We start from the raw sequence: 115343 nt of genomic DNA, 5'->3' as shown, positions 1-115343 counted from the left end.
CATTAGCCTACGCGACTCGCGCCGCGACGCACGATCGTGGACAATAGCCGACCCGCGCGCCCGTAGCTCAGCCGGATAGAGTAGTGGCTTCCGAAGCCATTGGTCGGGGGTTCGAATCCCTCCGGGCGCGCCAGTTCTTCCAATATGACCTCTCTCCGCCTGTTATTCATTGCGGCGGAATCCCCGGTGTTGGCGCGGTTTCGGGGGGAGGTCATTGGTATGCATGACTCGGCAGTTTGGGCAGTTTCAGGGCGATATCCGCTCTCTCCTCCCTGTTTTTCTCTGCCTCCCTGGACTGCGTACCAATCGATTGTTTTCGCAAAGGCTTGCGGATCAATCGTTTACGCCTGGTGCGGAGCGAGTCGTTTATTGCGATCAATAACGCCAAATTGTTTCTCAAACCGCCGACGCACGACATATCGCAATTACAACCCACATATCTCTAATTAAAGAAGACCTGCATGACTAGTAAGCACCACACGAGCCTGGACGCCATCGCTGAAGCCAAAGCCAAGCTGGCTGAAGAGTTGAAAAAGCTGGAAGAACAGGAGACGCAGCTTCGTGAGCAGCAGGCAGCCGATGCCTTCAATCAGATCGTCACGCTGCTTCAGGGCTTCAGCTCGCACTTCAGCACGAAGCAGAAGAACGAGATTTCCGCTCTGATCGGCTTGGACAAGCCCAAAGCGAAGAGCGCCACGGCAGGCAAGGAAGTCGCGCCGAAGTACTGGTTGCCGCATTCGGGAGACACCTGGACCGGACGTGGCCGTCCTCCCAGAGCGTTCTCCATCTGGGAAGGCAGTGCTTCGTACAAGGAATGGAAGGCCAAGCATCCCAACGAGAAGTTCCCGGCGTACCCAGGCTGACCAGAGGCGCTAGCCTGCTTGACGGACAGTTTGGTTAAGGGCGATTCCTAGATCCAACTGTCGTTCATGCAAGGGCCTATCCTCAGATAGTGGAGCCGCCCGATGAGCCGATCACATCGCGCCGGGCTTCTTCTTGCTGGCCGCCTTGTGCATAGCGTCGAGCGTCTTTGCCTGCTCTTCCCCTGTGCAACCATCGCAACAACAAACCACAAGGCCGCGACATGCCGAGCGCTCCAGCCAGGAACGAAAAGAGTTCTGAGACCACGCTGACCACAAGCAGTCCATGGGCTTCCATTCAGCACTTCGATCTTCCACACATGATCACTTTCGGTACCATGTGCTGCATATAATTGCGAGCCACTCATCGGAAAATCCGCCATGAAAGGAAGTCCATTGCCGGGGGTGCCGGTCGTCGAATCTCCGTTTTACGAGCAACTGGCCAGCGCCTGGGATCCGGAAACGCGTCGTATCGGAGACGCTTTGCGTCAGGATGGATACGCTGTCTTCGATTTCCCTGAGCCAGAGCTTGACCGCTTGATTGATGAAATCAGGAGCGACCTGGATCCGCGTTATGACTGGGCGGGTTGGCGTACGGTTGGATGGAAGAATCGCAATGGCTTGCGCATACAGGATGCCTGGACATTCAATGCAGCCGTGCGGAGCATTGCTGCAAACACCCAAGTGCTTGCATTGCTTTCCCGTTTATATGGCCGTGAAGCATTCCCGTTCCAGACACTGAATTTTCCGGTCGGCACGCAACAGGCAACGCACTCGGACAGCGCGCACTTCAGTAGCGTCCCCGAACGCTTCATGTGTGGCGTCTGGCTGGCTTTTGAGGATATTGACGAAGACAACGGCGGCTTGGTGTATTACCCGGGAACGCACAAACTGCCGATCTACACCAATGAGCATATCGATGCGTGCTCCGCCACGAACGAACGTCAGACGGCGCATTACGGGGATATGGTGGCGTTGTGGCAGGCGCTCATTGAGACGCACGGGTTCCAGGCGCAAACATTTAGAGCCCGCAAGGGAAAAGCTCTGATCTGGGCTGCGAACCTGCTCCACGGAGGCGGAGCACACCTCAACCCTGGCCGCACGCGCTGGAGTCAGGTGACCCACTATTATTTCAAGGATTGCGCCTATTACACGCCGCTGGAATCGGATCCATTCTTCGGCAGTATTCACTATCGCACGCCCACCGATATTGCGGCGGGCGACGCCATCCCCAGCACCTATGGCGGTAGACCCATCCCACCGGACACCATTTCCCGCGGGTTGGAGAACATGCGTAAGCATGCTCCTCAGCCACTTCCGTTACCCGAAGGGTTCGACCCGACCGCGTATTTGGCTGCCAACCCGGATGTCGCCGTCGCCGGCATGGATGCCGCCGAGCATTGGCGGACGTACGGCCACAAGGAAAATCGGCCTTTGGCTTAATTATTGGACCGACACCCTTCTTATTCAGCCTGCTCCGCCCATTCCCATTTTGAGGAGAGTTCTTCGTCTCCTGCATCCGCCTCTCCTAGTGTCTCCCTTCATTTGGATGCGCTTCTTCCGGTTACTTTTCGCAACGCATAGACTGCTTGGCAGGCTCACGTGCTTTAGTTCCAGCAGTCGATGCCGTCTATTTCACGGCCACCCAACGAATCGTGGCAGGCTATAACATCTGGGGAAACGCAGGAAGTGTTGGTTCGACGTACAACGTAATATCTTGGGTCTCTATGCAACGGGAAATAGCCAAGGCCTTGGGGCTCTCATCAGCGCCCTGCGCGCAGAGGCTGCAGCCGCAGGGGCGAATCGCATTAGCATCCAAGGTTTGGCTATAGTAAACGAGGGCGTGGCAGGGATAAGTGCCAAAGCTACTGCGCAATATGGTCTGCAGGTCGAGAAGATTAATGCCAGCACCATAATGTTGACAGGAGAATTGTAAGTAATGAGTGGCGATGGAAGAATTAAGTCGACATGGACCTCCATTTTCTCACGAAAAGGGGGGGCAGATAACGCTACGCGCATATGGGAAGACTGGGATAGTGACAGTAGAGATAAGGCGCTTTGCAGCATTAATCTGCAATCTGAAGAGCTTCCGGTCGTGCTGACAAAGTCCGCACTCGGTGCCCTGACAGTGCTCACGACCCAGCGACTTTTTTGCGAATCTGATGTTGTGTCCATACAGGAAATTGTTAACGTCGAACCTCATGAATTTACGGAAAAGAGAAAAAACAATCTCAATGAGCTAGATGTTGAATTAAGATCTGGGAAAACTCTCCGCATTTCCACTTCTTCAGGGCCATCGTACTTCGCGCTTTGGAATGTACTGCTTCACATCTCTAGAAGTAATGCACGCCAACGATCACCATGACTAGTGAGCACACGGCCGTACGTCGGGCAAAAAACGGCGGGCTTGAGCCCGCCCTATGATCTATGATCATTTTTGCCGACGTAGGGTGGGCCCTGGCCCACCGCATGGGTGATGGGGTCGGAGTGACGACCAATTAGCTTCACGGGTCCTTGGGGCTGCAGCCGCGCAGCCCGGATGAAGCGAAGCGGAATCCCGGGTTGAGCCACGGAATGAAGCGTGAGACGTCCCGGATACGTGGAACTGTGCAAGTCCTTGATGAGCTGATGGCGGACTGCAAGAGCCTTTAGTGACGCAGTTCCGGGGCGCGAAGCGTACCCGGGGCTCGCACTGTCAATCGCAGAAGCAGCCGGATTATTCGTGCGCGGGCACGAACTGCTCGCGCACCGCCTTGCCGAGCAGATCCGGCGGCAGCATGCCCTGGTCGATCAGGAAGTTGTTGAAGGCCAGGCGATCGAATTTCTCGCCCAGTGCCAATTTAGTATGCAAAGAAACGGGGGCGGGTTCACTTATCAACGTCGTGAGAAGCGAAGCCCGCAGCATTGCGATCTTTTCAGTTAACCAACCTGGCACCTTCGTCAGTCAACGCGGTAGACTCGTGCCGCACCTTCAACCTTGTTAGAGGTGATGGTCAGACCGAGCATCTTCTTGAATGCACCGGCAAAGATGCCTCGCACCGTGTGCGGTTGCCAGTTCGTCATCTCGCAGATCTGCGCAATAGTCGCGCCTTCTTCCCGACGCAGCAGGGCGATCACCTGCGCCTGCTTGCTGTTCTGGTGAGTCCGGGGCGGGCCTTTGTCGCCGTCGCGACCTCGACAGTTGATTGCATTAGCGGACGCTACCGACCAATGGCGGCAGAATCGGCCGAGATCATGGTCGAAACCTTCACGCGACTGTCGCCACGTAATACTCGTTACATACTCAACATTTAGATCGATACATTTGACGATTGTAAAAATTAATCTTGATGGCAGTCACAGATGTGAGAAGTGACTGTTTTGAATGCTGACGGTCGTCACAGAATAATTTCCGAAAGAAGATGAACCATTTAGTCGACGACTGACCGGAATAAGTAAAAAAAACGGGGAACACATCCGGCAGATCGCACCCCCCGCACCACCTTTTCTTGAAAACATTATTGGGGAATCTAATGAAACGGCTTATCGTCGTAACGGCTTTGCTTTGCCTAATGTCAGGCCCCGCCCAGGTAGCAGCGGCGGGAAAGAAAATCTCCGCAGAGAGCACACAGCGCGCCAAGTACGCCGCGACCATCTCCAAGAAATGGGGTCCACAGATCCAGAAGAAATTCGGCATGTCTTCTGGCGAATGGACCGAGCAGATGATGGGGACCTTCGCGGGTGCCGATCTCATGAACCTGAAACGCGCATCCGAAGCCACGAGCTTCGATGCGATGTCCGGCGCCCTGTTCGGTGGCAGTTCGGCCAAGAACATGGCGCTGGCACGCCCCACCATGATCGGTGACACCGAAAACGATCTGGTGTTCACCCCGCTGCCGCCGTGCCGCATCGTCGATACGCGCGTCGCAGGTGGTCCTATCGGCGCAGGGCAGTCTCGTAGCTTCATTGGCTGGACGTCTACGGATTATCTCACCCAGGGCGGTTCGGTAACGAATTGCGGTGTTCCGGAAAATGCTTCAGCGCTGGCGGCCAACGTGGTCGCGGTCAATACCGTGCAAAAAGTAGGTTTTATGACAGCATGGCCTTCGAATGTGGCGCGGCCAAATGCAGCCACGATCAACTTCGTCGGTTCCGACATTGGCAATGAGGTCCTCCTCAAGCTGTGTCGTCCGGGCTGTCAGACCCAGTTCTCCGTGTACAGCACCTCGCAGACGCAGGTCGTCGTCGACGTGTATGGCTACTACATGGAGCCGGTCGCCACGCCGGTCGACTGTACTGTCGTGGGCCAGGCAGCGCCGCTGCTGACCGGGATACTCACCGATGTGTCGGCTTCCTGCCCCACGGGTTATGCCGCTACGGGTGGTGGTTGTACGGGTCCGCTTGGCCTGGAGATCGGTGGCTCTTTCCCCACGGTCACCAGTGGCAAGCCGACGGGCTGGACCTGCAGGATGGCCACGGTGATCATTGGCGGCCTGCTGGGTGCGCGCACGGATGCGACGTGCTGCCGGATTCCCGGTCGCTGAGCTAGCGACACGAACTGAATCCTTTGCTACGCACACGGGGTCTTTGTTTTCGACCCCGTGTTTTTTCATCCCGTCAAGGAACCGCCGGGCATCTGGGTTCGATGAACTGGTCGCGCAGCCGACCATTTCTCGGCAAGAACCGGCTCTGCGTCCCACCGCCGCATTGAAACAGGCGCTGGCGTAACGGCCCGAGCGCAGGGACCCTGCGGCCCCTGCTCCCTCGCGTTTCACTTCATCCGATAGACGAACTCCAGGGCGACTTCCCGGCCGATGGCATAGTCGGTCGCGCCGAACTCGTAATCGCCCTTGTATCGATCGTTGCGGCCGGCGTTGTTGAACAGGTCGTTGACATACAGACCCACTGACACGTTCTCGTCGAGGAGATACCGCGCCGACAGGTTGAACAGCCACGGCCGCTTGATGCGATCCCAATAACGTTCGGCGGTCTTCCCATAATTGACGCTGGTCGAATCCGTGCCGATACAGGTGTCGTTATCGATCGCCGTGCCGCGTTCGCCGTTTTCGAACGGCACGCATCCGCCCCAGTTGGAACCACGATAATCGGAGCGCTTGGAAGCGAACAGGGTGGCGTTGAAGTCCCCGAGTGCCCAGCCGACGCTCGCGGTGGTCTTGGTGTGGTAACCGTCGGTATGCGCGCCGACTTCGCCATCGCTCCACTCCGAGGCGTCGAACTGCTTCGTCGACAGCTTCAGTACGTTGGTGTAATTCAGGCCGAAGGAGAAATTGCCGTAACGGCCCGCATCCAGGCGATAGCGGGTGGAAAAATCGATGCCGCTGGTGCGTCGGCCGCTACGATTGATCGGCCCTTCGCGAATCTCGGAGATCGCCCCATTCGGGCCGTTGCGGTCGATGCGGCTGTTGACGAAGTCGCAGAAGTCCGGAGCCGGAGGCCGCCCCGTGGCGGGATCGGTGTAGGGTGAGCCATCGTCCTTGGTACCGAGGGCGCAGCCGAGTTCTCCCGCGAGCAGATCGTCCTTGCTGATCTCCTCGATCACATTCCTCAGCTCGATGTTCCAGTAGTCGATGCTTGTCGACAGATTCTGGATCGGATCCCAGACGAAGCCGAACGTCCAGGATTCGCCTTCCTCGTAATCGAGCGACGGAGATCCCGCGCGCGTGGTGGTGCCGCGGTAGTAGGTGCCGACCGCCGGATCGTCGCTGCCGGAAGCGCAATTGTTGTACTTGCCCTGCTGGCCGCAGCGCAGCCGGTCAATGATGAGGCTGTAGGATTCGCCGCCCTTGGCATAGACGTAGTGCATGTCGGGCGCACGGAAGCTGGTGGCATAGGAACCACGTACCAACAGGTTGGAGAACGGCCGCCATTCCACACCCGTCATCCAGGTCGCCTTAGCGCTGTCGCTGGTCTGGCTGTAGCTGTCGTAGCGGCCAGCCAGATTGAGGGTCGCCGATCCGAGCCCCGGCGTCTTGCTGTCCCAGACCGGCACGCGGAATTCGGTGCCCACCGCCCAGCGGTTGCGCGAACCGCCGCCCAGATCGAAGCCGTAGTAGGGGCTACCGAATTCGGTGACGTACAGATTCTCGACGCCGCGCTGTTCTCTCGCCGCGGCCTGTTCGGGCGTCGGCACCGTCCTCGGATCGGGACGCAGGGAATAGCTCTGTCGCGCCCATTCGCCGACGGCGGCGAAGCTGATCGGGCCCGCCCAGCCTTCGAACAGATCGCCGGAGAACACGACCTGGAACTGATCGACCTTGGATCGCGCTTCGTCCTTGCCGTGGGTCGAGATCGACTCCCACTCCTGGCGCGTGATGGGCGTGAAGAAACGATTGATGTCGACGGCATGGATCGGAGTGCCCACCGGCACGCCGGCGTAGCTGGCATCAGTCACGCCCAGCTGCGGACCGAGGAAGAAAGTATTGACCAGGGCCGGCACCGCCGCCGGATAACTCTTCTTGACCACGTATTCGGCGTGATCCACCGAAGCTTCCCAATCGAAACGATCGAAGAGGCGGCCCTTCAGGCCGAACGCATAGTCGTAGGAGCGTTCGTTGCTGTAGGTCAGCGCATCGCCGATCTCCGTTCGCGTCAGGAAGCGCTTGCCTTCGACATAACTGCCGAGCCCGGCGTCGTACCACTTCACTGGCGGCACGTAGCCCATGCCGAAGTCGCCGACGCTGCTGGTGCCCTCGCTGTCGAAGGCCATGAAGCTCGCCCAACCCTGCAGGCGATCACTGAAATCGTAGGTGCCGTACAAGTAAAGCGAGGTGCTCTCCTCACCGTCGCGGATCGTCCAGTTGTGGGGGAATCTACCGTTCGCGCAGTACTGCCCCAGCGAGGGGCCGAGCGTATGCGTGGTGTTGTCATACTTCCTGTAATCCCAGCGCTCGGCGACGCCACCGTACCCCGGGGATTCGCAAGTGCCGGGCGGCGGTGAAATGCGCAGATCGCTGCCATCTAACCGGCTGATGCGCGCGGTATCGTAATAATTGTTGAAGCGATTGCCCCTGGCGCGCTCTTCCTCGCTCCAGGCACCCCAGGCGGCATCGTTCTCGGAATCGAGGAAGTCGCGTTCGCCCGCGAACAGCGGATCACGCTTCAGATATTGCAGGGCATAAGTCAGGCTCCACTTGTCCCCGGCCCGTCCACCTGCCCAGGACGTATCGATCAGCCTGCGGCCGCCTTCGGTCGCGCCGCCGCCCTTGATGCGGAACTCGTCTCCCACGTATCCCTGCTTGAGCACGACGTTGATGACGCCGGCGATCGCATCCGAACCATAAATTGCCGACGCACCCGACGCCAGCACCTCGATCCGATCAACCGCGGCGCTCGGGATGTTGGTGAAATTCTGAAAATTGCTCCGCCCCTGGTAGGGCAGCGGATAGTCCGCGGCGCGATGTCCGTTGATCAGCAGCAGGCTGCGACCCGGGCCCATGTTGCGCAGGTTCAGCGGACTGGCGTTGCTGGTGTGCGACCCCCATCCCGCATCGCTTTCCACGCCGCCGGTGGCTTCCGTCAGCGTCGACAGCACGTCGTAGACGGTGACGAAGCCTTCCTTTTTGATGTCCTCCGAAGTGATGACGGTAACGGGCGTGGGCCCCTCCACCTGCGCACGCGCAATACGCGAACCGGTGACGACGACCTTGTCGAGTTCGGCGGGCTCGCTTTTCACACCGCTCGCGGCGTCCTGAGCGTGAGCTTGCGTTGAAGTCAGCAGCGCAAGACTCAGTGCACTGCAAAGCGCGCTTCGAATCGGAATGTGGCGCATGGTTTTTTCTCCCCGTTCAAATGTCTTGAAAGTTACGGCACGAATCGGCATCAAGCTGGCGAATTGCCCATTCCGTCTCCATCGTCATCACCTCCCCCTGTGTCGGAGATGACGTGGCTTTGCGTGTAGGCGCCGACCGGGCAATGCCCGGCCGGCGCTTGTGATCACGTTTCTTAGTGCTCCAGAACACTGACGCTGGTGCGGTAGACCGAATCGCTGGTCCACGGCGACGGATTGCCGACGCCGAGCGAGAACTGCAGCGTCTTGCCGGTGATGTCACCCAGATCGAAATAACGCATCGGCACCAGCGCACCCGGACACCAGCTGCGCGGGTTTGTCGTGTTGTTGTTGCGGAAGATGCCCGGATTGCCGCGCGGGCTGTATTGCTCGTAGCTGGCGCAGTCGATCTTGGTGCTGAAGGTGGCGATCTGCGTGCCGTTGAACTTCACGGCGATGTTGGTATTGGTGTACTCCTGGCCGCCGGAGGAGGCACCGTAGCCGGCGATGCTCACCGCCAGTGTCGCGATGCCCAGGCTCGCGGTGTGGGAGGCGGTTCCGGTGGTAATGTTGTCGTCGGTTTCTTCAGAACGCGACAGGAAGCTGATCACGTCCGGATCGCCACCGGCGGTGAGCGACTTGGTGGACACCAGGGCCAGCGAATACTTGAAACCGACTTCCGCGATGGCCGGATCCGTCACCTTGGGAACGTGCGTTTCGCAAGCATCACCGCCGTACTGCGGATTGGAACCGCCGCTGATGCCGACCCAGATATCACGATTGGGATTGGCCAGCGCGGCGGCATACGGATCCATCGGCGCATCGGGATAGACACGGGTGGCCTTGTCTCCCTGATACATGTCGCTGAAGGGCGAGATGAAGTCGGTGAAGGTCACTCGCGGCGTGTCGACAGTCGGCACTTCACCTTTCGGCATGCTGATGAAGAAGGCCGATGCGAAGCGATCGTAGGGATCGCATTGGGCGTGGTAGGTGATGCGCAGCGCGATGTCATCGCCGATCTTGGCTTTTTCCTCGTCACTGAGCCTGCGTGCGTACTCGGTGCCGCGCTTCCACATCAGCACACCGGCCGGCGGCGTGTAGGTGGTCGGCTCGGTGCTGCGATAGATGCCGAACTGCGGCACCTGGTCGAGCACCAGCACCACCTTCTCGGCCGCGGGCGCCGTGTCGTGCACTTCGAGTTCGTAGATGCGCGCGGCGGTGTCGCTGGTCTGGGTCGGCGTGGTGATGTTGAGCCTGACGTAACGCGCGCTGGTCGCAGTGATGTTGTGCGTGGTGATGTTGGCGGTGTTGTTGCTGACAGTGGCCGCGGTGGTCCAGGACGAACCATTGCTCGATGTCTGAAGGTTGAAATTCTTCGTGTTGAACGAAGTGGATTCACCGCCGGCGCCGGCGTGCTTGACGACGAAGCTGGCGATCGACTGGCTGGAGCCCAGATCGACCTGCAGCCATTTGCTGGACGCGGTGGAGCAGAACTTGTCGCTGTTGCCACCGCTGACGCTGCCGTTGACCGCCTTGGCCGGGCCTTCGCTGGAATTGCAGGCGGTCGAGCCGGTGGCGGTTTTGTTCAAGGCGAGATTGGCCGCGGATGCCGTGCCGGCCAAGCCGAAGCAGAGCAACAGGCTCGCGGCGGATGCCGCCCAGCGCGTTCGCGATAAATCGGGTCTCGTTTGCATGGTGATTCCTAATGGGTAGTCAGTGAGCGGGTTCAGTCATGGGATACGTCCAGCGGACCGCGGCATTGACTGAGTTGCCGCGCCCGAACGGGCTCCACTCCACAAACGAACATCCGGTCCAATGGTCCAGCCAATCAAGATGCAACAACATGCTCTTCCGCTGCCTTCCGCCACCACCTTCGGCGACGAAGTGTCGGCCGCAGCCGAACCTGGATTTGAAACGATCTAATTCTCGTACCTTTCAACACTTTCAACGAAGTTGCGTCACGGGCCGCAAATCCGCGTGTGTTGAATAACACAGCGACCGGCGTGGCGCATTCCGTATTGCACAATTCTTTCCAGATCAATACAAATCTTTGTTTTAAATAGATTTTTAAACACCAAAATATCGCGATCTGGCACCCGTCCCGGCACATCCACTCAGAAATCATCGACCTCCCGATACGCCTCGATCACCCGGCGTTCGCCCTCCACGCCGGGGCCAGCGTTGCCGTGTTCCATGCCGAACACGAAATCGCGGCCTTCTTTCTGCATGCGCCCATGGATGTGGCGAAGGACGTTGCGGTAGTTGATCTCGCCGGTGCCGGGCTCCTTGCGGCCGGGTACGTCGCCGATCTGGAAGTAGGCAATCTCGTCCCACGCCAGATCGATGTGGTGGATCAGATTTCCTTCGTTCCGCTGCAGGTGATAGATGTCGTAGAGAATCTTGCACGCCGGGTTGTCGACCGCGCGCGCGATCGCGTAAGCCTGCGCGGACGTGCGCAGGAACAACTCCGGCCGATCGCTGAGCGGCTCCATCACCATCGTCAGCCCATGCGGCTCCAGCACCTCGGCGCCGGCGCGGATCGCGTCGATGACGTGTCCGGTCTGGATGTCAAGCGGTAGTGTGGCGTCGAAGAAACCCGGCACGACCGTCATCCACTTGGCGTTGACACGCCGCGCCGTCGTCACGGCATCGCGGCAGGTTTTCACGAAGGCTTCGCGGAATTCTTTCTTGCCGGTGGCATAGGACACCTTCCAGTTGTCGCCGGCGTCGATCACGAACACGCCCATGGTCATGCCCGCGCGCGCCAGCGTCTCGCCGATGCGCTCCTGCAAGGCGGCCGGACGCTCCATCAACTCGTTGTCCTCGTATGCGCGGAAACCCGCATCGGCCATGAACTTGATTTGCGCGATCGGATCCTGGCCCGCCGACGCTTCGAACATGCCCAGATGCGGCGCGTATTTGAGTTTGAAGTTAGAACCGGATGCAGCGCGCGTTGCCGGTTCCGCGCCGAGCGCGACGCCGGAAGACAGCGTCGCGATGGCCGCGGCGGAAGCGGTCGATTTGAGGAAAGCGCGTCGTTGCATGGCGAATCCTGTGTGAAAAAATGTGGCGTGACGAAGGGGTGGTGGATTTCGTAATGAGGTTCGTGCTCAGGTCCACCACGGTTCGTCGGGCGGATCGCGCAGCAGCGCCTGCTTAAGCGTATCGATGGCGCTCTGGAATCCTTGATCGGATGACATCAGCGCATCCTCGTGCTCCAGGCTCACGACGTAGTCGTAACCGACCACGCGCAAGGCCTGCATGATCTGCTTCCAGGCCAGCAGATCGTGCCCGTGGCCGACCGAACGGAAACTCCAGGCGCGCTGCGCGATATCGCGGTACGACTTGGCGTCGATCACGCCGTTGACGGCAATGTTGGCGCGGTCCAGCGCCACATCCTTGGCATGGAAATGGAAGATCGCCGGACCGAGCGCGCGGATCGCCTGCGGCACGTCGACGCCGCGCCACAGCAGATGGCTGGGATCGAGATTGACGCCGAGATGGTCGCCCGCCTCGGCGCGCAGCCGCAATGCTGTTTCGGGGTTGTGGACGAGGAAGTTCGGATGCGGTTCCAGCGCGACACGCACACCGTGCTCGCGTGCGAAACCGGTTGCCTCGCGCCAGTACGGAATCGCCTTCTCGTTCCACTGCCACTCCAGCGTGTGCAGCATTTCCGGCGGCCAGGGCGAGGTGATCCAGTTGGGCACGCGCGAAGTGTCGCTGTCACCCGGACAGCCGGAAAAAGTGATCACGACCGGAACCTGCAAGCGCTCGGCCAGGCTGACGGTGCGACGCAAGGTCGCATCGTCGCGCCGCGCGACATCGCGATCCGGATGCAGGGGATTGCCATGGCAGGACAGCGCGCTGATGATCAGGCCGTGATCCTCGACTCGTGCGCGGAATTCGCGCACGCGTTCCGACGAAGCAAGCAGACCGTCGACATCGATGTGATCGGCACCGGGAAATGCGCCTGTTCCGAATTCGATCGCATCCAGGCCGGCCGCCTGCACGCGTTGCAGGACTTCGTCCAGGCTCAGCTTGGCGAACAATGGGGTGAAGACGCCGAGTTTCATGTCGCATTCCTCCGGGATTGCACCTGCGTCGCGACCGGCGTCCACACGCCGCCGCTGGCCGCGCTGGCGAGCATGGCATCGATCGTGCATTGCACGCGCAGTGCATCCTCGAACGTGGCCACGGTTGGCGGAAGGGCGTTTCTGCTTTCGGGCCAACGCGCGATCGCGGCGTACAGATCGCGCATCAGGTTGCAGAATGCATCGCTCCAAGATTCCTGATGGCCGCCGGGCAGGCGTGCATAGGGTCGTGCTTCTGGCGACAGCAGGGCGGGATCTTTTTGCAGCAGCTCGTTGGCGCGGTCGCGATGGCCGATCCACAGTTCGTTCTGCGCTTCCTGGCGCCATTTCATCGAACTGGCGGACCCGCAGACCTCCAGCACCAGATCGTTCTTGTGGCCAGCGCAGACCTGGCCGACCAGCAACATCCCACGGGCGCCATTGTCAAAGCGCAACAGCACGCTGGCGAGATCTTCCAGCGACATGTCGACCCACTCACTCGCGTCCGACGCACTCGCGGACGCGAAGGTGCCCGAGGATCCCGTCGGCCTGCGTCGTCGCGGCACCACCGTGGCGGGATCGGCGAGCACCTGCGTGATGCGCAGGCCGGTCACGTGCTCGGCCAGATCGCACCAGTGCGAACCGATGTCGGCCAGGGCCAATGATCCGCCGTTCTGCTCCGGCTCCAGCCGCCAGGACCAGTCGCTGTCGTGCAGCAGCCAGTCCTGCAGATATTGGCCGTGCACCAGATGTAGCGTGCCGATCGCGCCTTCGGCGATGGCGATGCGTGCCTGCTGCACGAGCGGGTTGCCGCGATAGTTGAACGTCACCGCATGAAAAACGCCGGCGGCGCGCGCCGCATCGAGCAGTTCCCTGGATTGCTCGACCGTGTCGGCGAGCGGCTTGTCGCAGATCACGTGCTTGCCGTTCGCGATCGCCGCCATCGCGATCGCATGATGCAGGCGATTGGGCGCGGCGATATGCACCACATCGATGCGTGGATCCTCGACCAACGCGCGCCAATCACCGTAGGCTTGGGGAATGGCAAGCTCGCGTGCACGCGTCTGCGCACGTGCGAGATCGCTGCCGGCCAGCGCTGCCACTTCGACGTGACCCAGACGCCGGATCGCATCGACATGCCACGGGCCGATGAACCCCGCCCCCACCAGCCCGGCGCGCAAGCCACTCACGGCGTGGAGACTCCCGCTTCGCTTTCGGGCAACCGCTTCGGTGCGTGATCACGGAAAAACAGGGCAAACAACAGGAATACCGCGGCCGCGCCGATCGCCGGCACCAGCCAGATCTGCGACCAGTCATGCGTGACCGGATCGCCACCGACGCGATACGCATCGACAACCCTTCCTGATAACCAGGAGCCGATCAGCATGCCCACGCCCCAAGTCACCAGCGTCAGGAATCCCTGCGCGGAAGCGCGCAGATGTGCCGGCGCTTCGCGATCCACGTAGATCTGGCCGCTGACGAAGAAGAAGTCATAGCAGACACCATGCAGCAGAATGCCCAGATACAGCATCCACATCAGCTCGCCACTGTCCCCCATCGCGAACAGCAGATAGCGCGCCGCCCACGCCGCCATGCCGATCAGCAGCATCGCCTTGATGCCCAGGCGCCGGAAGAACAGCGGCATCGCCAGCATGAAGGCGATCTCGGACATCTGCCCGAAGGTCATCTTGCCGGCCGCGTTGGGCACGCCAATCTCGTTGAGGAAGCCGTTGGTGAAGGCGTAGTAGAACTGCAGCGGAATGCAGACCAGCAGCGAGCCGATCATGAACACCGCGAATGAGCGGTCGCGCATCAGCTGCAGCGCATCCAAGCCGAGGAAATCGCGCAGCCCTGGTTTCTGCGCGCCTTCGACACGCGGCAGGGGCGGCGTGTGCGGCAGCACCAGCGAGAACAGACCCAGCACCGCCAGCGCGATCGCCGAGACATGGAATTGCGTGGCCACGGCCTCGGCATGCAATACGTAACCGACCAGCCAGCCAGCGGCGATCCAGCCGATCGTGCCGAGCACGCGCACGCCGGGAAACTGCTGTTGCGGCTTGTCCATGTGGCGGAACGCGACCGCGTTGCTCAAGGCAATCGTCGGCATGAAGCACAGCATGTGCACCAGCAAGGCCACGTAGAACGGCACGAACGCGGTCTGAAGCGAAGCGTAGTACAGCGTGGCCGCGCTGAGCAGGAACAGCACCGCCAGCGCGCGCTGGCTGGCGAACCAGCGATCCACCACGAGGCCGACGAACAAGGGCGAGACGATCGCGGCGATCGACGCCGTGCCGTAGGCCAGGCCTGTCTGCTCGCCGGAAAAGCGCAGGGTCTGCAGCAGATACGTGCCCATCGTGACCGTCCACGCACCCCAAGCGAAGTACTGCAGGAACATCATGATCGACAGGCGGAGGCGGATCGATGGGTTCATGGGAATGCCGTGGCGATGAAAGGGCGTGTACGTCGTGCTTGCGGTGGAATCCTTCGATGTCTCTTGCAGGTTTACAGCGCGCGGATGCGGATATTGCGGTAGCGCACCTCATCCCCGTGATCTTGCAGGCCGATCACACCGCTGCGCAATGTGGCGAAGGACGGCCAGTCCTTGAACTTGCTTGCCGCCACGCGCGCCTTCCAGTCCGGCGATCCTAGCTCGCAATCGACCACCTTTTCGCCGTTGAGCCAGTGTTCGATGTGCTGGCCACGCACGACGATCCGGGTCTGGTTCCATTCTCCGACCGGGCGTGTTGCGATCTTGTCAGGGGCGTACAGGCCGTAGAGGGCCGAGGCCCAGCGGTCGCGGCCGTTCTTGCCGTCGGGATGGCGATCGTTATCGAGCACCTGGTATTCGATCGCGGTGCGGTAGATCTCCGGTTCGGATTCGTCGCCGCGATAGAAGATGCCGCTGTTGCCGCCTGGCGTGATCTTCCAGTCGATGCGCAATTCGAAATCGCCGTAGCTGCGATCACTGACCAGATCGCCACCGGCACCGGTGCGCACGATCGCGCCGTCGATGACCTGCCATCCCTGGATCGGCTGTCCTGGTTTGCGATAGCCATGCCAGCCGTGCAGCGTGCGGCCGTCGAACAGCGAAACGAAACCCTCGCGACGTTCGGCGCGGCTCAAGCCATCCTTCGATGTGGGCGGAGCCGCGCTCGCGGAAGCCGCGAAAGACAACAAGGCGCCCAGAACGATGCGTGAGGAAAGAGGGAAGAAAGGAAAACGGATCATGGCATCCTCGATGATCTTATCGGAGCGGTCCTGCTTGAAGCGGACCTGCATGAAGCGTATCGGCTCGAAACGGACCAGTCATCCGCGACAGTGGTCACATGCGAGCGCGCCTGCCGCTCGCCGTCGTACACCAGCGGTGCGCGCTGCGGCCAATTGCTTGACGTGCGCACGTCCGTCGCGGCGCCATCCGGCTGTTGCCGCTCCATGCGCATGGCAGCGCCCGATACGGATTCGACCAGACGCGTACCCGCTTCCGGCCCGAGCAGCGCGGCTGCCGTATCCAGACCATCGGCGTCGATGCCGCGGCGCGCGATCACGGTGGTGGCGCTGCGTCCCTGCATCGGCCAGCCACTGCGCGGATCGATCAGATGCGAGTAGCGCCGCCCATCGACCTCGAACCATTGCTCGGCATCGCCGGCGGTGGAGATCGCGGCATGGCGCAACATCAACGTCTGCTCATGCGCTTCGCGCGTGGGCAGCAGCGGTGCGATGCCCACGCGCCATCCGGACTCGCCCGGCGGCGCGTCGGAGACCGCGATGTCTCCACCGAGGCCGACCAGCGCTCGCGTCACGCCTTGCGCCGCGATCGCCGATAACGCTTCGTCGGCGGCATAACCCTTGGCGACGCCGCCGACGTCGAGGCCAATGCCGGGGCGATCGAGGCGGGCCGTGCGCGTGTGCGCATCCAGATGCAGGAAGCGATACCCACCGTTCGCGCGCGCCTGTTCGACGCGTTCGCTGCGCGGCAGTTCGCTGAGCTTGCGCGCGCTGCGCCACAGGCGGGTGAGCGCGCCTTGCGTGACATCGAAAGCACCCTCCGAGCGCTCGGCCACGGTTTGTGATGCCTGCAGCACGCGGAACAGGTCCTCGCCGATCGCCACGTCGCCTTGACCGGCGCGCGCGGCGAGGCGCATCAGTTCGCTGTCGTCACGATAGTCGCTCAGTTCGCGATCGAGCGTGGCGATGCGGTCGAAACCCGCCCGCATGGCGCGCTCGGCGGACGCGTCATCGGCGGCATACACCACGATCAGCACACGGGTGCCCATGTGGGCTTCACGCCGCTCGTAACGTGTCAGCAATGGGCCGGCGAACGCTGCCGGGAGTATCGACGCGAGTGCGCCGAAGACCGCCAGCACGGCCAGCCCGCGCCTCACTCGCCCATCACCCACTGCAACCCGCCGATCAGGAAGCGCTGGAAGCGCGGATCGCGCCAGACCTCGGGGCGATGGCCGAGCGCGGAATAGAACACACGCCCCTTGCCCTGCGTGCGAGTCCAGGCCACGGCGAAATCGCCATCCTTGCGGTGGACGTTGGGATTGGCGAGGTCCACCGAGCGCGTATCGATGCTGAGCAGCACATGCACATCGGCGCGCGACCAGTCCTTGAACTGGTAGATCTCGTCGGCGATCACGAAACGCTTGCCAAGATGGCGCGTGGCCGGATTCGCGCGATCCTCCACCTTCACCGTCACTTCCTGGTTCCAGGGATGCTCGTCGAAGTAGCCGCCGAGCATGCGGCCGTATTCGGGCCACTGATAGAACGTATCACTGGCGCTGTGGATGCCGACGAATCCCTTGCCGCTCTCGACGAACGCCATCAGGTCGCGCTTCTGGCGTTCGTCGATCGGCAGCTCGCCGGTGGTGTAGAACACGACCGCATCGAAACCTGCCAGGTGCGCGGCATCAAGCACGGCCGGATCGTGACTGACGATGACGCGGAAACGTCCGGACTCCTCGCCGAGCTTGACCAGGATCTGCTCGGACTCCGGCACCACTTCGTGCTTGTAGCCGGCCGAATAGGTGAAATACAGCACCGACGGCACGGCCTTGCCCTTGCGGTCGCGTTGCGTCGCATCGACCGGAAGCACACAGAGGGCGAACAACAGCAGCGCGCAAAACCACAGCATTGAACCTCGCCCGTGCGATCTCCTCTTCGGTGCGGATGCGCGATCGACCATTGGCGCCCTCACGCCGGCTTCGGCTCGGTTCTGCCCGGCATAGCGACAGCCGGCACGGCGATCGCGCCGCTCAAGGCAAACGGGCCGGGTGCGAGCGATTCCTGCGAATTCAATGCCTCCTCCCAGGTCACGCGGCCGCCACTGTAGCCGGCCATGCGTCCCATGATCGCCGACAGCGTGGCTTCCGCCACCTGCCTGAGTTCGTTGAGCGGCTTGCCGCCGCGGATCGCCTGGACCAGATCGATGTGCTCCTGATAATACGGACTGGTGTCGTTCTCGGTCACGCGCGGATCACGCTTCCAGGCGTTGGCGCCGGTGATGATGTGCTGGTCGACCTGCGAGTTGCCGCGCGTGCCGACCAGGGCTTCGGAGATGTTGTTGGCGCAACCGTCGATCTGCCGGCACATGCTGATCATGTGCGCGCCGTTCGCGTATTCGTAGTCGGTGGCGAAATGGTCGTACACGTTGCCATACACCGTGTCGGTGCGAACCTGCCGTCCGGCCAGGCTCACCGCGCTGGCCGGATGCGCGTTCATTGCCCAGTTGATCACGTCGATGTTGTGGATGTGCTGTTCAACGATGATATCGCCGGAGAGCCAGTTGAAATACGGCCAGTTGCGCAACATCCATTCGCCATCGCTCCACGCCGGCTGCCGGTCGATGTGCCACAGGCTGCCCTGGTTCCAATAGGCGCGCGCGGCGACGATTTCACCGATGGCGCCGTCGTGGATGCGCTTGATGGTGTCGAGATAGCCGGCCTGGTGCCGGCGTTGCGTGCCGGCGGCGATCTTCAGGCCCTTTTGATCGGCGATGTCGTGCAGCGCCAGCACCTGGCGCACGCCGGGCGAATCGACGGCGATGGGCTTCTCGGTGAAGATGTGCTTGCCCGCCTCGACGGCGGCACGCAGATGCTCGGGACGAAACGCGGGCGGGCTGGCCAGGATCACGTAGTTGATGTCCTCGGCCAGCACGTGCTGGTAGGCATCGAGCCCGACGAAGCGCCGCTTCTTCGGTACGCCGAGCGACTTGCCGATCTTCGACTCGACCAGCGCGATGCTCTTGTCGATGCGCTCCTCGAACGCATCGCCGATGGCGACCACGCGCACGCCCGGCGCCGCCGCGTGCAGGATGTTGCGCAACGCGCCGGTGCCGCGATCACCGGCGCCGATCAGGCCGACGCGGATCTCGTCGCTGCCGCGCGCGTAGGCCGCGCCGAAGGTGGAGGAAGCCAGGCCGATCGCCGCGGCCGTGCCGGCACCGCGCTTGAGGAATTCGCGGCGCAGCGGATCGAAGGGGGACGTTGCGGCGCGGCGGAATTCATCAGTCATGTCTGGCTTCCTCCATAAGAAATCGTTGGGATCTGTCGATGCAGTGCGTGATCGGGAATATGTGATCGAGGACGACGTACTCACCGCGCGTGTCATTCATTCGGGCTGGCGCGCATCACCTTCGACTTGAACGTCTTGAGCGCCGGCGCGTCATCGTCGACGCGCACGATGCGGAAGCCGACGAAGGTCGCATCGGTGTGCCACCAGATGCTTTGCGGTTCCTGCGGATCGCGCCGGCTCCAGGCTGGTTTGGAGGCGCGGCGTGCCGCGCTGCGCAGATGTTCGGCGTCGTCCTCGAAGGAACCGCCGCGCACCACGTGCGGATAGCGCGCCGCGTTCGGCATCGCCACCGGATTCCTGGCCGCCTTGCCCTTTAGCGCCGAGTAGCGCTTGGGGTCGTAGCGATCCAGCGTCCACTCGGCGACGTTGCCGTGCATGTCGTAGAGGCCGAAGGCATTGGGCTGCTTGCCGCCCACCGCATGCGGCACGCTGTTGGCGTTGTCGGCGTACCACGCGCTGTTTGCCAGCGATGTCGCCTCCGCGCCGGACGACCACGGCGTCTGCGTGCCGGCGCGCGCCGCGTATTCCCATTCGGCCTCGGTGGGCAGGCGATAGTGATGACCGGTCTTGGCCGAGAGCCAGCGGCAGTATTCGGCCGCCGCATGCCAGGTCATGCCGATCGCGGGCTGACGGCCCTTGCCGAAACCCCATGACTCATCCGCGTAGGGAGGCGTCGGTCCGGTCACCGCGTCGGTGGGCGCGTCGGCACCCTTGCTCAGCTTCGGCGCCTGCTTGCGGAACTGGTCGTACTCGTCCCAGGTGACTTCGTGCTTGCCGATCCAGAACGCGCCGACGCTGACCTCCGCCTGCGGGCCTTCGTCCTCGCCACGCCCGCTCTCCGATGCCGGACTGCCCATGCGGAAACGGCCGGCGGGGATCGGCACCATGTCGAAGCGCACCTGCGAGCCCGGAACCGTTTCGGTGTAGGGTTTGAGTTCGGCGGGGGGCGGCGCCTCCGCGCAGGCCCATGTGCTCAGCAAGCCGAGCATCGGAACGCAGATCGCGATGCGGACGAGGCGGGAACCCGTCACCGCGGCTGTCGAAGTCGCCATTCGCCGAGCGCTGCCAGACCCCACGGGGGACGGAGCCGGCGCGCGGAACCGGGCAAGATGGCATGGCGGTCGACAGCGTGCGATCACTCGATCCCCCTCGAAATCGGCTGGACCAATGGTCCAACCTTTTCGCACATGCACGCCCCGCATCTCTTGGGTCGCCACGGCATGGAAACGAAACCGCAGTCCCTCCAGGCCCGCAGCGGACAGACCATAACGGCAAAATTCGGCCTTAATTGTGATTTACATCACGATTTACATCGATCTAATCGCTGAGACTGAGGTTCCAAGCCGCGACATGTGAAGGACAGCACCGAAGCGTTTCAGCCTGTCGCGGCGGGCCTCTTCGGGCCATCCCAGCTTCCCCGTCGGCCGTTCATGGGTATAAATTGGTCCAACCAATGGGCCAGTGAGGGCGTATGAGAACCCATCTGTTCGCTTTGTTGGGCGGCCTGGCGTTGCTGCTGCCAGGACATCTCGCTGCCGCCGAGACGGCTTCCACGCCGGCCCCGGCTCCTGGCGCCGAAAGCCTCGAAGCCAAGGCACGCCGGATGCAGTGGTTCGCCGACGCCAAGCTCGGCATCTTCATCCACTGGGGCATCTACGCCGTGGACGGCGTCGACGAGTCGTGGGCGTTCTTCAACGGCAAGATGTCGCATGCCGATTACATGAAGCAGCTGCGCGGCTTCACCGCCAATCGCTACGATCCCGCCGCGTGGGTGGACCTGATCCAGCGCAGCGGCGCGCGCTACGCGGTGCTGACGGCGCGCCATCATGACGGCGTCGCGCTCTGGGACAGCCGGCAAGGGCTCAACGTCGTCAAGGACACGCCAGCCAGGCGCGATCTGATCGCACCCTTCGTCAATGACTTGCGCGCCGCGGGATTGAAAGTCGGCCTGTACTACTCGCTGCCGGACTGGTCGTATTCCGATTACGACGGCTTCACGCGCAAGCAGAAGCGTTACGACTTCACCGCGGAGCCGCAGCGCTGGCAACGCTTCCTGGATTATTACCAGGGCCAGATCGCCGACCTCGGCGAGCGCTACAAGCCCGATCTGTATTGGTTCGACGGCGACTGGGAACACGACGCCAAGGCCTGGCAGTCGGCGAAAGTGCGGCGCGAGATCCTCGCGCGCAATCCGAACGCGATCATCAATTCGCGCCTCAACGAATACGGCGACTACGCCACGCCCGAGCAGGGCGTGCCGGTGTTGCGACCGGAGGCGCCGTATTGGGAGCTGTGCCTGACGATGAACATGTCGTGGGGCTATCAGCCGCGCGATACGGAATACAAGAACACCAACCAGATCATCCATCTGTTCGCCGGCGTCGTCGGCATGGGCGGCAATCTGCTGCTGGACATCGGGCCGCGCGAGGACGGCACGATCGATCCGCGCCAGATCGCGATCCTGGAAGGGCTCGGACGCTGGACCGGCAAGCATGCGCAGGCGATCTACGGCACCGTCGCCGGCCCGTCGCTGGATCACTACGCCGGCCCGAGCACGCAATCGAAGGATGGCCGAACGCTGTATCTGTTCGTCGACGGCAAGCCTAGCGGCGAACTGCTGGTCAAGGGCCTGGATGCGAAGGTCACGAAGGCCTACGTCGTCGGCGGCCAACAGCCCGTGCGAACGCGCGTGCTTGGCAAATACGACTGGAGCAAGGTGCCGGGGCTGCTGTACCTCTCGATTCCGGAGGAGGCCTTCGATTCCGACATGACCGTGGTCGCGCTGGAACTCGACCGCCCCGTGACGCTGTACCGCGAGACGTCCAAACCGATCGAGAGCAACGAATGACCCCATCACGTTCACTATTGCTGGCTGCGCTGCTCGCGGCTTCCGCTTTCCAGGCCTCGGCCGACAGCCCTGGCGATTACGTCCCCGAAACCGATCCGGCGGTGCTGCGCAAGCTGGAACAATGGAAGGACTGGAAGTTCGGTTTCATGATGCACTGGGGGCCGTATAGCCAGTGGGGCATCGTCGAATCCTGGTCGATCTGCTCGGAGGACGTGCCCTGGTGCAAGCGACCGCCCGGCGTGAGCTACGTCGATTACGTCAAGCGCTACGAAAAACTGCCGGAAACGTTCAATCCGGTGAAGTTCGATCCGCAGTCGTGGGCGCGCGTGGCCGAGGCCGCGGGCACGAAGTACGTGGTGTTCACCACCAAGCACCACGACGGCTTCAACATGTTCGACACGCGCCAGAGCGATTACCGCATCACCGCGCCGAACGTGCCCTTCCACACCAATCCGCGCGCGAACATCACCAAGCAGGTGTTCGATGCCTTCCACGCGCGCGGTTTCGGCATCGGCGCCTACTTCTCCAAGCCGGACTGGCACAACGACGACTACTGGGCGCCGGAATGGGCCACACCCGATCGCAACGTCAATTACGACCCGAGCAAGTATCCGGAACGCTGGAAGCGCTTCGTGAAGTTCACGCATGCGCAGATCGAGGAACTGGCCACCGACTACGGTCCGCTGGACATCCTCTGGCTCGACGGCGGCTGGGTGCGTCCCAACGATCCGGCGCGCGACATCGAGCGGCGGCGTCAACACGACGATGGCTCTCCCGAACGGCACTGGTCGCAGGACATCGACATGCCGGGATTGGCGAAGCTGGCGCGTTCGCACCAGCCGGGATTGATCGTCGTCGATCGCGCCGTGGGCGGTCCTTACGAAAACTACCGCACACCCGAACAGCAGATTCCCGACAAGCCGCTGCCCTATCCCTGGGAAACCTGCATGACCCTGGGTGATTCCTGGTCATACACGCCCAACGACAACTACAAGCCCGCGCGCAAAGTGGTGCAGATGCTCGTGGACGTGGTGGCCAAGGGAGGCAACTATCTGCTCAACGTCGGGCCGGACCCCAACGGCGAACTGCCGCCGGTCGCGGTGCAGCGATTGCAGGAGATCGGCCAGTGGATGCGCGTCAACGGCGAGGCGATCTACGCCAGCCGCGCGGTCGCGCCTTATGTCGCCGGCCGGTTCCGCTATACCGCGCTGCGCGATGGCACGGTGTACGCGATCTATTTGCCTGAGGCAGCGGAATCACGACTGCCCGCCAAGCTGGAAATCCCGGGCCCCGCACCGGCGACGGGCGCGAAAGTGCGCATGCTGGGCGACGACACAGCGCTGGCGTGGCGACGCGAAGGCGATCGCACCATGGTCGAGGTGCCCGCGAGCGTGCGCAAGCACAGCGCGGGCGGTCATGCGTGGGCGATCAAGTTGCCGGGTGCCGTTCCCGCATCGCAAGTTGCGATCGAATGATGTCGAGGGCCCCGCTCTCGCGAGCGGGGCTTCTCGCAACGATCAGTCCACGGCGATCTCGAACTCACCCTGCTGGCGGATGTCTTCCGTTCCCGATCCGACCATGACGCGAAAGCGGCTCGGCTCGACGACGTGCTGCATCTGACGGTTCCACAACTTCCGCTTCGGCAGATTCCCGATGCGCGCGCCGCAGCACAAGTGGTTCAATGCCACCACCAGTCGTTGGGCACCGGCACGGCCTTGGCGCCGTCTCGTTCGACAAGCAACTGCAATTGCTTGTCACCACCGCCCTGGAAGTAGCGCAATTCGAAGGCGTGCAGCCCGGCACTCAGCGCGACGCTGCCGTAGGAGTCGCCAGGCGATTGCAGCCCATCGCGATCGATCACCAGCTTGTCGTCGATCAACAGCCGTGCGCCATCATCGGAACCGAGCACGAACCGATAGACGCCCTCGCCGGGCACGGCGAGGTAGCCGCGATAGCGCAGACCAAATGTTTCGGCGCGCGCGTCCTCCGGCAAACCGATCTCGCGCACCGTTTCGCTGCGCAGCGGTTTTCGCGACAACAATTGTTCGGTACGTGTGACCGCGACTTCGTAGTAATCGCGCTCAAGTCCCGGCCGCAGCCCTTTGCGATCGGTGCGCGATGCCGGCTGGAGCTGCGCAAGCGCGTAACGCGCGCGGCTGATCGGCCCCAGGCGGCCCCCGGGCAATTCCAGCCGCGCCGTTACCTCGGTGCCGTCTGGTTCGAGCGTGAGCGCGATCGGCCCGTCATACACGGGCGACGCGCTCGTCGGTGCACTGCCATCCAGGCTGTAGCGCACGCGCGCGCCGGACAACGGCGAGGTCAGACGCACTGTCGCCTGTGGCTGCAGCGAAATCGCATCGCCTTCGAGCCCGATCACATCGGGCACGCGGTAATTCACGCGCAACGTATCCAACAGCTGCAGCTGCGGTTCCAGACGACGATTGAAATCCTCCCAGCCGCGCCCTTCGCGCGGCGACCACAGCACTTCGCTCAACGCCAGCGCGCGCGGCCACAGCATGTACTCCACCGCTTCGCTGCTGCGCATGCGTTCGGTCCAGACATTGCCCTGGGCCCCGATCACGTGCGCCGCTTGCGCCGGTGTCAGCTTGTCCGGCACCGGTTCGAACGCGTAGACCTGCCGCAGCGGCAGATTGCCGGAGCACACCGGCTCGTCCTTCGACAGCGACTGGCAGTAATCGAAATAGACATGGGAAGTCGGCGACATGATCACGTCATGGCCGCGCCGCGCCGCGACGATGCCGCCATCCATGCCGCGCCACGACATCACGGTGGCACTGGGCAAGGGATTGCCGTCGAGGATCTCGTCCCAGCCGATCACCTTGCGACCGTGCTCGTGCAGGTACTTCTCCACGCGTCGCATGAACCAGCCTTGCAGCGCATGCTCATCCTTCAGTTTTTCGCGACGGATGATGTCCTGCGCGAGCGGACTCTGCTGCCAGCGCACGATCGGCGCTTCGTCGCCGCCGAGATGGAGATAAGGCGAGGGGAAGATGTCCATCACCTCGTCCAGCACGTTTTCGATGAAGGTGAAAGTCGCCTCGCTCGGGCACAGCACGTTGTCGTCCACGCCCCAGGTGGTGCGCACTTCGAACGGGCCGGGCGTGCAGGCCAGTTCCGGATACGCGGCGAGCGCGGCGACGGTGTGGCCCGGCATCTCGATCTCGGGAATCACCTGGATGTGCAGTTGCCTGGCATACGCCACCAGCTCGCGCGCCTCGGCCTGCGTGTAGAAGCCGCCGTAGCGCCGCTCGTCGAACGTGTCCGGGCCGTCGCGATGCTGGAGTGAGGTGCGCGCGCGCCAGGCGCCGACTTCGGTGAGCCCGGGATAGCGCTTGATCTCCAGCCGCCAGCCTTGGTCCTCGGTCAGATGCCAGTGGAAGGTGTTGAACTTGTAGCGCGCCATCAGATCGAGCGTGCGCTTGAGGAAATCCAGCGGATACAGATGCCGTCCGACGTCGAGCATCAGGCCGCGATAGCCGAAGCGCGGCGCGTCCTCGATCGCGAGCGCGGGTACGCCGGCCTTCGCGCTGTTGGGAGGCGCGAGCTGCCGCAAGGTCTGCAGGCCATAGAACAGGCCGGCGGGCGTGGCCGACGTCAGCCGGATGCCATCCGTGTCCACGGTGAGGCGGTAGCCCTCACGATTGGCGCCGGGCGACGGCTGCAGGGCCAGGGTCAGGTCCGCCCGGTGGTCACCGCCACGCTGCAACTCCACTGGCACACCCCAGGCCTCGCGCAGGATCGTCATGGCCAGTTCGCCCAAAGCGCGGCCATCCGTGTCGTCGGCCGGGGCGGCCTGGATTGCCACGCGCGCCGAAGTGCCCGGTCGATAGCGTCCCTCCAGCACCTGCATGTGCGCGGGCACGGGCAGGAGGCGGGGAGCGGGCACTTCCCTGGCCCCGGCCAATGCCGGCAACGCGTTCAGGGAAACCAGGCAGACGGCAAACAGACCGGGGAGAAATCTCATGGGCACTCCGGATTCTTGGATTCACAATGAAATGAATGGCCAGGGGTGGACGCATCCGGTCCGCCAGCGTCTAATCGCTGTCGTGCAGCGGTTCCCAGCGATGCTTCGACGGATCGATCATGAACCCCGGCAAAGGTTCAATGGTCCAACCATTACCATACTATGCCCGTCCAAAGCATCCAGAACCGCCGTCTTTATCAACAAATCGCCGATCAGCTGCGGGTCCTGATCAACCGCGGCGAGTATCCGCCGGGCAGCTATCTGCCGGCCGAGCGCGAGCTGTCGCAGCAATTCGGCGTGAGCCGGACCTCGCTGCGCGAGGCCCTGATCGCCCTGGAAGTGATCGGCATGGTCCGGGTCCGCGTCGGGGATGGGGTCATGGTGATCGGGCCGGAACCGCCGGTGACCGCCGATGCGGCCGTTCCCGGCCAGAAGTCCGGCGGCCGGGTCCTGGACCGCGCGATGCGCAGCCAACCCTGGGTGCCGGATCCGGAACTGGGCATCGAAACCGATCTGGATGCGGAAATCCCGCCGTTCTCCCTGCTGCAGGCCCGGCGGCTGGTGGAACCTGAAACCGCGGCCCTGGCGGCCGAGAACGCCACCGATGCGGAAATCGACGGCATCGAGGAGGCTTACCGGCGCAACATCGAAGACAACCGCGTCGGCTCGGTCACTCATCCGGGCGACCGCCTGCTGCACATCCGCATCGCCGACGCCAGCGGTAATCCCGCCTATGCCCTGCTGATCCGGCATCTGCTGGGGCACAAGTACGGCGCCATGTTCCAGCGGGTCCAGGAGTTGTATTCCAGCGAGGACATGCCGCATCGCTCCGAGCACGAGCATGCCGCCATCGTCACCGCCATCCGCCGCCGCGACCCCATCGCGGCTCGTCTGGCCATGCAGCGGCATCTGGACTCGGTGCTCCGGATCTTCTCCGGCAGCGAGCGCTGACCCCCTAGTCCGAACACCCGGACCGACGCCGGTCGGCGGAAGCCTGCTCGTCGTTTATCTGAATACATTCATTTTTAGAGCCAGCCGGGCATCCCTGCGCCTGGACAGGATGCTGCGCCGCAACTTGCATATATTCATATATGAGATAACGTTCGTATATAAAATTTCGCCAGCTGCCTTGTGAGTGCATCCCCATCGCCGTCGACCCTCGGGCCTCCGCGAGCACATGTCGCGTCGACCGGGGCCGTCGGCCCTTCGTCCGGCGCATGCTCACGCCCGGCGACGGCGATTCGTGAAGGAGTGTGAGTGCCGGACGATCCCACGACAGATCAGATTGAGAAGAATCTGATCCAGATGACGCGACCCGTCGGCGTGGCCGCCGCGTCGGTGTCCGCGCTCGGCTTCGGCGCGGCGCCGATCGGCAATCTGTACGAGGCAGTGGACGAGGACCGGGCCTTGTCGGCCATCCGCGAAGCTCATGCCGCCGGCGTGCGTTACTTCGACACCGCGCCGTACTACGGCTATGGCCTCAGCGAAAGCCGGCTGGGGCGTGGCTTGCACGGCCTGCCGCGCGATGCGTTGACGATTTCCACGAAGGTCGGCCGCCGCGTCCACGACGATGCGGCCGCAGTGGGACGAGACGATGGCTTCGCCGTCGACGGCCGCCGCGCGGAATTCGACTACAGCCGCGACGGCGTGCTGCGTTCGATCGAATCCAGCCTGCGTCGTCTCGAAACGGATTACATCGACATCCTGCTGCTGCACGACATCGGCCGGCTCACGCATGGCGAACGTCACGAAGCAATCCTGCGTCAGGCGCTGCAGGAAGCGCTGCCGGCGATGGCCGAGCTGAAGGCGTCGGGCGTGTGCCGCGCGATCGGCATCGGCGTCAACGAGCAGGACATCGCGTTGGAGCTGATGCCCTTGTTCCCGCTGGACTGCGTGATGCTCGCGGGACGCTACACCCTGCTGGAACAGCGCGATGGCCTTGCCGCGTTGCAGGAGGCACAACGACGCGGCGTCTCGATCCTGGTGGCGGGCCCGTACAGCTCGGGATTGATGAGCGATGCCCGCGCGCCCGGCAACACTTACAACTACGCGCCGGTCGACGCGCAGACACTGCAGCGCGCCCAACAGATTTACGCCATCTGCGCAGCACATGACGTCGACGTCGGCGCGGCCGCGCTGCAATTCCCCCTGGCCCATCCCGCGGTGGCGACTGTTGTCGCGGGCATGCGCTCCCCCACGGAATCGCAAAGCGCCGCACAACGCATGCGGGCTGTGCTTCCCACGGCGCTGTGGCAGGACCTGCGCACGGCCGGGTTGCTGGAACCGGAAGCGCCGACGCCATGAACATCGTCGATGCGCATCTGCATTTCTGGCAACTCACGCGTGGCGACTACGGCTGGCTGACACCCGCGCTCGGCGCCTTGTACCGCGACTTCGTTCCGGCCGACATCCGCGAAACGCTCGATGCCTCCGGTGTGGATGCTATCGTCGCCGTGCAGGCCGCACCGACCGAAGCGGAAACCCGCTTCCTGCTTGATCTGGCGCGCCGGCATCCGCACATCGCCGGCGTGGTGGGATGGACGGATTTCGAGGCGGCCGATGTCGCCTCCCGCATCACCGATCTGCGCGCCGCCGGCAATGGTGTGCTGAAAGGCTTCCGGCCGATGGTGCAGGACATCGCCGACACGCACTGGTTGATGCGCCCCGAACTGGACACGGCATTTGATGCGTTGATCGCCCACGATCTGACATTCGACGCGCTGGTGAAGCCCGAGCACCTTCCCGCTCTGGAATTCCGTCTACAGCGGCATCCCGCGTTGCGAACCGTGCTCGACCACGCCGGCAAGCCCGCGATCGGCCAGCATGGATCCGATGCATGGGCCGATGCGATCACGCGTTTGGCGAAGCAGCCGCAACTGGTCTGCAAACTTTCGGGCCTGCTGACCGAGGTCGACGAAAACGCACCACGCTCGTCCGTGGAGCCTGTCGTCGCCCACGTCTTCGCCTGCTTCGGACCCGAACGCGTCCTGTGGGGCAGCGACTGGCCGGTGCTGACTCAACGCGCCAGCTATGCCGAGTGGCTGGCATTTGCTCAGGAATTGGTAGCGCGTCATGCCCCGGGCCATGAGCAAGCGGTGTTCTCGCAAACCGCGCGGCGCTTCTATCGCCTCGACGCCGATTCCCTTCTTCCGGATTCCATGAGGAATGCGACATGAAAACACGCACCGACCATGCGGAGGCCGCAGGATGAGCGCGCGCCTGAGTGGAAAGCGCTGCCTGATCACCGCGGCGGGCGCGGGCATCGGCCGCGAGAGCGCGCTCGCCTGCGCGCGCGAGGGCGCGCAGGTGCTGGCGACCGACATCGACGCGGCCGCGCTGGCGTCGCTCGCGGCGGAGAACACCGCCGAGAACCTGGCGATCGAAGTACGCACCTTGAACGTGACCGATCCGGCCACGATCACTGCACTCATCGCGGACGAGCCCGGCTTCGATGTCCTGTTCAACTGCGCCGGCTACGTGCATCAAGGCAGCATTCTCGATTGCGACGAAGAGGCGTGGAAGCGCTCCTTCAACATCAACGTCGATGCCATGTACCACCTGTGCAAGGCCGTGCTTCCCGGCATGCTGGCACGCGGCAGCGGCAGCATCATCAACATGTCCTCGGTGGCGTCCAGCATCAAGGGCGCGCCGAACCGCTTCGTCTACGGCGTCACCAAGGCCGCCGTGATCGGTCTGACCAAATCCATCGCCGCTGATTTCGTCGCCAAGGGCATTCGCTGCAACGCCATCTGCCCCGGCACCGTCGACACGCCCTCGCTCGCCGGACGCATCGCCGCGCTCGGCGGCGATCAGGATGCGGTCCGCAAGGGTTTCGTCGATCGCCAGCCGATGGGGCGCCTGGGGGATCCGCGCGAGATCGCGGCGCTGGTGGTCTACCTCGCCTCCGACGAATCCTCCTTCACCACCGGCCAGACCCACGTCATCGATGGAGGCTGGTCGATATGAAACCGCGTCACCGGAAAGGATCGCGATGAAACTGCTGCGCTATGGAACGCCGGGCCGCGAGAAGCCCGGATTGCTGGATCAGGACGGACGCGTGCGCGACCTCAGCGCGATCGTCGACGACATCGCCGGCGAACATCTCACCCGTGCCGGACTGGATGTGCTGCGCGGAATCGATCCCGCCACGCTGCCAGTGGCCGAAGGTGCCGTGCGTTACGGCCCCGCGGTCGGCCGCGTGGGCAAGTTCGTCTGCGTCGGTTTGAACTACGCCGATCACGCCGCCGAATCCGGCATGGCCGTGCCGGACCAGCCGGTGCTGTTCATGAAAGCCACCTCGGCGATCGTCGGCCCGAACGACGACGTCGTCATTCCGCGCGGCTCGGTGAAGACCGATTGGGAAGTCGAGCTGGGCGTGGTGATCGGCGATGTCGCGCGCGACGTGCCGATGGACGCTGCGCTCGAACACGTCGCCGGCTATCTGGTGGTCAACGATCTGTCCGAGCGCGAATTCCAGCTCGAACACGGCGGCCAATGGGTGAAGGGCAAGAGCTGCGACACCTTCGGCCCGATCGGTCCGTGGCTGGTGACGCGCGATGAGGTGCCCGATCCGCAGACCTTGTCGCTGTGGCTGGAAGTCAACGGCCATCGCTATCAGAACGGCAACACCCGCACCATGATTTTCACCATCGCCCATCTGGTCAGCTATATCAGCCGCTACATGACGCTGATGCCGGGCGATGTGATCAGCACCGGCACGCCGCCCGGCGTGGGGCTGGGACTGAAACCACCGACCTATCTCAAGCCCGGCGATGTGATTGAACTTGGAATCGAAGGGCTGGGCCGGCAACGGCAGCAGGTGGTCGCGCACGACGCCGATGCGCATCGCGCGTCGCGCGATTCGTGAACGACGCGATCGCAACGAAACGACCTCAGGACGACAGGCCTTCGCCGCATGAGCATTGCATGAGCACGATCACCGCCCTCGACACCTACGACGTGCGCTTTCCGACATCACGCCAGCTGGACGGCTCGGACGCGATGAATCCGGATCCCGACTATTCGGCCGCCTATCTCGTCCTGCGAACCGATGCCAGTGACGGACTCGCCGGTTACGGCCTGGTCTTCACCATCGGCCGCGGCAACGACGTGCAGACCGCGGCCATAGCGGCGCTGTCGCACCTGGTCGTCGGCCGCAAGGTCGGCGAAGTGCTGGATGACCTCGGCGCTTTCGCGCGCAGCCTCACCGAGGATTCGCAACTGCGCTGGCTCGGCCCGGAAAAGGGCGTGATGCACATGGCGATCGGTGGCGTGATCAATGCCGCCTGGGACATGGCGGCCCGGCGTGCAGGCAAGCCGTTGTGGCGCTTCATCGCCGAGATGAGTCCTGAGCAATTGGTGTCGCAGGTGGATTTCCGCTATCTCAGCGATGCGCTGACGCCGGAAGAAGCGCTGGACATCCTGCATCGTGCCGAACCCGGCAAAAGCGCACGCATCGCCGAACTGGTGGAAAAAGGTTATCCCGCCTACACCACCTCGCCCGGCTGGCTCGGCTATTCCGACGAGAAGCTGGTGCGGCTGGCGAAGCAGGCCGTGACCGATGGATTCCGCACCATCAAGTTGAAGGTGGGAGCGAACGTTGCCGACGATGCACGTCGCTGCCGCCTCGCGCGCGAGGCGATCGGATCGGACGTGGCGCTCGCCGTCGACGCCAACCAGCGCTGGGATGTCCAGCCCGCGATCGACTGGATTCGCCAACTGGCGCCGTTCGACATCGCCTGGGTGGAGGAACCGACCAGTCCCGACGATGTGCTCGGACATGCCACGATCCGCCACGGCGTTAAGCCGGTGCCCGTTTCGACGGGCGAACACACGCAGAACCGCGTGGTGTTCAAGCAGTTGCTGCAGGCGCAGGCGGTCGATCTGATTCAGATCGATGCCGCGCGCGTGGGCGGCGTCAATGAAAATCTGGCAATCCTGTTGCTGGCGGCCAAATTCGGCGTGCGCGTGTTCCCGCATGCCGGCGGTGTGGGTCTGTGCGAACTGGTGCAGCATCTGGCAATGGCCGATTTCGTCGCCATCACCGGGACGATGGAGGATCGCGCGATCGAGTTCGTCGATCATCTGCACGAGCACTTCGTCGATCCGGTGCGCATTCGTCATGGGCGCTACCTCGCACCGACGCTGCCAGGTTTCTCCGCGGAGATGCATGCGCACTCAGTGCGCGAGCACCTATATCCCCACGGCTCCGTGTGGCGTGCGGAAGCGCAGGATGACGATGACGTCGCAGCGACACGGCTGCGCGTTAATCTCGATTAGACCTTCAGGAGCCGCCGCATGGGACGCCCTGTCACCGATCTTCGCGAAGCCGCGCGACGACGCCTTCCGCGCCTGCTGTTCGACTACATCGACGGCGGCGCCTATGCCGAGGTCACCATCCGCCGCAATGCCACGGACCTGGATGCGCTCGCGCTGCGGCAGCGCGTGATGGTCGATGTCTCCGCGTTGTCGACACACACGTCATTGTTCGGGCAGGCGCTGTCGATGCCCCTCGCGCTGGCGCCCGTCGGTTTCTCCGGCATGTACGCGCGCCGCGGCGAAGTACAGGCCGCGCGCGCGGCGCATGCGGCCGGCGTGCCGTTCTGCCTGTCCACGCTGAGCATCTGCGGCCTGGAGGAAGTGACCCGCAATGGCGGCGCGCCAGTGTGGTACCAGCTCTACATGGTGCGTGATCGCGGATTCTGCGCGGAGATGTTGCGACGCGCGCAGGCAGCGGCCAGTCCTGTCCTGCTGCTCACGGTCGATCTGCCGGTTGCCGGCGCGCGCTATCGCGACCTGCGTTCGGGCATGTCCGGACCCACCGGCTGGCGCGGACAGTGGATGCGCGCCTGGCAAGGGCTCACGCATCCGGCCTGGCTGTGGGATGTGCAGTTGCGCGGCGGGCCGCACGGATTCGGCAATCTGCCACCGGAAGTGGCGGCCGGCGGCGTGGGCGGATTCGCGGCGTGGATCAAGTCGAATCTAGACGCCAGCGTGACCTGGAAGGACGTGGCCTGGGTGCGCGAGCGCTGGAACGGGCCGATCGTGATCAAGGGCCTGCTCGATCGCGAGGACGCGCGCGCGGCGCTCGATGCCGGCGTGGACGGCATCGTGGTGTCGAACCATGGCGGGCGTCAGCTCGACGGCGTGCCTTCCAGCATCTCCGCGTTACCGGCGATCGCGGAGGAAGTCGCGGGCCGCATTCCGGTGTTGATGGACGGCGGCATTCGCTCCGGTCTGGACGTGCTGCGTGCGCTGGCGTCGGGCGCCGATGCCTGCCTGGTCGGCAAGGCCTGGGCCTATGCGCTGGGTGCCGGCGGCCAGGCGGGCGTGGCGGAAATGCTGGCCACGCTGCGTGCTGAGCTGGAAGTGGCGATGACGCTCACCGGTTGTACCGACGTGCGGCAGGCCGGTCGCGAATTGCTGGCGCGCTGAGTGCGCGATACGGAATCTGTCCGGGCCGGTTTCGGCTTCCAACAGTTTTAGCTCGACACTCTACACGCGTCGTCCCGGCGAAAGCTGGGATCCATGTTGCTTTTGCGCGGATTGCAGGAAAGATCAAAACGGATCCCGGCTTTCGCCGGGACGACGGACGTTAGTTGTCGCTTGAATCTAAAGCGCTCTAATCCTGATGCGTGCTAGTTTCCGATGTGGCCGCCACTGGCTGCGCGCTCCGCTTGAGCACCACGATGCGATCCGGCTGATCGGCACTCGCTGCCGGCAGCTTCACGATCAATCCTTCCGGCAAACGCTTCAACTCCAGCGCCTCGCCGCTGCCGAATGCACTGGCCGAGGCGACATCCTGCAGCGGCGGCAGCAACAAATAGTCATCCTGCCACTCCAGTACGTGCACATACACCGTGCCGTCCTTCGCTTCGGTCGTGACGCCCCACGGACGCGGTGGCACCGGACCTGCACGCGTGCCGTAGATCGAGGCGCCGTTGACCTGCATCCAGCGTCCCACCTGTTCCAGGCGTTCGACGAACTCCGGCTGCACCGTGCCTTCCGGCGTCGGGCCGATGTTGAGCAGGAAGTTCGATCCCGAGCCGGCTGCGCGCACGAGGAAGCGGATCAGTTCCTTCGAACTCTTGTAGCTGTGATCCTTGGCGTTGTAACCCCAGGCACCGTTGATGGTGTCGCAGGCTTCCAGCGGCAATTTGCTGATGTGCGCGGTATTGAAGCCTGCCGTATTCGCGCCGGGCAGATCCTTCTCGAACATCTGGAAGTCTTCGCCTGGATAGGGCGTCTTGTGGTGATTGCTGCCGACCAGCGCCGCCGGCTGCAGTCGATGGATGAGATCGTAGGTGCGGCCGAGCCGCCAGTTGGCGTCGGGCTTGTCCCACATGCCATCGAACCAGATGCCGCCGATCTCACCGTAATTCGTGAGCAGCTCGGTCAGTTGCGCATCCATGTAATCCAGATAGCGGTTGAAGTCGCCGCCCGCCTTCCGGCCTGTTGCGTGACCGGTTCTGCCCAGTGGCGAGAAATCCGGGTGATGCCAATCCAGCTGCGAGTAGTAGAAGAACAGCTTGATGCCCTGGCGATGCGCCTCGTCGGCCAACTCTTTAAGCGGATCGCGCTTGAATTTCGTGGCATCGGTGATGTTCCAGCGCGATTGCTTCGTCGGCCACATCGCGAAGCCGTCGTGATGCTTGCTGGTGATGGTGATGTACTTCATGCCGGCACGCTTGGCCAGGTCGACGATGGCCTTCGCGTCGAATTTTTCCGGATCGAATTTCGTGGCGAATTTCTCGTACTCGACGATCGGAATCTTTTCGTTCTCCATCACCCACTCGCCGCGCCCCGGCACGCTGTACACGCCCCAGTGGATGAACAGGCCGAAGCGCGCGTCTTCGAACCATTGCACCGCATCGGCCTGCGCGCGCATGCGGGCTTCGTTGTTGGCCGCCTGCGCAACGCCGGCGCAGGCCAGCATCAGCACGAACGCGAATCGGGACATCTTCCGAAGCAGATTCATCGTCATGATTCCTGCGGGATTGTTGCGGGTATGTCGCCCTACGACTCGGCTTGCGCATGCACCGCGGACGCGTGCTCTGCACGTGTCTGGGCCAGCGAGAAGATACGCTGCATCGCACGCCATTTCTCACCGGCCGGCGTGCCGGGAATCGGCTTCTGGAACCGCCACATCAGGTCTTCCCAGGTGCGCACGTGCGGGTTGGCCGCATCGGCGGCGGCCTTGGCGGCCGGGTCGTAGTTATCATCGACGTCCATGATCAGCACCAGGCGATCACCGACGCGGTGGATTTCCAGATCGCGAATTCCGGCCGACACGATCGACTCGACGATCTCCGGCCACACGTTCTCGGCCTGATGCCAGCGTTCGTACTCGGCGATCATGGCCGCGTCGTCGTGCAGATCCAGCGCGTAGCAAAGCCGCGGCATGCGTCTAACTCCGGGAAGGGGAGGTCCGTGCCACTGTGCTCGCGCCGGCACGGATCGCGAAGAAGAGGATGACAACGAAACACATCGCCGGCACCGAGAATGCCCAATGGATGCCCATGCGATCCGAGACGGCGCCCATGAGCGCGGTGAGGATCGCGCCACCGATGATCGCCATCACGATCAGCGACGAGCCCAGCTTGCGCTCGTCATCGTTCAAGCCATCCAGGCCCAGCGCGAAGATCGTCGGAAACATCACCGACATGAACAGACTGCTGGCGACCAGGCCATACAGCCCGATCGCGCCCGGCGCGGCGATGGACAGCACGCACAGCAGCAGATTGATGATCGCGAACGTGGCCAGCAATCGCGCCGGTGCGAAATAACGCAGCAGGAATGCGCCAAGAAAACGCCCGACCATGAACAGCACCAGCGACATCGTGAGATAACTGGCGGCGGCCTTCTCCGTCGTGCCCGGAACACCGTCCTGCACGTAGCGGATCAGATAGCTCCAGATGCCCACCTGCGCACCGACATAGAAGAACTGTGCCACCACCGCCAGCACGAAGCGCGGCCTTGCCAGGAGATGACGGAAATGTGCCGACCCGCTTCCCGCATCGGCGGCACCGCGCAGGGCCGCGGCGGGAAAACGCGTCAACGCGATCAACAACGCCCACAGCAGCACGATCGTGCCGATGACGAGATAGGGCGTCTGCACCGCGGCCGATTCGGCGGCGTAGAAGGCTTCGCGCCCCTGCGGTGTCATCGCGGCGATCTCGCCGGCGCTGTGTTCGATGCCGGAGAAGATGAAATGCTGTCCCACCAGCACGCCGGTGATCGATCCGAGCGGGTTGAAGGCCTGCGCGAGGTTCAGACGCCGCGCCGCGCCTTCCGCCGACCCCAGCACCGTCACCAGCGGATTGGCCGCGGTCTCCAGAAAGGCCAGGCCGCTGGCGATGACGAACAACGCGAGCAGGAAGAATTCATAGGTATGCACCGCCGCCGCCGGATAGAACAGATACGCGCCCACCGCGTACAACAGCAATCCGAGCAACACCGCCGCCTTGTAGCTGTAGCGGCGCATGAACATGCCGGCGGGAATCGCGAACAGGAAATAGCCGAGATAGAACGCGCTCTGCACCAGCCCGGCCTGGAAGTCCGACAGCTCGAACGCCTTCTTGAACTGCTTGATCAAGATGTCGTTCAAATTGTTCGCCATGCCCCAGAGGAAGAAGAGGCTGACGATCAGGGCCAGCGGGACCCAGACTGTCCGCGCCAGCGAACCGGGAGCGGCTGGACTTGTTTCGGTGCTGTCGTGCATGCCTCTGCCCCTCCCAAGGCATACGCGCTGCGACTCTCATCAATGGCATCGTCGAGCTTACGGCCACCGCCGAATCAATGCAAATATAAAAAATATATTCAAATATGAATATAAGTTCGGCTGGCGGGCGCCTGGACGCGCTTCCGACACGGTCGATGCCTGTACCCTTGCTGCAAACAACGCCGATCCCATGACCAAGCCCCCCTCCAAATACCGCGCCCCCGCCCTGGACAAGGGCCTGGACATCCTGGAACTGCTGGCCCGGGACGCCAGCCCCCGATCCATGGGGGAAATTTCCGAGGGCATCGGCCGCTCCCGCAGCGAGATCTTCCGCATGCTGCAGGTGCTGGAGGAACGCGGCTACCTGGCCAAGTCGGGCGACGGCTACGTGCTGACCAATCGCCTGTTCATGCTCGGCATGCAGCAGCCGCAGGTGCAGAACGTCACCGAAGTCGCCCTGCCGGTGATGCGGCGCCTGGCCGACGAGATCCGTCAGCCCTGTCATCTGGTCGCGCCGTCGGAGGACCAGATCGTCGTCATCGCCCAGATCGACGTCCCCAGCGACCTCGGCCTGGTGGTACGGCCCGGCCACCGGCGCCCGCTCACCCATTCCACTTCCGGCCTGGTGCTGTTCGCCTTCCAGCTCGAAGATGTGCGCGAGCGCTGGCTGAAGATGATCGACGCGAGCGATGTGCCCTACGACCGCGCCGCCTTCCTCGACGCGGCACGCAAGGCGCGCGAACAGGGTTACGCGATGCAGCCGAGCGAAGCGGTGGTCGGCGTCGTCGATCTGACCGCGCCGATCATGCAGCACCGGCACGCCACTTACACACTGACCGTGCCTTACATCGAACGCCGTCCCGAACAGGTGAGCGCGGAGAATGCGCTTCATGCCGTGCGCGCCGCCGCGGACGAAATCTCGCATGCGCTCATGTACAGCGCGCCTGCCAGTGCGGCCACTGCGAAGCGCAAATAGAAGCTGAGGCCAGCGGATGGTCGGGCTGACGGTCCCATTGCGTTCGCGGCGTCCTTGGCGGCCTCTTCATCGTTGTATGGGTTAGGATGATACCGACTCTGGCAAGGACAGCTGATGAGCCCTCGAGACCCCAACTTTTTTCAAAGCAGCCGCGTGTTGCTTCACGTCCGCGCGCCCGACAATTACAACCAGCCCATCAACATTCATCGAAGGATGGCGGCCGCGCCGCGAGCACACAGACGTTCGAATTGGAGAATTAGGAAGTGAGCCAGCAGACATTCGGCTGGATACAGTTCCCTGAAGGACCAGCGAGGTTTTCGGGCACGCGACGCTGCTGGGACGAGCAGGGCCGCAAGACTTTTGCTTTGGAAATACGCGGACACGAATACTTCGGCGAGATCAAAAGGTCATATCTGGATAACCAGAACGACTACAACATCGTCATTGACGCCTTCGGCTACGGGAGAGGAGAAGACGTCGGCATGCCGGGAACCGACGTGCGCGGAGTTTTCACGCACGAGGAAGAGATCAATGCCCGATCCCTAGTGCTCCAGCTCGTTCAAGCCGGGCTCGAGTTCGAAGATCCGCCTACCGTCCTGGACCAGACGGACACATCCCATTTCATGGGGAAGATAACGTTTCAGGACGGATGGTTGCTTGTCAGCTCAGATCGCATCGGAACAGCGTAATGACCGATTATCCCACCCAGATTGCTGCACCACTCACGGGTTGACGCTCCCGCGATCATGTCAAGGGCACGTGTTATCTAAATTGGAGAATTGCAAGTGAGTCAAACATTCGATTGGGTCCAGTTTCCCGAGGGACGCGCACGGTTCGCGGGCGGTTACCGCTGCTGGGACGAGGAAGGACGCGAGACATTCGTTTTGGAACTGCGCGGACACGAATACTTCGGCCAGATCGATAGCGCGTTTTTGGACAACCATAACGATTACAACATCGTGATCGATGCCTTCGGCTATGGACGAGGCGAAGACGTCGGCATGCCAGGAACCGAGGTGCGCGAAGTGTTCACGCCCGAAGAAGAAGCTATTGCCCAGACCTTGGTGATCCAACTCGTCCAGGCCGGCCTTGAATTCGAGGACCCACCCTTTCACCTGACTCAGACAGATACCTCCCACTTCATGGGGAAGATAACGTTTAAGGATGGGTGGATGCTCGTGAGTTCGGATCGCATTGGAGCAGCGCAATGACCGACTACTCCACTCAAATCGATCAAATCCGGCAGGCGAAATCCCTAGAGGAAATCCGCGAGATCGCGCGGCAGTTCTCGGCCAAGGCAACCGGTGAGGGCGGCATTCTCTATAGTCGCCAGGTCGGTGGCGTGAGTTCCCAGGCGATCGCCCTCGAGCTTGCGGAGAAGACTGGTCTTCCAATCATCAATAAGACACCGCGCGCGGAATTCCTTTCAGACAAGAATGTTGAACAGGCGATAAAAAAATCCGCAGAGAGGATTTTCCAGTCCGAGGGACAGACCGTTGAGGCCGCAAGAAAGCTTGCCCCGAGTTTTCTATATGGTGATTCCAAGGCCGTCGCCAATTCGCTCACCTCGCTGGATGGCTGCCTCTGGGGCGATGCTTCCCGCGAATTCGCCGCCTCTATGCGCGGCGACATCAAGCTGGTCGCTACCGCCGCCAACATGGAGCGAGTGTTCGGCCAGGTTGAACTGCCGACCATCCTGAACAACCCTGACGTCAAGACGCTTGGTGGGCAACACGTGGCGCAGCTGCGCGACATCGCGGCGAAGGACGGCACACAGGCGCTGCTAAATCCAGTCCAGTCGCAATTTGTTGAGGCCGCTCCGCGCGGCATTTACAAGGCACCCGGCACGTTCACTAACACGGAAGCTACCGTGACGCTGTCGCGGGAATTCGCCGGCGCCATGGGTGTCGACGCCAGCAAGTTCACTCCCGCCGCCAATCTGTCGTCATCCAGCACCGTGGTGCGCGCCGATATCGGCATGGCCGTGCAAGTCGCGCAAGATGAAGCCGCCATCGCTGCGCGGACGGCGCCGAAGGTGCTTCCGGGTGCCTCAGGACTCGTTTCGCCCAAAGGCGCCGGTGCCGTGTCGGCCAGCGAATCGACGCTGGCCGCCGAAGCAGGCCGCGGTCTGCGCCCAGGCACGATCGCCAAGGGCGCGGGCGTGGTCGTTGCCGCCGCCGGAGTCACTTACGACGTCACGACCACGTACCGCGATGCCTCGCGCCTGTACGGACAAGGCAATGCCTTCGGCGCGGAATCAAAAATCGTCGGCACCGTTTCGCGCAATGTCGGTGTTTTCGGCGGCATGGCGCTGGGCACCGCCGCCGGCGCGCTGGCCACGTCCGAAACCGGACCGGGCGCGATCATCGGCGGCGCGATCGGCGGCATCGCCGGTGCGATCGGCGGCGACAAATTCGCGCAGTGGATCGATCAGCACCGCATCAACAACCAGTCCGACAAGCAGGGCAACACCTGGACCTTCGATCCCAAGCATCCGAATCAAGGCTGGACGCGGCGGGAACTCGACCTGGATGCCATGCGCTACAGCCAGGGCGTGCCGGTCTACAAACCGCAGGCGCTGCATGCGGATCCGGCGCTGGCCGATGAACTCAACTACAAGGCCTCCAATCGCGCCACCGAGCTGGCGTTGTCGGCGCCGCCCAAGGCCCGCGATCCGTACACGCTGCCCAGCGAACAGGACAAGCCAGGCTGGCATGCAAGCAACTGGACGCGAGACGCCCAGAACGGAACATGGAGCCGCGTACTGACCGATGCCGCGCCCTTGAGCGAATTCCAACTCATTCCCAAGATGGAACGCGAGCAGGCCACGCCCGCGCAAGCGGCCGAATTCGAGCGCCAGTCGCAAGCGATCACGGCCCGGAATGCAGCTCAAACTCCGGCCGCGATCGCGACGCATTATCAAGCCGCCTACGATCAGTACGGCTGGTCGCGTCACGGCAAGGTGCCCGAGGCGGTGACGGATGCGATCCGCCATCCCGGCCGCCTGATCGCCTCGGACGGCGACGCCTACGAGCGCGGCGCCGACGGGCAATGGACGAGTCGCGGGATGATTTGGGACAACAAGGCCGAAGGCGCGATCAAGCAGGAACTGGATGCGACATATCGCCAACAGCAGAAAACGCTCAATCCATCGCATGCTTCGGTGGAACCCCGCCCCGATGCGCCGGCCACGCAGCCGCGTAGCCCTGCTGATCCTGATCACCCGGATCACACGATGCTGGGACAGATCCGCACCGGCGTGCGCAAGATCGATGAAGGTCTTGGCAAACCCTACGACGAGATGAGCGAGCGCGTCAGCCGCAGCCTGCTCGCGGCTTGCAAGGACAATCGGGAGGCGTATCCCGATGCGGCCGACAAATCGCTGTCGAGCTACGCGCTGAATCGCGTCGATCACGTCATCATGGGCAAGAACGGCAATGTCTTCGCGGTCGAGGGACGGCCGGAGAGCGAATCCCATAAGCGCGCCTTCGTTTCCGCCGAGGAAGCAGTGCGCACGCCGGTCGAACAGTCGGATGCGAAATTGCTGGCCGCCAATCAGGTCCTCTCCCAGGAGCGGGAACTTGCGCAGCGACAGGATCTGACGCGAAACCAGGACGATCCTTCCAAGTCCGGACCGAAGATGTCGGCATAGCCATGAGCGAACGCTGGCCCATGACGCTCGTCTACATGCTGGCGCATGCACGCCGCGAGCCGTTCTACATCGATGTGACGACCAGCATCGGCGCCGCGCATTTGAAGTCGAGGGAGATCATCCACCAGCGCACGCTGGCGCGGCACGCCATCCGTGAAGCCGCGATCCTGGTCTGGTACGAGCAATGTGATTGCGAAGCGACGGCCCGCGCCCGGGCCGAGGAGATTCGCAAATGGCCGCATCGCTGGCAGCGGCGGCTGATCGACCAGATGAATCCGGATTGGCTGGACCTGGATGCGGTTTCCTTGGGATTTCCCGAACCGGTTCCGAGCATCCCGAACAAGGCGCCTTAACGATTCACGTTTTAAACAATCACGCTTTAAACAATCGTGTTTTAAGCAATTCGTGTTCTAGCCGTATCCAGCGGGATGACGGCCCTCTCAGTTTCAGGGTAGGGGGAACCGTCGAGATGACGTTTGAAGGTTTGGTGCAACGACGACTTGCGGCGCAGCCGCCGGATCCTTGCCCAACCGACAAAAAGACATAACCCCTTGAGGAGGCTAGTGAGATGCAGAGTTCTCTGTCCAAGTACGGCCACTCCCCGCGACGCATGATCCTGGCTCCACTCGCCACGGCGGTGGTGATGGCCGGCACCGCGTTCCAGGCACTCGCGGCAAGCGACACGGTCGATCCGGCGCTGAGGCAGGCCATGCAACGTGATCTCGGCCTGACGGCAAGCCAGGTATCGCAGTATCTGAAAGTCGAACGCCTCGCGGATCAGCAGCAGAAGGCGCTCGAGAAGCAGCAGGGCCGGAACTTCGCCGGCAGCTGGATCGAGCGTAAAACCGACGGCAGTTTCCAGCTGGTGGTGGGCACCACGTCGTTTAGTCAGCAGAAGGCGACCGCGGGTGTCGAAATCCGCCAGGCCAAGCACAGCCTCGCCTCGCTGAAGGCATCGAAGGCGCAGCTGGATGATCAATTCGCTCGCGGCACCAAGGTTCCCAAGGGCGTCTACGCCTGGTATGTCGATGTCCCCAGCAACACCGTGGTGGTGAGCGTGGGCGTGGGTGCCGAGAAAGCCGGTATCGACTTCGTCGCCCGCAGCGGCGCCGATGCCAGCGCCGTGCGTTTCGAGACCATGCAAGAGGCGCCGGAACTGCGGCTCGCGGTGCAGGGCGGCAGGGGATATCTGCGTGATCCCGGCGACGGCTATCTCTACGCCTGCTCCGTCGGCTTCCCAGTTACCCAGGGGACCACACTGGGCTTCGCGACCGCCGGCCATTGCGGCACCGCGGGCGAGATCGTCTACAACGAAGCCTCGCAGTGGGTGCTGGGCGTGAAGGTCGGTTCGTTCGCCGCTTCCAACTTCCCGGCGCCCGGCCAATCGGGTCCCGACTACGCCTGGGTCAAGGTGGACAGCACGCACACGCTGTCGCCGACGGTCTATGGCTATGGCAATGGCGATGTCACCGTGAAAGGCAGCACCGAAGCGGCGGTTGGCGCCACGTTGTGCCGTTCGGGCCGCACCTCCGGCTGGCACTGTGGCGCGATCGCGGCCAAGAACGTGACCGTGACCTACGTGAGCGGTGAAACCATTCAAAACCTGACCCGGACCACCGCCTGCTCGGAAGGTGGCGACTCGGGCGGTTCCTTCATCACCACCTCGACCGGCCAGGCCCAGGGCGTGCTGTCCGGCGGCAGCGGCAGCTGCAAGGGCAGGCAAGGCCGGGACGGCGGCGGCAACAGCTACTTCCAACCGATCAATCCGATCCTCAACGCCTACAACCTGACGCTGAAGACCGGCTGATCCCGGGTTCCCCTGTTCCATCCCCATCAGAACGCCCCTTTCGAGGGGCGTTCTTTTTTGCTGGCCCCCCATGACAACCCATTCCCGCGACGGGGCCGCCGCTGGGTGCCATGTCTTGCCAATAGACCGACCGGTCTATAGAGTTGGCGCATGCGCGACGACAATTTCCGCAACACCCGCGACCGCCTGGTCTCCGCCATGGCCGACGCCCTGCAGCGGCGGGGCTTCCACGGCGTGGGTGTGAACGACATCCTCACCGAGGCCCAGGCACCCAAGGGCGTGCTGTACCACCACTTTCCGGGCGGCAAGACAGAGTTGGCGGTCGCGGCCATCGTGAACGCCGTCGCCAGGATGCAGACAGGTTTCGCGCGCCTGGCCGAGACGCGGAATGGCCTGGTCGAAATCCTCGAAGCCTGGTTCGGCGCCGCGCAGAAGCAGCTGGAACAAAGCAGCTTCGAACGCGGATGCCCACTGGCCACGGTTTCCCTGGAATCGACTTCCGAGGATCTGATACTTCGCGAAGCGCTGACTTCGGCGTTCGGCGAAATCCGCGGGCAACTCGCGGCGCTGCTGACGGATGCCGGCATCGCCGCGCCGCGCGCGCAGCAGCTGTCGGCGCTGATCGTCTCCGCTTACGAAGGCGCGCTCATCCAGGCGCGCGTGTCGGGCAACGCGACGCCGATGCATGACACCACGACCATGCTGCTCGCGCTGGTGCGCTCGGAACTCGCCCTGAAGGAAGGTTCCACATGAGCGCCCCGCAAACCGCCGAACCGATGACGCTGACCACGACCGACGGTTATCGGCTCGCGGCACTTCGATACGACCCGCCACATGCTTCGCGTGGACATCTGATCGTCGCCGGCGCCACCGGCACGCCGCAGAGGTTTTATCGCCGCTTCGCCGAATATGCCGCCGCACAGGGTTTCACCGTGCTGACGTTCGATTACCGCGGCATCGGCCTGTCCAAACCCAGGACGCTCAAAGGCTTCCAGGCGTCCTACACCGATTGGGGCCGACTCGATCTGGCCGCCGCCGTCGATGCGATGAGCGATGGCAACACGCCGCTGTACATGGTCGGCCACTCTTTCGGCGGACACGCGTTCGGCCTGTTGCCCAATCACGCACGCGTGGAACGGTTCTACGTGTACGGCGTCGGCGCGGGCTGGCATGGCTGGATGCCGCGGCTCGAAGGATTGCGCGTGCGGTTTGCGTGGAAAGTGCTCCTGCCGCTGCTGACGCGATGGAAAGGCTACATGCCGTCGAAACTGCTGGGCATGGGCGAGAACCTGCCGATGGGCGTGTACCGGCAGTGGCGGCGCTGGTGCGAATTCCCGCATTACTTCTTCGACGATCCGGATGCGGCCGAACTGACGTACCAGTTCCCTCGCGTGCACACGCCCATCATCGCCGCCAACGCGCTCGACGACGCGTGGGCGCCACCACGCTCGCGCGATGCCTTCATGCAGGGCTATCGCAACGCACCGGTGGAAACGGTCGATCTCGATCCGCGCGACGGCCTGGGCACGATCGGGCATTTCGGCTATTTCCGTCCGCAGGCGCAATCGCTCTGGGACGAAACGCTGGCCTGGTTCCTGCGGTCCAATGCACGCGCTGCCTGACGAGGGCGCTCCATCAGCTCGGCATCACCGTCGCCTGTTCTGGTTGCTTGTCGCCAACATCGCGGCGAGCATCCTGCACTACGGCGACAACGTGCTGTTCTTCCACGAGTATCCGGAACCACCGTGGATCAATACGCGCATCATCGATGGCTTCTGGTGGTTGATGACGCCGCTGGCGGTGTTGGGTTATGCGCTATTGCGGCACGGGTCAGTGCATCTCGGCTGCGCGCTGCTGCATCTCTACGCGCTGGCCAGCCTGTTGGTGCTGGGACATTACCTCTACGCACCGTTTGCCCACATATCACTTCGCATTCACGCCTTCATTCTGCTCGACGCCGGGCTGGCAATCGTCCTGATCGGATGCGTCGCCGTCATCCAGATCCGGCACGCGTCCGCTTCAAGAATGCGATAGCGAAGTGGCGGCGAATTCCTGTTCCACCGGAAGCGAGGGAAGTGCGAACGGAATGCACGCCTCGGCCAGCGCGACTCCGACCAGGATCACGCCCGGGCTACCCAGATGCGCTTCGCCTGCCTTGTCGAGCAGTTGCCCCAGCGTCGTCAGCAACCGGCCTTCGTTGGGCAGGCTTGCCGATTGCACGATCGCGGCCGGGGTATTCGCCGGCAAGTGGCGCAACAATACCGTCGTCAGCGACTGCAGTCGCGTCATGCCCATGTAGATCACCAGCGTGGTTCCGGTGGCCGACAACGCGGCCCAATCCGGCTCGCCGTGATCCTGCGTGTGCGCCGTCACGAAGGTGACTCCGTGGCAATGATCGCGATGCGTCAGCGACATGCCGAGACTCGCCGCCGCCGCGAATCCAGCGCTGATGCCGTTGATGATCTCCACCTCGATGCCGGCCTGTCGCAGGAAGCTGATTTCTTCGCCGGCGCGACCGAACAGCAACGCGTCGCCGCCCTTCACCCGCACCACGCGAACGCCTTGCGAGGCATAGCGCCGCATCAGGCGACAGATGAACGCCTGTGGCGTCGAACGACAACCGCCGCGCTTGCCGACGCGGAGTATGCGCGCCTGTGGCGCCAGTTCCACGATGCCGGGATGCACCAGATCGTCCAGCAGCAGCACCTCGGCCGCCGCGAGGGCTTTGGCGGCCTTGAGCGTCAGCAGTTCCGGATCGCCCGGACCCGCCGACAGCAGAACGACCGGGCTTTTCGCGCGGAAAGAAGAACGAGCGTTGCGCATGGAAACTCCTTCGTCTCTTGTCATCGATCACCTCACGCGCGTTGCGGTTGCCGGCACAGCTGCGCCAGCTGCGGCAGACAGGAGCCGCAGACGGTTCCGCAGCCCAGACGTTGTTGAAGCTCCTGCACTCCGGCGCCCTGCGCGACCTGCGCACGAATCGCCGATTCACCGATCTGCATGCAGTTGCACACCAGGGCATCGCGCACCGCACTTTCGCCGGACTGCGCGAACACGGCCAGCCGCGAGCCGTGCCATGGGCGTCCGGAGAGAGCGCGTTCCAGCAACACCTCACCATTGAGAGGTTGCGTGTCGGTCAACAGCAGGCCGTCGAGATGGCTTTCGCTCGCACCACCGCGCCAGATCACGCGCTTGAGCAGGCCACGCTGCGCATCGCGGTATTCGACGGCGTCGGCGCCGGGCAGCAGCGCCATGGCCTGCGTCAATGCATCCAGCCAATCGGACGGAGGAGCTTCCGTGCACGCCGCGCGCAACGTCAGCCAGGCGATATCGTTTGCGGCACCGGGCTCCGTCGCGAAGCTGATCTCGGCGAAACCGCGCGCCTTCAGTAACGGTTGCACGGCCGCCTGCAAGGCCAGCACGTCACCGCGCCGCGCCGCCAGCAGATGCCAGCCGAATTCGGCTTTCTCCACGCGCACGGCGGCGTGCTTCAGTTCCGGTTGCTGCGAGCGCGCGTCCACCGCCGGCTGGGTGAGTTCGTTGATGCCGCCGCTGGACAGGAATTGTCCGCTCCAATGCATGGCGGCAAATACCGTGCCGGAACCGACTTCGTCGGAAAGCTGCAGCGGGAGCACCAACTGTCCGCGTTTTCCGATCACGCGGACCAGTTCGCCATTGACCAGTCCGCGCCGCGCGGCATCTTGCGGATGCATGCGCAGCTCCGGCCGCGCGCTGTGCGCGAACAGTCCCGGCACACGACCGGTGCGCGACATGCCATGCCACTGATCGCGCAGGCGGCCGGTGAGAAGACGCAATGGGTAATGCGCCGACGTGGCTTCCGCGACGGGCCGGTAGGGCGTCGCATGGAAGCGCGCGCGGCCATCGGCCGTCGCGAAGACGCCATCCGTGTAACGTCGCGCTTGTCCGTGATCGGCGTTTGCCGGGAACGGCCATTGCTGCGGGCCATCCGTATCCAATCGCGCGTAATCAAGCCCCCCGATGTCCAGATCACGATCGACGGTGAGGCGCCGGTGCTCGTCGAAGATCGCGGCCGGCGCGTCGAAGTCGAACAACGGCGCGACGCCCGGCGGCCCCAAACGCGCTTCCAGACGGCGCGCGACCTCATTGCCGATCCACCAATCGGGTTTCGCCTGCCCCGGCGCGGACACGGCCGCGCGCACGCGCGAGATGCGCCGCTCGGAGTTGGTGACGGTGCCTTCCTTCTCGCCCCAGGTGGTCGCCGGCAGCAGCACGTCCGCATAAGGCACCGTGTCGGTGTTGTGGAACGCTTCCTGCACGATCACCAGTTCGGCGCGTTGCAAGGCTTCACGCACGTGGCCGATGTCGGGCAGCGAATGCACGGGGTTGGTGCAGGCGATCCAGACGGCTTTGACCTTGCCACTGCGCAAGGCATCGAACAGGGCGACCGCGGGCAAACCGGGTTTCGGCGACAACGTGTGCGCAGGAAGTCCCCACAGGCGCTCTACCTCCGCACGATCCTCCGCGGATTCGATCTCGCGATGCGCGGCGAGCATCGTCGCCATGCCGCCCACCTCGCGTCCGCCCATCGCGTTGGGTTGTCCGGTCAGCGAGAACGGCCCCGCGCCGGGCTTGCCGATCTGTCCGGTCGCCAGATGCAGATGGATCAGGGCGAGGTTCTTGTCGGTGCCGTGCACAGACTGGTTCAGGCCCATGCAGTACAGCGACAGTGTCGCCGGACTGCGGCCGAACCATTCCGCGGCCTGGATCAGGTCGGCGACGTCGATGCCGCACAGTTCCGCCGCCATGCGCGGCGTGTAGTCGCGCAGCAGCGATTTGAGTTCGTCGAACCCCGAGGTATGGCGCGTGAGGAAATCGCGATCGATCAGGTCTTCCCAGATCAGGTGATGCAGCATGCCGTTGAATAGCGCCACATCGGTGCCCGGCTGGATCGCCAGATGCAGATCGGCCATGGCCGCCGTGTCTGTGCGGCGCGGATCGATCACGATCCAGCGGATATTCGAATCCTGCTTGCGCGCATCCTCAAGCCGGCGCAGCAGCACCGGATGCGCATACGCCATGTTGCTGCCGGCGAACAGCACGGTCTTCGCCAGTTCGAGATCCTCGTAGCAAGTCGGCGGGCCGTCCGCGCCGAGCGCGAGCTTGTAGCCGGCCACCGCGCTCGACATGCACAGGCGCGAATTGGTGTCGACGTTGTTGGTACCGAGCAACCCTTTGGCCAGCTTGTTGAAGACGTAGTAATCCTCGGTAAGCAATTGCCCGGAGAGATAGAAGGCCACCGCGTCCGGTCCGTGCTGATGGACGATGTCGGCCAGACGATCCGCGACCGTGTCCAGCGCCACCGCCCAATCGACACGGCGACGCGGCTCATGACGCAGCGCGCGCAACTCCGGCGCCAGCACGCGCCCCTGCATGCTTCGCGTGGTCTCCGCCAGCATGCGGCCTTTCGTGCACAGGCGGCCGTGGTTGGCGGGATGCTCCGGATCGCCCTCGACGCCGACGATGCGGCTGCCAGTTGTGTCGTGCTCGGCATCGATCAGCACACCGCAGCCCACACCGCAGTAGCAGCAAGTGGAGCGGGGCCGCGTGCGGCGTGTCGGCGACACGGAGCCGTCCATCAGCCGTCACCTTCGAGCGCGATCCAGACCTCGCCGTTCTCCACGCGCACATCGAAGCGGTGCGCACAGCCCACGTCCGGCGCGCAGGCTTCGCCGCTGGCGAGCGCGATGTTCCAGCCATGCAACGGGCAAGTCACCGTGTCGCCCGCGACGATGCCCTGCGACAGCGGCCCGCCCTTGTGCGGACAGCGATCGCGCAGCGCGAACACGCGATCGTTGGTGGTGCGGAACAGCGCGATGTCGTCGGCGCCCTCGCGCCGGAGTACGCGCGCGCCGAGCACCGGAACATCATCGAGTCCGCAGACATGCAACCAGGTGACGGGGCGTTCCATGATGGCGGCCATGGCTCAGCTCTCCGCTTCGACCAGCTGCGCCGGAATGCGCAGCGGCTCGTACTCGCGCGGACGACGCTCCTGCCGCACGCGCGCCTCCCACGGATCGGGCAGGCCTTCCAGCGCGTACAGCAAGCGCTCGTACAACGCCTTGCGATTGGCCGCATCGTCCACGACACGCTGGCGGATGTAATCCATGCCGACGCGATCGAGGTAATGCACAGTGCGGTCGAGGTAATAAGCCTCTTCGCGATACAGCTGCAGGAAGGCGCCGGTGGTTTCGCGCACTTCCTCGCCGGTCTTCACCTTCGTCAGGAACTTGGCGACCTCGGTCTTGATGCCGCCGTTGCCGCCGATATGGATTTCCCAACCCGAATCGACTGCGATGATGCCCACGTCCTTGATGCCGGATTCGGCGCAGTTGCGCGGACAACCGGAGACGGCGAGCTTTACCTTATGCGGGCTCCACATATTGGCGAGCATGGTTTCCAGCTCGATGCCCATCTGCGTGCTGTTCTGCGTGCCGAAGCGGCAAAACTCGCTGCCGACGCAGGTCTTCACCGTGCGGATCGACTTGCCGTAGGCATGTCCGGATTTCATGCCGAGATCGCGCCAGACATCGACCAGGTCCTCCTTCTTCACACCCAGCAGATCGATGCGCTGACCACCGGTGATCTTGACCATCGGCACCGCGTACTTGTCGGCGACATCGGCAATGCGGCGCAGCTCGTCGGAGTTGGTCACGCCCCCCTTGATCTGCGGCACCACCGAGAAAGTGCCGTCCTTCTGGATGTTGGCGTGCGCGCGTTCGTTGATGAAGCGCGACTGCGGATCGTCCACCGCCTCGCGCGGCCAGGTCGAGATCAGGTAATAGTTGATCGCGGGACGGCAGGTCGCGCAGCCGTTGGGCGTGCGCCATTCCATGAAGTCGTAAACCTGCCGGTGCGAGACGAGATGATGCTCGCGGATCGCCTTGCGTAAGTCCGCGTGCGTGTGCGAGGTGCATCCGCACACGGCCTTGGTCTTGGGCGTCTCCTGGAAATTCGATCCAAGGCAATTCATCAGGATCTGTTCCACCAGCCCGGTGCAGGAGCCGCAGGAACTCGAGGCTTTGGTCTGTTTTTTCACCTCGTCGATGGTGAACAGGCCTTGTTCGTTGATCGCCTTGACGATCACGCCCTTGCACACGCCGTTGCAGCCGCACACCTCGTCGGCATCGGCCATCGACGCGGCACGGTTCTGGCCGGCGGTGCCGGCATCGCCGATCGCCTTTTCGCCGAACATCAACCGGTCGCGCAGGCCTTCGATGCGACCGCCATCCTTCAGCAGCTTGAAGTACCAGCCGCCGTCGCCGGTGTCGCCGTAGAGGCAGGCGCCAACGAGTTTGTCCTCCTTGATCACCAGTTTCTTGTAGACGCCGCCGGCTGGATCGGACAACACGATCTCCTCGCTGCCGTCGCCCCCCATGAAGTCGCCGGCGGAGAACAGATCGATGCCGGTCACTTTGAGCTTGGTCGAGGACACCGAACCGCCATAGATGCCGATGCCGTAATGCGCAAGATGATTCGCGCAGACCTTGGCCTGCTCGAACAGCGGCGCGACCAGGCCGTAGGTGATGCCGCGATGGGTGGCGCATTCGCCGACGGCGTACACGCGCGGGTCGTAGGTCTGCAGCGAATCGTTGACCACGACGCCGCGGTTGCAATAGATGCCCGATGCCTGCGCCAGCTGCGCATTGGGACGGATGCCGATCGCCATCACGACCAGATCGGCGGGCGCCTCGCTGCCATCGGAGAACTTCACCGCACGCACTTCACCGTTCTCGTTGCCGAGCAGTTCGGTGGTCGAGGTGTTGAGGCGAAATTTCAGGCCGCGCTCGTGCAGCGACTTCTCCAGTAGCTGCCCAGCCGCGGGGTCGAGCTGGCGCTCCAGCAGCCAGCCGGCCAGATGCACCACGGTCACGTCCATGCCGCGCTGCTTCAAGCCGTTCGCCGCTTCCAGTCCAAGCAAACCGCCGCCGATCACCACGGCGTGTTTCTTCACCTTGGCCGTTTCGATCATGGCACGGGTGTCGTGGATGTTGCGGTAGCTGATGACGCCTTGCAGTTCCTTGCCGGGAATCGGCAGCACGATCGGCAGCGAGCCGGTGGCCAGCAGCAGGCGGTCGTACTCGGCCTCGGTGCCGTCGGTGGTGATGACGCGCCGGCGCACGCGGTCGATCCGCTCCACTTCCTTGCCCAGATGCAGCTCGATGCCGTTCTCCGCGTACCAGGCCGTCGGATTGAGCACGATGTCGTCGAAGTTCTGCTCGCCCGCCAGTACCGGCGAGAGCAGGATGCGGTTGTAGTTCGGATACGGCTCGGCACCGAACACGGTGATGTCGTACATGTCCGGCACCAGCTTCAGCAGCTCTTCCAGCGTGCGCATGCCCGCCATGCCGTTGCCGATCACCACAAGTCTTGGCTTCTTCATCGATGCGCCTCTCTCGAACTCAAACGCGCGCGGCGCTGAGCGCCGCCCATTGGTTGCGCCATTGCTGGCTCACGCCCGACAGCAATCCCCACGCGAGAAGCGCGCAACCGGCGAACGCCCACAGGCCGATCGCATAACTGCCGGTGTGCTGCTTGAGCACGCCGAGTCCGGCGGCGAGCAGGAATCCGCCGATGCCGCCGGCCATGCCGATCAGTCCCGTCATCAGGCCGATTTCGGGACCGAAGCGCTGCGGCACCAGTTGGAACACCGCGCCATTGCCCGCGCCCAGACACAACAACGTGACGACGAACAGCGCCACCGTCACCACTGCACCACCCACGCCGAAGCCCACGGCGGCGACGAGCGCGGCGACCGACAGATACACCGCGAGCAAGGTGCGCGTACCGCCGACGCGATCGGCGATCACGCCACCCAGCGGCCGCATCGCCGAACCGGCCAGCACGCAGGCGGCCGTCGCCCAGCCCGCGGCTTTCGGCCCGAAGCCGAACTGATCATGGAAATAACCCGGCAAAGCGCTGGCGAAACCGGAAAAGCCGCCGAAGGTGATCGCGTAGAAAAACATGAACCACCACGAATCGCGATTGCCCACCAACACCCGGCCGTAATCGCTCAGGCGTTTGCGCGCGACCGGCACGGGCGCGTCCTTGGCGCATACAGAGAACACGATCAGCACCAGCAACAGCGGGAGGCAAGCCAGGCCAAACACCGCTTCGTAACCGAATGCCGCCGCCAGCGCCGGCGCGAACAACGCAGCCAACACCGTGCCGGAATTGCCGGCGCCGGCGATGCCAAGCGCGGTGCCTTGATGCTCGGGCGGATACCAGCGCGAAGCCAGCGGCAGCGCCACCGAGAACGAAGCGCCAGCCACGCCCAGCAGCAAACCGAGCAGCAACACCTGCGCGAAGGAATGCACGCCGGCCCACCACGCCGTCAGCAGGGCGAGGATCACCACGCCCTGCGCGAGCAGCCCGGCGCGCTTGGCGCCGATGCGATCGGCCAGCATGCCCAGGAACAAGCGCAGCACCGCGCCGCACAGGATCGGCACGGCCACCATCAGCGCGCGTTGTTGCGTGTCCAGATGCAGCGCCTCGGCGATCTGCACCTGCAGAGGGCCGAGCAGGTACCACACCGCGAAACTCAGATCGAAATACAGGAAAGCCGCCAACAGCGTGGGCGTGTGTCCGGCTTGCCAGAAGGATTTGCTTGCACCAGCAGGGCTTCCAAGAGCGGTGTTCACGGCGCGATCTCCGAGGGGACCACCGCGCGATGCCGTGTGCCGGCAGACGTGGCGGAAGGGAGGAGGAAACGAAAAACGGCGCCCTCCGGTCCTGTTCGCACCGGAAAAGACGCCGTTGTCTTGGCGAGCCGGACCGCCGTTGGCCCGTTCGTCGGAGTCGCTCATCGCGGATGCGTGGATGCACCCGCCAAGTGTTCAAGCAATCATCGTGCCAAATGGACTTGACGATATCGCGCGAATGGATTCCTTCACGAATTCATGACGTTATGCGCAGCGCCGACGGATTGCCCGCCAAGGCGGTTGATCGCGAATTCCCAGGTTGCACCAAGCGAGAGCGGTCTCGCTCCATCTTGGTGCATAGCAGCATGCGCGCCTCGCTCGTCATCCCGGCGAAAGCCGGGATCCAGTTTTTATTGAGAGGACCATCCTCTCGTGCTCTGGACGAAAAGCTGGATCCCGGCTTTCGCCGGGATGACGAGCATGTGGAGCGTGTTCTCAGGGCGAATGATCGAACAGCAGATTGGCTCGGGTATCGCTCTGCGGGACCGCCACGCCGAGCCGCTGCGCCGCCTCGCGGTAAGTGTCGATGCGATGCACGTTGCCGATCAGTGTCGCATCGGCATCGTCCGCTGCCGGCGGCAGCCATCCCCAGCGACGGAACTGGCCGAGGAACCAGTGGCCATCCGACAACCAGGGGAAATTCGCCTGTCCGTCGGCATGGAAACGCAGTCGCGTGCCGTCATCGTCAACGCCGTCGTCGTCACCGCTTGCGTCTGCAGACAGCAAACAGGCTTCGATGTCCTGCACGGGCAAACCGATCACATCGGCCTCCGCCAGCCACTGCGCCGCTTCGCGTCGATGCGTCGCATCGGCATCGAGCCAGCGACAGGCTTCGAGCACGGCGGTGGTCAGCGCGACGGCCACGTCCGGTTGCAAGGCGGCGAATTCGCGGCGGCAGGCCAGCACTTTTTCCGGATGACCAGGCCAGATCCGGCCGCTGCGGATCACACGGCGGCCCGCGCCCATGACTTCGGCACGCGCCGACCAGGGCTCGCCCGCGCAGAAGCCATCCAGTTCACCGCTGGCGAGCGCGTCGGGCATCTGCGTCGGCGACAACGCCACCACGCTGATCTTGCGCATCGGGTCGATGCCTTGCGCCGCCAGCCAGTAGTACAGCCACATCGCATGCGTGCCCGTGGGGAAGGTCTGCGCGAACACCGGCGGCCGGCCCAGCGAAGCGAGCACATCGCGCAATGACGGGCCTTGTTCGAGCGCGCGCGCCAGCGCCGTCGAGAGCGTGATCGCCTGGCCGTTTTGATTGAGGGTGAGCAGGATCGCCAGATCGGCCTGCAGGCCGCCGATGCCGGTTTCCACGCCGTATACGAGGCCGGCCAGGGCGTGCGCGGCATCGAGTTCGCCCGAGAGCAACTTGTCGCGCACCGCCGCCCACGACGCCTGGCGATGCAGATGCAGTCGCAAGCCATGCTTGCGATCCAGCCCGAGGCGCACCGCCGCCACCAGCGGCGCGCAATCGATCAGGGGCATGTAGCCCAGGCGCAGATGCCGGTAAGTGCGCAGGGTGCGGGGGGTCGTCATGCGGCTCTTGTCCATCCGGTCCTCATCCCAGCAGGTCGGCCATCGCGATGATCTGGCGTGCGACATCCGCCAGCTTGGAGCCGTGCTTCATCGCCTGCTGGCGCAAGGCGGCGTAGGCGTCGGCTTCACTCATTCCGCGTTTTTCCATCAGCAATCCCTTCGCGCGATCAATGAGCTTGCGGTCGTGCAGCTGCTGCTGCACTTCGTCCAGCCGCTTGCGCATGTGCGATTGCTGCTCGAAGCGCGCCAGCGCCACCTGGATGATCGGCGCCAGGCGTGCCGCCGCCAGTCCGTCGACGACGTAGGCGGTGACGCCCGCGCCGACGGCGGCGCGGATCAATTGCTCGTCGCCATCGCCCGAGAACACCACGACCGGGCGCGGCGCGTGATGGTGCAACAACGCAAGCTGTTCCAGCGTGTCGCGCGAAGGGGAATCGACATCGACGATGACCACGTCCGGCTGCTGCGACTCCACCGCCTTGAGCAGTGCGCCGACCGCAACGACTTCCTCCAGCACTTCATGACCGGCAGCCAGCAGCGCGCCGCGCAGCTCGCCGATCGGCTTTTCGGTATCGTTGACCAGCAGGATGCGTGGCATACCGGTCGAAGCGTCCAGGGTGTGGAGTTGTTGACTCGTCGTCGGCCCCATGTTGCCATGCAGCAATTCCGGCTGCGAGCCCTCTTTCAGGAATTGGCATGCCGCTGTTTCCGTTGTTCGCCAATCTTTCCGGCCGCAACGTGCTGGTCGTGGGCGGTGGCGAGGTGGCCGTGCGCAAGATCGAGGCGCTGCTGCGCGCAGGCGCGCGGGTGCGCGTGCATGCGAAGGCGCTCGACGCCGTGCTGCAGGATTGGCTGGCGCAAGGCGGGCTAGCGCAAGGCACGCTGTCCCGGCTGGAAGGCGACTTCGATCCCGCCTGGCTGGACGAGACCTGGCTGCTGGTGGCCGCCACCGATGATCACGCCTTCAATGCACGCCTCGCCGAGGAGGCGAACCGGCGCGGGTTGTGGGCCAACATCGTCGATGACGCCGAACTCTCCAGCGTGCAGATTCCGGCCGTGGTCGACCGCGATCCGCTGCAGGTGGCGATTTCCTCCGGCGGCGCCGCGCCGATGCTCGCGCGTCGCCTCCGCGAGCGGCTGGAGACCGAACTGGATCATTCCCTCGGCGATTTCGCGTCGCTGTTCGCGCGGCATCGCGAGGCGATCCGCGGGCGATTTCCGGTGTTGCCGCAGCGCAGGCGCTGGTTCGACCGTGTCATCGACGGCCCCGTGCCGACCTTGTTGCGCGATGGACGACGCGAGGAGGCCGAGCGCGCTTTTCTGGATGCGCTCGAAAACGATCAGCAGCACGACGACGCGGGCGGCGTCGCCCTGGTCGGCACCGGCGATGGCGATCCCGGATCACTGACGCTGAAAGCATTGCGCGTGCTGAATCAGGCCGATGTGCTGGTCTGCGATCCAGCGCTCAATCCCGATGTGGTGGCTCTGGCGCGGCGCGATGCCGTCCGGCTCATCGCGCCATCGGAACGCGGCGAGGAAGTGGCTCTGCTGCGCCGTCATGCCGAGGCTGGGCGGCGCGTGGTCTATATGAAGCCGGGCGATGCATTCCGCATCGCCCCCGACGACAGCCTCTTCTTCGCATTGGAGGCGCACGGCATCGTTTGCGAAGTGGTTCCCGGCATTGCATGAAAAGGCGCGGGCCCGGCGAAGCCGTGCGCCCGCGCCATATCGATCCCTCTTCTACTTTTGCAGCAGCACGTAGAAGGTCGAGATGCCAATCGTGCCTGGCGCCGCGATATCCGGCTTACCGTCGCGATTGAAGTCGGCCACGACCGGCGTCTGCGGGAACAGGAGGATCTGGTGGTTGCCGCCCGGGTAGAAATTGCCGTGGCCGTCGCCGAGCGCGATCACGATCTTGCCGAAGACGTTCCGCCAGTCCTCGAAATCGAGGACATCCGAACACACCACGTCCTTGTGCCCGTCCAGGTTGATGTCTCCCAGCACCAGCGAGATCGGCGTGCCGCCGCAATCAAAGCGTGCACCATCCCCGACCCCTCTTCCGACAAACCGGCCGCTGCCATCGGTCAGGCGTGCATCTCCCGACAATCCGAAGAACGCGCGCGGCCAGTTGAACTCATTGGCGACCACCGCATCGTCGACGCCGTCTTCGTTGAAATCGCCACCCAGAATGCCGCCCGGCACGAAACTGGTGCTGAAATCGTCGACCTGCCTGAACGTACCGTCGCCATTGCCCAGCAGGCTGTAGCCGCGATTGCCCAGGAAGGCCTCGGAGACCAGCATGTCCAGAATGCCATCGTTGTTGAGATTCACCAGATCGAACCCCGACATGGTGAAGACCGGATACCAGATCAAAGGCGGCACGACGTAATGCTTCACCGTGGTGTAGAGGATGTTGCCGCCCCGGTCGAGCAGTGTCTTGAACGTGCCATCGCCGTTGCCCAGAAAAGTCTGGATCCCGAACGTGGCCTGCACCAGGACATCCAGCTTGCCATCGTTATTGACGTCGGCCAGGGAGCCATCCTGCTGTCCCGCGTGCGGAATCTGGATGAATTGATCCGACTTGGTGAAGCTGCCATCGCCCTTGCCGAGGAATACCGTGACGAGGAAGTGCGAGCTGGTCACCAGATCCGCATTCCCATCGCCATTCAGGTCAGCGGTCAACACGGTCCCCACCAGCGGGCCACCACCGAGTGGATCGAGAGGCTGGCCATGATCCCAAAGGGTTTCGATCGGATTGCTGCCGAAGGTCCCGTCGCCCTTGTTGAGCACGACGTAGACACGGCCGACCAGCGTGAACCAGTTGACGATCGCGATATCCGGATAGCCGTCGTTGTTGAAGTCGGCGCTCGCAGTGCCCGACTCGTGGAATCCCTCACCGACACCTGGCAACAGATAGATGGCGGGGTCTTTGAATTCCGGCACAGGCGGCGCGGCCATTGCCGGCAACGTCAGTACGGACAGCATCAGCGCAGAGGCGGCAAGCCTGGCGCCGCGTATCGCTTTACGGTGTAGATGACGAATCATGGTTCCTCCAAGATTTGTTTCGTGAGTGCGTACAACCGATCGCGACATGGCACGCCGCGCAGCTGCGCCGCAATGCCCGCCGCAGGCAAGCCGCGTCCGGCACCTGGCGCATCGTCAGGCGCAAGCTCGCTTCTTCAAGAACGCCCGTCTCGTGCGGACGCGTTTCCCGGATGGATTCCTTGACCGGAATCCATCCGTGCTCTGGTCAGGGGTAGATCACTTGGCTGTAACGTCGACCGCGCAGCTTGTCCTCGAACGTCCCCCCTGCCGCGCCGATGAACTGCAGCAAGGTGTCGCCACCGAACGCGGTCAGATCCTGAGTGATGAAACGCCCGTTGCAGAAGATGATGTTGCAATCCGGCAGACCGGCATCGCCGACACCCGTGAGGATGCCGAGCACGTTCCAGTCGAGGATATTCAGATAGACGAGGGCATCGTCGATTGAACTGCCTGCCGGATAGTTCGCAAAGATGCCGGGGTCGGGAATGCGCGGCGCATCGTCGACCGAGTCGACCAATCGGCGAACCAATTCCTTCATCTCCAGGCTTTCGACGGTGGACAAACCACCACCCGGCCCACCGTTGCGCACGATGACCAAGTGCCGGCTGGGGACGTTGATGATCAACTGGCCCAGCGCACCCATCGCACCGTAGGTGTCGCGCGGACTGCCCGGCAGCAGTTCGAATTCCGCACGCTTGGGTCGGCCGATGTGCGAGACCTTGTGCCAGTCGCCTTCGTTGGTCCAGAACAGGAAGCCATAGCCTGGATTGGGCACGGTTCCGTGGACTGCTTCTTCCAGATAGCTCTGGCTGATGAGCTGCTGCGAACCCCACTTTCCCTTGTACAACATCAGATGGCCGAGCTTGGCCTGATCGTTCGGACGCATCAGCAGGCCACCGGCCGCGATCGTCCCGCCGCTGCGATCACGCAGCCAGATCCAATGATTGCGCGGAATGCCGACACGCCCCATCAACTCACGCTGCACGAACGTCTGGTAGTCCATGCCCGTGGCCTTGCCGACGACATGCGCGAGCGTGGCCAGCACGCTCTGGCCATACATGTACTCGGTGCCCGGCAGATACCAGAACGGCTGGTCGAGTGTCGCCTGCACCGGATCGGTGGCGATAGCCGCGATCTCGTCCGCCACCACCAGTCGCAGGCCGGACAACTGCTGCAACAGCGTGCGTACCGTCAGCGCACCATGCGCGGCATCGGCTTGTGGAAGGTACTTGCCGATCGGATCATCCAGTTTCAGATAACCCATCGTCACCGCGCGACCGACAGCCAGCGACAAGACCCCCTTGGATGCGCTGGCCAGCGGGAACGGCGCGAACTCGCTCACCGGATCGACCACGCTCTGCCCCGCAAGACAGCCGTAGCGGTAAACGCGCACTGATGTGCTCAACAACTGCGTGCCGTATTGCAATGCAGCGCGCAAGCGTTCGGGATTGATGCCGAGCCTGGCGGGATCCACGAGCGGATAAAGCTGCTCCTGTTCCGGCTGGACGCACTTCGGCGCCGAAGCGGGAATCGGCTGCAAACCTGCCGCGGAGCCGGTCGCGGAAAACGCGATCAGCGTGCATGCGAGCAACGCGGCCGGAATCGATCGCAACCTTGATACAGCCATCATTGGTTCCCCCCAATCTTCTGTCTTGAGTCGTGGCGACGCGGGCCAAGCATTGATGCTTTTCCGGCGGACGGCCATTGTTGATAGAGTCATATCGATTGGCAGATAGGGCCAATCATTTGAACCGCTTCATACGCGCGCCAGTCGATGTTGCAGCGCGTCATCCAGGCAAATGTTCAACGAGTGCCCGCGGCAACGCGGATCAGTCGATACTCAAGCAGTCTCAGTCGCGCGGATCACGGACTCTTCTCATCGACCCAGCGTCGTCGCATCCGCGACGCGAACGTGTTCGACCCACGATCGCAGGACCGGTGCCAGTCCCGTGTAGCGACGCCCTTGCCATCCACTAGCGAGCACGTTGCCTTCGCGATCGACGAGCACGAGGTTCGGTGGCGCAACTCCGCCCAGAGCGCGTATCACCGGCAATGCCGGCAGACGGCGATAGTCGATCGCCGGCCATGGCATGGTCTGCGAGCGCATGTAGCGGCGCATCTCGCGCTCGGATTCGTCCAGGCTGACGTAGACGACTTCCGTGTCGGCGCCCGCCTGCTTGAGCGCCGCATGCACGCGCTTCAGTTCCGGGACGAATGCGTGACATGGGCCACACCAATCGGCGCCGAAATACAACGCGATGACATCCGGCTCGCGCTCCCAGCGATAGGCGACGAAGCGCTGGGCCTCAGGACGCACCAGCGCGCCTGCGATCGATTCGCGCAAATCACCGCCGGTTGCCGTCGCGATGGCTGCCGACAAGCTCCAAACGCAAACGAGCGCGACAAGCCAGCGGCGTGCCCATGCGCGCCGCCTATTCGGTGTCTCGACTTTAGAAGTCGTAACGCACACTTGCATAGACGGATCGCGCGAAGCGTGGACCGTAAACGTAATCGCTATCGCGATTGGCACCGACTTCGAGATCTTTCTGGCGCTGGTCGAACAGGTTCTTCATTCCGAAGGAAACGTCCACGCCCTTCTCATCGAAATGGAAGTGACGGGTCACCCCCGTATCCACCACCCAGAACTCCGGCGTGTGCCTGAGCGTGCCGGTATTGTTGTTCAGTGCATACATGCGGCCGGTGTACTTCAAGCCCACGTAGGCGTCCCACGCTTCGCTGGGCGTCCAGATCGCTTGCGCCAGGCCACTCCATTCCGGCGTCTTGAGGTAGTGGCGGCTCGCGATCACGGTATTGCCGCCGTCGCCGGTATCGTCGAACACCACTTGCGCCTTGTCGTATCGCGAGTGATACCAGGCGACGCCCGCGGTGATGCGCCAGGCGTCCAACGGCTGCCATCCGAGATTCGCTTCAATCCCGGCCACGCGCGAACCGGACGCGTTGCTGCGCATCTGGTACAACGCCCCATCGCGGGGATCACGCTGGATCTCGCTCAATACGAAGGCATCCTTGAGATCGGTGTACGACGCCGTGGCATCGAACGACCAGCGCGGCGAGGCGGGATCGGATCGCCAATCCACCCCGAGCATGGCGGTGACCGCTTTTTCCTCCGTCAGCCCATCCGCGTTGCGGATGCGCACGGGATCGGCACCCAACGTGTCCACGTGCAGGTCCTCACTGAACAATTCCGGCGCGCGGAAACCGGTGGAGATGCCGGCACGCCATTTGGTGCGTTCGCTGGCCTGGAATGCCAGCGCGATGCGCGGCGAGAACACTACGTCATCGAGCTCGGAACTCTTGTCCGCGCGCGCACCCAGCACCAGATCCAGCGCATCGCTGACCGCCCACTCATCCTGCAGGAAGGCGCCAAGATTGGAGAAACTGCCATCGGTGATCACGCGAAGCGTGTTGCCGTCGGCATCCAGGTTCTTATCCTTCACTTCTTCGCGCTTGTACTGCACACCGAATGCCAGTGCTTGCGCGCCGATGCGGTAATTGAACTGCGAATCGAAGTACTGCAAAGGATTCTTGGTATAGCCGTACTGGCGATAGGACACCGAAGCGGCGCTCCCCGGCACGTCAGGATCGAGCTGACGCGGATCGAAGCCGGGATCGGACGGGTCCGTCACCACATCGCCCAGCCCGCCATAGAAGCTGTCGCGGCGGATATCGGCGAACGAATAGCTGAGGCGGAAATCGAAATCGTCGTTGACGATCTGCTCCCACGTCAGCCCGCCGCGCTGATAACGCGTTTTCAGCGCCTCGGCGATGTTGGCCAGGTATTCGGGCTGATCGAACCGATTGCCGCCGCGACGATCTTCCCAGGTGTACTGATAGTCGGCGCGCAGGCGGGTGCTGTCGTTGGGGGCGTACCACATCTGGAAGCCGCCGATGCGCAGGTCCTTCTCGGTGATTTCGCTGTAGCCGTCGTCGTTGAAGTCGATAGCATCGTTTCTGGCGCCTTGCGCGACCACCGACAGACCGAAGCGGCCGCCGGCGCCGACGAAGTCGAAGCGTCCATCACCGAATCGGAGCGGCTCGCCCTTCTGCACTTCCACACCTCCCTGCACGAAGCCGCCGCTCTTCGTCGGTTGCTCGGCGATCAAGTTGATCACGCCGGCCACGGCGCCGGGACCATACAGCGACGAACCGCCGCCCTTGACGACTTCGATGCGATTCACGTAAGCCGCGGGGATCTGTTCCAGTCCGTAGATGCCGCCAAGCGTGGACAGCAGCGGCACACCGTCGAACAGCAACTGGTTGTAGGCACCGCCCAGTCCAAGCAATTGCACTTCGGAGGTGTTGCAGTTCTGGCAGTTGCTTTCCACGCGCATGCCGTTAATCAGCTCGGCAGCTTGCGAGAAGTTCACCGATCCGCGCAGCGCGATGTCCTGCTGTCGCAACACCTCGGTGCGGACGGGCACGTCGGAGAGCAGGCGCTCGGTGCGGGTCGCCGTGCTGACTTTCACCTCGACCACGTCGAGTTGCGTGAGACGGTCACCATCCGCCGCCCATGCGGAGGATGTCGCCGTCGCGGCGATGACCAAGGCAAGCGGCCGCAAAGCAGACGCTCGGAAGGAACGAGACATGGAGAGGCGCGCGATCACGGAATTCGTCATGTGCATCGGCTCGTCAGGACGCGGCATGCGCATGCGGACGGCGTTTCCAGTTCCAAAGGTGCGCGCTCGCCAGCATCAGGCTGCCCGCCACCGTGAGCGGGACCTCCAGCGACTCCGTCGACCAAGGCAGCGCGCCAAGCAACAGGCCGGTCAGGCCACCGACGGCCAGCACGATCAACCCGAGCGGCAAGGGCCGTTGACGATGCGCGCGCCACAGCGCGGTGCCGGTCAGCGGGAGCGCGAAAGCGACGAATGCCGCATGCACCCATTCCGCCTCGGCCCAGACGGCCAGCAAGGGCAGGAAGGCGGCCAGCACCGGCAGCGCCAGGCAATGCAGCAGGCACAGCCCGGATAGGCTGATCGCGGCGAAATCGAATAAACGGGCGGTTGTCGCGGGCTTTCTGCTCATGGCACGATTCTCTTTTATGATATGTTATAACATAACATATTAAGGAAATGCCGATGCTTGCCCCTGCCACGATCCCCTCCCCCGATCGTCTGCATGTGACCGTCCTGTCCGGCTTCCTGGGCGCGGGCAAGACCACCTTGCTCAATCGCATCCTGCACAACCGCGAAGGCCGCCGCGTCGCGGTCATCGTCAACGACATGAGCGAGATCAACATCGACGCGCAGTTGGTCCGCAACGGCGCCGCCGCGCTCAGCCGCACCGACGAGTCATTGGTGGAATTCAGCAACGGCTGCATCTGCTGCACCTTGCGCGAGGATCTGCTGCGTGAAGTGGCACGGCTCGCCGGCGAGCAGCGCTTCGATTACCTGCTGATCGAATCCACCGGCATCGGCGAACCGATGCCGGTGGCGGCCACCTTCTCGGTGCGCGACGAACAGGGTTTCTCTCTATCCGACGTGGCGCGGCTGGATACGATGGTCACGGTCGTCGACGGCGTGCGTTTCCTCGATGACTTCGGCTCCGCCGAACGCCTGGCCGATCGCGGCCTGGCGATCGACACGGAAGACCGGCGCGGCGTCGTGAACCTGCTGGCCGAGCAGGTCGAATTCGCCGACACGATCGTGATCAGCAAATGCGATCTGATCGACGGCGTCCGCCTGGAACGCACGCGCGCCGTGCTGCATGCCCTGAACCGCGATGCCCGCATCATCGAATCGCGCCAGGGCGACGTGCCACTGGCGGAGGTGCTGGACACCGGCCGCTTCGACTTCGCCCGGGCGCAGCTTGCGCCTGGCTGGATCAAGGAACTGCGCGGAGAGCACACGCCGGAGACAGAGGAATACGGTATCTCCAGCTTCGTCTATCGCGCGCGCCGCCCGTACCATCCGCAGCGCTTCGGCGATCTGCTGACGCGCGGCATCGCCGATGCGATCCGCTGCAAGGGATTCTTCTGGCTGGCTTCGCGCATGGACTGGGTCGGCGAGCTGTCCTGCGTCGGCGGTGCCACCGAGCATCAAGCGGCTGGCTTCTGGCATGGCGCGCGTTTTCGCGTCGATGCCGATCTGATCGACGAGTTGCCACTCATCTCCGTCATGCCGCCGCCGGTGCCGTACACGGCTCGCGGCTGGTCGGTGCTTCAAGCCGCTGCATGGAATTCACCGCTTCCCTTGCCGGAAGAAATTCAGGAGCCGCGCGAATATGCAGCGTTGCGCGAACTCTGGCATCCGCTCTGGGCGGATCGCCGTCAGGAACTGGCGGTGATCGGCGTGAACCTGGATGAAGCGCGTGCGCGCGCGGAACTGGATGCCTGCCTGCTCGACGATGCCGAGATGGCGCTTGGTCCCGCCGCCTGGCAGGCGTTGCCGGATCCGTTTCCCGCCTGGCGTCGTTGAATCACGACGCCAGCGTTTCATCCGCGACGCAGAATCCTTTCAGATGCGCCTCCAGCCAATGGAGGCGCATCCGGCATGTCACATCGGATTACGGCGAGAAGTACGACGAGATGCTCGACCACACGCCGTCAAGACGCGAGTAGGAATCCGGATCCTGCGGCGCCGAGCAGAAGGAATAGCCGCCGTACAGGCCGCCACGCAGCTGGTAGGCGCCGGAAGCATCAACGGTGAACAGGCCCGAACCCGAGGAGCCGCCCTCGGTCACACCCGCGTTCCAGACCACCTGGGTCAGCGGCGACTTGCCATCGAGCGTGGTCGAAAGACCCGTCACCGAGCCCAGCGAATATTTCTTCAGATCGCCGGCCGGGTGGTGGATGCCTTCGATCGCGGTTCCGGTGGATGCGATAGGACTGCTGTTCCAGCCGGCGTAGTAGGCCCCGCTGGGCGGTGCGTTTTTCAGCTCCAGCAGCGAAGTATCACGCGTGGTGTTGGCATGGCGCAGATAAGCGCCACCGGTGAGCGTGACCGCATTCGGGTTGGCGGTGTCGTTGTTGCAGGCGGTGGCGTCGAAGAACCAGTAGGTCTGCAGCGTATCGGCGACCCTCTGCGTGCTGATGCAATGCGCGGCGGTCCAGAACAGCGCCTTCTTCGGCGAGTTGCTGTTGTTGAGCAACGTGCCGGAACACAGATACGACTTGCCCTTGGTGGTGAACACCATGCGCGCCACCGCCTTGCTCGCGTCCAGGAAACCCGCGCTCGGATTCGTGCGGCAGACGATGTCCTGCTCGCAGGCGCCGCTCGCGCCGACGCCGCTCGCGCGGGCCAGATCGCGTGTGCTTGCGGCCGGATCGATGTCCAGATGCGACAGCTCGGGAACGCTCAGCGAGAAGCTGCTCGGCCGCTGGCCCTTGGGCAGCACGATCTCGACCGTCAACGTGTCACCGGCGACGACCGGCGACCAGCCCGACTCCGCGCCCGAGAACGCACCGCCGTTCTCGGCGAACACGCGACCGTCGTTGCCGGCGAAGCGCAGCATCACCGCCGAAGGATCACCACTCAACCTGCCCGTCGAGCGCAGCTGCAGCCCGGCGCGCAGCGCCACCGCGTTGGTCGAGGTCAGTGTGAAGCGGGCGCCGCGCGAACCATCCGCCAAGGTTTCCCAGTTCAGACCATTCAGATCGATGCGGCTGCGGCCGACGCCGCGGGCGAAGCCGATCTCCAGCGGCTGGCCGTGCTTGGCCTGCTCAAGACGACGCTTGGCCACCGCGGCGAAGGCCGCCTGTTCCGGCAACCCGAGGTCGACGGCACGCATGGCACCGGCCTTGCCGGTCGTGGCGAATTCGGCACCGCCCAACGCCTTGGCGAGGGGCGCCACAGTCACGGGGGCAGCGCCCATTTCCGCGGCGGAAACGATGGCCGTGAAACCCGACAAACCGGCCAGCAGCGCGAGAGAAAGCACGTTCTTGCGGATCATGAGTTGGGGATTCCTGAGTACGGTGGATGGCCGGCAGCCCCTCCGGCACGGATCGGCATTGAAGTCGCTCGGGGCCTACCGCTTAAACGCAGCGATTGCGCATTCCCCCACCTCTTGCCGTGGTGGGAACCGTCTTGCCGGCGGATTTGGTTGCAACGCCGAAAACCACCATTCGCATAGACGGAGGCAAGGCTGAGTGCCCCTGGTGCCCGTTCGAGGGGCGGAAAAGCGCTTCCGATGCGTCTTATGAAGTAACGGGGCTGTAGGCCTCACCGCGCACGCACGCCAGGGACAACCTTTCCCGCTCCGTGCCGATTAGTTGACTCGAGACAGGGTCTCGTTCGCGCTCGCGTATTTCTCCACGCGGGCTTTTTTTTGTTCGGAATTCGCCGCTTCGCACCGACCCGCCTCGATCGCGGCGCGCAAGGGGCGTATTCATTTTTCTTTTATTTCATAAATGTAATATATGCTTGTGTTGCTTATTGGAATGATCAGGCCATGAACCCGTTCTCCGCCACCGAGAAGCGCATCGACGTCACCCGCGGCAAGCACCCGGCGTTCCCGCGCGGGCCGGCGGTGCTGGTGCGGCTGATCAAGCGCCTCCACAAGCACGTGCAGGACGATGCCAACGCGCTGCTCAAGCCGTTCGGCATCAATCATCCCGAATACAACATCCTGATGATGCTCTACGGCAGCACCGACAACGCGGTGACGCCGTCGGAGCTGGCCGAGGCCGCTGGCGAAAAATTCGCCAACATCACCCGCCTCACCGATCGCCTCTGCGACAAAGGGTTGCTGGCGCGTTCCGGCAATGCCGAGGACCGCCGCAAGGTGACGCTGTCGCTGACGGCGAAGGGCGACGCGCTGATCTCGCGCATGCTTCCCGGCATCTCGCGGCTGCTCAAGCGCCAGACCGCCCTGCTCGACGAGCGTGAACAGCAGCAGCTCGAGCTGCTGCTGAAGAAGATGCTCACGGGTTTCGCCGACTGAGCCGTCGCGCGTCATGTCCTCCTCTGCCGCTTCCGCGACTCCCGCAGCTCCAGAACGCGCCTTCCTGACGCGCGCTGCTTCTAATAAGCACGATTTCTTCCGCGAGGAAGGCGGCACCTGGCTGTTCGTGCTGCGCACGCTGCTCACCTACTGCCTCACCGGCTGGCTGGCGATGCGGCTGGAGCTGGAACAGCCCTCGACGGCGATGATGACCACGGTGATCGTCATGCACCGGCAAAGCGGCATGGTGCTGGCGAAGAGTTTCTATCGCGCGCTCGGCACCTTCGCGGGCGCCGGCGCGGCGCTGCTGATCGTCGGCCTGTTCCCGCAGCAACGCGAGCTGTTCCTGCCGGCACTGGCGCTCTGGCTCGGCGTCTGCGCGGGCGGGGCGACGCTGTACCGCAATTTCAAGTCGTATGCCTTCGTGCTGGCCGGCTACACCGCGGCGATCATCGCGTTGCCGGTGGTCTCGCATCCCACGGCGGTGTTCGATTCGGCGATGGCGCGCATCGCCGAAGTGCTGCTCGGGCTGCTGGTGAGCGGCGTAATGAGCGATGTGGTGTTTCCCAGCCGCATGCGCGACACGTTGCGGGCGACGGCGCGATCGCAGTTCTGGGGCTTTGTCGGCTTCGTGCGTGACAGCACGGGCGGCACGCTCGCGCGCGAAGCGATGGAGAAGGCGCATCTGCGCTTCGTGCGAGAGGCGACCACGCTGGAAGATTTGCGCAGTTCAGTGATCTTTGAAGACCCGGACACGCGCGCGCGCAGCAACCAGCTGCGCCTGTTCAATCAGCGCTTCATGGCGGCCTCGACCAGCTTCCAGTCGCTGCATCATCTGATGAACCGCCTGATCCGCAATGGCGGCGGCGACGTCGCCGATGCGCTGATCGTGCTGTATCGACCACTCGCCGAAGCACTGGCCGTGCCGGAAATCGGCGAGGCCGATTCGCACGCGCTGCTGCCGAAGCTGTCGGCATGCGTGGATGCGCTGCCGGCGCGCGGTGCGGCCTTGCGCGCGCGTTTCGCCGGCACCGCGCGCGGCGACGATTTCGACACCGGCGCGGAACTGGTGCGGCGCTTCGCGCACGAGCTGCATGCCTACGTCGAGGTCGCCGCCACCCTGCGCAATCCAAAGCCCTCCAGCGGTGCGGTGGAACGTGTGCGCTTCTCCCGCAGCAACGACTTGGCCGGCGCGGCGCTGGCGATGCTGCGCACGACGCTGGTGATGGGGGGGCTGAGCGCGTTCTGGATCCTCACCGCCTGGCCCTCCGGCGCCAGCGCGATGCTGCTGGCGAGCATCCTGTGCGCGCTGTTCGCCACCACGCCGGCACCGGCGGCGGTCAGTCTCAAGCTGCTGTGGGGGTTCGTGCTCGGCACCATGGCGGCGTATGCGGGCACGTTCTGGCTGCTGCCGCATCTGGATGGCTTCGCGCTGCTCGCCGCCTGCCTCGCGCCGCTGTTCCTGATCGGCGCCTACATGACGACGCGGCCGCAACTGGCGGTGCTCGGGCTCGGTTATCTGATGTGCCTGACAACCACTATCGGCCTGACCAATCTGATGCATTACGACCCGGCCGGCTTCGTCAACAACGCGATCGCGCAGCTGGCCAGCGTCGGCGCCACCGTGCTGGCGTTCCAACTGTTGCCGTCGGCCATCGGCAGCGCGTGGATGCGCCGGCGCCAGCTCGCCAGCCTGCGCGCGCAGGTGGCGCTGGCGGCGGAAGCGCCGCTGCCGGGGTTGCGTCATCGCTTCGAAAGCGTCAACCGCGACCTGCTGCAGCAGGTGGTCGCGGGCACCGTGCCGGGCAGCGAGACTTCGCGCGCACTGCTGGCCTGGGCGCTGGCGGTGCATGAAACCGGGCGCGCCCTGATCGAGCTGCGCCACGACGCGGCCATGCTCGATCTGCCGAAGGCGCTGGCGCGCGCGGTCGCGGATGCGCTCGACGCCGTGGCCCGGCTCTACGAAGCGCCCGATGCGGCGCGTTATCTGATCGCCCGCGATCGCGTGCTCGACGCGATCGCCGCCACGCACCATGCCCTGCCCGATGCGCCGGAGACGCGGCGCCTGCTGCATCACCTGCATCTGATCCGCATCAGCCTGGTGGATGCCGATTCCGTGCTCGCCGAGTACATGCCGTCCGTGTCGCCGGCGCCGCCCGCATTGCCGGCGAAGGAGGCCCGCCATGCCGTATGAGTTCTCGCTCGGAGGCGCGCTGCTGCCCGGCGTGCTGCTGTGGTTCACGCTGATGCTGGGCGTGCTGTGGGGGTTGGATGCGGTCGCCGGCCGCTACGGCCTGTATCGCTACGTCTGGCATCCGCCGTTGTTCCGGATCGCCCTCTTCATCTGTCTTTTCTGCGGCTTCGGCCTCCTGCTTTTCTAATTGCTACCCACACGCTGCCATGAACACCCGCTCGATCGCCCGGTTCTCCCTCACCGCCGTCGTCATCCTGGTCGCCGCGCTGCTTGCGCATGCGATGTGGCGGCATTACATGTACGCGCCATGGACGCGCAACGGCCGCGTGCGCGCCGACGTGGTGCGCATCGCGCCGGACGTGTCCGGACTGGTGGCGCGGGTCGCCGTGCGCGACAACCAGGTGGTGAAGAAGGGTGATCTGTTGTTCGAGATCGACCCGGCGCGCTACCTCAACGCGGTCGCGCAGGCGGAAGCCAATCTCTCGGCCGCCGAGGCCGCCGCGCGCGCCGCCGGCGCCAGCATCCACGCGGCCATCGCCGGCGCCGCCGAGCGCCGGGCCAATTACGAGATGTACCAGGCGCAATCGGCGCGGCGGCAGAAGATCATCGGCCAGATCATCTCGACCGAGGAGCGCGCCAATGCCGCCGCCGCGGCCAACGCCGCGCTGGCCGGCTGGAACCAGGCCCAGGCCAGCGGCAAGGAGGCCAGCGCCAGCCAGGAGAAGGCGATCGCCGCCATGCAGCAGGCGCGGGCAGCCCTGGCCGCCGCGCGGCTCGACCTCGCCCGCACCCAGGTGCGCGCGCCCGTGGACGGCTACGTCACCAATCTCGACGTGCGCCAGGGCGACTACGCCGGCGCCGGCGCGGCGCGGCTGGCGCTGATCGACCGGCATTCGTACTGGATTGCCGGGTATTTCGAGGAGACCAAGCTGTCGGCGCTGCGCATCGGCGATCCGGTCGACATCCGCCTGATGAGCGGCGGCCCGGCGCTGGCCGGGCGCATCGAGAGCATCGCCCGCGGCATCAGCGACCGCGACAATCCGACCGGCGCCGACCTGCTCGCCGACGTCAATCCCACCTACAACTGGGTGCGCCTGGCCCAGCGCGTGCCGGTGCGCATCCGCATCGACGACGCGCGCCTGCCGGACGGGATGGTGCTGGCCGCCGGCATGACCGCGACCGTGGTGGTGCACCCGCGCCGTGGCTGAGGCCGGCCCGCCTGCGACCCATGGCGCCGGTGGGGAAGGACTTTTTCCAGCGTTCCCTTATACTTGCGCGCTACTAGCTGCGGCCGGGGGCCGCGCGCCATAGGTGACTCGTGCGTAATTACGATCTCGACTTCCTCAAGCATTTCTCGATGGTGATCGGCTTTCTGGTGCTGGTCACGATCGGTCTGATCCTCTTCTCCCTGCACCTGCACGACACGATTCCCCCGGAAGTCTCGGCGACCACGACCAAGACCACCGAGTCGCGCATCGCCCCGGCCGGCGACATCTACGCCGGTGCCACAGGCGCCGCGGAACAGGCGGCGGCGGCCAAGGCGGCAGCCGCGGCCGCGGCCTCGCAGGTGGCCTACGGCGGCACCACCGACGGCTCGGTGATCTTCGGCAACCTCTGCACGGCCTGCCACACTTCCGGTGCCGGCAACGCGCCGACGCTGGACAAGTCGCACTGGACCGCCCGCATCGCGCAGGGCAAGGACACGCTCTACAAGCACGCCATCGAGGGCTTCACCGGCCCCAACGGCGGCATCATGCCGCCCAAGGGTGGCAATCCGGCGCTGACCGAAGAGCAGATGAAGGCGACGGTCGACTGGATGCTGACGCAGATCAAGTGACGTTTCATCTGGCGCTTGCCAGATGAAACCCCAAAGTTCGCTATGCAAACTTTGGGCCCCAGTCCCGCAATGCCATATCCCCGCCGCTATCGCGGCGCCCCCTTAACTTAAGGGGGCTCTCCTCCAGAACGTAGATCGGGCTACGCCCGATACAATGTCGCAATGGCATCACCTGCGTTCCCCCCCGAATCCGCCTCGCTCACGCTGCCCGGCCCCGCCGGCGCGCTTGAAGTCGCGGTCGACTGGCCGGACGCCGACGTGGCGCGGCTGCCACTGGTGGCGATCGTCTGCCATCCGCTGCCGACCGAAGGCGGCACCATGCACAACAAGGTGGTCACGATGGTCGCGCGCGCGCTGCGCGAGCTCGGTCTGATCACCGTGCGCTTCAACTTCCGCGGCACGGGCCATTCCGAGGGCAGTTTCGACCAGGGCCAGGGCGAGGCCGACGACCTGCGCGCCGTCGCCGCCTGGGTTCGCGAACAGCGTCCGGACGACGCGTTGTGGCTGGCCGGCTTCAGCTTCGGCGCCTACGTCGCGCTGCGCATGGCCAACGCACTGCAACCCGGCATGCTGATCACCATCGCGCCGCCGGCCGGACGCTGGGATTTCGCCGAGATCGCGCTGCCGACCATGCCCTGGCTGGTGGTGCAGGGCGAGGAAGACGAGATCGTCGATCCGCAGGCCGTCTACGACTGGCTGGCGCGCACCAAGGCGGATGCGGAGCTGGTGCGCATGCCCGACACCGGCCATTTCTTCCATCGCAAGCTGATCGACCTGCGCGGCGTGATCAAGAACAGCGTGCGCTCCCACCTGCCGGCCGCGGATGGCTGACGCGGGAAAGGCGGCGGCGCGGCCGTCCGAACGTTATCGCGCCGGCGTGGCGTACAGTGACTGGAGTGACGATCCGGCGCAGCACCCTGCGTTGCGGGAACTCGATCGCATCCACGAGGCACTGCTGCGCCCCGTGAAATCGCGCGGCGTGCTGCAGCGACTGTTCGGCGATGGTCCGCCCGCGCCGGAACCCGGCCTGTACCTGTGGGGGGGCGTCGGCCGCGGCAAGACCTTCCTGATCGACCTGTTCTACGACGGTCTGCCGATCCAGGAAAAGCGCCGCACCCATTTCCACCGCTTCATGCGCGAGGTGCACGCGCGCCTGCGCACGCACGCGGGCGAGCGCGACCCGCTGGCGCTGATCGCGCGCGAATGGCGCGAAAGCCTGCGCGTGCTGGTGCTCGACGAGTTCTTCGTCAACGACATCGGCGATGCGATGCTGCTCGGACGCCTGCTCGAGCGCCTGTTCGCCGAGGGCGTGGTGCTGGTCACCACCTCCAACAGCGCGCCGCGCGATCTGTACAAGGACGGCCTGCAGCGCGTGCGCTTCGAGCCCGCGATCGCGCTGATCGAACGCTACTGCCACGTCTCGGAGCTGATCAGCGACACCGACTACCGCCTGCGCGCGCTGACGCGCTCGCCGGTGTACCGCACGCCGCTGGATGCGCAATCCGACACCTGGCTGGAAACGCGCTGGCAAGAGCTCGGCGGCGATGAGGCTCATCGCGATGCCGGCATCACGCTCGACGGCCGCAGGATCGCGGTGCGCGCACGCTGCAAGGGCATGGCCTGGTTCGATTTCGAGGAACTGTGCGTGGGGCCGCGCGGCGCGGCGGACTACATCGAGATCGCGCGTGAGTTCCACACCGTGCTGTTGAGCAATGTTCCGCGCATGGACGAACCCATGGACAATCCCGCGCGACGCTTCATCACGCTGATCGACGAACTGTACGACCGCCACGTCAATCTGGTGTGCACCGCCGATGCCACGCCGATGGACTTGTATGCCGGCTCGCGCCTGGCGGGCGCGTTCGAGCGCACGTCCTCGCGCTTGATCGAAATGCAGTCCACCGAATATCTGACGCTGGAACACCGGCAGTAGATCGCAGTTCCGAACACGCGTGCCCTTATCGCACGCGCCCTCGTCAGACCCCGATCGAACGCAGGAACGCGGCGACCGCCTCGGTGTACGCCGACGGCTCGCCCAACTCGCGATTGATCGCCATGTGCGTCAGCGGCTGCGGCAGCACGTCGACTCGCGCTCCGACTTCTTCGGCGCGTTCGGCGAACCGCCGCGCACCGGCGCAGGCATCGTCGGCACGCCGCGTGGAGCAAATCGCGAACATGGGCAGCGACTGTCGCGACAACCGTGCATACGGCGAAGCGGCCGCCCATGCCGCCGGATCGGCGCCGAAAGCGCGGTCGTAGAGCGATGGATGACGGCGCCGCATCAACTGCTCGACATCGTAGGCGCCGCTGTCGATCAGCACCACGCCGCGTGGTGGCGATGCACCGGCCTCGCGCAACAGCTCGGGCGCGGCGGCGAGCAACGCGACCAGGTGCGCGCCCGCCGAATGCCCCATCAGCACGAAGCGTTCGCGATCCGCGCCCCAACCGGAAGCGGCGCGCTGCGCGGCGGCCACAGCATGCGCGACATCCTGCGCCTGCTGCAGCGGCGCGGCTTGCGGCTGCATGCGGTAGTTGACCGAGACCAGCACATACCCGCGCGCCACCCAGTAATCGGCCTTGGCGCCGACCACGCCGGGACCGCCCTTGTCGCCGAACCGCCAGCCGCCGCCGTGCACCATCACGATGATCGGCGCTTGCCGCGGCTTCGCGGGCAGATAAACGTCAAAGCGTTGGCGCGGATCGGCGCCGTAGGACACATCGCGCAAGACGCGCGCGCTTTCGGGCGGCGTCTGCACGGATTCCCGTTTCCGGGCATCCACGCTTCCCGCGATGCCGAAACCGAGCACCGCGACCAAACCCAATATCGTCCACTTCCTCATGGCGGCACCTGGCGTTTTCCATTCATCGATGACCGGTCAACGATTCTGCGCGTGCCGCGTTTACATCGATGCTGCCGGCGCGTCCCCCTCTCCCTCCCGTCGGCAGCATCCCCTCAGGCCAGGGATGGCCGCCTTTCTTTCCCCGACCGCTCTTTCCTCGATCGACCGCCGCCACCGGAGACCTCGTTCATGCGCCCCATTTCCCGCCTGTTTCTCGTTGTCGCACTCCTCGCCGCCACCGCTCCCGCGTTCGCCCAGTCCGGCGATCGGGCGGCGAAAATGCAGGAACGCCTGAAAGCCGCCGATACCAACGGCGACGGCCTGATCGACCGTTCCGAGGCCGAGGCCGGCCTGCCGCGCGTCGCCGAACACTTCGACAAGCTCGATGCCGACGGCGACGGCAAGCTCAGCCGCGACGAGTTGCGGAAGATGCGTGAGCAGATGCGTCAGCGTCGCGGAGGCTGACGCCGCAGATTCGGTCGGGCGAATATCACGCCATCTCGAAGCGGATCGTTCGCTTGTCCGGATCCGCTTCGACCAGCCGCGCGCGGATGTTCTCGCCCAGCGGCAGCGGTGCCGCGCCCGTGACGCGCGCCAGGATCGCGGGATCGCGCAGCATCAGATCGCCGTGTTTCGGATCGTCGCGATCGATTTCGATCACCGCCGCCTCGAACGTTTCGCCGACGCGCGGCGCCAGCGTCACCGCTTCGGCGAGATCGAGCACGGCGCGCTCGTAGCGTCCGGCGCGCTGCGCGGAGGCTTTCATCTTCACCGGCAATTCCGGCAACGCGTCCAGCGCCCATTGCGGCACCGGCTTGCCCGCGCACAAGGCCAGGCACACCTCTCCGGTGTAGCGATCGACCAGGCGCCGCAGCGGCGCGGTCACGTGCGCGTACTGCGCGGCGAGCGCGTAATGGTTCGATTGCGCCGGCACCGCGCCGTCGAAGGCAACGTAGGCGGCGCCGCGCAGCATCGTGGTGCAGGCCGTCATCATCGCGATGTGCAGCGGATCGGAAGGATCGAGTGTACGGATGAAGTCCGGATAGCTGCGCTGCTTCGGCCAGTCGATGCCGAGCGCGCGTGCGGTGCGATGCAGGCGCGCGATCACGTAGGGCTCGGGCTCCGGCAGCGTGCGCAGCAGGCCGACGCCGCCTTGCACCATCAGATGTGCGGCGGCCATGCCGGTGAGCAATGAAATCTGCTCGTTCCAATCCTCCACCGGATGGCGGGCGCGGAATTCCAGCGTCCAGCGGCCATCGTCCTCGATGCAGATCTCCTGTTCCGGCAGCGGCAGGCTGACGCCGCCACGGCGTTGCTCGCGCCGTTCGCGCAATTCGCCGATCTCGCGCAGCACCGACCACATCGGCGCGGCGCCACCGCCGTCGATCTCGCGCTGCACGCCGGCGTAGTCGTAGCGGGCGCGGCTCTTCACGCGCGCGCGGCGCACATCGACGGTGGTGCCCTCGCCTTCGGCGTCGAGTTCGATCGTCCACAACAGCGCCGGGCGCTCCTTGTCCGGCAGCAGCGAGGCGGCATCCTCCGACAGGACTTTCGGATGTAGCGGAATCTTGCCATCGGCGCCGTACAGCGTTTCGCCGCGCAGATTGGCTTCGACATCAATCGCATCGCCCGGCGTGACGAAGGCCGCGACGTCGGCGATCGCGTAGTGCACGCGATAACCGCTGCCGTTGCGTTCGACGTGCATCGCCTGATCGAGATCCATGGAACCCGGCGGATCAATGGTGATCAGCGGAATATCGGTGCGGTCTTCTTCCGGCAATCGCGGTTGCGCGGCGGCGGCTGTCGCCGCGCGTTCCACCTCGGGCGGGAACGCCGGGGTCAATCCCTGCGCTTTCTGGATGGCGGCAAGGCCTTGCGCCAGTGTCGGCTGCGGCGTGCGGAGGCTGAGGCGTCGCGTGGTCGGCACGGAATTCCCGTCGGCGGCGTGCGCGGGTGCACTGGCCGATTTTAGACAGAAGCTTCCTCGGGCGGAGTGCTCGAGGGCTGCGCTGGAATATCGAGCCGTCATCCCAGCGCAAGCCGGGACCCATTTTGATCTTGATTAGGAAACGTCAAAGCAAAGCGAAATGGGTTCCAGCATGCACTGGAATGACGATCTTTCAGCGCGCACTATCCCGAGGAAGACTTCCTGCCACCGCTAGGCACATTCGGCTACGAGCGCCGGCATTCGTTCGGCGAGCAGACGATCGACCAGCGCATCGACCGCTTCCTCGGCGGCGCCGATCGACGCCTGCAATCGCGCGTCGGCGAATTCGTCGTACTCGATCGCGATGGCGGCTTCCAACTCGATGCCGAGATAACGCAGCGGCGTCGCCACGCCGGCTTCCACGTGGTTGGCATGCGCGAGGCGTTCGCCCGCGCCGTAGCCGTAGTCGCCGCGCGATCCCAGCAAGACCAGGCGCTTGCCTTGTCCGGCCAGCAGCGGCCAGTACGGTTCGCCCGCGCGGCTGCGATCGAAGCCGAAGGTGCGGCCCACGCGCACGACGTTGTCGATCCAGGCCTTGAACTGCGCCGGCATGCCGAAGTTGTACATCGGCACACCGGCGACGATCAGGTCGGCCGCGATCAGTTCGTCGACGAGCGTGTCGCTGAGCGCGAGCGCTTCGCGCATCCAGGGTTCGCGCCGCTCCGGCGGCGTGAACGCGGCATGGATCCAGCGCCCGTCGACGGGCGGCGGTGGCTGCGTGCCGACATCGCGGTGGACGATGGCATCGGCCGGACGCCGTGCCCGCCAGCGCTGAACGAAGCGATGGCTCAGTCGGCGTGTGTGCGAGCCGTAGGCCTCCTGGTCGGAGCATCCGGGACGGGCGCTGCTGTCGAGATGCAGAATATTCATCTGTCTGTCGCCTTTGTTGATAGTTTCACCCATCATTCCGCTACAGACTGGCGGCGACAAACGACGATTCTTCACGCGATAGATGATTAAAATTCATTCATGCGCAAACTCCCGCCACTGACCGCCCTGCGCGCGTTCGAAGCCGCGGCGCGCCATGCCAGCTTCAAGCGCGCGGCCGAGGAACTCTCCCTCAGCGCCACCGCGATCAGCCATCAGGTGCGGCAGCTGGAGGAGCGCCTGGGGCTCGCACTGTTCGAACGCCGGACGCGGCAGGTGGTGCTGACGGAAGCCGGAAGGCGCCTGTTCCCGGTGCTGCGCGATGGCCTCGACGCAATCGCCGCCACCATCGAGTCGCTGACGGCCGCGCCCGCGCGCCCGCTGCTGACCCTCTCGACCACCAGCGCCTTCGCCGCGCGCTGGCTGGTGCCCAAGCTCGGCGCCTTCGCCGCGGCGCAGCCGGACATCGGCCTGCGCATCCACGCCTCGGACGAAAGCGTCGACCTGCGCCGCGAGCGCGTGGATCTCGCCGTGCGTTACGGCGGCGGCCGCTATCCGGGCCTGCGTTCGGAACCGTTGCTGCCGGGCCGTTTCGCACCGGTCTGCAGTCCGCACCTGGCGCTGCGCACGATCGCGGACCTGCCGAAACATCCGCTGATCCGCTACGCCTGGCATCTGCAGGAAGCCGATACGCCCGACTGGCCGCGCTGGCTGCGTGAAGCCGGCATCGCCGACGATGCCGTGCGCGGTGGTCCGCTGTTCTCCGACGAAACGCATGCCATCCAGGCCGCGATCGCCGGTCAGGGCGTCGTGCTCGCCAGCCTGCCGCTCGTGGCCGATGAGCTGGCGGCCGGTCACCTGATGGTGCCCTTCGGGCCGGTGCTGGAAGGCCACAGCTTCCATCTGGTGTGGGCGCCGGAATCGGAATCCTCGGAGGCGTTCACGCGCGTGCGTGATTGGCTTCGGAGCGAAGCGCAGGCCTTTCAGCCTGCCCAAGCTTCGTTGTAGATACGCGTGTGCGCATGTCGATTCCAGATAGCAGCACCAATGATCGTTTTCAGATGACCTAAAGTCCGGAAATCAGATTTGCTCAGGGGGAGCGCAAGTGTCCGACAATCCGTATCAGCCGCCGATGGCGCCGGTCATTCCCGCCACGCCCCCAACCACACCTGCCGCCCCCAACAGCGGGCCGAGCGGGTTGGGCGGCTGGCTGATCCTGGTGATGATCGGCATGATCCTGACGCCGATCAAAATTGGCATTCTCATTGCCACGACGCTGTTGCCGCTGCACCGCAACGGCACCTGGGAGATCCTGACCAGCCCCGGCACCGAGAACTATCATCCCCTCTGGGCTCCGTTGTTGATCTTCGAGATCGTGGGCAATATCGCCTTCATGCTCGCTTGCGTGGTCCTGCTGAGCCTGTTCTTTACGAAATCGGCACGCTTCCCACGAATGTTCATCATCTATTTCGTGGCCAATCTGATTTTTCTGATTGTCGATTATGTTCTGGGCGAACAGATTCCGGCGGTCGCCGCGGCGGGGCCTGCCGGCGCCGTCGAGATTGCTCGCACCATGATCGCCGCCCTCATTTGGGTGCCTTACATGCTGGTTTCGAAGCGGGTGAAGAACACTTTCGTCTGAGTCATAGCACACTGCATCGAATTTCCGCCCCAACATTTCGTGTTGACGTTAATTTTTAACCACGATATGTTGTGTCTGTCGGTTCCGACGGCATGCGCCGCCGGATGAAAAGGGAAGCCGGTCCAGGCTCGTGAGAGCCCATTCCGGCACTGCCCCGCAGCGGTAGGTGGAAACGAAGTCGTATTGGATGCGAGTCCCTCGCAAAAGCCCGCACACCTCACTACGTTGACGACGTAGTTCGATGTGCGGTCTGTCCAAAAAAGCACTGGGGCGGTGGTCCCGGGAAGCAACGACAAGTAGGAGGCCCGGGCGTACCGCCTGAGCCACGTCCACAAGTCCGAAGACCTGCCGACAGCCGCGCGATCTGCACGCCGCGCGGTGCCGGCCGCGGAATCTCCGGGGGGAGATGGCTGGTGACGCATTCGGCCGACGGTCTCCGTCGCGGCCGTTGCGACGCCGCTTTCCGACCCTGTAGCTCCCGCCCGCCGCCGCGACGCCTTGTCGTCGCGACAGCACCGGCTGGGCGAGGTCGCGCGCGGATGGTTTTCGCCATCTTCGTTGCGACGTCGCCGCTTCTGCCGTCCCGCGAGGGAGCGACGGCACGGTGCGTCACCACGGAGCCAGCACCATGACACAACAAGACACCGACACCGCGATCAAACCCCCGGCGGAAACGGCTGCGACCCACGAATCTTCCTTCCTGCTCACCGCACCACCCACGGCCACGGCCATGCAGGTGCGCAAGCGCAACGGCGGCAGCGAGCCGGTCGATCTGAACAAGATCGTGCGCGCCATCCAGCGCTGCTGCGACGACCTGCACGCGGTCGATCCCATGCGCGTGGCCACGCGCACCATCTCCGGACTCTACGACGGCGCCTCCACGCGCGAACTCGACGAACTGTCGATCCGCACCGCCGCCCTGCTCACCGCCGAGGAACCCGAATACAGCCGCTTGGCCGCGCGATTGCTTGCGAACGTGATCGCCAAGGAAGTGGCCGGGCAGGAGATCCACGCCTTCTCGCAATCGATCGCGCGCGGCCACGATCTCGGGCTCATCAACGATCGCCTGCTCGGCTTCGTGCAGCTGCACGCGCGCAAGCTCAACGACGCCATCGACGCGGCGTTCGATCTGCACTTCGATTATTTCGGCCTGAGAACGCTCTACGACCGCTACCTGCTGCGTCATCCGCAGTCGCGCAAGGTGATCGAGACGCCGCAGCAGTTCTTCCTGCGCATCGCTTGCGCACTGTCCGAGGACGTGCCGGAGGCGCTGGCGCTGTACCGCCGCATGGGCAATCTCGACTATTTGCCGAGTTCGCCGACGCTGTTCAACAGCGGCACCACGCATGAACAGCTGTCCTCGTGCTTCCTGCTCGATTCGCCGCAGGATTCGCTGGAGTCGATCTACGCGCGCTACGGCGACATCGCGCAGCTGTCGAAATTCAGCGGCGGCATCGGCGTGAGCTACACGCGCGTGCGCTCGCGCGGCTCGCTGATCAAGTCCACCAACGGCCATTCCAACGGCATCGTGCCGTGGTTGAAGACGCTGGACTCCTCGGTCGCCGCGGTGAACCAGGGCGGCAAGCGCAAGGGCGCGGCCTGCGTGTACCTGGAACCGTGGCACGCGGACGTGGCCGAATTCCTCGAACTGCGCGACAACACCGGCGACGAAGCACGGCGCACGCACAACCTCAATCTCGCCAACTGGATTCCCGATCTCTTCATGCGCCGCGTCGAGGCCGATGCCGACTGGTCGCTGTTCGATCCGCGCATCGTGCCGGAATTCACCGATCTGTACGGCGAGGCGTTCGAGCGCGCCTACGAACAGGCGGAAACGCAGGGCAAGGCGGTGAAGACGATCAAGGCGCGTGAACTTTACGCGCGCATGATGCGTTCGCTGGCGCAGACCGGCAACGGCTGGATGACGTTCAAGGACAAGTGCAACCGCGCGAGCAACCAGACCGCCAAGGCCGGCAACGTCATTCACCTGTCGAATCTGTGCACTGAAATCCTCGAGGTGACGTCGGCCGAGGAAACCGCGGTCTGCAATCTCGGCTCGATCAATCTCGCGCACCATTTTGACGAAGACGGAGTCTTCGACTTCGACAAGCTCGGCGAAACCGTGCGCCTGGCAGTGCGCCAGCTCGACCGCGTGATCGACCTGAACTTCTATCCCATCGAATCCGCGCGCCGCGGCAACCTGCGCTGGCGACCGGTGGGCCTCGGCTGCATGGGCCTGCAGGACGTGTTCTTCCGCCTGCGCCTGCCGTTCGACGGCGAGGCCGCACGCGCGCTGTCGGCCAGGATCGCCGAGACGATCTATTACCACGCGCTGGAAACCTCCTGCGAACTGGCCGAGGAACGCGGCCGCCATCCGTCCTTCGCCGACACGCGCGCGGCGGCTGGCGAATTGCAGTTCGACGCATGGAATGTCACGCCTGAGCACCAGGAGCGCTGGGACGCGCTGCGCGAGCGCATCAAGACGCACGGCCTGCGCAACTCGCTGCTGATCGCGATCGCGCCGACCGCCACCATCGCTTCCATCGCCGGTTGCTACGAATGCGTGGAACCGCAAGTCAGCAACCTGTTCAAGCGCGAGACGCTGTCGGGCGACTTCCTGCAGGTCAACCGTTACCTGGTCGAGGAGCTGAAGAAGCTCGGCCTGTGGACGCCGGACATCCGCGATGCTATCAAACAGGCCGAGGGCTCGATCCAGGGCCTGACGCAGATTCCCGAAGCGCTGCGCGCGGTCTACCGCACCGCGTGGGAGCTGCCGATGCGCTCGCTGATCGACATGGCGGCCGAGCGCGGCGCCTACATCGACCAGTCGGCCTCGCTCAACCTGTTCATGGAGAGCCCGAACATCGGCGCGCTGTCGTCGATGTACATGTACGCATGGAAGAAGGGCATCAAGACCACGTACTACCTGCGTTCGCGGCCGGCGACGAAGATCGCCAAGACCACCGTCGCCACTTACACGCCGGTCGCCGCGGTGGCGTGCTCGCTCGAGAACCCGGAAGCCTGCGAGGCCTGCCAATGAGCACACACAACCGCCAACTGCTGCTCGACCCTGGCTTTGAACTGACGTTGCGCCCGATGCGCTACCCGCAGTTCTACGAGATGTACCGCAACGCCATCCGCAACACCTGGACGGTGGAGGAAGTGGACTTCTCGCTGGACGTGAATGATCTGAAGCACAAGTTCGGCCCGGCCGAGCGGCATCTGATCGAACGGCTGGTGGCGTTCTTCGCCACCGGTGATTCGATCGTGTCCAACAATCTGGTGCTGAACCTGTACCAGCACATCAACGCGCCGGAAGCGCGCATGTACCTGTCTCGGCAGCTGTACGAGGAGGCGCTGCACGTGCAGTTCTACCTCACGCTGCTCGACACCTACCTGCCCGATCCGAACGAGCGCGCCAAGGCTTTCGCCGCGGTGGAAAACATCCCCTCGATCCGCAAGAAGGCCGAGTTCTGCTTCAAGTGGATCGACAGCATCCAGGACTTGCGCCGCGTCGAAACGCGCGAACAGCGCCGTCAGTTCCTGCTCAACATGGTCTGCTTCGCCGGCTGCATCGAGGGCCTGTTCTTCTTCGGCGCCTTCGCCTACGTGTACTACCTGCGTTCGCGCGGACTGCTGCACGGGTTGGCGTCCGGTACCAACTGGGTGTTCCGCGACGAGAGTTGCCACATGGCGTTCGCCTTCGAGGTGATCCGCACCGCGCGCGAGGAGGAGCCCGATCTGATCGACGACGATTTCCGCGCGCAAGTGGTGCAGATGATGCAGGAAGCGGTGGAGTGCGAGTTCGCCTTCGCGCAGGACACGCTCTCCGGCGGCGTCGCCGGGCTGTCGCCGAAGGACATGCGCGAGTACCTGGAATACTGCGCCGATCAGCGCATGGCCCAGCTCGGTATGCCGAAGCATTTCGGCGCGCGTAATCCTTTCCCCTTCATGGACCTGCAGGACGTGCAGGAGCTGACCAATTTCTTCGAACGGCGCGTCTCGGCCTATCAGGTGGGTGTGCAGGGTGAAGTCGGCTTCGACCACGCTTTCTAAGGACGTCATGACTCCCTTGCCCGATACCCAGCCGCGTGAAGCGCGGCTGCTGGAAATGGTGTTCCCCGATCACACCAACCACCTCGGCACGTTGTTCGGCGGCCAGGCCTTGGCCTGGATGGACAAGGCCGCCTTCATCGCCGCCTCGCGCTACGCGCGCCGCACCGTGGTGACGGCGCGCTCGGAGCAAGTGGATTTCAAACTGCCGATCCGCCAGGGCCAACTGGTGGAAACGGTGGCGCGCGTGATCGCCACCGGCAACAGTTCGATGCAGGTGGAAGTGGAATTGATCGCCGAGGATCTGCTCAGCGGCGAACGCGAGCTGTGCACGCGCGGCCGTTTCGTGATGATCGCGCTGGATGCGCGCGGCCGGCCGGCGCCGGTGCCGCGCCTGGTGGAATCGGACACGGATTGACGGCACGCCGCGTTGTCTCGCGGCGTGCCATTCCGTTCTCCCGCTTTGCGTATCAGGTCGTGCGCAACGCGTGTGCGGCCGAGACCATCGCCGTGAGCGCCGCGCGCGTTTCCGGCCAACCTCGCGTCTTCAGTCCACAATCCGGGTTCACCCACAACTGTTCTGCTGGCAATACCGCGCCGGCCTTCTGCAGCAATGCGGTCATCTCCGTCGTATCCGGAACGCGCGGCGAGTGGATGTCGTAGACACCTGGACCGATACCGTTCGGATAGCGGAAGCGCACGAAGGCATCCAGCAACTCCATGCGCGAGCGTGAGGTCTCGATGGAGATCACGTCGGCATCCATCGCCGCCACCGCCTCCATGATGTCGTTGAATTCCGAGTAGCACATGTGGGTGTGGATTTGCGTCTGGTCGGCGACGCCGGCGGCGCTGATGCGGAAGCATTCCACGGCCCAGTCGAGATAGGCGCGCCATTGCGCGCGCCGCAACGGCAGGCCTTCGCGCAGCGCCGGCTCGTCGATCTGGATCACGCCGATACCGGCGGCTTCCAGATCGAGCACTTCATCGCGCAGGGCGAGAGCGATCTGACGGCATGTACTCGCACGCGGCTGGTCGTCGCGCACGAACGACCATTGCAGCACCGTCACCGGGCCGGTCAACATGCCTTTCATTGGTTTGTCGGTGAGTGATTGCGCGTAGCGCGACCAGCGCACTGTCATCGGCGCCGGGCGCCGCACATCGCCGTACAGGATCGGCGGCTTGACGCAACGTGAGCCGTAGCTCTGCACCCAACCATGCTTGGTGAAGGCAAAGCCGTCGAGCTGCTCGCCGAAATACTCGACCATATCGTTGCGCTCGAACTCGCCGTGCACCAGCACGTCCAGACCGATCTCTTCCTGGAAACGCACGCAGCGTTCGGTCTCGGCTTCGAGGAACGCGTCGTAGTCGGCATCCGACCATTTGCCGGATTTGTATTTCGCGCGCGCCTCGCGCACGGCTTGCGTCTGCGGGAACGAGCCGATGGTGGTGGTGGGGAACGACGGCAGGCCGAAGCGCCGCGCCTGCGCGCTGTGTCGCTGCGGGTACGGCGACTTGCGCTGCGTGGCGACATCGTCGAGCGCGGCCACGCGCGCGGCAACGTCCGGCCGATGCACCTTGGCCGAGCGGCGGCGCGTCTCATAGCGCTCGCGCGCGACTTCCAGCGTGGAGCGGGCCGAACGCAGGCCGTTCAGGGCATCGCCGAGCGTGCGCAATTCCTCGATCTTCTGTCGCGCGAACGCCAGCCATGCGTGGATGTCGAACGGCAGCGCGGTTTCCAGCGTCGCATCGATCGGCACGTGCAGCAGCGAACATGAGGGCGCGACCTGCAGGCGTCCGGCATCGACGCGCGCCTGCGCGTGCTCCGCCAATGCGAGCGCGCGATCGAGATCGGTGCGCCAGATGTTGCGGCCATCGACCAGGCCGAGCGAGAGCACATGACGCGGCGGCAACGCATCGAGCACAGCATCGAGCTGCTCCGGCGCGCGCACGAGATCGATGTGCAAACCTTCGACGGGCAATTCCACGGCGAGCGCGAGATTGTCCTCGAGCGCGCCGAAATAAGTGGCCAGCAGCAGTTTCGGCCGCGCGGTGATGGCCAGCGTGCCGTAGGCCTTGCGATACGCCGCGTGATCGTCGTCATCCAGATCCTGCACCAGACAGGGTTCGTCGATCTGCACCCACGCCGCGCCCGCATCGCGCAATCGGCCGAGCCATTGCGCGTAGACAGGCAGCAGGCGGTCGAGCAGGGCGAGTCGATCGCTGCCGTCGACCGTCTTCGACAGCAGCAGGAAGCTCACCGGACCAAGCAGCACCGGCCTGGCGTCGATGCCAAGCGCCCTGGCTTCCAGGAATTCGTTGACGGCCTTGTCGCCGCGCAAGCGAAAACTCTGCTGCGCATGCAGTTCCGGCACCAGGTAGTGATAGTTGGTATCGAACCACTTGGTCATCTCCAATGCGTGCAGGTCGATGCCGTCCTTCTGCAAGCCGCGCGCGAGGGCGAAATAGCCGGTCAGCGGATCGTCATCGGCGAGTGCGCGATAGCGATCGGGAATGGCGTCGAGCGCGAACGCGGTATCGAGCACGTGGTCGTACAGCGAGAAGTCGTTGCAGGGCACGAGGTCGGCGCCGGCTTCGTATTGCAGTTTCCAGTGTCGCTCGCGCAGTCCGCGCGCGGTGTCTTGCAGTTGTTGCGGCGTGGCTTCGCCGCGCCAGTACGCTTCCAGCGCGCGCTTGAGTTCGCGCTTCGCGCCGATGCGCGGGAAGCCCAGGTTGCTGACAGTGATCATGTTGCGTGTCCTCGATTCGTGGCGAATGGAGGAACGAAGGCGGTACGCGTCGAAGTACCCGCAGTTGCGCGAGCCCTCCACCACGCCGGCGACCTTCGCCCCCTCGGGCGAACCGGAACCGACGAGCGGGCGCAAGGACAGGCCCCGGCCGGAAAGCCGCGGCGCACGTCCCGGCGCTTCCCCTCGGAAGTCCCAGGTCAAGGCAGGGATTGCTCCCTGGCCGCGGCAGGTCTTCGGGCTCGTGGACATGGGGCGCGGAGGCCCCGCCTACTGTTCGCCGCTTCCCGGGCTGCAGACCCAGTGCCATTGGCGAAGATCGTTTCCACACACCGCTGCGGGGCAGCGCCGGAATTGGCCCCCTGGCGAAGGTGTTCGCTGCGGGGCCGCACCGGCTTCCCTTTTAATTCCATCGCTTGATCTTGATGAAGCGATGCAAACCGTCGGCAAGTGGCAAATTACGCCCGAGGTCGGGAAGCGTCAAGGTCGCGAGGGCTTACATGAGAAATCGTTCTATGCCGCGCGGTGAAGTTCACCGCACGCCGTACACCGCATCGCGGATCTGCGTCGGAAAAGCGCCGGACATGCCTTCCAGCGCGGTGTTGGTGAGCGCCACCACGCTCCATCCGTTGCTGCGATCGACGAACCAGGCATGGCCGTAGACCCCGCCCCATTGCAGCGTGCCCTTCGCCTGCGGCGTCTTGGCCAGCACGGGATCGTCCAGCACGGCGCCGCCGTAGCCGAAGCCCCAGCCCGGGCCCTGGGTTTGCGCGTCGGCGCCGACCTGATCGGTGGTCATGCGCCTGACGGTGTCAGCACTCAACAGCGGAGCACCATCGCCGCGGATCGTTTCCAGCAAGCGCAGCACGTCGTCGGCCGTGCCAACCATGCCGGCGCCGCCTGACGGATATGCTCCAGCATCGAACGCCCGCGTCGGAGCGAAGCGCAAGCGCTCGCCCATCCATGCCGGCAGCGTCATTTCAAAGCGGTCGGACATGCGTCGCGGCCGGGGTTGGCCGTCGGCATACGGCACCACGACGCGCGGGGAATCCTGCACGGAGAACGCGGTATCGCGCATCTGCAAGGGCGTCGTCACCAGTTGCGCCACCGCCTCGGGCAGCGTGCTGGCGTTGGCGCGGGCGATCACCGCGCCGAGCACGTCGATGGCGAGCGAATAGCCCCACTGATGACCGGGCGGATAGAGCAACGGCGCCTCGGCAAGACGGCGCAGGTTTTCCTCCAGCGTGATGCCGGCCTCATCGAGGCCATCGGAAACACCGAGCCGGTGATACGGCGAATCGGCCGGTTCCTCGAACCCGTAACTCAACCCGGCGGTGTGCGTGAGCAGCTGATGCACGGTGATGACCGGTGTGCTGCCGTCCGCCAGTTTCGGTTTGAAGTCGGGCAGCCAGCGCGTCACCGGATCATCCAGACGCAGCTTGCCTTGCTCCACCAGCCGCAGCGCCGCCACGGTGACGATCGGTTTGGTGATCGAGGAGAAGCGGAAGATCCCATCCTCCGGCATCGGCCGCGCCGCCTCGCGATCGGCGAAACCCGCGGCACGGCGATACACCACCTTGCCGTCCTTGGCCACGAGCACGACGGTGCCGACGATACGTTCCTCGCGCAGCGCGCTATCGATCACCGCATCCAGCCGGTGGGGCAGATCGTCTTGAACCGCCGGCTCGGCGGCAGCCGGGCCTGGCTGCGCGGCCACGGCGAGGGCGAGCAGGGGGGCGAACAACAGGGACATGACGGCATCTCCGGAAAGGACGCCGCCACTGTGACGCCCCGATCCCTGAGCAAAAAGCCTGCTAGCCTGCACCTATCATGAAGAAAAACTTGATGATCAAGCCCGAACCCCTAGCCGGCCTGTCGGTATTCCGCACCGTCGCGCGACTGGGTAGCTTCACCCGCGCCGCCGACCATCTCGGCGTCAGCGCCTCGGCGGTTTCGCAAAGCGTGCGGGGGCTGGAAGGGCGGCTGGGCGTGCGCCTGTTCAACCGCACCAGCCGGCGCGTGGCGCTGAGCGAGGCGGGGCGCGAATTCCTGGCCCAGATCGACCCCTCGCTGGACCGTATCGACATCGCCATGCAACGCCTGCGCGCCGATCAGGGCCAGCCGTCCGGCCTGCTGCGGATCAATCTGTCCCGCCTGGTGGCGGGGCTGTACATCAACCCGCGATTGCCGGAGTTCCTGGCGCGTTATCCGCAGATCCAGGTCGAACTGTTCACCGACGACACCCTCGCCGACGTGGTGGCCGGCGGCTTCGACGCCGGCATCCGCATCGGCCACAAACTGGCCCAGGACATGGTGGCGCGACCGATCAGCGGCCCCTTGCGCCGCGCCATCGTCGCCACCCCCGAGTATCTGCGCCGCCACGGCACGCCGCGCGCGCCGGCCGATCTGGCTGGCCACGACTGCATCCGCTTCCGCATGCCCGGCAGCGGCCGTCTCGAACCCTGGAGTTTCGTCGACGACGGCCGCGAACTGCAGATGGACGTGCAGGGCCGCCTGATCTACACCGACGACCGCATGGCGCGCGAGGCCGCGCGCGACGGGCTTGGCCTGGCGCAACTCTTCGTGGAAACGGTCAAGGCCGATCTGGCGGACGGACGCCTGGTCCGGGTGCTGGCCGAATACGCGCCCGCGCTCCCGGGTTTCTACATCTACTACCCGGCGCGCGAGCACATGCCGCCCAAGCTGCGGGCATTCGTGGATTTCCTCTGCGAGCCCATGGGGCGGACCGGAACGGGATAGCCCCTTCTTGATTTCGATATATCTTAGATATATCTTTTACCCAACTTCCGATATATCGAATCCCCATGCGCCTTCATTCCTGGTTCCACCGCCATCACGCTCACCATCACCCGCACTTCGACCACGACTTCGATCCGACCCTGCACGCCAGCCGCCGCGGCTTCTTCGACCGGTTTGGCGGAGACGACATCTTTTCCGACGACATGGGCCGCCGCCACGGCGGCCATCGCGGCGGCGGGCGCATGCTCGGCCACGGCGATCTCAAGCTCCTTCTGCTCGGCCTGATCGAGCAGCAGCCGCGCCATGGTTACGAACTGATCCGCATCATCGAAGAGATGTTCCACGGCCGTTACTCGCCCAGCCCCGGCGCGATCTACCCCACCCTGACCATGCTCGAGGAAATGGGCCACGCCCAGGCCGAAGCCGAAACCGGCGGCCGCAAGCTCTACTCGATCACCGACGCCGGCCGCGCCTATCTCAACGAAAACCGCGCCGCCGTCGACACCGTGATCGCCCGCACCGAACACCGCGCCCGCGAAGCCGCCAAGGAAGCCGCGCCGATGACCGTGCGACGCGCCATGCACGCGCTCAAGCACGCCCTGCTGTCGCGCCGCGCCGACTGGGACGATGCCGAAGCCCGCCGCATCGCCGCGATCCTCGAACGCGCCACCGCCGAGATCCTCTCCGGCGAGCGTCGTGACTGAAGCAGCGCCGTCACGCGCGGCGCCGCTCGATGCGTGGCTTGCCCGCTGCGCATCGCGCGGTTTGCGCTTGACCGCTCCGCGCAAGGCCGTGCTGTGCGCGTTGCACGAAACCAATGGTTGGCTCGATGCCGTTGCATTGTTCCAGCGCGCGCGGCGGCATTGCGCGAGGATTAGTCTGCCGACTGTCTATCGTTCGCTGCACGAACTGGAAACGTTGGGCTTGGTCGACGTGCATGCGCAAGGGCGCAATGCCCGCAGTTTGTGGTCGTTGCATGACGCCGCAAGCGCGGTGCGCGGCAATGCCGATGTTCTCGCGCTTGAACTGCTTGCCCGCCTCGCCGATAGGCTTGGTTACCGTTTGGACCCACTTCACGGCAAAAACCAATGAAAGGAACGGGAAGGTTCTTTGGCATCGCTAAAGTCTCTGCGGCGCTTCTGGTCCCCACACTATTCCCTTGGCACTCACCTCCAGCCCTGCAAGGCACCTGATCCGGGTCCAGGGAAGAGTTGCCGTTTCATACTCGATGATCTCGTACTCTCGGCCGCAAGTTTGCCAACTTTGACAGGGCGCCACGTTGGGAGGCTCGTTCCACGAAATCAACGATAGCTGATGCAGTTCGTCCCATGCTTCCGCCAAGACCGGGAATTCGCCAAACGACTCGGCATGAACCTGATCTTCAACCACGAAGATATTTGGCATGACACCTCATCCCTGATTTGAATTTGTTGCCTTGAAGCAGCATTCGGCTCGAATGCTAGACATCACCCAATGCCCGTTCCCATGCAGCCACCGGCCCCGGCCTCCGGCGAAACAAGGGATGGCAATCAGGATTGATCACTTTGCTCCAACATGAGTACACCTTCGGACTACGCGTCGCCAGCTTGTTCTGCAAATGCTTCCACTCATATTCGAGCTGTCCCTGGCTGACGCGAATAGGCGGGATCGACCGGACGGGACCGAGTTTCGAGCGATCAAAGGAATAGCCGCGTCTGGTCGCTTCGTCATGAACCGCGGCCAGATATGCATTGATCGCCAGCCGCGGCTGCGCGTGTGCCTTGAACCGCTCCAACTGCGGATGACGCGTATAGCCCCGCGTCTCGCCACGAAGCACGGCCTTGGCCAGTAGCGCTTCGCGCCACAAGGCCACCAATCCTTGAGGATCAAGATATTTCGGATGCAGGGACCATAGACGCATACAACAATGTCAACCCTTCTAATCTTCAGTACGCACTGTCACGGTGCTTTAAACGTGCAACAAAAACGTTGTGTGCTGAGAGCATCTATCGCCCCCAGATGGCGACGCGAAATCTAGCGGCGAAATTGCGACCGAAGCACTAAGGTTCTGGACTGAACCAGCGTATCTATGCCGCGACCTGCTCCCGAAGAAAATCGATGAACACCCGCAACTTCGTCGCCATATGCTCCCGCGCCGGGTAGTAGATGAAAAACCCGGGGAAGGGCTCCAGGTCATCATCGAGCACCCGCTGCAGCGTGCCATTGACTAGATCCGCCGCCGCCTCCGCCTCGAACTGCTGACTGAGCCCAAGCCCCGCACGCGCAGCCTCGCGCGCGAGGCCGCTGTCGTTGAAGATCAAACGCCCGTGGACCTCGACTTCGAAGTCGCGTCCGTCGCGGGTGAATTCGTAGGGCATCAGTCGTCCGCTGCTCAGGCGGTGGCGGATGCAGTCGTGGTGGACGAGGTCGGCCGGGGTGCGCGGCGGCGGGTGGCGGCGGAAGTAGGCGGGGGAGCCCACGACCACCTGGCGCTGCATCGGTCCGACGGGCAGGGCGATCATGTCCTTGGCCAGGCATTCGCCGAGGCGGATGCCGGCGTCGAAGCCGCCGGCCACCAGATCAGCCAGGCTCGGATCGACGAACAGTTCCACCTCCACTTCGGGATAGCGCGCGGCGAAGGCGGACAGTCGCGGGATCACCAGCTGCTGGGCGGCGATGCGGGAGAGGTTGATGCGCAGGCGGCCGGCGGGGCGGTCGCGGACGAGGTCGAGGTCGTCGAAGGCGGCTTCGATCAGCTGCAGGCCGGGCGAGACCTGTTGCAGGAAGCGGGCGCCATGTTCGGTCAGGCCGACGCGGCGGGTGGTGCGGTTGAGCAGGCGCACGCCCAGCTGGGATTCGAGCGTCCGCACGGTCTGCGACAGCGCGGAGGGCGAGACCGCCAGTTCGGCGGCGGCGCGGGTGAAGCTGGCGTGGTGCGCGACGCGGGCGAAGGCGACGACGGCGGGAAGCGGGGCGGCGGCCATTGTGAAGCCAGAGTTCAAAGAAGGTTCTGATATTGCCGGTTTATCCGTGCAGTCGCCAGCGCGACACTGGCGCTCCCTTCTTCAACCGGGTCCAGGCCATGCCGCTTCGCCCGCATTTCTCGATCACGGCCCTCCCCGTCGCGCTTGCCGGCATGCTCGCCGGCGCTTCCGCGTTCGCGCAGCCGCCGGCCGGGCCCGCACCGGAGCAGGACGGACGCCTGCGTTTCCAGTCGCTGGCGGCGCCCGCCGGTCCCTATGCCCACGCGGTGCGTCATGGCGACACGGTCTATCTGTCCGGGCTGACCGCCTTCGGCTCGGACGCCGCCCACGGCGACAGCGGCGCGCAGACCCGCGTGGTGCTGGCCCGTCTCCACGGCGTGCTGCGCGAACTTGGCACGGATTGGCCGGCCTTGTTGAAGGTGACCATCTTCCTCACCGACCTGAAGGACCTCGCCGCCGTCCGCGCGGCATTGATCGAGGCCTACGGCGCGACTCCGCCCGCCAGTTCGCTGGTGCAGGTGTCCGGGCTGTTCGATCCCGCGTTGAAAGTGGAAATCGAGGCGGTGATCGCCGCCCCTAAAACTTCGGATTCGCCGTGAAGCCATCCGTGGCGCAACTGCAATGACTGACGCAACGTCCCGCCCGGCCATCCCTGGCCGGGCGTTCGGAACCGCAGCCGATGCCGATGGGGCATCGGCTGAGCGCGGCTCCTCACCCCCCAAGGAGAAATCGAAATGAAAACCCGCAAGCTCGGCCGCAACGGCCCTGAAGTCTCCGCCCTCGGCCTCGGCTGCATGGGCATGAGTTTTGGTTACACCACCGACCAGGACGACACCGAATCGCTCGCCACGCTCGCGCGTGCGCTCGAACTCGGCGTCACGTTCTGGGATACCGCCGAGATCTACGGCCCGCATACCAACGAGCAGTTGCTCGGCGGTTTTCTGAAGGGGCGCCGCGATCAGGTGTTCCTGGCGACCAAGTTCGGCTTCGTCATCGAGCCGGGCATGCCGGACGTGCGCAGAGGCGGCGTCGACGGCAGCCCCGCCAACGTGCGCGCCGCCGTCGAGGGCAGCCTCCAGCGCCTGGGCACCGATCACATCGATCTGTACTACCAGCATCGCGTCGATCCGAACGTGCCGATCGAGGACACCGTCGGCGCCATGGCCGATCTCGTGAAAGCCGGCAAGGTGCGTTATCTCGGCTTGTCCGAAGCCAACGCCGAGACCATCCGCCGCGCCCACGCCGTGCATCCGATCACCGCGTTGCAGAGCGAGTACTCGTTGTGGACGCGCGATCCGGAAGAGAACGGCGTGCTCGCGGTCTGCCGCGAACTCGGCATCGGCTTCGTGCCGTATTCGCCGCTCGGCCGTGGTTTCCTCACCGGCGCGATCCAGTCGCCGGAGGATTTCGAGGCCGATGACTGGCGTCGTACCAATCCGCGCTTCCAGGGCGAGAATTTCGCCAGGAACCTGGCCTTGGTCGAGCAGATCAAATCGCTGGCCGCCGGCAAGGCCGTGACGCCCGGACAACTCGCGCTCGCGTGGGTGCTGGCGCAGGACGAGCACATCGTGCCGATCCCCGGCACCAAGCGCCGCAAGTATCTGGAAGAGAACGTCGGCGCCGTCGACGTCGCGCTCAGCGATGACGAGCTGACGCTCATCGAGGCCATCGTCCCGCCGAATGCCGCCGCCGGCGCGCGCTATGCCGCGGACGCGATGCAGCTGGTCGAGCACTGATCGTGCTTCGTGGGCGGTGGCGCGATCGATCGCGCTCGGATTAATCGCGCTCGGCGATATCCGTCACCGCCCGCGGCGTGTCGTCGCGATTCAACGTGTAGGCTTCGACACCGGAGCCTTCGGCACCGGTCACCTCGATCGAGGTGATCGTGGCGGGATCGCCGCCCAGCACGACGGAGACGGAATTCGATTTGCCGTTGGCATCGTCCAGCCGCAACGTTTCCGATTGGCCATTGTCGTAATGCACGGTGATCTCGGTGCCTTCATCGAAGGTGCCGTCATCCAGGCTCAAATACAATCGATCGTAAGGCTGGACCTGGTCCAGTTTGCTTCCACCATCGGACGCGGGCTCACGCCGCATTTCCGCGTTGGCCACACGCCAGGTCCACGGGTTGTCGCGCATCACCTCGTTGGTGGAGGGGCCAGGCTCGTTGGATTCATCGCGACCCGTGTTCGGGCCCACGCTCACCAGCACCGGCACGCCGGAATAGGCACGATTGTGGCGATCGCTAGGATCATCCCACTGCACGTTGTTGTGTTCGTTGTAGATCGAGATGCCCGGCAACCCATTCGGGCCGCGAGCGTCGTTCATGTCCTGCACGCCTAGATCATCATCGCGAAGCTCGACGCCGCCCGCGCCGTTCTTGCCTGAAAAATCGATCACCTCGCCGTTGGCGTCGATCGTGACTTCGTAGATGCGTTCGTCGTCGGTGGTGCGGCCCCAGCGATTGGTCAGCACGGTGGGATCACTGCCATCGCCGCCGTCCTCGTTGCTGTAGAGGATGCGGTAGGCGATCGTGGTGGTGCCATCGTCGTGATGGATGACCTGCGCGGTGGTCATCAGCGGCGTGTTGTTGGTGGCCTGCTCGTTGTCGGCCAGCGCCAGATTGGGCGCGTAGCGCGCGGCGAGGGCCTGGTCGCGCACGGCGGGGTCGCTGGAATCGATGTCGAGGTTCGTGGCTTCCAACTCCACGGATGCAGGATCGATGCTCGCTTCCGGCGCGCCCGTGCCGACCGCGCTGCTATCGCGCAATTCGATCGTATGCGGACCCGGGCCGAGCACCCCGAGATTGACGTCGGCGCCGTTCGGGTTTTCCGCAAATATGGTCGCGTCGGCGACGTATTCGCCGTCGACGTAGACCGAGACGATGCCGGCGCGCGGACCCGTTTCGTTGCTCCAGCTCGCGCCTTCCGGCGGCGTTGCGTCGATGTGCAACACGGTCGGATCCTGATCGGAGCCGGTGACCTGCTGCGTCGCCAGCGACGGCAGTGACGAAGGCTGGTCGCGCACCATGTAGCTGGTCAGGTCCTTCAGACTGATCAGTCCATCCTGATCGCCGCCTTCGCCTGCGGTGTCGAGGCCCTCGCGCAGGTCCGGTGTCTCCAGCAAATGATTGGCGGCATCCACCAGTTCCTGATCGTCGCTGTTCTCAACGACCGCCTGCAGATCCTCGCGGCTGACCTTGTCATCGGCATCGTCCTGCTTGGCGGCGGTGTCGAACTCGCTGAAACGACGATTGAAAACGGCCAGCGCGTCATCGTCGGTCATGTTGCGCGGCTGTACGCGGCCCGGACCGGTGGCGTATGCGGACGTGGCGGGCTCGGCCCGGACTCGATCGACGGACATGGCGGCGCTCCTGGATCGCTGTCGTCACCGTACCTTAGTCCTTGGCACCGCTCATGACAGCTAGGAGTTTCCCTAGTCGGCGATTGGCGGACCGATCCTGTCGGCTCGCGGGCTACTATCCGGTTTTCCCTCCCGCGGAGTCTCGCTGATGCCGTCGTCGTCCTCTCGTCTCCTCCCGCCGCTCTTGGCAGGCACGCTCCTGGCGGGCTCGCTGCTCACCGGCGCCGCCGCCGCGCAGGACGCGCCGCTCGCGCAGCGCCCGGAAGTGATCGCGGCCGCCGCCAAGCTGCGCCAACAGGTGATCGACTGGCGTCGCGATTTCCACCAGCACCCGGAGCTGTCGAACCGCGAGGAACGCACGTCGGCGAAAGTCGCCGAGCATCTGCGCGCGCTCGGCCTGCAGCCGCAGACCGGCATTGCCCATCACGGCGTGGTCGCCATCATCAAGGGCGGCAAGCCCGGGCCGAAGATCGCGCTGCGCGCCGACATGGATGCGCTGCCGGTGACCGAACAGACCGGCCTGCCGTTCGCCTCGAAGGTCACCACGAATTTCCGCGGCGAACCGGTCGGCGTGATGCACGCCTGCGGCCACGACGCGCATACCGGCATCCTGCTCGGCGTCGCCGATGCGCTGATGGCGATGCGTGAGCAACTGCCGGGTGAAGTGATGCTGATCTTCCAGCCGTCGGAGGAAGGCGCGCCGGCCGACGAGGAAGGCGGCGCGTCACTGATGCTGAAGGAAGGCTTGTTCAAGACCTTCAAGCCCGAGGCGGTGTTCGGCCTGCACGTGTTCTCTTCGGTGCAGGCGGGCAAGATCGCCGTGCGCGGCGGTCCGCTGATGGCGGCTTCGGATCGCTTCAGCATCAAGGTGCATGGTCGTCAGACGCACGGTTCGGCGCCGTGGAAAGGCGTCGACCCGATCGTCGCCAGCGCCGATCTGATCTCCACCGCGCAGACCATCGTCAGCCGCCGCACCGACATCTCGAACCTGCCGGCGGTGGTGACCTTCGGCGCGATCAAGGGCGGCATCCGCTACAACATCATCCCCGACGACGTGGAGATGATCGGCACCATCCGCACCTTCGATGAAGGCATGCGCAAGAAGATTTTCGACGACCTGAAGAACGTCTCCGAACACGTCGCCGCCGCGCATGGCGCTAGCGCCGAGGCACACGTTCCCGACCAGCCCGGCAATCCGGTCACCGTCAACGATCCGGCGCTGACCGCGAAGATGCTGCCCAGCCTGCAGGCCGTGGTGGGACGCGAGAATGTCTACGAACCGCCGCTGCAGATGGGCGCGGAGGATTTTTCCTTCTACGCCAAGGAAGTGCCCGGACTGTTCATCTTCGTCGGCTCGACGACGGCGGGCATCGATCCCGCCACCGCGCCGAACAATCATTCGCCGAAGTTCCTGCTCGACGAGTCGTCGCTGGATGTCGGGCTGCGCGCGCTGTTGCAGGTGACGCTCGATTACCTGCACGCGCCGCCTGCGCAATAAACGCCCGTTCAATTCTTTGCCCTGTTCGTCATCCCGGCGAAAGCCGGGATCCAGCCTTTGTTTTCTTATTCCAGGCAGACGTTCAAGAGAAGGAAAAACCGGATCCCGGCTTTCGCCGGGATGACGAGACCTGGGGATTTCCTCAAGGCAAGTCGCGGCCGGAGTTCGGATCGATCGCGTAGGAAAAGGTTTCGGCGAGGAATCCGGGTTGCGCACGCACGCGCTCGATCCAAGCGCGCACATGCGTGAACGGCGCCAGCGACAATCCTTCGGCCTCGTCACTGCGGCTGACGTAGGCGAACAGCGCGATGTCGGCGACCGTGTATATGTCGCCGACGATGAAGGCGCCTTGCGCGAGATGCGCATCGAGCATGCCGAGCGCCTTGTGCCCGGCATTGCGCTTCATCTCCACCAGCACCGGTGCGCGACGCGCCAGCTTGCCGGTCAGCGTCCAGTGCCGCAGCGCGCCGATCTGGCTTTCCACACGCTCCTGCTCGAACGACATCCATTGCAGCACCTTCGCGCGGGCGAAGCTGTCGTCGGGGAGATACGGCGTGCCCTCGGCGAGGTGGAACAGGATCGGATTGGATTCGGACAGCGCGCGGCCGTCCTCGAACACCACCGCCGGCACCGTGCCGGTCGGGCTGATGCGACGGTAGGCCTCGGTCTGCCCCTCGCCCTCGAAGATGCTGACCATGACGCTGCGGTACGGGCGTTGCAGGTGATGCAGCAACTGGCGGATCTTCCAGGCGTTCTGCGAAGGCAGGTAGTCGTAGAGCGTGAGCATGGCGATGGCGTTCCGGTGAGATGAATGCAGTGTCGGGCGGCGACCATGGTGGCGATATCCGGTTCTTGCGCCGCCGCGTAGAATTCAGGCATGTCCTCGCAACTCCCGCTCGGTCGCGAAGTCGCCTATCCGCGCCACTACGACCCGTCGCTGCTGTTCCCGATCCCGCGCACGCAAGGCCGCGACGCCATTGGCGTGCCCGGCGATGCCTTGCCCTTCGTGGGACAGGATCGCTGGCATGCCTACGAATTGAGCTGGCTCGACGCGCGCGGCAAGCCCGTCGTCGCCACCGCCACGCTCACCGTGCCGGCGACGTCACCCTGCCTGATCGAATCGAAATCGCTGAAGCTCTATCTCAACTCGTTCAACGCCGAACGCTTCGACGACGCCGAGCAGGTGCGCGCACGCATCGTCCAGGATCTGTCGCAGGCGGCGGACGCTCCGGTCGAGGTCGCCTTCGGCCTGCCCGCCATCGATGGGGAGGCTGATGCCGACTCCGGCCCGCAATCGCTCGACGCGCTCGAGGTCGAGTGCAGTGCCTACGACGAACCGCAACCGTCGTTCCTGGCCACCGAAGCCGGCGACGAAGTCGAGGAGTGCCTGCACTCGGCCCTGCTGAAGTCCAACTGCCCGGTCACCGGCCAGCCCGACTGGGCCGGCGTGACCATTACCTATCGCGGCCCGCGCATCGATCGCGCCGGCCTGTTGCGCTACCTGGTCTCCTTCCGCGACCACGCCGAATTCCACGAACAATGCGTCGAACGCATCTTCGTCGACGTGCTGGCGCGGTGCCGTCCGCGCACACTCTCGGTGGAAGCGCGCTACACCCGCCGCGGCGGACTCGACATCAATCCCTGGCGTGGGACGCCGGGGCTGTCCCCTCCCACGCCGGGGCGCGATCTTCGCCAATGAATTCAGCGCCAATAAACGCTGCGCTAACAACGCGACGGGCTTCACGGCTGAAATATGATTTTTTAACAACGTTCGTGGGACGCTGCGCGCCGTCAACGCGGCATAGGAGCCCCTGATGAGCAACGCCCCCAATCCCAACGATCCGAAAGAGCCGGATTTCTCCAACGTGAAAAGCGGCTCCAGCAGTACTGCCCAGGAACAAGAGAACGTCGATTTCTCCAACGTGCAGAGCGGTTCGAGCAGCACTGCGGAAAGCACCGGCGAGCAGACCTACACCGTGCAGAAGGGCGACACGTTGTCGCACATCGCCAAGCAGTTCTACGGCAAGTCGGGCGCATGGCATCAGATTTTCGAAGCCAATCGCGACCAGCTCGACAATCCCGACCTGATCAAGCCCGGCCAGGTGCTGAAGATTCCGCCGAAGGCCGACTGAGTTCGTTTCGAGCGATTTTCCTGCAACCCGGGACGTGCCCGGTTCCGACCATCTCATGACTATCCACGGAGACATTCCATGACACGCAAGACGCTCAATCTCGCCATTGCCGCCGCGCTGTTCGGCACGCTGGCGCTGGTCGGCTGCAAGAAGAAGGAAGAGCCGGCCGCGACCCCGCCCGCCGCCACCGAACCGGCCGCCCCCGCGGCGCCCGCCCCGGCTCCGGAACCCGCTCCGGCCCCGGCCGCCACCGCCTCGGTGGCTTCGGTCGACCTCGGCAATGCCATTGGCCCCGACAAGAAGGTCACCACTCCGTCCACGACTTTCGGCAAGAAGGACACCATCTACGCCGCGGTCTCCACGACCACGAGCGACCCGGCCGCCTCGGTTCCGGGCAAGCTCACCGCCAAGTGGACCTTCGGCGAAGGCGACAAGGCGAAGGTGGTCAACGAGGAAAGCCAAGACCTGACCTTTGCCGGTACCAACGTCAGCGAATTCCACATCACCAAGCCCGACGGCTGGCCGACCGGCAAGTACAAGCTGGAAGTCTCGCTCGACGGCAACGTCGTGCAGACCAAGGATTTCGAAGTCAAGTAATCCGGTTGATCCGATCTGACGGACTCGTTCCGTCACGAGGGCGCGGCGCGAGCCGCGCCCTTTTTGCGTTATGCGGTCCCTCCGCAAGAGCCCGGCGGCCACACCCCGGGCTGACGGCACGGCTCGATGGCCGGACTTTCCTCAGCGCGGGTGGCACCGTCCACGGCATCCGAAACACTGTTTCATCCCTGCGCTTTGCCCGCGCCCGCGCAAACCGCGACAATAACGGTTCCTGACCGACCCGCTTCCCCGTCCCTCCCCGCTCGCGTCCACACGTCGCGTGCGTTTCTTCGGAGATTCCGATGACAGATTTCACCCCGACAGTTCCTGCCGGCGGCAGCAAGATCACCAAGAGCCCGCAAGGTCTCAACGTTCCCGACCATCCGATCATCCCCTTCATCGAAGGCGACGGCACCGGCCCCGACATCTGGCGCGCCAGCGTGCGCGTGCTCGACGCCGCGGTCGCCAAAGCCTACGGCGGCAAGCGCAAGCTGGAGTGGATGGAAGTGCTGGCCGGCGAGAAGGCCTACAACGCCACCGGCAACTGGCTGCCCGACGCCAGCGTCGACGCCTGCCGCGACTATCTCGTCAGCATCAAGGGTCCGCTGACCACGCCGGTCGGCGGCGGCATCCGCTCGCTCAACGTCGCGCTGCGCCAGATGCTCGACCTGTACGTCTGCCTGCGGCCGGTGCGCTGGTTCGAGGGCGTGCCCTCGCCGGTGAAGAAGCCCGGCGATGTCGAGATGACCATCTTCCGCGAGAACACCGAGGACATCTACGCCGGCATCGAGTTCGAGCCCGGCAGCGCCGACGCACAGAAGGTGCTCGACTTCCTCGCCAAGGAATTCCCGCGGCCCTTCGACAAGATCCGCTTCGGCACGCAGGAGAAGATCGACGCGTGGCAGGACGCACTGGCCACCGTTGGCGCGCCCAGGCGTGACCTGCCTGTGCAGGTCGGCATCGGCATCAAGCCGGTGTCCTTCCTCGGCACCACGCGCCTCGTGCACGCGGCGATCCAGTACGCGATCGACACCAACCAGAAGTCGGTCACCCTGGTGCACAAGGGCAACATCATGAAGTTCACCGAGGGCGCGTTCCGCGACTTCGGCTACCAGATCGCGCGCGAGGCTTTCGGTGCGGTCGAACTCGACGGCGGCCCCTGGCACGTGATCCCGGAAGGCAAGCCGGGCGCGGGCATCGTCATCAAGGACGCCATCGCCGACGCCTTCCTGCAGCAGATCCTGCTGCGCCCGAAGGAATACGACGTGGTGGCCACGCTCAACTTGAACGGCGATTACCTCTCCGATGCCCTCGCCGCGCAGGTCGGCGGCATCGGCATCGCGCCGGGCGCCAACATCAACTACGTCACCGGCCATGCCGTGTTCGAGGCGACCCACGGCACCGCGCCGAAGTACGCCGACCAGGACAAGGTCAACCCGGGTTCGGTGATCCTCTCCGGCGAGATGATGCTGCGCTACATGGGCTGGACCGAAGCGGCCGATGCGATCATCGCCGGCATGGACAAGGCGATCGCCAGCAAGCGCGTCACCTATGACTTCGCTCGCTTGATGGAAGGTGCGACCGAAGTGAAGTGCAGCGAGTTTGCTGACGAGATCATCAAGCACTTGTGATCCCGCGACAGATGCAAGGAAAAAGGCCCGGCATCGCCGGGCTTTTTTTCTGTTTCGCGCACCAGGAAAGTGCCTAGTCGCCCCCTCCATCGCCTCCAGGCGCGTCGTACCCACCCAGGCTCTCGCTTCGCGGAAAGTTCAACTGCGTGCCATCGGCACCGGAACTATCGACGAACGCTTCCCGATCAAAAGACGGTTGCGCACGATCTATCGTGGATCGGAAGACAAGACAAAACACGGCACCGAGAACCGGAACCAGCCAGATCAGGACAAGCTGCGCAATCCGCTGCGATCCCGATAGCAACGGATCCCGCATCGCGCTTGCGGAAGCGGCGATGTCAACCATCAGCAGCAGTACGGCGAGGACCATCAGGGTCCAATGCATGATGTCCTCCTCGCATCCGGACGAAGGTGTGAACGACCACATTCTATCTTTCCGGCTACGTGCTTCCACTAGCGAAGCCGCGATCGGTCGTTAGGCGGAGCGGACGATTGCCATTGTTGCCCTGCGTACCACCGGCAACACCAGCAGCACGGTCGGGAATGCGATCACCCATGACATGCCCCAGGCGCCAAGCCAGACGCCCCAAAAATCCGGCGACGGCCCGATGCCGCGCAAGGTACTGATCATGGACACGATGCCTGACATGAAAGCGGACAAGAGAAACGGCATCACCACCGACGCGTAGCGCGCAGGCAATTTGGGAATGCCGAAGAAATGGGTTTGCGATTTTGAAGCGTTCATCAATAGATCTCCTGGGATCCGGTCAAGCAAGGCGCCAATGCTCCCGAACCACGGGAGCCGCCCCGGCATTGCCGGAGTGGTGGCGCGTTGGTTGACGTGAACGCTTACGGCAACTTCGTCAGTCGCCTGAAAATGGTAATGGAGTGGTTCGGATCGAACAAGAGCGCTCTCAATCGCCGCGCTGGCGGCAGCTGCCCTACCTGATCAGGTTCATGAGTCGATGTTTTCCTTTTCACACAGCTTGCGCGCAGCTTCGAGTTCCTCGGGCAAATATTTGTCCGGAATCTTCACGTAGCGCAGCTGCTCCTTCATCGCGAGCCTCTGCAGTTCGTCCATGCTCTCTTTCGTCTGCTGCCAGACCTTCGGCTGCATGTCGTATCCCTGGCTTTCGACAACTTCCAGTTCGCCATGCGATTTCGTCGTCACGGCCACCACGAAGAAGCCGACCTGGGTTTTGCTGTATTCGCGAAAAATCACGCAACCCTTGGGTTTGGAAAACAGCCCCCATGCAACAGGTTCCTGAGCCGTCTTGGGCCGGGATTGCGGAGTTTTCACCGTCACGCAAGCCGTCAGTCCCAGACAGACGAGAGTAGCCGCGGCCGCTTTGGCGATCGTTGTCGTTTTCAAGAAAACCCCCTTCCAGTCATTCAAATCGGTCAAACCGAAATCGGCTCGACGATGCTCCGGCTTCGGACACCCCCTTCCAGGCACGGTGAATCCACCCGGATTACCAACTAAGGTGATTGTTCGCCCCTTATGCCAAATCGGTGTTGTCTCGCGGCAACACCAGTCAATTTATCCATTATTTTCCTCTAGCAACACCACCGGCTCCGGTTTCACCCGCACCGCCCACACCACACCGCCAATTAGCAAGGCGATGCCGAGCAAGGTCAGCGGCGCCGGCATCTCGCCTCGCAACAGGAAGGCATAAGCCAGCGCAGCCAGGGTTTCAAAGACGATCAACTGCCCGACCAATGCAGTCGGCAGTCTTTGGCTCGCCTCATTCCAGCACAACGTGCCGAGCCACGAAGCAAACAGGCCGATGGCGATCATCAGGCCGATGAAGAAGCCCGGCCGTGGGCCGAACGGCATGGGGAAGTCCTTGCCGGAAAAGCCGAACCACGCCCACACCAGCAGATAGCCGAGCAACGCCAGCGGCAAGATGGCGACGCCCTGCGCCGTCGCCCACGCGCGCGGCTTGCGGCCGGGATGGTGACGCAGCCAGTCCGCATTGCGCAGCGGATACCAAGTCCAGCAGGCGACGGCGACGATCGCCAGCAGCGCGCCGATCGCGTAACGCATCGGATCGGCGGTGGGATCGTCGCGCAGCGCCTGCAATTCCGACTGGTTGACGCAGGCGATGCCGAGCGCGATCAGCACGAGCGACGGCGCCAGCCGTCGCCATGGCAGCCGCCCGTCGCGACGATGGTTGCGCAGGTTGGCGCTGATCGCGATCACCACCGGCAAGGTGCCGATGATCATGGTCGGCAGCGGTCCGCCGGCGCGCTGGATCGCGCTGGCGAGGCAGACGTAATAGAGCAGGTTGCCGATCAGCGACAACTTCACCGCTTCGAGCCAATCGGCGCCGCGCAGTTTCTTCAGTTCGGCGCGATCCAGCCACGCCAGCGGCAGCGCGATCAGGCCGAAGGCGAGATAGCGGCCGACCGAGAGCAGCATCGGCGAATACTCGGGCAGCAGCAGCGGGGCGACGAACACCAGCCCCCACATCAAACCGGCGGCCAATGCGTACAGCGTGCCCAACCACATGTCGGAACCCCGAAAAACGAAACCGGCAATGTATCCGAAACGGGCATCGAACCGCGCCGTCAACGCGGTGAGGCACTGTCGCGCCGCCTTCACTTCATGACGAAGTGGCGACCTCGTAATGCTGCACGCGTTCCTCCCGCGTCAGCAGATATTGCGCATCCTTCGGATAGTAGCGGGCGAGAGTGAGGTCGGCGCCGGCGAAGGCCTCGATGGCCTGCAGCGATTTCCAATACGAGACGATCAGGAAGTGCGTGATCCGGTCTTCGCGGCGACGCAGGATCTGCACGTCCAGATTGCCCGGCGTGGCGCGATAGTCGGCCACGCCGCTGGCAAGCAGATAGGTCAGGTATTCGTCGGCCACTTCGTTGAGCGTGGTGCCGTGCCACAGGCGTGCGATCATGCGGGGACTCCGGTGGTGACGCATCGCCCCGCTTTCATTGCCTGCCGGCCTGGGGCGAGGCCGGCAGGGTCACCACATCAGCGGAACGGCGACAGCGCGGTGGTCGAGCAGAGGGCGACGAGCGCGCCGCGCTTCAAGGACAGGCAGGATTCGAAGGATTTGGTGGCCGTCGGCGTATCGCCTTTCCGGCGTGCGGACGTGTCTGCCTTGGCGTCCTCGCCCGCGAGAGACACCGCCAGTCGCGGGTCCTGGATGTGGCCTTGCTGGAACAACAGCCCGGTAAACAGGTTCATGGTCCACCTCGCTTGTTGAGTGAAATAGAAGATACGCTCACCATAGGGCCGTCAAAAGCGACAAATTCGCAACCGTTACTTGAGTTAAAATCACATCATGAGCCGTCCCCCGCTCCATGCCCTGCAGGGCTTCCTCGCCGCGGCGCGCTTCGGCAACCTGTCCCGGGCCGCCGAGTCGATGCACGTCACGGTCAGCGCCCTCAGCCACCAGATGCGGGCGCTGGAGGAGCGGCTGGGCTACAAGCTGCTGACGCGCAACGCGCGCGGGGTGTCGCTCACCACCGAGGGACAGCGCCTGCTCGAACGCATCGCGCCGCACCTGGATGCGATCGCCCAGGCCGTGCAGCCCTTCGCCGCGCGGCGCGATGACATCCTCACGGTCAGCGCCACGCCGTCGATGTCCTCCAACTGGCTGGTGCCGCGGCTGACCTCGTTCCTGGCGACGCACCCGAAGATCGAAATCAACCTGCTCTCCAGCGAAGCGGTCGTCGATTTCGTCAGCAACGACAGCATCGACGCGGCACTGCGCATCGGCCTCGGGCAATGGCCCGGCGTGACCGCCGAGCACCTGTTCGACGAGTGGCTGGTGCCGATGGCAAGCCCGGCGCTGGTGGAGCGGATGGGCGGCGGCATCGATGTTCGGCCGCTGGAGGAATGGCCGCTGCTCGGCGATCCGGACGGGCAGTGGAACCGCTGGTTCGCACAGACCGAGGGCACGCCGCCGACGCGCTTCGTCGCCGTGTTCGACGATTCCGAATCGCACCATCGCGCCGCGCTCGACGGCGTCGGCGTGGCGCTCGGACGGCTGACGCGCGCGCGGTTGCTGCTCGAATCCGGCCAGCTGGTGCGGCTGTCGTCACAGCGGCTGAAGACGCGCTACGCGCACTATCTGGTGTATCCGCCGCGTTCGGCCGAGCATCGCGGCTTCCTGGCCTTTCGCGACTGGCTGCGCGCGCAGGCGAGCGAGCACGTGCGGCAGACGGAATAAATTTCCGCGCGCGGGGTTGCGCGAAAGGCGGCAATGCGACATACGATGCCGCATGGACGACATCGCCGCCGCCTCCATCGCCACCCTGATCCGCGACGCGTTCGAGGATTACCACGCCCGCTTCGCCGACATCACCCGGCGCGCCAAGCTGCGCTTCGAAACCATGGACTGGGCCGGCGCGCGCATCGACGCGGTGGAGCGCATCGAGCTGTACGACGAATGCATCGCCGAATGCGCGCTGCGCCTGCAGGCGGCGCTGCTCGGCCGCGCCCACGACCACGGGCTGTGGTCGGCGGTGCGCGACGCCTACGCCCACTTCATCGCCGAGTTGATCGACCGCGAGCTGTACAAGACCTTCTACAACACGCTCACCCGGCGCTTCTTCAAGACCCGCGGCGTCGATCCGTCGATCGAGTTCATCGCCATGGACATCGAGCCCACCGACGCGATCACGCATCCGGTGGCGCGGCACAGCTATGCGGTGTCCGGGCGCGTGGAGAACATGTTCGAGCGCGTGCTGGCCGATTACCGCTTCGACATTCCCTACGCCGACCGCACCGGCTGCGCGCGGCGGCTGGCGAAGCGGCTCGAACTCGATCTGGAGCACTGGGGCGAGCATCCGGTGCGCTCGATCGATCTGCTCGACACGGTGTTCTACCGCGAGCGCCGCGCCTATCTGATCGGCCGCGTGCTCGGCGAGCACCGCTTCTCGCCCTGCGTGATCGCGCTGGTCAACGATGCCGGCAAGCTGCGCGCGGAAGCGGTGCTGACCCACCGCGCCGACGTCGCGCATCTCTTCAGCTACGCGCGCAGCTATTTCCACGCCGACCTGTCCACGGTCGGCGACGCGGTGGTGTTCCTGCGCACGATCCTGCCGCTGAAACCCATCGACGAGCTGTACACCGTGCTCGGCCGCGCCAAGCAGGGCAAGACCGAACGCTTCCGCACCTTCTTCAGCCACTTCAACCATCACACCGACGAGCCGCTGACGCAGGCCGAAGGCATCCGCGGCATGGTGATGGCGGTGTTCACGCTGCCGAGTTATCCGCTGGTGTTCAAGGTGATCCGCGATCGCTTCGCCGAACCGAAGACCATGTCGCGACAGGACGTGGAGAACAAGTACGCGCAGGTCTTCCATCTAGATCGCGTCGGCCGCCTGCTCGACTCGCAGCCCTATCGACACCTGCGCTTCCCGCGCGCGCGCTTCGCGCCCGAGCTGCTGCAGGAGCTGCTGACCTCCTGCGCCGCCAACATCGTCGAGGACGGCGACGACATCATCGTGCGCCTGTGCTACGTGCAGCGTCGCCTGCGCCCGCTGAACCTGTACCTGCGCGAGCATGCCGCCGAGGACGCGACGCGCGTGGCGCTCGACTACGGCCAGGCGATCAAGGACATGGCGCGCAACAACATCTTCCCGGGCGACATGCTGCTGAAGAACTTCGGCGTGAGCCGCCACGGCCGGGTCGTGTTCTACGACTACGACGAACTGTGCCTGATCACAGACTGCCAGTTCCGCGACTGGCCGGAACCGACCTGCTACGAGGAAGAGATCGCCGACGAACCCTGGTTCCACGTCGGACCGCACGACATCTTCCCGGAACGCTTCCCGCACTTCCTCGGCCTACTGCCGACGATGGCGCAGGCCTTCCGCGAAACGCATGGCGAACTGTTCGACCCGAGCTGGTGGCGCGAGCTGCAGGGGCGGTTGCGGCGTGGGGACTATCCGGATACGCCGCCGTATTCCGAGGCGGTGCGGTTGGTGTAAGGAAGTCTCACGGAACACCCAGCCTGCCGCGTTTGATCGCGTTTCCAGCTCATACATTCCCCCTCGTCGTCCCAGCGAAAGCTGGGATCCATGTTGGTTTTTCGCCGTTTGAAGAGAAGATCAAAATGGATCCCAGCTTTCGCTGGGACGACGAGAGTGTCACGATCTGAGTTGAAAACTGTCTAGCTGACCCGCACCACACGCTTGCCGAAGTTGTCGCCCTTCAGCAGACCGATCAACCCCTGCGGTGCGTTCTCCAGTCCCTCGACGACATCCTCGCGATACTTGATCACGCCATCGCGCAGCCACGCGCCCATCTCGCGCAGGAACTGCGGATACAGCGCGATGAAATCGCGCTGGATGAAGCCGCGCATGGTGAGCCGGCGCTTGAGAATCAGTCGAGTCAGCAAGCTCATCCGATCCTGTCCCAGCGGCAGATCGGTGTCGTTGTAGTGCGCGATCAGGCCGCAGACCGGCACGCGGGCGAAATCGTTGAGCAGCGGCAGCACCGCGTCGAAGACCGGGCCGCCGACGTTCTCGAAATACACGTCGATGCCGTCGGGACAGGCGGCCTGCAGCTGTGCGGCGAATTCCGGATCGCGGTGATCGAGCGCGACATCGAAACCGAGTTCGTCGCGCAGGTAATCGCGCTTGGCGGCCCCGCCGGCGATGCCGACGACGCGCGCGCCGCGCAATTTCGCGATCTGGCCGACGGTGGCGCCCACCGGCCCCACCGCCGCGGCCACGACCAGCGTTTCGCCCGCTTTCGGTTTGCCGATCTCGTGCAGGCCGGCGTAAGCGGTGAAGCCGGGCATGCCGTACACGCCGAGCGCGGTGCTGGGCGATGCGCCGGCCAGATCCGGCAGATTCAGCTTGCGCGTCAGCGTCGCGCCCTCGGCCAGGGCATAGGTTTGCCAGCCTGCGTCGGCGGTGACGAGATCACCCGGCACGAGCCCCGGATGCAGCGACTCCACCACCTCGGACACGGTGCGACCGACCATCACCTGGTCGATCTCCACCGGCGGCGCATACGACTTGGCATCGCTCATGCGCCCGCGCATGTAGGGATCGAGCGAGAGGAAGCGCGTGCGCAGCAGCACCTGGCCCGCGTGCGGCGTCGGCGCCGGCGCGCGTTCGAGACGGAAGTTCTCCGGCGTCGGCTCACCGTGCGGGCGCGAGGCCAGCACGATGCGGGTATTGAGATGCTCGTCGAGGTGTTCGCCCATGTCAGTCCCGCGCCACGTCCGGATTTGTCACGAGCATGGGGACATTCGAAGCGTGTCCGAAGGCGGCGAACGGAAAAACTGCGTTCCGTCGCTGCAACGCAAAACGCGATTGCCATGAGAATGTGGCACGCTGCCGACCCCGTCCCCCATCGGAGTTCGTCATGCCCGTTCGCGAATCCCTGCTCGCTGTCGCACTCGCGCTGAGCGCCTCGGCTCATGCCGCTGATCCTCCCGTCGCGACCAAGGCGGTCGACACCGCCGGGGAAACCGCGCAGGCAGCGACCAAGGCCGCGAAGGAAGCCATGGAAACCGCCGGGAAAATGGCGTCCGAACAGGCCGCCGCCTCCGACGCGTTGAAGACCACCATCGCCGGTTCGTGGCGCGATCCCAAGAACGCGGCCCGTGACAAATATCGCCATCCGTTCGAGACCTTGCGCTTCTTCGATCTGCGCCCCGGCGATACCGTCATCGAGATCACGCCCGGCGGCGGCTGGTATTCGGAAATCCTCGCGCCCTATCTGCGCGAGCACGGGCAATACGTCGCCGCCGTGGTCGACCCGACCAGGATCGAGCGGGGCCGCGAGTATCAGCAGAAGGCGAAAACGAACCTGGAAGCGAAGTTCAGCGCCTCGCCCGCGCAGTTCGATCGCGCCGGCGTGCTCGCCTACGACCCAAACCGTCCCGTGTTCGGCCCCGCGGGTTCCGCCGACCTCGTGCTGACGTTCCGCAACGTGCACAACTGGCGCAGCGCCGGGCAGGCGGAAGGCATGTTCAAGGGCTTCTTCGATGTCCTCAAATCGGGCGGCGTGCTCGGCGTGGTGGAACATCGCGCCAAGAAAGACGTGCCGGCGGACGACAAGACCGGTTATGTCGGCCAGGCGCAGGTGATCGCCCTCGCCGAGGCGGCGGGTTTCCGTCTCGACGAGCAGAGCGAGATCAACGCCAATCCGAAGGACACCAAGGATTATCCGAACGGCGTCTGGACGCTGCCGCCCAGCAACGACCACGACGCGAAGGACGATGCGAAGTATCAGGCGATCGGCGAAAGCGATCGCATGACGCTGCGGTTCGTGAAGCCGTAAGGCCGGCACTCGGAAGCGACCTAGCCCGAGCGCCGCTGCGCGCGGCACATTTGCGCAAATGGGAATCCAACGCCCGCCTTGCTGGTGCTACAAAAGCAACAGCAAGGCGCCTGGATTGCCTGCGCGGAAATGAAGGCGTCCCGCCGCGCATCCCGAACGCCACCCTCCCGCTCATGCTCATCATCTTCAACAAGCCCTACGGCGTGCTGTGCCAGTTCACCGACCGCAGCACACCGCCGCGGCGCACGCTGGCCGAATTCGGATTGCCCGCCGGCGTCTATGCCGCCGGTCGCCTGGATTTCGACAGCGAAGGCCTGCTGCTGCTCACCGACGAAGGCCCGCTCGTGCACAGGATCAGCGATCCGCGCCACCAGCTCCGCAAGACCTATCTGGTGCAGGTGGAGGGCACGCCGCAGGCTTCGCAGCTGGAAGCGTTGCGCAACGGTGTCGTGCTCAACGACGGCCCGACCCGGCCGGCGCAGGCACGTCTGCTGGCTACCCCGCCCACGCTCTGGCCGCGCGATCCGCCGGTGCGCTTCCGCAAGACGGTGCCGGACGCCTGGCTCGAAATCGGGATCACGGAAGGCCGCAACCGCCAGGTCCGCCGCATGACCGCCGCCGTCGGCCTGCCGACCCTGCGCCTGGTCCGCGCCGCGATCGGCCCCTGGAGCCTGGAAGGGCTGGCGCCCGGAGCGTGGCATGAGACGGATGCCCGCTTTTCCTGAATCCGTCAGCGACACTTCCGGCCCCTATTGGCAGGCCATCAGGGGATTCTGCTAACGTGTGGAAATACCTGTTCAGGTCTGGGGCGTGCACGCGATATCCGCCAATCTTGGGACGGCGACCCCGGTGACGATGCCGGGTCGGATTCTTGTCGTCGACGATCAGCCGGCGAACCTGCGCATCGTCAGCACGCTGCTGGCACGTCATGGCTATGAAGTCATCGTCGCCGACAGCGGCGGCGAAGCGCTCGCGATCGCCACGGCGCAGGCACCCGATCTGCTGCTGCTCGACATGATGATGCCGGGCATGGACGGATTCGCGCTGCTGATGGAAATCAAGCAGCGCGCGGAACTGCTGCGCCTGCCGGTGGTGTTCCTCACCGCCGCGCACGATCGCGATCTGCTGCTGCGCGCCTTCGATGCCGGCGCCGTCGATTACGTCACCAAGCCTTTCATGCCGGAAGAACTGCTCGCGCGCGTGGATGCGCACGTCGGCCTGAAGCTGGCGCGTGATCGCCTCGAACGCGTCGCGCGCGAACGCCAGGAGCTGGTCAACCTGGTCGCGCACGATCTCAAGAATCCGCTCACCAGCGTGCTGTTCGCCAGCGACATCCTGCTCAGCGACGGCACGCGCCCGGAGCGCATTCCGCGCTACCTGCAGATGATCCACGACAGCGCGATGGATGCGCTGGGCTACATCAAGCGTTATCTGGAAACGCAGGCCGACCACGCCGCGCGCGCCCGCGAAGCGAAGGTGAGCGCCGCGCTGCCGGAAATCCTGGCGTGGCTGCACGGCCGCTACGGCTTGCAGCTGGAAAGCCGCGGCCTGCAGCTGCGCGTGAATCCCTTGCCCGAATGCCAGCCGGTGGCGATCGATGCGCTGGTGCTGCGGCAGGTCACGGAAAACCTGATCAGCAACGCGATGAAGTACGCGCCCGGCAGCGACATCGAGATCGGCGTGCGCGCCTGCTCGCCGGGTTTCTGGCAACTGGTGGTGGAGGATCGCGGTCCCGGCATCTCGTCGACGCGCCAGCGCGAACTGTTCAAACCGTTCGTGCGGCTGACCGATCGCGATCCCGGCCTGTCCAGCGGGCTGGGCCTGTCGTTGGCGAAACAGATCGTCGTCAATGCCGGCGGTCAACTCTGGTATGAGGATCGCGAGGGCGGCGGCGCGCGGTTCGTGATCGAACTGCCCGAAGCGCACTGAGCGGATTCGCTGTCGCGAAAAATTCCGCGGAACGACAGCCGTAGGGAAACACCTACAAGCGCAACCGTCGATTTCCGATACCGCCGATCATGGCCGCGGGCGCAATCTGGCGTCGCCAGCAACGCACGTCCGCCCACTCATTTCTTGGTCAAGCGATGTCCGGTGATACGCGCGCGCCCCGCAAGGATTGCGGGGCTGCTGGCACCAAAATCCTCGCCGGCGTGCCGTCTTCGCAGGACGGCACACGCTGATCACGCGCCGCTCTGATCGGTCTCGTCGCCTTGCGAACTCTTGCGCACGGTCCGCGCGCGCGCCGCCGCCTTCCTGGCCTCGATGCGCGTCGCCTTGCCTTCGATCGGCTGGTTCAACGCCTGCTTCTTCTGATGCCGGCGCACGAGGTAGTAGAGCAGGCCGGCTCCGGCGGCGGCGGCCACGAACACCGCGGGATTGCGGCGCACGAAGGTGCCGGCGACGCGGCTGCCGGCCTTCACGGCGCCGAGCGCGGCGCCGGTCTCGACCCACTTCATGGCACGGTCCGGAACGCTCTTCTTGAGGCTGTCGCCGACGTTGCCCGCGACTTCAAACACGCGACCGGTCAGGGATTCGAACTTGCTCATGGACTCATCTCCGTTGCTCCAAGCAACCGCCAGTGTGGCAGGAAGTTCGTTGCATTGGCGTTAGAGCGCGGGCTGAAAATGAACGCTGGCCCCATTCGGCCATGAACAAGCCTGCAGCCGGCGTGGCGGATCGTGCCGGAATGATCGTGCCGGCACGTCGCCCGCCGGCATGCCCACGGTCAGGCCAGGGAAGGCTCGCGCCTGCGCAAACCGATGCCGAGATGGTCGCGAATGTAGATTTCGACATAGCCGGGCAGCCACGGCGCGGCCGCCATGCGTTCGAACGGGACGAGCCGGTGCGGCTCGGGTGACGGTGTTTCCAACACCACGAGCCAGCGGTTCAAGGGCTGGTGCTCCTCTCCACCGACCGCATGCACGACATGGAAGATCGGCTGGCCAACGCCCGCGTGCAGGAGCGTGCCTTCGCGATCCGGGTAATCGGCGGCACCGATGAAGGTGACCTGTTGCGCGGCATGGTCGACATGGGTCTGCTCGAGGATCAGTTCGTAGGTCTCCGGTTCGAGCCAGAGCCGCTGCTGCGATTTGCGCACGTAGAGGTCGGCGCCGTCCGGTGCGCGGTCGTCGGCCCAGGCATCGGCACTGCCCGCCTTGACGACATACGGGATGAACAGATCCGGCCGCCGCGCCTTGCGTACCTCCATGTCCCAGAGCATGGCGCGCGTGAATGCGAGCGGGCGATCGAGGTCGTAGTGCTCCGCGAGCACGCGATTGACGTCGATCGCGGGAATTTCGAAGCGGGTGTGGCGCGGATCGTTCCAGGCGCGCTCGAATTCATGCACGTGATCGATCTTGGGGTAGGCAATCTTCATCGTCATCTCCGTCGTGGGGGAGGCGGCGCGACCATCGCGACCGTCACGCACACGAGTTGGAGCCCGCGACCACCATCGCCAAGTGGTCTCGGCCGCGCGGAACATTCCATTCCACGTCGCCGTGAATGCGGGCGCTCAGCTTCCGCGCGGCTTGGCACGATGCGTGGCCACGGCATTCCACGGATCATCGGGCCAGGGATGTTTGGGATAGCGCCCTTTCATCTCCTTGCGTACTTCGGGATAGGTGCGCTCCCAGAAGCTGCGCAAATCCTGCGTGACCTGCAGTGGCCGGCCCGCGGGCGAGAGCAGATGCAACGTGAGGGGCACGCGGCCGTCGGCGACGCGCGGCGTGTCGGCGAGGCCGAACAGTTCCTGCAGTTTCACCGCCAGCACCGGCGAAGCCGGCGTGCCGTCGTCGGCGATCGCGTATTCGATGCGCCGCTCCATGCCCGACGGCACGACGATGCGGGTGGGCGCCAGCGCGTCGATGCGCTGCAACGTGTTCCAGTCGAGCTGTGATTTCAGCGCCTGCGCGAACGCCTCGGTATCGAGGGCGTCGAAACGCGTCTTGCCCGCGAACGCCGGGCGCAGCCAGTCCTCGCGCGTGACGAACAATGCTTCGTCGGATAAATCAGGCAGCGCGAGTTCCGGCATCCACACGCGCAGGCTGCGCACGCGCGCACGCCACTGCGCGAGCGCTTCGCTCCATGGCAGCGCATCGAGGCCTAGGGTTTCGACGGCGTCGGCGAGTGCCTGCGCCGCCGCGTCGGGATCGACACGGCCGCCCGGACGGGTTTCTAGCACGATGCCGTCGAAGCGGCGCACGCGCTCGCTGATCAAAGCAAGGCGTTCGGAATCCCAGCGCGTTTCATCGCGATCACTGAAATGTCGCGGGAACCGCGCGCGCAGTTCGGCTTCGTCCACCGGCGCGCCGCGCAGCAGCAAGGCGTCCTTGGCTTCATAGCGGAGTTCGCTGGCGACCAGCCAAGGTTCGCCCAGCAAAACGCTGTCATCGAACAGGCGCGCCATGCGGCCGTTGGCGAGCTGATAACGGCGCAGGTCATCGGCATGCCGATAGGCGATGCGATCCGGGAACGCATGCGCGAGCAGATCACCGAGCACGTGCGCCTCGACTTCGGCCGGCGGCGCGCGTTCGATGCGCAAACGGCGGCGCCACTGTTTCGACGCGGCGTCGATCGCGGCCAGCGCGCCACGATTGCCATCGGCCGGCGTGCGGCCGGCGCGGAACGCGGCCAGCGCGCGCCAACGTTCGGCGACGGCATCGCTGCGCGTGCGTAGCGGGTCGCGCGCTTCCAGCAGCGCGGCGAGATCGCAAGCCAAGGCTGTTTTCGTCTCGCCTTCATCGGACAGCAGCATCGCGGCCAATCGCGGATGCGTGCCGAGCGCGAGCATACGACGGCCGCGCGCCGTGATCACATTGCCGGCATCGAGCGCGTCGAGCCGCTGCAGCAGATCCTGCGCGGCGCCGAGCGCGCCACGCGGCGGCGGATCGACGAAGCGCAGCGCGGTGCTGCCCCAGGCGGCGAGTTCGAGCGCAAGGCCGGCCAGTTCGACCTGCGCGATTTCCGGGCGGCGCTGCGGCTCTAAACGTTGCGAGGCCGGCCATAGGCGATACGCCCAGCCTTCGGCCACGCGTCCTGCGCGACCGGCGCGCTGATCCGCCGACGCCTGCGAAATCGCCACCGTGTCCAATCGCGAGAAGCCGCTGTTGGGATCGTAGCGAGGCTCGCGCGCGAGGCCGGCGTCGATCACCACGCGCACGCCCGGCAGGGTGACGCTGGATTCGGCGACGTTGGTGGCCAGGATCACGCGGCGGCGGCCGTGCGGGTCGGGCTGCAGGGCTTCGGACTGGCGCTCGATCGGGAGTTCGCCATGCAACGGAAGAACGGCGACGTTCTGCATCGATGTGGATGCCGACAGCGAAACCTCCACACGCGCGATCTCGCGTTGACCCGGCAGGAATACCAGCACATCACCGGGATGCTCGACCAATACCTGCTCCACCGTGCGTCGCGCCTGCGCTTCGAGCGCCTCCTCGCGCCGCGCCGGGAAGTGCGCGATCTGCACCGGAAAGCTGCGCCCCGCGCTCGACAATCGCGGTGCATCCAGAAATGCCGCGAGCCGCTCGCCATCGAGCGTGGCCGACATCACCACGATGCGCAGGTCCTCGCGCAATCCCGCCTGCACATCGAGCGCCAGCGCCAGGCCGAGATCACCGGCGAGATGACGCTCGTGGAATTCGTCGAACAACAAGGCACCGATGCCTTGCGGCCCGCTTCCACCAAGCCCGCCCCCGCCAAGCCCGCTCCCACCAAGTTCTGGATCGTCCTGCAGCATGCGGGTGAGGATGCCTTCGGTGACCACCTCGATGCGTGTGCGCTTCGAGACCTTGTTCTCGAAACGGATGCGATAGCCGACGGTTTCGCCAACCGTCTCGCCGAGCTGACGCGCCATGAATCCCGCCGCGGCGCGCGCGGCCACGCGGCGCGGCTCCAGCATCACGATCCTGCGTCCGCCCAGCCAATCCGCATCGAGCAGGGCCAGCGGCACCTGCGTGGTCTTGCCGGCGCCGGGCGGCGCTTCCAGCACCAGGCGCGGATGCGCGGCCAACGAGGCGCGGATGCGCGGCAACAGTTCGTTGATCGGGAAGGAATCGATCGGGAAAGAACGGATTTCGCTCACTGCGTCGGACGTTTGCTGCGGTCGCGGATGGCGAGTGTCACATAACTGGGCTAGATTGCCGGAGACATTCATTCGGGGATTCCTTCATGTCGCGTTCGTTCGCCGCTCTCGGCGCCCTCGCCTGCAGCCTGCTGCTGGCCGGCCCGACCGCCCACGCCGAAGTCTTCATCAACGAATTCCACTACGACGACGCCACTTCGAGTGGCGACGTCGGCGAGCGCATCGAAGTCGTCGCGACGGCCGGCGAAACGCTCAGCAACTACCGCATCTATCTCTACAACGGCAGCACGCCGTCCTCGGCGACCACATACGACAACGACCTGCTGCCGGCCGGCAGCACGGTCAGCTGCGGCGGCGGCGTGCGTATCGCTACGCTCAGCTATCCCACCAATGGCCTCCAGAACGGCGCCAACGACGCGATCGCGCTGGTCGACGGCAGCGGCAACGTGGTGCAGTTCCTGAGCTACGAAGGCCAGGTCACCGCCAGCAGCGGCCCGGCCTCGGGCATGAGCAGCGTCAATCTGCCGGTGTCCGAATCGGGTTCGACAGCGGCCGGCACCTCACTGCAACTCTCCGGCAGCGGCAGCACCTATTCGCAATTCTCCTGGCAAGGTTCGGCGACGCAGACCTTCGGTGCCTGCAACAACGGCCAGACCTTCACCACCACCACGCCGAACACACCACCGAGCGTGACCTCGACCACGCCCGCCAACGGCGCCAGCGACTTCCCGGCCGCGGGCGATCTGGCCGCGAACTTCAGCGAATCCGTCACTCTGACCAGCGGCGCGCTGACGCTGCAATGCGGCCAGTCCGGCACGGTCGCGCTGAGCCATCCGAGCAGCGGCACCGCGATCACCGCCTCCACCGGCACTGCGCTGCATGCGGGCGAGAGCTGCACCTTTACCGTGGTCGCTTCGAAGGTCAGCGATGCCGGCGGCGCGCATCCGGCGCAGAACACGGTGGTCAATTTCACCGTCGCCAGCGGCAGTGGCGGCGGCGACTACTACTCGCACGTCAACACCAGCAGCGCCAGCCAGCTGCGTTGCTCGCTGCACGAAACGATCAAGAACCACACCGCCTATCCCTACAGCGGCGGCACCACCAACACCTGGAGCATCCTCGAAATCGCCGACGAGGATCCGAACAATTCCGGCCGCATCCTCGATATCTACCGCAACCGCAGCTACGCCAAGGGCAGCGATCGCGCCGGCACCGGTTCGGGGCTGACCTACAACCGCGAGCACACCTGGCCGAATTCGCTCGGCTTCGGTAGCGCCACCGGCGACAAGGGCAATCCGAACGCGCCGTACACCGATACGCACATGCTGTATCTGAGCGATACCAACTACAACGCCGACCGTGGCAACAAGCCGTATACCGACTGCCCGTCGTCTTCCGGCTGCAGCGAGCGC

General features: G+C 64.6%; 100 protein-coding genes, 1 tRNA gene, 1 pseudogene and 2 riboswitches (1 of these 104 running past the window's edge). Of the genes and pseudogenes, 53 read left to right on the top strand and 49 right to left on the bottom strand.

From position 1 onward, the window contains the following. The first annotated feature begins 56 nt into the window (after positions 1–56). The 3 genes from AC1RNP_RS02430 (at position 57) to AC1RNP_RS02420 (ending at position 2303) form a co-directional block, all read left to right on the top strand. Positions 57–133: transfer RNA gene (locus AC1RNP_RS02430), tRNA-Arg, on the top strand. A 328-nt stretch (positions 134–461) separates the two neighbouring features. Continuing rightward, entirely contained in the window at positions 462–863 is a 402-nt protein-coding gene (locus AC1RNP_RS02425; RefSeq protein WP_493049631.1) for an H-NS family nucleoid-associated regulatory protein, read from the top strand. 378 nt (positions 864–1241) lie between these two features. Then, positions 1242–2303, top strand: a complete 1062-nt coding sequence (locus AC1RNP_RS02420) for a phytanoyl-CoA dioxygenase family protein (RefSeq protein WP_493049630.1) — start codon at positions 1242–1244, stop codon at positions 2301–2303. A gap of 1273 nt (positions 2304–3576) precedes the next feature. Here the strand turns inward: AC1RNP_RS02420 and AC1RNP_RS02415 are convergent. Together AC1RNP_RS02415 and AC1RNP_RS02410 are read right to left on the bottom strand one after the other, a co-directional pair. Then, a pseudogene (locus AC1RNP_RS02415) lies at positions 3577–3711 on the bottom strand (hypothetical protein); the annotation flags it as partial. An 89-nt stretch (positions 3712–3800) separates the two neighbouring features. Next, positions 3801–4046 (bottom strand): DUF3489 domain-containing protein, encoded by a 246-nt coding sequence (locus tag AC1RNP_RS02410; protein ID WP_493049795.1) that lies wholly within the window; start codon positions 4044–4046, stop codon positions 3801–3803. A 326-nt stretch (positions 4047–4372) separates the two neighbouring features. Between AC1RNP_RS02410 and AC1RNP_RS02405 the strand changes: the two genes are divergently transcribed. Further along, the gene (locus AC1RNP_RS02405) at positions 4373–5383 is read left to right on the top strand and encodes a hypothetical protein (protein ID WP_493049629.1); all 1011 of its coding nucleotides are present in this window, start codon (positions 4373–4375) and stop codon (positions 5381–5383) included. Between the two features lie 227 nt (positions 5384–5610). Here the strand turns inward: AC1RNP_RS02405 and AC1RNP_RS02400 are convergent, their stop codons facing one another. The 11 genes from AC1RNP_RS02400 to AC1RNP_RS02350 form a co-directional block, all read right to left on the bottom strand. Beyond that, on the bottom strand, positions 5611–8532 hold the full coding sequence (locus AC1RNP_RS02400) for a TonB-dependent receptor domain-containing protein (protein ID WP_493049628.1): 2922 nt from the start codon (positions 8530–8532) through the stop codon (positions 5611–5613). Between the two features lie 269 nt (positions 8533–8801). Continuing rightward, a complete protein-coding gene (locus tag AC1RNP_RS02395; protein WP_493049627.1) occupies positions 8802–10319 on the bottom strand; it encodes a galactose-binding domain-containing protein in 1518 nt (505 codons plus the stop codon). A 420-nt stretch (positions 10320–10739) separates the two neighbouring features. Further along, positions 10740–11669 carry a hydroxypyruvate isomerase family protein gene (locus tag AC1RNP_RS02390; protein ID WP_493049626.1) on the bottom strand — a complete coding sequence of 310 codons (930 nt, stop codon included), beginning with the start codon at positions 11667–11669 and terminating at the stop codon, positions 10740–10742. 66 nt (positions 11670–11735) lie between these two features. Then, on the bottom strand, positions 11736–12698 hold the full coding sequence (locus AC1RNP_RS02385) for a sugar phosphate isomerase/epimerase family protein (RefSeq protein WP_493049625.1): 963 nt from the start codon (positions 12696–12698) through the stop codon (positions 11736–11738). Beyond that, a complete protein-coding gene (locus AC1RNP_RS02380) occupies positions 12695–13885 on the bottom strand; it encodes a Gfo/Idh/MocA family protein (protein ID WP_493049623.1) in 1191 nt (396 codons plus the stop codon). The genes AC1RNP_RS02385 and AC1RNP_RS02380 overlap by 4 nt, the downstream gene beginning before the upstream one ends. Then, positions 13882–15126, bottom strand: coding sequence for a nucleoside permease (locus AC1RNP_RS02375; RefSeq protein ID WP_493049622.1), 1245 nt, complete (start codon positions 15124–15126; stop codon positions 13882–13884). Before AC1RNP_RS02375 ends, AC1RNP_RS02380 begins: the two co-directional genes overlap by 4 nt. A gap of 71 nt (positions 15127–15197) precedes the next feature. Beyond that, positions 15198–15923 (bottom strand): 3-keto-disaccharide hydrolase, encoded by a 726-nt coding sequence (locus AC1RNP_RS02370; RefSeq protein WP_493049620.1) that lies wholly within the window; start codon positions 15921–15923, stop codon positions 15198–15200. Then, entirely contained in the window at positions 15920–17077 is a 1158-nt protein-coding gene (locus tag AC1RNP_RS02365) for an FAD:protein FMN transferase (RefSeq protein ID WP_493049619.1), read from the bottom strand. The genes AC1RNP_RS02370 and AC1RNP_RS02365 overlap by 4 nt, the downstream gene beginning before the upstream one ends. Continuing rightward, positions 17074–17829 carry a ThuA domain-containing protein gene (locus AC1RNP_RS02360; RefSeq protein ID WP_493049618.1) on the bottom strand — a complete coding sequence of 252 codons (756 nt, stop codon included), beginning with the start codon at positions 17827–17829 and terminating at the stop codon, positions 17074–17076. The genes AC1RNP_RS02365 and AC1RNP_RS02360 overlap by 4 nt, the downstream gene beginning before the upstream one ends. A 59-nt stretch (positions 17830–17888) precedes the next feature. After that, positions 17889–19208 carry a Gfo/Idh/MocA family protein gene (locus AC1RNP_RS02355; protein ID WP_493049617.1) on the bottom strand — a complete coding sequence of 440 codons (1320 nt, stop codon included), beginning with the start codon at positions 19206–19208 and terminating at the stop codon, positions 17889–17891. A 92-nt stretch (positions 19209–19300) separates the two neighbouring features. Further along, the gene (locus AC1RNP_RS02350; RefSeq protein ID WP_493049616.1) at positions 19301–20320 is read right to left on the bottom strand and encodes a formylglycine-generating enzyme family protein; all 1020 of its coding nucleotides are present in this window, start codon (positions 20318–20320) and stop codon (positions 19301–19303) included. A 419-nt stretch (positions 20321–20739) separates the two neighbouring features. On the opposite strand from AC1RNP_RS02350, the gene AC1RNP_RS02345 reads away from it, so the two are divergent. After that, a complete protein-coding gene (locus AC1RNP_RS02345) occupies positions 20740–22116 on the top strand; it encodes an alpha-L-fucosidase (protein ID WP_493049615.1) in 1377 nt (458 codons plus the stop codon). Then, the gene (locus tag AC1RNP_RS02340; protein ID WP_493049614.1) at positions 22113–23591 is read left to right on the top strand and encodes an alpha-L-fucosidase; all 1479 of its coding nucleotides are present in this window, start codon (positions 22113–22115) and stop codon (positions 23589–23591) included. Before AC1RNP_RS02345 ends, AC1RNP_RS02340 begins: the two co-directional genes overlap by 4 nt. A gap of 203 nt (positions 23592–23794) precedes the next feature. Here the strand turns inward: AC1RNP_RS02340 and AC1RNP_RS02335 are convergent, their stop codons facing one another. Further along, a complete protein-coding gene (locus tag AC1RNP_RS02335) occupies positions 23795–26101 on the bottom strand; it encodes a family 20 glycosylhydrolase (RefSeq protein WP_493049613.1) in 2307 nt (768 codons plus the stop codon). Positions 26102–26263: 162 nt separating this feature from the next. Between AC1RNP_RS02335 and AC1RNP_RS02330 the strand changes: the two genes are divergently transcribed. The 7 genes from AC1RNP_RS02330 (at position 26264) to AC1RNP_RS02300 (ending at position 33535) form a co-directional block, all read left to right on the top strand. Continuing rightward, positions 26264–27052: a FadR/GntR family transcriptional regulator gene (locus AC1RNP_RS02330; protein WP_493049611.1), complete on the top strand. Its 789-nt coding sequence runs from the start codon at positions 26264–26266 to the stop codon at positions 27050–27052. A 354-nt stretch (positions 27053–27406) separates the two neighbouring features. Then, positions 27407–28405, top strand: coding sequence for an aldo/keto reductase (locus AC1RNP_RS02325; RefSeq protein WP_493049610.1), 999 nt, complete (start codon positions 27407–27409; stop codon positions 28403–28405). Further along, positions 28402–29277 carry an amidohydrolase family protein gene (locus tag AC1RNP_RS02320; RefSeq protein ID WP_493049609.1) on the top strand — a complete coding sequence of 292 codons (876 nt, stop codon included), beginning with the start codon at positions 28402–28404 and terminating at the stop codon, positions 29275–29277. Before AC1RNP_RS02325 ends, AC1RNP_RS02320 begins: the two co-directional genes overlap by 4 nt. A 31-nt stretch (positions 29278–29308) precedes the next feature. Beyond that, entirely contained in the window at positions 29309–30067 is a 759-nt protein-coding gene (locus AC1RNP_RS02315; protein ID WP_493049608.1) for an SDR family oxidoreductase, read from the top strand. A gap of 25 nt (positions 30068–30092) precedes the next feature. Then, complete coding sequence (locus AC1RNP_RS02310) at positions 30093–30968, top strand: fumarylacetoacetate hydrolase family protein (RefSeq protein WP_493049607.1); 876 nt, start codon at positions 30093–30095, stop codon at positions 30966–30968. 59 nt (positions 30969–31027) lie between these two features. After that, positions 31028–32380 carry an L-fuconate dehydratase gene (locus AC1RNP_RS02305; protein WP_493049606.1) on the top strand — a complete coding sequence of 451 codons (1353 nt, stop codon included), beginning with the start codon at positions 31028–31030 and terminating at the stop codon, positions 32378–32380. A gap of 18 nt (positions 32381–32398) precedes the next feature. Further along, positions 32399–33535, top strand: a complete 1137-nt coding sequence (locus tag AC1RNP_RS02300; RefSeq protein ID WP_493049604.1) for an L-lactate dehydrogenase — start codon at positions 32399–32401, stop codon at positions 33533–33535. A gap of 187 nt (positions 33536–33722) precedes the next feature. Here the strand turns inward: AC1RNP_RS02300 and AC1RNP_RS02295 are convergent, their stop codons facing one another. The 3 genes from AC1RNP_RS02295 to fucP are packed head-to-tail and all read right to left on the bottom strand — an operon-like array spanning position 33723 to position 36821. Further along, positions 33723–35078 (bottom strand): alpha-L-fucosidase, encoded by a 1356-nt coding sequence (locus tag AC1RNP_RS02295; RefSeq protein ID WP_493049603.1) that lies wholly within the window; start codon positions 35076–35078, stop codon positions 33723–33725. A 38-nt stretch (positions 35079–35116) separates the two neighbouring features. Beyond that, positions 35117–35503, bottom strand: a complete 387-nt coding sequence (locus AC1RNP_RS02290) for an L-rhamnose mutarotase (RefSeq protein WP_493049601.1) — start codon at positions 35501–35503, stop codon at positions 35117–35119. Positions 35504–35507: 4 nt separating this feature from the next. After that, positions 35508–36821, bottom strand: a complete 1314-nt coding sequence (gene fucP / locus AC1RNP_RS02285; protein WP_493049600.1) for an L-fucose:H+ symporter permease — start codon at positions 36819–36821, stop codon at positions 35508–35510. A 190-nt stretch (positions 36822–37011) separates the two neighbouring features. On the opposite strand from fucP, the gene AC1RNP_RS02280 reads away from it, so the two are divergent. The 9 genes from AC1RNP_RS02280 (at position 37012) to AC1RNP_RS02240 (ending at position 45290) form a co-directional block, all read left to right on the top strand. After that, on the top strand, positions 37012–37797 hold the full coding sequence (locus tag AC1RNP_RS02280) for an IclR family transcriptional regulator (protein WP_493049599.1): 786 nt from the start codon (positions 37012–37014) through the stop codon (positions 37795–37797). Positions 37798–38060: 263 nt separating this feature from the next. Beyond that, positions 38061–38486: a hypothetical protein gene (locus AC1RNP_RS02275; protein WP_493049598.1), complete on the top strand. Its 426-nt coding sequence runs from the start codon at positions 38061–38063 to the stop codon at positions 38484–38486. A gap of 96 nt (positions 38487–38582) precedes the next feature. Next, a complete protein-coding gene (locus AC1RNP_RS02270; RefSeq protein WP_493049596.1) occupies positions 38583–39008 on the top strand; it encodes a hypothetical protein in 426 nt (141 codons plus the stop codon). Next, complete coding sequence (locus AC1RNP_RS02265; protein WP_493049594.1) at positions 39005–41449, top strand: XVIPCD domain-containing protein; 2445 nt, start codon at positions 39005–39007, stop codon at positions 41447–41449. The genes AC1RNP_RS02270 and AC1RNP_RS02265 overlap by 4 nt, the downstream gene beginning before the upstream one ends. Positions 41450–41451: 2 nt before the next feature. Continuing rightward, positions 41452–41802 carry a GIY-YIG nuclease family protein gene (locus tag AC1RNP_RS02260; protein WP_493049593.1) on the top strand — a complete coding sequence of 117 codons (351 nt, stop codon included), beginning with the start codon at positions 41452–41454 and terminating at the stop codon, positions 41800–41802. A gap of 215 nt (positions 41803–42017) precedes the next feature. Then, positions 42018–43256: a S1 family peptidase gene (locus AC1RNP_RS02255; protein ID WP_493049592.1), complete on the top strand. Its 1239-nt coding sequence runs from the start codon at positions 42018–42020 to the stop codon at positions 43254–43256. Positions 43257–43406: 150 nt separating this feature from the next. After that, positions 43407–44009, top strand: a complete 603-nt coding sequence (locus AC1RNP_RS02250) for a TetR/AcrR family transcriptional regulator (protein ID WP_493049591.1) — start codon at positions 43407–43409, stop codon at positions 44007–44009. After that, on the top strand, positions 44006–44878 hold the full coding sequence (locus AC1RNP_RS02245; protein ID WP_493049590.1) for an alpha/beta hydrolase family protein: 873 nt from the start codon (positions 44006–44008) through the stop codon (positions 44876–44878). Before AC1RNP_RS02250 ends, AC1RNP_RS02245 begins: the two co-directional genes overlap by 4 nt. Further along, on the top strand, positions 44862–45290 hold the full coding sequence (locus tag AC1RNP_RS02240; protein ID WP_493049589.1) for a hypothetical protein: 429 nt from the start codon (positions 44862–44864) through the stop codon (positions 45288–45290). Before AC1RNP_RS02245 ends, AC1RNP_RS02240 begins: the two co-directional genes overlap by 17 nt. On the opposite strand, the gene cobA is transcribed toward AC1RNP_RS02240, so the two are convergent. The 7 genes from cobA to AC1RNP_RS02205 all read right to left on the bottom strand — a co-directional run bounded on the left by cobA (position 45276) and on the right by AC1RNP_RS02205 (position 55130). Continuing rightward, positions 45276–46079: a uroporphyrinogen-III C-methyltransferase gene (gene cobA / locus AC1RNP_RS02235; RefSeq protein WP_493049588.1), complete on the bottom strand. Its 804-nt coding sequence runs from the start codon at positions 46077–46079 to the stop codon at positions 45276–45278. The genes AC1RNP_RS02240 and cobA overlap by 15 nt on opposite strands. Before the next feature lie 32 nt (positions 46080–46111). Beyond that, positions 46112–48874, bottom strand: coding sequence for a nitrate reductase (locus AC1RNP_RS02230; protein ID WP_493049587.1), 2763 nt, complete (start codon positions 48872–48874; stop codon positions 46112–46114). Next, entirely contained in the window at positions 48874–49218 is a 345-nt protein-coding gene (nirD, locus tag AC1RNP_RS02225) for a nitrite reductase small subunit NirD (RefSeq protein ID WP_493049586.1), read from the bottom strand. The genes AC1RNP_RS02230 and nirD overlap by 1 nt, the downstream gene beginning before the upstream one ends. A gap of 3 nt (positions 49219–49221) precedes the next feature. After that, entirely contained in the window at positions 49222–51678 is a 2457-nt protein-coding gene (nirB, locus tag AC1RNP_RS02220; RefSeq protein WP_493049585.1) for a nitrite reductase large subunit NirB, read from the bottom strand. Positions 51679–51697: 19 nt separating this feature from the next. Further along, complete coding sequence (locus AC1RNP_RS02215; RefSeq protein WP_493049794.1) at positions 51698–52867, bottom strand: MFS transporter; 1170 nt, start codon at positions 52865–52867, stop codon at positions 51698–51700. Positions 52868–53431: 564 nt separating this feature from the next. Next, positions 53432–54532 (bottom strand): CmpA/NrtA family ABC transporter substrate-binding protein, encoded by a 1101-nt coding sequence (locus AC1RNP_RS02210; RefSeq protein WP_493049583.1) that lies wholly within the window; start codon positions 54530–54532, stop codon positions 53432–53434. A gap of 22 nt (positions 54533–54554) precedes the next feature. Next, complete coding sequence (locus AC1RNP_RS02205; RefSeq protein WP_493049582.1) at positions 54555–55130, bottom strand: ANTAR domain-containing response regulator; 576 nt, start codon at positions 55128–55130, stop codon at positions 54555–54557. Between the two features lie 98 nt (positions 55131–55228). Here AC1RNP_RS02205 and AC1RNP_RS02200 point away from each other — a divergent pair, with 98 nt between their 5' ends. Next, positions 55229–56221, top strand: coding sequence for an NAD(P)-dependent oxidoreductase (locus tag AC1RNP_RS02200; RefSeq protein WP_493049581.1), 993 nt, complete (start codon positions 55229–55231; stop codon positions 56219–56221). Between the two features lie 51 nt (positions 56222–56272). Here AC1RNP_RS02200 and AC1RNP_RS02195 read toward each other — a convergent pair whose 3' ends face one another. From AC1RNP_RS02195 to AC1RNP_RS02175, 5 genes are all read right to left on the bottom strand, one after another. After that, positions 56273–57577, bottom strand: a complete 1305-nt coding sequence (locus tag AC1RNP_RS02195) for an FG-GAP repeat domain-containing protein (protein WP_493049580.1) — start codon at positions 57575–57577, stop codon at positions 56273–56275. Between the two features lie 205 nt (positions 57578–57782). Beyond that, the gene (locus AC1RNP_RS02190) at positions 57783–59204 is read right to left on the bottom strand and encodes a serine hydrolase domain-containing protein (RefSeq protein ID WP_493049579.1); all 1422 of its coding nucleotides are present in this window, start codon (positions 59202–59204) and stop codon (positions 57783–57785) included. 249 nt (positions 59205–59453) lie between these two features. After that, positions 59454–59957: a thioredoxin-like domain-containing protein gene (locus AC1RNP_RS02185; protein ID WP_493049578.1), complete on the bottom strand. Its 504-nt coding sequence runs from the start codon at positions 59955–59957 to the stop codon at positions 59454–59456. A gap of 70 nt (positions 59958–60027) precedes the next feature. Beyond that, positions 60028–62184 carry a TonB-dependent receptor plug domain-containing protein gene (locus AC1RNP_RS02180; protein ID WP_493049793.1) on the bottom strand — a complete coding sequence of 719 codons (2157 nt, stop codon included), beginning with the start codon at positions 62182–62184 and terminating at the stop codon, positions 60028–60030. 43 nt (positions 62185–62227) lie between these two features. After that, entirely contained in the window at positions 62228–62623 is a 396-nt protein-coding gene (locus AC1RNP_RS02175) for a MerC domain-containing protein (protein WP_493049577.1), read from the bottom strand. A 53-nt stretch (positions 62624–62676) separates the two neighbouring features. Between AC1RNP_RS02175 and AC1RNP_RS02170 the strand changes: the two genes are divergently transcribed. Continuing rightward, on the top strand, positions 62677–64014 hold the full coding sequence (locus AC1RNP_RS02170; protein WP_493049575.1) for a GTP-binding protein: 1338 nt from the start codon (positions 62677–62679) through the stop codon (positions 64012–64014). 88 nt (positions 64015–64102) lie between these two features. Here AC1RNP_RS02170 and AC1RNP_RS02165 read toward each other — a convergent pair whose 3' ends face one another. Further along, the gene (locus AC1RNP_RS02165; RefSeq protein WP_493049574.1) at positions 64103–65488 is read right to left on the bottom strand and encodes a trypsin-like serine peptidase; all 1386 of its coding nucleotides are present in this window, start codon (positions 65486–65488) and stop codon (positions 64103–64105) included. Between the two features lie 498 nt (positions 65489–65986). Here AC1RNP_RS02165 and AC1RNP_RS02160 point away from each other — a divergent pair, with 498 nt between their 5' ends. The 7 genes from AC1RNP_RS02160 (at position 65987) to zapE (ending at position 72442) form a co-directional block, all read left to right on the top strand. Continuing rightward, positions 65987–66478, top strand: a complete 492-nt coding sequence (locus AC1RNP_RS02160) for a MarR family winged helix-turn-helix transcriptional regulator (RefSeq protein WP_493049573.1) — start codon at positions 65987–65989, stop codon at positions 66476–66478. Positions 66479–66491: 13 nt separating this feature from the next. Continuing rightward, a complete protein-coding gene (locus AC1RNP_RS02155; protein WP_493049572.1) occupies positions 66492–68672 on the top strand; it encodes an FUSC family protein in 2181 nt (726 codons plus the stop codon). Beyond that, on the top strand, positions 68662–68859 hold the full coding sequence (locus AC1RNP_RS02150; RefSeq protein WP_493049571.1) for a DUF1656 domain-containing protein: 198 nt from the start codon (positions 68662–68664) through the stop codon (positions 68857–68859). Before AC1RNP_RS02155 ends, AC1RNP_RS02150 begins: the two co-directional genes overlap by 11 nt. A gap of 19 nt (positions 68860–68878) precedes the next feature. Next, positions 68879–69880, top strand: coding sequence for an HlyD family secretion protein (locus AC1RNP_RS02145; protein ID WP_493049570.1), 1002 nt, complete (start codon positions 68879–68881; stop codon positions 69878–69880). Positions 69881–69990: 110 nt separating this feature from the next. Continuing rightward, entirely contained in the window at positions 69991–70509 is a 519-nt protein-coding gene (locus AC1RNP_RS02140) for a c-type cytochrome (protein ID WP_493049569.1), read from the top strand. Positions 70510–70671: 162 nt separating this feature from the next. Continuing rightward, the gene (locus AC1RNP_RS02135) at positions 70672–71340 is read left to right on the top strand and encodes an alpha/beta hydrolase (protein ID WP_493049568.1); all 669 of its coding nucleotides are present in this window, start codon (positions 70672–70674) and stop codon (positions 71338–71340) included. After that, positions 71333–72442: a cell division protein ZapE gene (gene zapE, locus AC1RNP_RS02130; RefSeq protein WP_493049567.1), complete on the top strand. Its 1110-nt coding sequence runs from the start codon at positions 71333–71335 to the stop codon at positions 72440–72442. The genes AC1RNP_RS02135 and zapE overlap by 8 nt, the downstream gene beginning before the upstream one ends. A gap of 43 nt (positions 72443–72485) precedes the next feature. Here the strand turns inward: zapE and AC1RNP_RS02125 are convergent, their stop codons facing one another. Then, on the bottom strand, positions 72486–73349 hold the full coding sequence (locus AC1RNP_RS02125) for an alpha/beta hydrolase (protein ID WP_493049566.1): 864 nt from the start codon (positions 73347–73349) through the stop codon (positions 72486–72488). A gap of 189 nt (positions 73350–73538) precedes the next feature. On the opposite strand from AC1RNP_RS02125, the gene AC1RNP_RS02120 reads away from it, so the two are divergent. Continuing rightward, positions 73539–73814: a hypothetical protein gene (locus tag AC1RNP_RS02120; RefSeq protein WP_493049565.1), complete on the top strand. Its 276-nt coding sequence runs from the start codon at positions 73539–73541 to the stop codon at positions 73812–73814. 25 nt (positions 73815–73839) lie between these two features. Here the strand turns inward: AC1RNP_RS02120 and AC1RNP_RS02115 are convergent, their stop codons facing one another. Together AC1RNP_RS02115 and AC1RNP_RS02110 are read right to left on the bottom strand one after the other, a co-directional pair. Further along, a complete protein-coding gene (locus AC1RNP_RS02115; protein ID WP_493049564.1) occupies positions 73840–75276 on the bottom strand; it encodes an RNB domain-containing ribonuclease in 1437 nt (478 codons plus the stop codon). 231 nt (positions 75277–75507) lie between these two features. After that, positions 75508–76206, bottom strand: a complete 699-nt coding sequence (locus tag AC1RNP_RS02110) for an FMN-dependent NADH-azoreductase (protein WP_493049563.1) — start codon at positions 76204–76206, stop codon at positions 75508–75510. A 99-nt stretch (positions 76207–76305) separates the two neighbouring features. Between AC1RNP_RS02110 and gcvA the strand changes: the two genes are divergently transcribed. The 5 genes from gcvA to AC1RNP_RS02085 all read left to right on the top strand — a co-directional run bounded on the left by gcvA (position 76306) and on the right by AC1RNP_RS02085 (position 82316). Beyond that, positions 76306–77211 (top strand): transcriptional regulator GcvA, encoded by a 906-nt coding sequence (gcvA, locus tag AC1RNP_RS02105; protein WP_493049562.1) that lies wholly within the window; start codon positions 76306–76308, stop codon positions 77209–77211. A 97-nt stretch (positions 77212–77308) separates the two neighbouring features. Beyond that, on the top strand, positions 77309–77845 hold the full coding sequence (locus AC1RNP_RS02100) for a DUF2569 domain-containing protein (RefSeq protein ID WP_493049561.1): 537 nt from the start codon (positions 77309–77311) through the stop codon (positions 77843–77845). Positions 77846–77907: 62 nt separating this feature from the next. After that, positions 77908–78212, top strand: a riboswitch (cobalamin riboswitch). A 261-nt stretch (positions 78213–78473) separates the two neighbouring features. Continuing rightward, positions 78474–80885: a ribonucleoside-diphosphate reductase subunit alpha gene (locus AC1RNP_RS02095; protein ID WP_493049560.1), complete on the top strand. Its 2412-nt coding sequence runs from the start codon at positions 78474–78476 to the stop codon at positions 80883–80885. Then, positions 80882–81901, top strand: coding sequence for a ribonucleotide-diphosphate reductase subunit beta (locus tag AC1RNP_RS02090; protein WP_493049559.1), 1020 nt, complete (start codon positions 80882–80884; stop codon positions 81899–81901). Before AC1RNP_RS02095 ends, AC1RNP_RS02090 begins: the two co-directional genes overlap by 4 nt. Before the next feature lie 7 nt (positions 81902–81908). After that, positions 81909–82316: an acyl-CoA thioesterase gene (locus tag AC1RNP_RS02085; RefSeq protein WP_493049558.1), complete on the top strand. Its 408-nt coding sequence runs from the start codon at positions 81909–81911 to the stop codon at positions 82314–82316. 52 nt (positions 82317–82368) lie between these two features. On the opposite strand, the gene metE is transcribed toward AC1RNP_RS02085, so the two are convergent. Together metE and AC1RNP_RS02075 are read right to left on the bottom strand one after the other, a co-directional pair. Beyond that, complete coding sequence (gene metE, locus AC1RNP_RS02080; RefSeq protein WP_493049557.1) at positions 82369–84645, bottom strand: 5-methyltetrahydropteroyltriglutamate--homocysteine S-methyltransferase; 2277 nt, start codon at positions 84643–84645, stop codon at positions 82369–82371. Positions 84646–84852: 207 nt separating this feature from the next. Next, positions 84853–85103: riboswitch (cobalamin riboswitch) on the bottom strand. A gap of 71 nt (positions 85104–85174) precedes the next feature. Then, positions 85175–86395, bottom strand: a complete 1221-nt coding sequence (locus tag AC1RNP_RS02075) for a serine hydrolase domain-containing protein (protein WP_493049556.1) — start codon at positions 86393–86395, stop codon at positions 85175–85177. Between the two features lie 92 nt (positions 86396–86487). On the opposite strand from AC1RNP_RS02075, the gene AC1RNP_RS02070 reads away from it, so the two are divergent. The 3 genes from AC1RNP_RS02070 (at position 86488) to AC1RNP_RS02060 (ending at position 88494) form a co-directional block, all read left to right on the top strand. Further along, the gene (locus AC1RNP_RS02070) at positions 86488–87402 is read left to right on the top strand and encodes a LysR family transcriptional regulator (RefSeq protein WP_493049554.1); all 915 of its coding nucleotides are present in this window, start codon (positions 86488–86490) and stop codon (positions 87400–87402) included. Positions 87403–87467: 65 nt separating this feature from the next. Further along, positions 87468–88106 (top strand): PadR family transcriptional regulator, encoded by a 639-nt coding sequence (locus AC1RNP_RS02065; RefSeq protein WP_493049553.1) that lies wholly within the window; start codon positions 87468–87470, stop codon positions 88104–88106. Next, on the top strand, positions 88030–88494 hold the full coding sequence (locus AC1RNP_RS02060; RefSeq protein ID WP_493049552.1) for a Fur family transcriptional regulator: 465 nt from the start codon (positions 88030–88032) through the stop codon (positions 88492–88494). The genes AC1RNP_RS02065 and AC1RNP_RS02060 overlap by 77 nt, the downstream gene beginning before the upstream one ends. Before the next feature lie 367 nt (positions 88495–88861). Here the strand turns inward: AC1RNP_RS02060 and AC1RNP_RS02055 are convergent, their stop codons facing one another. Further along, the gene (locus AC1RNP_RS02055; RefSeq protein WP_493049551.1) at positions 88862–89302 is read right to left on the bottom strand and encodes a pyrimidine dimer DNA glycosylase/endonuclease V; all 441 of its coding nucleotides are present in this window, start codon (positions 89300–89302) and stop codon (positions 88862–88864) included. A 166-nt stretch (positions 89303–89468) separates the two neighbouring features. Then, the gene (locus tag AC1RNP_RS02050) at positions 89469–90365 is read right to left on the bottom strand and encodes a LysR family transcriptional regulator (protein ID WP_493049550.1); all 897 of its coding nucleotides are present in this window, start codon (positions 90363–90365) and stop codon (positions 89469–89471) included. Positions 90366–90463: 98 nt separating this feature from the next. On the opposite strand from AC1RNP_RS02050, the gene AC1RNP_RS02045 reads away from it, so the two are divergent. Then, on the top strand, positions 90464–90964 hold the full coding sequence (locus tag AC1RNP_RS02045; RefSeq protein ID WP_493049549.1) for a RidA family protein: 501 nt from the start codon (positions 90464–90466) through the stop codon (positions 90962–90964). Between the two features lie 135 nt (positions 90965–91099). After that, on the top strand, positions 91100–92101 hold the full coding sequence (locus tag AC1RNP_RS02040) for an aldo/keto reductase (protein WP_493049548.1): 1002 nt from the start codon (positions 91100–91102) through the stop codon (positions 92099–92101). A gap of 40 nt (positions 92102–92141) precedes the next feature. On the opposite strand, the gene AC1RNP_RS02035 is transcribed toward AC1RNP_RS02040, so the two are convergent. After that, a complete protein-coding gene (locus tag AC1RNP_RS02035) occupies positions 92142–93728 on the bottom strand; it encodes a hypothetical protein (protein WP_493049547.1) in 1587 nt (528 codons plus the stop codon). A 148-nt stretch (positions 93729–93876) separates the two neighbouring features. On the opposite strand from AC1RNP_RS02035, the gene AC1RNP_RS02030 reads away from it, so the two are divergent. Then, entirely contained in the window at positions 93877–95226 is a 1350-nt protein-coding gene (locus AC1RNP_RS02030; protein ID WP_493049546.1) for a M20 family metallopeptidase, read from the top strand. A gap of 142 nt (positions 95227–95368) precedes the next feature. On the opposite strand, the gene AC1RNP_RS02025 is transcribed toward AC1RNP_RS02030, so the two are convergent. Continuing rightward, complete coding sequence (locus AC1RNP_RS02025) at positions 95369–96013, bottom strand: glutathione S-transferase family protein (RefSeq protein ID WP_493049545.1); 645 nt, start codon at positions 96011–96013, stop codon at positions 95369–95371. Between the two features lie 90 nt (positions 96014–96103). Between AC1RNP_RS02025 and queF the strand changes: the two genes are divergently transcribed. The 4 genes from queF (at position 96104) to icd (ending at position 99586) form a co-directional block, all read left to right on the top strand. After that, on the top strand, positions 96104–96925 hold the full coding sequence (queF, locus tag AC1RNP_RS02020) for an NADPH-dependent 7-cyano-7-deazaguanine reductase QueF (protein ID WP_493049544.1): 822 nt from the start codon (positions 96104–96106) through the stop codon (positions 96923–96925). A 115-nt stretch (positions 96926–97040) separates the two neighbouring features. Further along, positions 97041–97358, top strand: a complete 318-nt coding sequence (locus tag AC1RNP_RS02015; protein ID WP_493049543.1) for a LysM peptidoglycan-binding domain-containing protein — start codon at positions 97041–97043, stop codon at positions 97356–97358. A gap of 78 nt (positions 97359–97436) precedes the next feature. Continuing rightward, positions 97437–97955, top strand: a complete 519-nt coding sequence (locus tag AC1RNP_RS02010; protein ID WP_493049542.1) for a hypothetical protein — start codon at positions 97437–97439, stop codon at positions 97953–97955. Positions 97956–98257: 302 nt separating this feature from the next. Then, positions 98258–99586 carry an isocitrate dehydrogenase (NADP(+)) gene (icd, locus tag AC1RNP_RS02005; protein WP_493049540.1) on the top strand — a complete coding sequence of 443 codons (1329 nt, stop codon included), beginning with the start codon at positions 98258–98260 and terminating at the stop codon, positions 99584–99586. A 73-nt stretch (positions 99587–99659) separates the two neighbouring features. On the opposite strand, the gene AC1RNP_RS02000 is transcribed toward icd, so the two are convergent. The 6 genes from AC1RNP_RS02000 to AC1RNP_RS01975 form a co-directional block, all read right to left on the bottom strand. Continuing rightward, positions 99660–99971, bottom strand: a complete 312-nt coding sequence (locus AC1RNP_RS02000) for a hypothetical protein (protein WP_493049539.1) — start codon at positions 99969–99971, stop codon at positions 99660–99662. Positions 99972–100061: 90 nt separating this feature from the next. Beyond that, positions 100062–100361: a DUF2798 domain-containing protein gene (locus tag AC1RNP_RS01995; protein ID WP_493049538.1), complete on the bottom strand. Its 300-nt coding sequence runs from the start codon at positions 100359–100361 to the stop codon at positions 100062–100064. A gap of 180 nt (positions 100362–100541) precedes the next feature. Continuing rightward, positions 100542–100991: a hypothetical protein gene (locus tag AC1RNP_RS01990; protein ID WP_493049537.1), complete on the bottom strand. Its 450-nt coding sequence runs from the start codon at positions 100989–100991 to the stop codon at positions 100542–100544. A 135-nt stretch (positions 100992–101126) separates the two neighbouring features. Further along, entirely contained in the window at positions 101127–102098 is a 972-nt protein-coding gene (locus tag AC1RNP_RS01985) for a DMT family transporter (RefSeq protein ID WP_493049536.1), read from the bottom strand. A gap of 94 nt (positions 102099–102192) precedes the next feature. Beyond that, entirely contained in the window at positions 102193–102498 is a 306-nt protein-coding gene (locus AC1RNP_RS01980) for an antibiotic biosynthesis monooxygenase family protein (RefSeq protein WP_493049535.1), read from the bottom strand. A 77-nt stretch (positions 102499–102575) separates the two neighbouring features. Then, positions 102576–102791, bottom strand: a complete 216-nt coding sequence (locus AC1RNP_RS01975) for a hypothetical protein (protein ID WP_493049534.1) — start codon at positions 102789–102791, stop codon at positions 102576–102578. Positions 102792–102888: 97 nt separating this feature from the next. Between AC1RNP_RS01975 and AC1RNP_RS01970 the strand changes: the two genes are divergently transcribed. Both AC1RNP_RS01970 and aceK read left to right on the top strand, forming a co-directional pair. Next, a complete protein-coding gene (locus tag AC1RNP_RS01970) occupies positions 102889–103779 on the top strand; it encodes a LysR substrate-binding domain-containing protein (RefSeq protein ID WP_493049533.1) in 891 nt (296 codons plus the stop codon). A 52-nt stretch (positions 103780–103831) separates the two neighbouring features. Beyond that, complete coding sequence (gene aceK, locus AC1RNP_RS01965; protein ID WP_493049532.1) at positions 103832–105544, top strand: bifunctional isocitrate dehydrogenase kinase/phosphatase; 1713 nt, start codon at positions 103832–103834, stop codon at positions 105542–105544. Between the two features lie 182 nt (positions 105545–105726). On the opposite strand, the gene curA is transcribed toward aceK, so the two are convergent. Then, complete coding sequence (gene curA / locus AC1RNP_RS01960) at positions 105727–106770, bottom strand: NADPH-dependent curcumin/dihydrocurcumin reductase (protein ID WP_493049531.1); 1044 nt, start codon at positions 106768–106770, stop codon at positions 105727–105729. Between the two features lie 320 nt (positions 106771–107090). Between curA and AC1RNP_RS01955 the strand changes: the two genes are divergently transcribed. From AC1RNP_RS01955 to AC1RNP_RS01945, 3 genes are all read left to right on the top strand, one after another. After that, entirely contained in the window at positions 107091–107852 is a 762-nt protein-coding gene (locus tag AC1RNP_RS01955; protein ID WP_493049792.1) for a class I SAM-dependent methyltransferase, read from the top strand. Positions 107853–108025: 173 nt separating this feature from the next. Beyond that, positions 108026–108577 carry a pseudouridine synthase gene (locus AC1RNP_RS01950; RefSeq protein ID WP_493049530.1) on the top strand — a complete coding sequence of 184 codons (552 nt, stop codon included), beginning with the start codon at positions 108026–108028 and terminating at the stop codon, positions 108575–108577. Between the two features lie 130 nt (positions 108578–108707). Beyond that, entirely contained in the window at positions 108708–109781 is a 1074-nt protein-coding gene (locus AC1RNP_RS01945) for a hybrid sensor histidine kinase/response regulator (protein ID WP_493049791.1), read from the top strand. A 251-nt stretch (positions 109782–110032) separates the two neighbouring features. Here the strand turns inward: AC1RNP_RS01945 and AC1RNP_RS01940 are convergent, their stop codons facing one another. The 3 genes from AC1RNP_RS01940 to hrpB all read right to left on the bottom strand — a co-directional run bounded on the left by AC1RNP_RS01940 (position 110033) and on the right by hrpB (position 113922). Beyond that, positions 110033–110398: a hypothetical protein gene (locus AC1RNP_RS01940; RefSeq protein ID WP_493049529.1), complete on the bottom strand. Its 366-nt coding sequence runs from the start codon at positions 110396–110398 to the stop codon at positions 110033–110035. A 179-nt stretch (positions 110399–110577) separates the two neighbouring features. Then, positions 110578–111228 (bottom strand): hypothetical protein, encoded by a 651-nt coding sequence (locus tag AC1RNP_RS01935; protein ID WP_493049528.1) that lies wholly within the window; start codon positions 111226–111228, stop codon positions 110578–110580. A 135-nt stretch (positions 111229–111363) separates the two neighbouring features. Beyond that, complete coding sequence (gene hrpB, locus AC1RNP_RS01930) at positions 111364–113922, bottom strand: ATP-dependent helicase HrpB (protein ID WP_493049790.1); 2559 nt, start codon at positions 113920–113922, stop codon at positions 111364–111366. A gap of 95 nt (positions 113923–114017) precedes the next feature. Between hrpB and AC1RNP_RS01925 the strand changes: the two genes are divergently transcribed. Next, positions 114018–115343: the 5' portion of an endonuclease gene (locus tag AC1RNP_RS01925; protein ID WP_493049527.1), read on the top strand. 426 nt of this gene lie beyond the right edge of the window; the window shows 1326 of its 1752 coding nt (coding positions 1–1326); it begins with the start codon at positions 114018–114020; the stop codon falls past the right edge of the window.

This window comes from Luteimonas sp. GW821-FHT14E02, from assembly GCF_058803905.1.
This window is presented reverse-complemented; position numbering and strand designations above follow the sequence as displayed.

What these genes read in the sequence shown, in the direction of transcription:
- AC1RNP_RS02425 (WP_493049631.1), top strand. Translation starts at nt 462, where the DNA reads ATGACTAGTAAGCACCACACGAGCCTGGACGCCATCGCTGAAGCCAAA.
- AC1RNP_RS02420 (WP_493049630.1), top strand. Translation starts at nt 1,242, where the DNA reads ATGAAAGGAAGTCCATTGCCGGGGGTGCCGGTCGTCGAATCTCCGTTT.
- AC1RNP_RS02405 (WP_493049629.1), top strand. Translation starts at nt 4,373, where the DNA reads ATGAAACGGCTTATCGTCGTAACGGCTTTGCTTTGCCTAATGTCAGGC.
- AC1RNP_RS02395 (WP_493049627.1), bottom strand. Translation starts at nt 10,319, where the DNA reads ATGCAAACGAGACCCGATTTATCGCGAACGCGCTGGGCGGCATCCGCC.
- AC1RNP_RS02390 (WP_493049626.1), bottom strand. Translation starts at nt 11,669, where the DNA reads ATGCAACGACGCGCTTTCCTCAAATCGACCGCTTCCGCCGCGGCCATC.
- AC1RNP_RS02385 (WP_493049625.1), bottom strand. Translation starts at nt 12,698, where the DNA reads ATGAAACTCGGCGTCTTCACCCCATTGTTCGCCAAGCTGAGCCTGGAC.
- AC1RNP_RS02375 (WP_493049622.1), bottom strand. Translation starts at nt 15,126, where the DNA reads ATGAACCCATCGATCCGCCTCCGCCTGTCGATCATGATGTTCCTGCAG.
- AC1RNP_RS02370 (WP_493049620.1), bottom strand. Translation starts at nt 15,923, where the DNA reads ATGATCCGTTTTCCTTTCTTCCCTCTTTCCTCACGCATCGTTCTGGGC.
- AC1RNP_RS02360 (WP_493049618.1), bottom strand. Translation starts at nt 17,829, where the DNA reads ATGCTGTGGTTTTGCGCGCTGCTGTTGTTCGCCCTCTGTGTGCTTCCG.
- AC1RNP_RS02355 (WP_493049617.1), bottom strand. Translation starts at nt 19,208, where the DNA reads ATGACTGATGAATTCCGCCGCGCCGCAACGTCCCCCTTCGATCCGCTG.
- AC1RNP_RS02350 (WP_493049616.1), bottom strand. Translation starts at nt 20,320, where the DNA reads ATGGCGACTTCGACAGCCGCGGTGACGGGTTCCCGCCTCGTCCGCATC.
- AC1RNP_RS02345 (WP_493049615.1), top strand. Translation starts at nt 20,740, where the DNA reads ATGAGAACCCATCTGTTCGCTTTGTTGGGCGGCCTGGCGTTGCTGCTG.
- AC1RNP_RS02340 (WP_493049614.1), top strand. Translation starts at nt 22,113, where the DNA reads ATGACCCCATCACGTTCACTATTGCTGGCTGCGCTGCTCGCGGCTTCC.
- AC1RNP_RS02335 (WP_493049613.1), bottom strand. Translation starts at nt 26,101, where the DNA reads ATGAGATTTCTCCCCGGTCTGTTTGCCGTCTGCCTGGTTTCCCTGAAC.
- AC1RNP_RS02330 (WP_493049611.1), top strand. Translation starts at nt 26,264, where the DNA reads ATGCCCGTCCAAAGCATCCAGAACCGCCGTCTTTATCAACAAATCGCC.
- AC1RNP_RS02325 (WP_493049610.1), top strand. Translation starts at nt 27,407, where the DNA reads ATGACGCGACCCGTCGGCGTGGCCGCCGCGTCGGTGTCCGCGCTCGGC.
- AC1RNP_RS02320 (WP_493049609.1), top strand. Translation starts at nt 28,402, where the DNA reads ATGAACATCGTCGATGCGCATCTGCATTTCTGGCAACTCACGCGTGGC.
- AC1RNP_RS02315 (WP_493049608.1), top strand. Translation starts at nt 29,309, where the DNA reads ATGAGCGCGCGCCTGAGTGGAAAGCGCTGCCTGATCACCGCGGCGGGC.
- AC1RNP_RS02310 (WP_493049607.1), top strand. Translation starts at nt 30,093, where the DNA reads ATGAAACTGCTGCGCTATGGAACGCCGGGCCGCGAGAAGCCCGGATTG.
- AC1RNP_RS02305 (WP_493049606.1), top strand. Translation starts at nt 31,028, where the DNA reads ATGAGCACGATCACCGCCCTCGACACCTACGACGTGCGCTTTCCGACA.
- AC1RNP_RS02300 (WP_493049604.1), top strand. Translation starts at nt 32,399, where the DNA reads ATGGGACGCCCTGTCACCGATCTTCGCGAAGCCGCGCGACGACGCCTT.
- AC1RNP_RS02295 (WP_493049603.1), bottom strand. Translation starts at nt 35,078, where the DNA reads ATGAATCTGCTTCGGAAGATGTCCCGATTCGCGTTCGTGCTGATGCTG.
- AC1RNP_RS02290 (WP_493049601.1), bottom strand. Translation starts at nt 35,503, where the DNA reads ATGCCGCGGCTTTGCTACGCGCTGGATCTGCACGACGACGCGGCCATG.
- fucP (WP_493049600.1), bottom strand. Translation starts at nt 36,821, where the DNA reads ATGCACGACAGCACCGAAACAAGTCCAGCCGCTCCCGGTTCGCTGGCG.
- AC1RNP_RS02280 (WP_493049599.1), top strand. Translation starts at nt 37,012, where the DNA reads ATGACCAAGCCCCCCTCCAAATACCGCGCCCCCGCCCTGGACAAGGGC.
- AC1RNP_RS02265 (WP_493049594.1), top strand. Translation starts at nt 39,005, where the DNA reads ATGACCGACTACTCCACTCAAATCGATCAAATCCGGCAGGCGAAATCC.
- AC1RNP_RS02260 (WP_493049593.1), top strand. Translation starts at nt 41,452, where the DNA reads ATGAGCGAACGCTGGCCCATGACGCTCGTCTACATGCTGGCGCATGCA.
- AC1RNP_RS02255 (WP_493049592.1), top strand. Translation starts at nt 42,018, where the DNA reads ATGCAGAGTTCTCTGTCCAAGTACGGCCACTCCCCGCGACGCATGATC.
- AC1RNP_RS02250 (WP_493049591.1), top strand. Translation starts at nt 43,407, where the DNA reads ATGCGCGACGACAATTTCCGCAACACCCGCGACCGCCTGGTCTCCGCC.
- AC1RNP_RS02245 (WP_493049590.1), top strand. Translation starts at nt 44,006, where the DNA reads ATGAGCGCCCCGCAAACCGCCGAACCGATGACGCTGACCACGACCGAC.
- AC1RNP_RS02240 (WP_493049589.1), top strand. Translation starts at nt 44,862, where the DNA reads ATGCACGCGCTGCCTGACGAGGGCGCTCCATCAGCTCGGCATCACCGT.
- cobA (WP_493049588.1), bottom strand. Translation starts at nt 46,079, where the DNA reads ATGCGCAACGCTCGTTCTTCTTTCCGCGCGAAAAGCCCGGTCGTTCTG.
- AC1RNP_RS02230 (WP_493049587.1), bottom strand. Translation starts at nt 48,874, where the DNA reads ATGGACGGCTCCGTGTCGCCGACACGCCGCACGCGGCCCCGCTCCACT.
- nirD (WP_493049586.1), bottom strand. Translation starts at nt 49,218, where the DNA reads ATGGCCGCCATCATGGAACGCCCCGTCACCTGGTTGCATGTCTGCGGA.
- nirB (WP_493049585.1), bottom strand. Translation starts at nt 51,678, where the DNA reads ATGAAGAAGCCAAGACTTGTGGTGATCGGCAACGGCATGGCGGGCATG.
- AC1RNP_RS02210 (WP_493049583.1), bottom strand. Translation starts at nt 54,532, where the DNA reads ATGACGACCCCCCGCACCCTGCGCACTTACCGGCATCTGCGCCTGGGC.
- AC1RNP_RS02205 (WP_493049582.1), bottom strand. Translation starts at nt 55,130, where the DNA reads ATGCCACGCATCCTGCTGGTCAACGATACCGAAAAGCCGATCGGCGAG.
- AC1RNP_RS02200 (WP_493049581.1), top strand. Translation starts at nt 55,229, where the DNA reads ATGCCGCTGTTTCCGTTGTTCGCCAATCTTTCCGGCCGCAACGTGCTG.
- AC1RNP_RS02195 (WP_493049580.1), bottom strand. Translation starts at nt 57,577, where the DNA reads ATGATTCGTCATCTACACCGTAAAGCGATACGCGGCGCCAGGCTTGCC.
- AC1RNP_RS02190 (WP_493049579.1), bottom strand. Translation starts at nt 59,204, where the DNA reads ATGGCTGTATCAAGGTTGCGATCGATTCCGGCCGCGTTGCTCGCATGC.
- AC1RNP_RS02180 (WP_493049793.1), bottom strand. Translation starts at nt 62,184, where the DNA reads ATGTCTCGTTCCTTCCGAGCGTCTGCTTTGCGGCCGCTTGCCTTGGTC.
- AC1RNP_RS02175 (WP_493049577.1), bottom strand. Translation starts at nt 62,623, where the DNA reads ATGAGCAGAAAGCCCGCGACAACCGCCCGTTTATTCGATTTCGCCGCG.
- AC1RNP_RS02170 (WP_493049575.1), top strand. Translation starts at nt 62,677, where the DNA reads ATGCTTGCCCCTGCCACGATCCCCTCCCCCGATCGTCTGCATGTGACC.
- AC1RNP_RS02165 (WP_493049574.1), bottom strand. Translation starts at nt 65,488, where the DNA reads ATGATCCGCAAGAACGTGCTTTCTCTCGCGCTGCTGGCCGGTTTGTCG.
- AC1RNP_RS02160 (WP_493049573.1), top strand. Translation starts at nt 65,987, where the DNA reads ATGAACCCGTTCTCCGCCACCGAGAAGCGCATCGACGTCACCCGCGGC.
- AC1RNP_RS02155 (WP_493049572.1), top strand. Translation starts at nt 66,492, where the DNA reads ATGTCCTCCTCTGCCGCTTCCGCGACTCCCGCAGCTCCAGAACGCGCC.
- AC1RNP_RS02150 (WP_493049571.1), top strand. Translation starts at nt 68,662, where the DNA reads ATGCCGTATGAGTTCTCGCTCGGAGGCGCGCTGCTGCCCGGCGTGCTG.
- AC1RNP_RS02145 (WP_493049570.1), top strand. Translation starts at nt 68,879, where the DNA reads ATGAACACCCGCTCGATCGCCCGGTTCTCCCTCACCGCCGTCGTCATC.
- AC1RNP_RS02135 (WP_493049568.1), top strand. Translation starts at nt 70,672, where the DNA reads ATGGCATCACCTGCGTTCCCCCCCGAATCCGCCTCGCTCACGCTGCCC.
- zapE (WP_493049567.1), top strand. Translation starts at nt 71,333, where the DNA reads ATGGCTGACGCGGGAAAGGCGGCGGCGCGGCCGTCCGAACGTTATCGC.
- AC1RNP_RS02125 (WP_493049566.1), bottom strand. Translation starts at nt 73,349, where the DNA reads ATGAGGAAGTGGACGATATTGGGTTTGGTCGCGGTGCTCGGTTTCGGC.
- AC1RNP_RS02120 (WP_493049565.1), top strand. Translation starts at nt 73,539, where the DNA reads ATGCGCCCCATTTCCCGCCTGTTTCTCGTTGTCGCACTCCTCGCCGCC.
- AC1RNP_RS02110 (WP_493049563.1), bottom strand. Translation starts at nt 76,206, where the DNA reads ATGAATATTCTGCATCTCGACAGCAGCGCCCGTCCCGGATGCTCCGAC.
- gcvA (WP_493049562.1), top strand. Translation starts at nt 76,306, where the DNA reads ATGCGCAAACTCCCGCCACTGACCGCCCTGCGCGCGTTCGAAGCCGCG.
- AC1RNP_RS02095 (WP_493049560.1), top strand. Translation starts at nt 78,474, where the DNA reads ATGACACAACAAGACACCGACACCGCGATCAAACCCCCGGCGGAAACG.
- AC1RNP_RS02090 (WP_493049559.1), top strand. Translation starts at nt 80,882, where the DNA reads ATGAGCACACACAACCGCCAACTGCTGCTCGACCCTGGCTTTGAACTG.
- AC1RNP_RS02085 (WP_493049558.1), top strand. Translation starts at nt 81,909, where the DNA reads ATGACTCCCTTGCCCGATACCCAGCCGCGTGAAGCGCGGCTGCTGGAA.
- metE (WP_493049557.1), bottom strand. Translation starts at nt 84,645, where the DNA reads ATGATCACTGTCAGCAACCTGGGCTTCCCGCGCATCGGCGCGAAGCGC.
- AC1RNP_RS02075 (WP_493049556.1), bottom strand. Translation starts at nt 86,395, where the DNA reads ATGTCCCTGTTGTTCGCCCCCCTGCTCGCCCTCGCCGTGGCCGCGCAG.
- AC1RNP_RS02070 (WP_493049554.1), top strand. Translation starts at nt 86,488, where the DNA reads ATGATCAAGCCCGAACCCCTAGCCGGCCTGTCGGTATTCCGCACCGTC.
- AC1RNP_RS02065 (WP_493049553.1), top strand. Translation starts at nt 87,468, where the DNA reads ATGCGCCTTCATTCCTGGTTCCACCGCCATCACGCTCACCATCACCCG.
- AC1RNP_RS02060 (WP_493049552.1), top strand. Translation starts at nt 88,030, where the DNA reads ATGCCGAAGCCCGCCGCATCGCCGCGATCCTCGAACGCGCCACCGCCG.
- AC1RNP_RS02055 (WP_493049551.1), bottom strand. Translation starts at nt 89,302, where the DNA reads ATGCGTCTATGGTCCCTGCATCCGAAATATCTTGATCCTCAAGGATTG.
- AC1RNP_RS02050 (WP_493049550.1), bottom strand. Translation starts at nt 90,365, where the DNA reads ATGGCCGCCGCCCCGCTTCCCGCCGTCGTCGCCTTCGCCCGCGTCGCG.
- AC1RNP_RS02045 (WP_493049549.1), top strand. Translation starts at nt 90,464, where the DNA reads ATGCCGCTTCGCCCGCATTTCTCGATCACGGCCCTCCCCGTCGCGCTT.
- AC1RNP_RS02040 (WP_493049548.1), top strand. Translation starts at nt 91,100, where the DNA reads ATGAAAACCCGCAAGCTCGGCCGCAACGGCCCTGAAGTCTCCGCCCTC.
- AC1RNP_RS02035 (WP_493049547.1), bottom strand. Translation starts at nt 93,728, where the DNA reads ATGTCCGTCGATCGAGTCCGGGCCGAGCCCGCCACGTCCGCATACGCC.
- AC1RNP_RS02030 (WP_493049546.1), top strand. Translation starts at nt 93,877, where the DNA reads ATGCCGTCGTCGTCCTCTCGTCTCCTCCCGCCGCTCTTGGCAGGCACG.
- AC1RNP_RS02025 (WP_493049545.1), bottom strand. Translation starts at nt 96,013, where the DNA reads ATGCTCACGCTCTACGACTACCTGCCTTCGCAGAACGCCTGGAAGATC.
- queF (WP_493049544.1), top strand. Translation starts at nt 96,104, where the DNA reads ATGTCCTCGCAACTCCCGCTCGGTCGCGAAGTCGCCTATCCGCGCCAC.
- AC1RNP_RS02015 (WP_493049543.1), top strand. Translation starts at nt 97,041, where the DNA reads ATGAGCAACGCCCCCAATCCCAACGATCCGAAAGAGCCGGATTTCTCC.
- AC1RNP_RS02010 (WP_493049542.1), top strand. Translation starts at nt 97,437, where the DNA reads ATGACACGCAAGACGCTCAATCTCGCCATTGCCGCCGCGCTGTTCGGC.
- icd (WP_493049540.1), top strand. Translation starts at nt 98,258, where the DNA reads ATGACAGATTTCACCCCGACAGTTCCTGCCGGCGGCAGCAAGATCACC.
- AC1RNP_RS02000 (WP_493049539.1), bottom strand. Translation starts at nt 99,971, where the DNA reads ATGCATTGGACCCTGATGGTCCTCGCCGTACTGCTGCTGATGGTTGAC.
- AC1RNP_RS01985 (WP_493049536.1), bottom strand. Translation starts at nt 102,098, where the DNA reads ATGTGGTTGGGCACGCTGTACGCATTGGCCGCCGGTTTGATGTGGGGG.
- AC1RNP_RS01980 (WP_493049535.1), bottom strand. Translation starts at nt 102,498, where the DNA reads ATGATCGCACGCCTGTGGCACGGCACCACGCTCAACGAAGTGGCCGAC.
- AC1RNP_RS01975 (WP_493049534.1), bottom strand. Translation starts at nt 102,791, where the DNA reads ATGAACCTGTTTACCGGGCTGTTGTTCCAGCAAGGCCACATCCAGGAC.
- AC1RNP_RS01970 (WP_493049533.1), top strand. Translation starts at nt 102,889, where the DNA reads ATGAGCCGTCCCCCGCTCCATGCCCTGCAGGGCTTCCTCGCCGCGGCG.
- aceK (WP_493049532.1), top strand. Translation starts at nt 103,832, where the DNA reads ATGGACGACATCGCCGCCGCCTCCATCGCCACCCTGATCCGCGACGCG.
- curA (WP_493049531.1), bottom strand. Translation starts at nt 106,770, where the DNA reads ATGGGCGAACACCTCGACGAGCATCTCAATACCCGCATCGTGCTGGCC.
- AC1RNP_RS01955 (WP_493049792.1), top strand. Translation starts at nt 107,091, where the DNA reads ATGGCGTCCGAACAGGCCGCCGCCTCCGACGCGTTGAAGACCACCATC.
- AC1RNP_RS01950 (WP_493049530.1), top strand. Translation starts at nt 108,026, where the DNA reads ATGCTCATCATCTTCAACAAGCCCTACGGCGTGCTGTGCCAGTTCACC.
- AC1RNP_RS01945 (WP_493049791.1), top strand. Translation starts at nt 108,708, where the DNA reads ATGCCGGGTCGGATTCTTGTCGTCGACGATCAGCCGGCGAACCTGCGC.
- AC1RNP_RS01940 (WP_493049529.1), bottom strand. Translation starts at nt 110,398, where the DNA reads ATGAGCAAGTTCGAATCCCTGACCGGTCGCGTGTTTGAAGTCGCGGGC.
- AC1RNP_RS01935 (WP_493049528.1), bottom strand. Translation starts at nt 111,228, where the DNA reads ATGAAGATTGCCTACCCCAAGATCGATCACGTGCATGAATTCGAGCGC.